The organism is Streptomyces sp. NPDC050732, from assembly GCF_040654255.1.
Lineage (GTDB): Bacteria > Actinomycetota > Actinomycetes > Streptomycetales > Streptomycetaceae > Streptomyces.
Genome location: NZ_JBFAHP010000002.1, coordinates 110,442 through 222,648, shown reverse-complemented (window position 1 = coordinate 222,648; position 112,207 = coordinate 110,442). Strand labels below are relative to the sequence as shown.

The 112,207-nt window shown below is 70.8% G+C and carries 103 protein-coding genes, 1 tRNA gene and 3 pseudogenes (2 of these 107 only partly in view); 56 read left to right on the top strand and 51 right to left on the bottom strand.

The features are described 5' to 3' along the window. Window positions 1-1,279 carry the 3' portion of a dihydrolipoamide acetyltransferase family protein gene (locus AB0H82_RS03025; RefSeq protein WP_362988128.1) on the top strand. It extends 143 nt beyond the left edge of the window, so only the last 1,279 of its 1,422 coding nucleotides appear in the window; its start codon lies beyond the left edge, outside the window; the stop codon is at window positions 1,277-1,279. 71 nt (window positions 1,280-1,350) lie between these two features. Here AB0H82_RS03025 and AB0H82_RS03020 read toward each other — a convergent pair whose 3' ends face one another. Beyond that, the gene (locus tag AB0H82_RS03020) at window positions 1,351-2,247 is read right to left on the bottom strand and encodes a D-alanyl-D-alanine carboxypeptidase (protein WP_362988126.1); all 897 of its coding nucleotides are present in this window, start codon (window positions 2,245-2,247) and stop codon (window positions 1,351-1,353) included. Between the two features lie 208 nt (window positions 2,248-2,455). Between AB0H82_RS03020 and AB0H82_RS03015 the strand changes: the two genes are divergently transcribed. Together AB0H82_RS03015 and AB0H82_RS03010 are read left to right on the top strand one after the other, a co-directional pair. Beyond that, window positions 2,456-3,136: a GntR family transcriptional regulator gene (locus AB0H82_RS03015; RefSeq protein ID WP_362988124.1), complete on the top strand. Its 681-nt coding sequence runs from the start codon at window positions 2,456-2,458 to the stop codon at window positions 3,134-3,136. Then, entirely contained in the window at window positions 3,133-4,473 is a 1,341-nt protein-coding gene (locus AB0H82_RS03010) for an MFS transporter (RefSeq protein WP_362988122.1), read from the top strand. The genes AB0H82_RS03015 and AB0H82_RS03010 overlap by 4 nt, the downstream gene beginning before the upstream one ends. A gap of 56 nt (window positions 4,474-4,529) precedes the next feature. Here AB0H82_RS03010 and AB0H82_RS03005 read toward each other — a convergent pair whose 3' ends face one another. Then, complete coding sequence (locus AB0H82_RS03005; RefSeq protein ID WP_362988120.1) at window positions 4,530-5,354, bottom strand: maleylpyruvate isomerase family mycothiol-dependent enzyme; 825 nt, start codon at window positions 5,352-5,354, stop codon at window positions 4,530-4,532. 135 nt (window positions 5,355-5,489) lie between these two features. Here AB0H82_RS03005 and AB0H82_RS03000 point away from each other — a divergent pair, with 135 nt between their 5' ends. Continuing rightward, window positions 5,490-6,296 carry a carbon-nitrogen family hydrolase gene (locus AB0H82_RS03000; RefSeq protein ID WP_362988118.1) on the top strand — a complete coding sequence of 269 codons (807 nt, stop codon included), beginning with the start codon at window positions 5,490-5,492 and terminating at the stop codon, window positions 6,294-6,296. An 84-nt stretch (window positions 6,297-6,380) separates the two neighbouring features. Here AB0H82_RS03000 and AB0H82_RS02995 read toward each other — a convergent pair whose 3' ends face one another. The 4 genes from AB0H82_RS02995 to AB0H82_RS02980 form a co-directional block, all read right to left on the bottom strand. Beyond that, window positions 6,381-6,878, bottom strand: coding sequence for an LURP-one-related family protein (locus AB0H82_RS02995; RefSeq protein ID WP_362988115.1), 498 nt, complete (start codon window positions 6,876-6,878; stop codon window positions 6,381-6,383). A 39-nt stretch (window positions 6,879-6,917) separates the two neighbouring features. Then, window positions 6,918-7,148: a DUF6458 family protein gene (locus tag AB0H82_RS02990; RefSeq protein WP_362988113.1), complete on the bottom strand. Its 231-nt coding sequence runs from the start codon at window positions 7,146-7,148 to the stop codon at window positions 6,918-6,920. A 78-nt stretch (window positions 7,149-7,226) separates the two neighbouring features. Then, window positions 7,227-8,525 (bottom strand): M18 family aminopeptidase, encoded by a 1,299-nt coding sequence (locus tag AB0H82_RS02985; RefSeq protein ID WP_362988111.1) that lies wholly within the window; start codon window positions 8,523-8,525, stop codon window positions 7,227-7,229. 160 nt (window positions 8,526-8,685) lie between these two features. Continuing rightward, entirely contained in the window at window positions 8,686-10,512 is a 1,827-nt protein-coding gene (locus AB0H82_RS02980; RefSeq protein ID WP_362988311.1) for an acyl-CoA dehydrogenase, read from the bottom strand. Window positions 10,513-10,641: 129 nt separating this feature from the next. Here AB0H82_RS02980 and AB0H82_RS02975 point away from each other — a divergent pair, with 129 nt between their 5' ends. From AB0H82_RS02975 to AB0H82_RS02965, 3 genes are all read left to right on the top strand, one after another. Continuing rightward, the gene (locus AB0H82_RS02975) at window positions 10,642-11,133 is read left to right on the top strand and encodes an SseB family protein (RefSeq protein WP_127913024.1); all 492 of its coding nucleotides are present in this window, start codon (window positions 10,642-10,644) and stop codon (window positions 11,131-11,133) included. A gap of 163 nt (window positions 11,134-11,296) precedes the next feature. Next, entirely contained in the window at window positions 11,297-12,253 is a 957-nt protein-coding gene (locus tag AB0H82_RS02970; RefSeq protein WP_362988109.1) for a pirin family protein, read from the top strand. A 70-nt stretch (window positions 12,254-12,323) separates the two neighbouring features. After that, on the top strand, window positions 12,324-13,361 hold the full coding sequence (locus AB0H82_RS02965) for an AI-2E family transporter (RefSeq protein ID WP_362988107.1): 1,038 nt from the start codon (window positions 12,324-12,326) through the stop codon (window positions 13,359-13,361). A 173-nt stretch (window positions 13,362-13,534) separates the two neighbouring features. On the opposite strand, the gene AB0H82_RS02960 is transcribed toward AB0H82_RS02965, so the two are convergent. Then, on the bottom strand, window positions 13,535-15,739 hold the full coding sequence (locus tag AB0H82_RS02960; RefSeq protein WP_362988105.1) for a SpoIIE family protein phosphatase: 2,205 nt from the start codon (window positions 15,737-15,739) through the stop codon (window positions 13,535-13,537). A 207-nt stretch (window positions 15,740-15,946) separates the two neighbouring features. On the opposite strand from AB0H82_RS02960, the gene aspS reads away from it, so the two are divergent. Further along, the gene (gene aspS / locus AB0H82_RS02955; RefSeq protein ID WP_362988104.1) at window positions 15,947-17,725 is read left to right on the top strand and encodes an aspartate--tRNA ligase; all 1,779 of its coding nucleotides are present in this window, start codon (window positions 15,947-15,949) and stop codon (window positions 17,723-17,725) included. Between the two features lie 166 nt (window positions 17,726-17,891). On the opposite strand, the gene AB0H82_RS02950 is transcribed toward aspS, so the two are convergent. Together AB0H82_RS02950 and AB0H82_RS02945 are read right to left on the bottom strand one after the other, a co-directional pair. Beyond that, window positions 17,892-18,071 carry a hypothetical protein gene (locus AB0H82_RS02950; protein WP_362988102.1) on the bottom strand — a complete coding sequence of 60 codons (180 nt, stop codon included), beginning with the start codon at window positions 18,069-18,071 and terminating at the stop codon, window positions 17,892-17,894. A 134-nt stretch (window positions 18,072-18,205) separates the two neighbouring features. Then, complete coding sequence (locus AB0H82_RS02945) at window positions 18,206-19,099, bottom strand: NAD(P)-binding domain-containing protein (RefSeq protein WP_362988100.1); 894 nt, start codon at window positions 19,097-19,099, stop codon at window positions 18,206-18,208. Window positions 19,100-19,228: 129 nt separating this feature from the next. Here AB0H82_RS02945 and AB0H82_RS02940 point away from each other — a divergent pair, with 129 nt between their 5' ends. Further along, window positions 19,229-19,861, top strand: coding sequence for a TetR/AcrR family transcriptional regulator (locus AB0H82_RS02940; protein ID WP_362988098.1), 633 nt, complete (start codon window positions 19,229-19,231; stop codon window positions 19,859-19,861). Window positions 19,862-19,900: 39 nt separating this feature from the next. Here the strand turns inward: AB0H82_RS02940 and AB0H82_RS02935 are convergent, their stop codons facing one another. The 5 genes from AB0H82_RS02935 to AB0H82_RS02915 all read right to left on the bottom strand — a co-directional run bounded on the left by AB0H82_RS02935 (window position 19,901) and on the right by AB0H82_RS02915 (window position 22,329). Beyond that, complete coding sequence (locus AB0H82_RS02935; protein ID WP_362988096.1) at window positions 19,901-20,809, bottom strand: hypothetical protein; 909 nt, start codon at window positions 20,807-20,809, stop codon at window positions 19,901-19,903. Window positions 20,810-20,902: 93 nt separating this feature from the next. Beyond that, a complete protein-coding gene (locus AB0H82_RS02930) occupies window positions 20,903-21,037 on the bottom strand; it encodes a hypothetical protein (protein WP_362988309.1) in 135 nt (44 codons plus the stop codon). Next, window positions 20,977-21,285: a DUF397 domain-containing protein gene (locus tag AB0H82_RS02925; RefSeq protein WP_362988094.1), complete on the bottom strand. Its 309-nt coding sequence runs from the start codon at window positions 21,283-21,285 to the stop codon at window positions 20,977-20,979. The genes AB0H82_RS02930 and AB0H82_RS02925 overlap by 61 nt, the downstream gene beginning before the upstream one ends. Continuing rightward, the gene (locus AB0H82_RS02920) at window positions 21,282-21,470 is read right to left on the bottom strand and encodes a DUF397 domain-containing protein (RefSeq protein ID WP_362988092.1); all 189 of its coding nucleotides are present in this window, start codon (window positions 21,468-21,470) and stop codon (window positions 21,282-21,284) included. Before AB0H82_RS02920 ends, AB0H82_RS02925 begins: the two co-directional genes overlap by 4 nt. A 7-nt stretch (window positions 21,471-21,477) precedes the next feature. Continuing rightward, window positions 21,478-22,329 (bottom strand): helix-turn-helix transcriptional regulator, encoded by an 852-nt coding sequence (locus AB0H82_RS02915; protein ID WP_362988091.1) that lies wholly within the window; start codon window positions 22,327-22,329, stop codon window positions 21,478-21,480. Between the two features lie 234 nt (window positions 22,330-22,563). On the opposite strand from AB0H82_RS02915, the gene AB0H82_RS02910 reads away from it, so the two are divergent. From AB0H82_RS02910 to AB0H82_RS02900, 3 genes are all read left to right on the top strand, one after another. Continuing rightward, window positions 22,564-22,962, top strand: a complete 399-nt coding sequence (locus AB0H82_RS02910; protein WP_362988089.1) for an ATP-binding protein — start codon at window positions 22,564-22,566, stop codon at window positions 22,960-22,962. Window positions 22,963-22,998: 36 nt separating this feature from the next. Next, entirely contained in the window at window positions 22,999-23,250 is a 252-nt protein-coding gene (locus AB0H82_RS02905) for a hypothetical protein (protein WP_362988087.1), read from the top strand. An 81-nt stretch (window positions 23,251-23,331) separates the two neighbouring features. Continuing rightward, window positions 23,332-23,919, top strand: coding sequence for a Uma2 family endonuclease (locus AB0H82_RS02900; protein WP_362988085.1), 588 nt, complete (start codon window positions 23,332-23,334; stop codon window positions 23,917-23,919). Window positions 23,920-24,000: 81 nt separating this feature from the next. Here AB0H82_RS02900 and metG read toward each other — a convergent pair whose 3' ends face one another. Next, on the bottom strand, window positions 24,001-25,620 hold the full coding sequence (gene metG, locus AB0H82_RS02895; protein ID WP_362988083.1) for a methionine--tRNA ligase: 1,620 nt from the start codon (window positions 25,618-25,620) through the stop codon (window positions 24,001-24,003). A 102-nt stretch (window positions 25,621-25,722) separates the two neighbouring features. After that, window positions 25,723-27,492 carry a VWA domain-containing protein gene (locus tag AB0H82_RS02890; protein WP_362988081.1) on the bottom strand — a complete coding sequence of 590 codons (1,770 nt, stop codon included), beginning with the start codon at window positions 27,490-27,492 and terminating at the stop codon, window positions 25,723-25,725. Between the two features lie 290 nt (window positions 27,493-27,782). Here AB0H82_RS02890 and AB0H82_RS02885 point away from each other — a divergent pair, with 290 nt between their 5' ends. Beyond that, window positions 27,783-29,900 (top strand): PhoX family protein, encoded by a 2,118-nt coding sequence (locus AB0H82_RS02885; protein ID WP_362988307.1) that lies wholly within the window; start codon window positions 27,783-27,785, stop codon window positions 29,898-29,900. 32 nt (window positions 29,901-29,932) lie between these two features. Here the strand turns inward: AB0H82_RS02885 and AB0H82_RS02880 are convergent, their stop codons facing one another. Then, window positions 29,933-30,907, bottom strand: a complete 975-nt coding sequence (locus AB0H82_RS02880) for a LysR family transcriptional regulator (RefSeq protein ID WP_362988079.1) — start codon at window positions 30,905-30,907, stop codon at window positions 29,933-29,935. Window positions 30,908-31,129: 222 nt separating this feature from the next. Here AB0H82_RS02880 and snpA point away from each other — a divergent pair, with 222 nt between their 5' ends. After that, a complete protein-coding gene (gene snpA / locus AB0H82_RS02875) occupies window positions 31,130-31,774 on the top strand; it encodes a snapalysin (protein WP_362988077.1) in 645 nt (214 codons plus the stop codon). A gap of 92 nt (window positions 31,775-31,866) precedes the next feature. Here snpA and AB0H82_RS02870 read toward each other — a convergent pair whose 3' ends face one another. The 7 genes from AB0H82_RS02870 to AB0H82_RS02840 all read right to left on the bottom strand — a co-directional run bounded on the left by AB0H82_RS02870 (window position 31,867) and on the right by AB0H82_RS02840 (window position 38,705). Continuing rightward, entirely contained in the window at window positions 31,867-33,882 is a 2,016-nt protein-coding gene (locus AB0H82_RS02870) for an FUSC family protein (RefSeq protein WP_362988075.1), read from the bottom strand. Between the two features lie 44 nt (window positions 33,883-33,926). Beyond that, window positions 33,927-35,048, bottom strand: a complete 1,122-nt coding sequence (locus AB0H82_RS02865) for an endonuclease/exonuclease/phosphatase family protein (RefSeq protein ID WP_362988073.1) — start codon at window positions 35,046-35,048, stop codon at window positions 33,927-33,929. A 199-nt stretch (window positions 35,049-35,247) separates the two neighbouring features. Further along, window positions 35,248-35,409 (bottom strand): hypothetical protein, encoded by a 162-nt coding sequence (locus AB0H82_RS02860; protein WP_362988071.1) that lies wholly within the window; start codon window positions 35,407-35,409, stop codon window positions 35,248-35,250. A gap of 1 nt (window position 35,410) precedes the next feature. Beyond that, window positions 35,411-35,800, bottom strand: a complete 390-nt coding sequence (locus tag AB0H82_RS02855) for an ADP-ribosylation/crystallin J1 (RefSeq protein WP_362988069.1) — start codon at window positions 35,798-35,800, stop codon at window positions 35,411-35,413. Between the two features lie 29 nt (window positions 35,801-35,829). Next, window positions 35,830-36,747, bottom strand: coding sequence for a hypothetical protein (locus tag AB0H82_RS02850; protein WP_362988067.1), 918 nt, complete (start codon window positions 36,745-36,747; stop codon window positions 35,830-35,832). Window positions 36,748-36,813: 66 nt separating this feature from the next. Next, window positions 36,814-37,662: an ABC transporter permease gene (locus tag AB0H82_RS02845; RefSeq protein ID WP_362988065.1), complete on the bottom strand. Its 849-nt coding sequence runs from the start codon at window positions 37,660-37,662 to the stop codon at window positions 36,814-36,816. Next, window positions 37,659-38,705, bottom strand: coding sequence for an ATP-binding cassette domain-containing protein (locus tag AB0H82_RS02840; protein ID WP_362988063.1), 1,047 nt, complete (start codon window positions 38,703-38,705; stop codon window positions 37,659-37,661). The genes AB0H82_RS02845 and AB0H82_RS02840 overlap by 4 nt, the downstream gene beginning before the upstream one ends. Before the next feature lie 199 nt (window positions 38,706-38,904). On the opposite strand from AB0H82_RS02840, the gene AB0H82_RS02835 reads away from it, so the two are divergent. Further along, window positions 38,905-39,330, top strand: coding sequence for an SH3 domain-containing protein (locus AB0H82_RS02835; protein WP_362988061.1), 426 nt, complete (start codon window positions 38,905-38,907; stop codon window positions 39,328-39,330). Window positions 39,331-39,377: 47 nt separating this feature from the next. Beyond that, window positions 39,378-39,794 (top strand): hypothetical protein, encoded by a 417-nt coding sequence (locus AB0H82_RS02830; protein WP_362988059.1) that lies wholly within the window; start codon window positions 39,378-39,380, stop codon window positions 39,792-39,794. On the opposite strand, the gene AB0H82_RS02825 is transcribed toward AB0H82_RS02830, so the two are convergent. Together AB0H82_RS02825 and AB0H82_RS02820 are read right to left on the bottom strand one after the other, a co-directional pair. Beyond that, window positions 39,779-41,200 (bottom strand): MFS transporter, encoded by a 1,422-nt coding sequence (locus tag AB0H82_RS02825; RefSeq protein WP_362988057.1) that lies wholly within the window; start codon window positions 41,198-41,200, stop codon window positions 39,779-39,781. The genes AB0H82_RS02830 and AB0H82_RS02825 overlap by 16 nt on opposite strands. Before the next feature lie 74 nt (window positions 41,201-41,274). Continuing rightward, entirely contained in the window at window positions 41,275-42,564 is a 1,290-nt protein-coding gene (locus AB0H82_RS02820; protein ID WP_362988055.1) for an SGNH/GDSL hydrolase family protein, read from the bottom strand. A gap of 154 nt (window positions 42,565-42,718) precedes the next feature. Here AB0H82_RS02820 and AB0H82_RS02815 point away from each other — a divergent pair, with 154 nt between their 5' ends. Beyond that, the gene (locus AB0H82_RS02815; protein WP_362988053.1) at window positions 42,719-43,627 is read left to right on the top strand and encodes a LysR substrate-binding domain-containing protein; all 909 of its coding nucleotides are present in this window, start codon (window positions 42,719-42,721) and stop codon (window positions 43,625-43,627) included. A 52-nt stretch (window positions 43,628-43,679) separates the two neighbouring features. Here the strand turns inward: AB0H82_RS02815 and AB0H82_RS02810 are convergent, their stop codons facing one another. The 5 genes from AB0H82_RS02810 to AB0H82_RS02790 all read right to left on the bottom strand — a co-directional run bounded on the left by AB0H82_RS02810 (window position 43,680) and on the right by AB0H82_RS02790 (window position 50,397). Then, a complete protein-coding gene (locus AB0H82_RS02810; RefSeq protein WP_362988305.1) occupies window positions 43,680-44,036 on the bottom strand; it encodes a hypothetical protein in 357 nt (118 codons plus the stop codon). A gap of 240 nt (window positions 44,037-44,276) precedes the next feature. Further along, the gene (locus AB0H82_RS02805; protein WP_362988051.1) at window positions 44,277-45,230 is read right to left on the bottom strand and encodes an SGNH/GDSL hydrolase family protein; all 954 of its coding nucleotides are present in this window, start codon (window positions 45,228-45,230) and stop codon (window positions 44,277-44,279) included. 115 nt (window positions 45,231-45,345) lie between these two features. Then, window positions 45,346-45,831, bottom strand: a complete 486-nt coding sequence (locus AB0H82_RS02800; protein WP_362988049.1) for an FxLYD domain-containing protein — start codon at window positions 45,829-45,831, stop codon at window positions 45,346-45,348. Between the two features lie 101 nt (window positions 45,832-45,932). Next, window positions 45,933-46,298 (bottom strand): PH domain-containing protein, encoded by a 366-nt coding sequence (locus AB0H82_RS02795; RefSeq protein ID WP_362988047.1) that lies wholly within the window; start codon window positions 46,296-46,298, stop codon window positions 45,933-45,935. A gap of 88 nt (window positions 46,299-46,386) precedes the next feature. Then, a complete protein-coding gene (locus tag AB0H82_RS02790; RefSeq protein ID WP_362988045.1) occupies window positions 46,387-50,397 on the bottom strand; it encodes a BTAD domain-containing putative transcriptional regulator in 4,011 nt (1,336 codons plus the stop codon). A 308-nt stretch (window positions 50,398-50,705) separates the two neighbouring features. On the opposite strand from AB0H82_RS02790, the gene AB0H82_RS02785 reads away from it, so the two are divergent. Further along, window positions 50,706-51,140, top strand: a complete 435-nt coding sequence (locus AB0H82_RS02785; protein ID WP_362988043.1) for a hypothetical protein — start codon at window positions 50,706-50,708, stop codon at window positions 51,138-51,140. A 15-nt stretch (window positions 51,141-51,155) separates the two neighbouring features. Continuing rightward, the gene (locus tag AB0H82_RS02780) at window positions 51,156-52,448 is read left to right on the top strand and encodes an MFS transporter (protein WP_362988040.1); all 1,293 of its coding nucleotides are present in this window, start codon (window positions 51,156-51,158) and stop codon (window positions 52,446-52,448) included. Between the two features lie 251 nt (window positions 52,449-52,699). Here AB0H82_RS02780 and AB0H82_RS02775 read toward each other — a convergent pair whose 3' ends face one another. Then, window positions 52,700-53,404, bottom strand: a complete 705-nt coding sequence (locus AB0H82_RS02775) for a DUF4232 domain-containing protein (RefSeq protein ID WP_362988039.1) — start codon at window positions 53,402-53,404, stop codon at window positions 52,700-52,702. A 474-nt stretch (window positions 53,405-53,878) separates the two neighbouring features. On the opposite strand from AB0H82_RS02775, the gene AB0H82_RS02770 reads away from it, so the two are divergent. Both AB0H82_RS02770 and AB0H82_RS02765 read left to right on the top strand, forming a co-directional pair. Then, window positions 53,879-56,110: a TerD family protein gene (locus tag AB0H82_RS02770; protein ID WP_362988303.1), complete on the top strand. Its 2,232-nt coding sequence runs from the start codon at window positions 53,879-53,881 to the stop codon at window positions 56,108-56,110. Window positions 56,111-56,385: 275 nt separating this feature from the next. Beyond that, a pseudogene (locus AB0H82_RS02765) lies at window positions 56,386-56,779 on the top strand (tyrosine-type recombinase/integrase); the annotation flags it as partial. A gap of 50 nt (window positions 56,780-56,829) precedes the next feature. Here AB0H82_RS02765 and AB0H82_RS02760 read toward each other — a convergent pair. Next, window positions 56,830-56,903: transfer RNA gene (locus tag AB0H82_RS02760), tRNA-Gly, on the bottom strand. Between the two features lie 339 nt (window positions 56,904-57,242). On the opposite strand from AB0H82_RS02760, the gene AB0H82_RS02755 reads away from it, so the two are divergent. From AB0H82_RS02755 to AB0H82_RS02745, 3 genes are all read left to right on the top strand, one after another. After that, on the top strand, window positions 57,243-57,365 hold the full coding sequence (locus AB0H82_RS02755; protein WP_362988324.1) for a hypothetical protein: 123 nt from the start codon (window positions 57,243-57,245) through the stop codon (window positions 57,363-57,365). A 163-nt stretch (window positions 57,366-57,528) separates the two neighbouring features. Beyond that, a complete protein-coding gene (gene dcd / locus AB0H82_RS02750) occupies window positions 57,529-58,104 on the top strand; it encodes a dCTP deaminase (protein ID WP_030788950.1) in 576 nt (191 codons plus the stop codon). 20 nt (window positions 58,105-58,124) lie between these two features. Continuing rightward, the gene (locus AB0H82_RS02745; protein WP_362988036.1) at window positions 58,125-58,622 is read left to right on the top strand and encodes a phosphoribosyltransferase; all 498 of its coding nucleotides are present in this window, start codon (window positions 58,125-58,127) and stop codon (window positions 58,620-58,622) included. Window positions 58,623-58,708: 86 nt separating this feature from the next. On the opposite strand, the gene AB0H82_RS02740 is transcribed toward AB0H82_RS02745, so the two are convergent. The 7 genes and pseudogenes from AB0H82_RS02740 to AB0H82_RS02710 form a co-directional block, all read right to left on the bottom strand. Continuing rightward, entirely contained in the window at window positions 58,709-59,716 is a 1,008-nt protein-coding gene (locus AB0H82_RS02740) for a Yip1 family protein (RefSeq protein WP_362988033.1), read from the bottom strand. 132 nt (window positions 59,717-59,848) lie between these two features. Further along, window positions 59,849-61,369, bottom strand: coding sequence for an FG-GAP-like repeat-containing protein (locus AB0H82_RS02735; RefSeq protein WP_362988031.1), 1,521 nt, complete (start codon window positions 61,367-61,369; stop codon window positions 59,849-59,851). Window positions 61,370-61,456: 87 nt separating this feature from the next. Continuing rightward, complete coding sequence (locus AB0H82_RS02730) at window positions 61,457-62,944, bottom strand: FG-GAP repeat protein (protein ID WP_362988029.1); 1,488 nt, start codon at window positions 62,942-62,944, stop codon at window positions 61,457-61,459. A gap of 291 nt (window positions 62,945-63,235) precedes the next feature. Then, window positions 63,236-64,723, bottom strand: a complete 1,488-nt coding sequence (locus AB0H82_RS02725; protein ID WP_362988027.1) for an FG-GAP repeat protein — start codon at window positions 64,721-64,723, stop codon at window positions 63,236-63,238. Window positions 64,724-64,790: 67 nt separating this feature from the next. Next, window positions 64,791-66,266 (bottom strand): FG-GAP-like repeat-containing protein, encoded by a 1,476-nt coding sequence (locus tag AB0H82_RS02720; protein ID WP_362988025.1) that lies wholly within the window; start codon window positions 66,264-66,266, stop codon window positions 64,791-64,793. Window positions 66,267-66,445: 179 nt separating this feature from the next. Next, window positions 66,446-66,859, bottom strand: a pseudogene (locus tag AB0H82_RS02715) (MarR family transcriptional regulator); the annotation flags it as partial. A gap of 141 nt (window positions 66,860-67,000) precedes the next feature. Next, window positions 67,001-67,198: pseudogene (locus AB0H82_RS02710) on the bottom strand (helix-turn-helix domain-containing protein); the annotation flags it as partial. Between the two features lie 236 nt (window positions 67,199-67,434). On the opposite strand from AB0H82_RS02710, the gene AB0H82_RS02705 reads away from it, so the two are divergent. The 3 genes from AB0H82_RS02705 to AB0H82_RS02695 are packed head-to-tail and all read left to right on the top strand — an operon-like array spanning window position 67,435 to window position 69,913. After that, complete coding sequence (locus AB0H82_RS02705) at window positions 67,435-68,109, top strand: DUF4097 family beta strand repeat-containing protein (RefSeq protein WP_362988023.1); 675 nt, start codon at window positions 67,435-67,437, stop codon at window positions 68,107-68,109. Between the two features lie 53 nt (window positions 68,110-68,162). Continuing rightward, entirely contained in the window at window positions 68,163-69,122 is a 960-nt protein-coding gene (locus AB0H82_RS02700) for an ATP-binding cassette domain-containing protein (RefSeq protein ID WP_362988021.1), read from the top strand. Beyond that, complete coding sequence (locus AB0H82_RS02695; protein WP_362988019.1) at window positions 69,119-69,913, top strand: ABC transporter permease; 795 nt, start codon at window positions 69,119-69,121, stop codon at window positions 69,911-69,913. The genes AB0H82_RS02700 and AB0H82_RS02695 overlap by 4 nt, the downstream gene beginning before the upstream one ends. A gap of 99 nt (window positions 69,914-70,012) precedes the next feature. On the opposite strand, the gene AB0H82_RS02690 is transcribed toward AB0H82_RS02695, so the two are convergent. Then, window positions 70,013-72,295 (bottom strand): (Fe-S)-binding protein, encoded by a 2,283-nt coding sequence (locus AB0H82_RS02690; protein ID WP_362988016.1) that lies wholly within the window; start codon window positions 72,293-72,295, stop codon window positions 70,013-70,015. 379 nt (window positions 72,296-72,674) lie between these two features. Between AB0H82_RS02690 and dnaK the strand changes: the two genes are divergently transcribed. From dnaK to AB0H82_RS02665, 5 genes are all read left to right on the top strand, one after another. Further along, the gene (gene dnaK, locus AB0H82_RS02685; protein WP_150170157.1) at window positions 72,675-74,540 is read left to right on the top strand and encodes a molecular chaperone DnaK; all 1,866 of its coding nucleotides are present in this window, start codon (window positions 72,675-72,677) and stop codon (window positions 74,538-74,540) included. After that, on the top strand, window positions 74,540-75,268 hold the full coding sequence (gene grpE / locus AB0H82_RS02680) for a nucleotide exchange factor GrpE (protein WP_362988014.1): 729 nt from the start codon (window positions 74,540-74,542) through the stop codon (window positions 75,266-75,268). The genes dnaK and grpE overlap by 1 nt, the downstream gene beginning before the upstream one ends. A 33-nt stretch (window positions 75,269-75,301) precedes the next feature. Beyond that, entirely contained in the window at window positions 75,302-76,492 is a 1,191-nt protein-coding gene (dnaJ, locus tag AB0H82_RS02675) for a molecular chaperone DnaJ (protein WP_362988012.1), read from the top strand. 4 nt (window positions 76,493-76,496) lie between these two features. Continuing rightward, on the top strand, window positions 76,497-76,952 hold the full coding sequence (locus AB0H82_RS02670; protein WP_362988010.1) for a helix-turn-helix domain-containing protein: 456 nt from the start codon (window positions 76,497-76,499) through the stop codon (window positions 76,950-76,952). A gap of 129 nt (window positions 76,953-77,081) precedes the next feature. Next, window positions 77,082-77,594 (top strand): hypothetical protein, encoded by a 513-nt coding sequence (locus AB0H82_RS02665; RefSeq protein WP_362988008.1) that lies wholly within the window; start codon window positions 77,082-77,084, stop codon window positions 77,592-77,594. Window positions 77,595-77,801: 207 nt separating this feature from the next. Here the strand turns inward: AB0H82_RS02665 and AB0H82_RS02660 are convergent, their stop codons facing one another. The 4 genes from AB0H82_RS02660 to AB0H82_RS02645 form a co-directional block, all read right to left on the bottom strand. Continuing rightward, complete coding sequence (locus AB0H82_RS02660; protein ID WP_362988006.1) at window positions 77,802-78,653, bottom strand: helix-turn-helix transcriptional regulator; 852 nt, start codon at window positions 78,651-78,653, stop codon at window positions 77,802-77,804. Between the two features lie 158 nt (window positions 78,654-78,811). Continuing rightward, a complete protein-coding gene (locus AB0H82_RS02655; RefSeq protein WP_362988004.1) occupies window positions 78,812-79,789 on the bottom strand; it encodes a helix-turn-helix transcriptional regulator in 978 nt (325 codons plus the stop codon). A 35-nt stretch (window positions 79,790-79,824) separates the two neighbouring features. After that, entirely contained in the window at window positions 79,825-80,823 is a 999-nt protein-coding gene (locus AB0H82_RS02650; protein WP_362988002.1) for a helix-turn-helix transcriptional regulator, read from the bottom strand. Further along, entirely contained in the window at window positions 80,820-81,809 is a 990-nt protein-coding gene (locus AB0H82_RS02645) for a helix-turn-helix transcriptional regulator (protein WP_362988000.1), read from the bottom strand. The genes AB0H82_RS02650 and AB0H82_RS02645 overlap by 4 nt, the downstream gene beginning before the upstream one ends. Before the next feature lie 142 nt (window positions 81,810-81,951). Between AB0H82_RS02645 and AB0H82_RS02640 the strand changes: the two genes are divergently transcribed. Both AB0H82_RS02640 and AB0H82_RS02635 read left to right on the top strand, forming a co-directional pair. Then, the gene (locus AB0H82_RS02640; RefSeq protein WP_362987998.1) at window positions 81,952-82,122 is read left to right on the top strand and encodes a hypothetical protein; all 171 of its coding nucleotides are present in this window, start codon (window positions 81,952-81,954) and stop codon (window positions 82,120-82,122) included. After that, the gene (locus AB0H82_RS02635) at window positions 82,119-82,475 is read left to right on the top strand and encodes a hypothetical protein (RefSeq protein WP_362987996.1); all 357 of its coding nucleotides are present in this window, start codon (window positions 82,119-82,121) and stop codon (window positions 82,473-82,475) included. The genes AB0H82_RS02640 and AB0H82_RS02635 overlap by 4 nt, the downstream gene beginning before the upstream one ends. 112 nt (window positions 82,476-82,587) lie before the next feature. Here the strand turns inward: AB0H82_RS02635 and AB0H82_RS02630 are convergent, their stop codons facing one another. Then, a complete protein-coding gene (locus AB0H82_RS02630) occupies window positions 82,588-83,013 on the bottom strand; it encodes a TIGR03618 family F420-dependent PPOX class oxidoreductase (RefSeq protein ID WP_362987994.1) in 426 nt (141 codons plus the stop codon). Between the two features lie 195 nt (window positions 83,014-83,208). Between AB0H82_RS02630 and clpB the strand changes: the two genes are divergently transcribed. Together clpB and AB0H82_RS02620 are read left to right on the top strand one after the other, a co-directional pair. Continuing rightward, the gene (gene clpB, locus AB0H82_RS02625) at window positions 83,209-85,827 is read left to right on the top strand and encodes an ATP-dependent chaperone ClpB (protein ID WP_362987992.1); all 2,619 of its coding nucleotides are present in this window, start codon (window positions 83,209-83,211) and stop codon (window positions 85,825-85,827) included. A gap of 173 nt (window positions 85,828-86,000) precedes the next feature. After that, window positions 86,001-86,549 carry a YbjN domain-containing protein gene (locus AB0H82_RS02620; protein WP_362987990.1) on the top strand — a complete coding sequence of 183 codons (549 nt, stop codon included), beginning with the start codon at window positions 86,001-86,003 and terminating at the stop codon, window positions 86,547-86,549. A 90-nt stretch (window positions 86,550-86,639) separates the two neighbouring features. Here AB0H82_RS02620 and AB0H82_RS02615 read toward each other — a convergent pair whose 3' ends face one another. Then, window positions 86,640-87,848, bottom strand: coding sequence for a pyridoxal phosphate-dependent aminotransferase (locus tag AB0H82_RS02615; protein WP_362987988.1), 1,209 nt, complete (start codon window positions 87,846-87,848; stop codon window positions 86,640-86,642). Window positions 87,849-87,975: 127 nt separating this feature from the next. Here AB0H82_RS02615 and AB0H82_RS02610 point away from each other — a divergent pair, with 127 nt between their 5' ends. From AB0H82_RS02610 to AB0H82_RS02575, 8 genes are all read left to right on the top strand, one after another. Beyond that, window positions 87,976-88,236 carry a hypothetical protein gene (locus AB0H82_RS02610; protein ID WP_362987986.1) on the top strand — a complete coding sequence of 87 codons (261 nt, stop codon included), beginning with the start codon at window positions 87,976-87,978 and terminating at the stop codon, window positions 88,234-88,236. A gap of 363 nt (window positions 88,237-88,599) precedes the next feature. Then, window positions 88,600-89,124, top strand: coding sequence for a DUF2617 family protein (locus tag AB0H82_RS02605; RefSeq protein ID WP_362987984.1), 525 nt, complete (start codon window positions 88,600-88,602; stop codon window positions 89,122-89,124). A gap of 93 nt (window positions 89,125-89,217) precedes the next feature. Next, window positions 89,218-90,786, top strand: coding sequence for a polyamine aminopropyltransferase (locus AB0H82_RS02600; RefSeq protein ID WP_362987982.1), 1,569 nt, complete (start codon window positions 89,218-89,220; stop codon window positions 90,784-90,786). Window positions 90,787-90,845: 59 nt separating this feature from the next. Then, the gene (locus tag AB0H82_RS02595) at window positions 90,846-91,673 is read left to right on the top strand and encodes an SRPBCC domain-containing protein (RefSeq protein WP_362987980.1); all 828 of its coding nucleotides are present in this window, start codon (window positions 90,846-90,848) and stop codon (window positions 91,671-91,673) included. 252 nt (window positions 91,674-91,925) lie between these two features. Beyond that, entirely contained in the window at window positions 91,926-92,720 is a 795-nt protein-coding gene (locus AB0H82_RS02590; RefSeq protein WP_362987979.1) for an aldose 1-epimerase, read from the top strand. A 10-nt stretch (window positions 92,721-92,730) separates the two neighbouring features. Next, complete coding sequence (pyrE, locus tag AB0H82_RS02585; RefSeq protein WP_362987977.1) at window positions 92,731-93,279, top strand: orotate phosphoribosyltransferase; 549 nt, start codon at window positions 92,731-92,733, stop codon at window positions 93,277-93,279. A 115-nt stretch (window positions 93,280-93,394) separates the two neighbouring features. Then, entirely contained in the window at window positions 93,395-94,417 is a 1,023-nt protein-coding gene (gene fbaA, locus AB0H82_RS02580) for a class II fructose-bisphosphate aldolase (RefSeq protein WP_362987975.1), read from the top strand. A 90-nt stretch (window positions 94,418-94,507) separates the two neighbouring features. Further along, the gene (locus tag AB0H82_RS02575; RefSeq protein WP_362987973.1) at window positions 94,508-94,921 is read left to right on the top strand and encodes a DUF3151 domain-containing protein; all 414 of its coding nucleotides are present in this window, start codon (window positions 94,508-94,510) and stop codon (window positions 94,919-94,921) included. A 192-nt stretch (window positions 94,922-95,113) separates the two neighbouring features. Here the strand turns inward: AB0H82_RS02575 and AB0H82_RS02570 are convergent, their stop codons facing one another. Further along, the gene (locus tag AB0H82_RS02570) at window positions 95,114-96,274 is read right to left on the bottom strand and encodes an NADH:flavin oxidoreductase (RefSeq protein WP_362987971.1); all 1,161 of its coding nucleotides are present in this window, start codon (window positions 96,272-96,274) and stop codon (window positions 95,114-95,116) included. A gap of 56 nt (window positions 96,275-96,330) precedes the next feature. Here AB0H82_RS02570 and AB0H82_RS02565 point away from each other — a divergent pair, with 56 nt between their 5' ends. From AB0H82_RS02565 to AB0H82_RS02515, 11 genes are all read left to right on the top strand, one after another. Continuing rightward, window positions 96,331-96,924, top strand: a complete 594-nt coding sequence (locus tag AB0H82_RS02565) for a CGNR zinc finger domain-containing protein (protein ID WP_362987969.1) — start codon at window positions 96,331-96,333, stop codon at window positions 96,922-96,924. 144 nt (window positions 96,925-97,068) lie between these two features. Continuing rightward, window positions 97,069-97,941 (top strand): tryptophan 2,3-dioxygenase family protein, encoded by an 873-nt coding sequence (locus AB0H82_RS02560; protein ID WP_362987967.1) that lies wholly within the window; start codon window positions 97,069-97,071, stop codon window positions 97,939-97,941. Next, complete coding sequence (kynU, locus tag AB0H82_RS02555; RefSeq protein ID WP_362987965.1) at window positions 97,934-99,160, top strand: kynureninase; 1,227 nt, start codon at window positions 97,934-97,936, stop codon at window positions 99,158-99,160. The genes AB0H82_RS02560 and kynU overlap by 8 nt, the downstream gene beginning before the upstream one ends. Window positions 99,161-99,250: 90 nt before the next feature. Then, window positions 99,251-100,129, top strand: a complete 879-nt coding sequence (locus tag AB0H82_RS02550; protein WP_362987963.1) for an alpha/beta hydrolase — start codon at window positions 99,251-99,253, stop codon at window positions 100,127-100,129. Between the two features lie 207 nt (window positions 100,130-100,336). Then, on the top strand, window positions 100,337-101,290 hold the full coding sequence (locus AB0H82_RS02545; protein WP_362987961.1) for an alpha/beta hydrolase: 954 nt from the start codon (window positions 100,337-100,339) through the stop codon (window positions 101,288-101,290). Then, window positions 101,283-102,473, top strand: a complete 1,191-nt coding sequence (locus AB0H82_RS02540) for an acyltransferase (RefSeq protein WP_362987959.1) — start codon at window positions 101,283-101,285, stop codon at window positions 102,471-102,473. The genes AB0H82_RS02545 and AB0H82_RS02540 overlap by 8 nt, the downstream gene beginning before the upstream one ends. Then, entirely contained in the window at window positions 102,466-103,809 is a 1,344-nt protein-coding gene (locus tag AB0H82_RS02535) for a sensor histidine kinase (RefSeq protein ID WP_362987957.1), read from the top strand. The genes AB0H82_RS02540 and AB0H82_RS02535 overlap by 8 nt, the downstream gene beginning before the upstream one ends. Next, a complete protein-coding gene (locus AB0H82_RS02530) occupies window positions 103,806-104,474 on the top strand; it encodes a response regulator transcription factor (RefSeq protein ID WP_362987955.1) in 669 nt (222 codons plus the stop codon). Before AB0H82_RS02535 ends, AB0H82_RS02530 begins: the two co-directional genes overlap by 4 nt. A gap of 150 nt (window positions 104,475-104,624) precedes the next feature. Next, complete coding sequence (locus AB0H82_RS02525) at window positions 104,625-105,899, top strand: histidine kinase (RefSeq protein ID WP_362988301.1); 1,275 nt, start codon at window positions 104,625-104,627, stop codon at window positions 105,897-105,899. Continuing rightward, entirely contained in the window at window positions 105,896-106,573 is a 678-nt protein-coding gene (locus tag AB0H82_RS02520) for a response regulator transcription factor (protein ID WP_362987953.1), read from the top strand. The genes AB0H82_RS02525 and AB0H82_RS02520 overlap by 4 nt, the downstream gene beginning before the upstream one ends. 33 nt (window positions 106,574-106,606) lie before the next feature. Next, the gene (locus tag AB0H82_RS02515) at window positions 106,607-107,833 is read left to right on the top strand and encodes a cytochrome P450 (protein WP_362987951.1); all 1,227 of its coding nucleotides are present in this window, start codon (window positions 106,607-106,609) and stop codon (window positions 107,831-107,833) included. 10 nt (window positions 107,834-107,843) lie between these two features. Here AB0H82_RS02515 and AB0H82_RS02510 read toward each other — a convergent pair whose 3' ends face one another. Beyond that, on the bottom strand, window positions 107,844-108,713 hold the full coding sequence (locus tag AB0H82_RS02510; RefSeq protein WP_362987949.1) for a diacylglycerol kinase family protein: 870 nt from the start codon (window positions 108,711-108,713) through the stop codon (window positions 107,844-107,846). 176 nt (window positions 108,714-108,889) lie between these two features. On the opposite strand from AB0H82_RS02510, the gene AB0H82_RS02505 reads away from it, so the two are divergent. Continuing rightward, a complete protein-coding gene (locus tag AB0H82_RS02505; RefSeq protein WP_362987947.1) occupies window positions 108,890-110,173 on the top strand; it encodes an adenylosuccinate synthase in 1,284 nt (427 codons plus the stop codon). Window positions 110,174-110,232: 59 nt separating this feature from the next. On the opposite strand, the gene AB0H82_RS02500 is transcribed toward AB0H82_RS02505, so the two are convergent. Continuing rightward, window positions 110,233-111,783, bottom strand: coding sequence for a substrate-binding domain-containing protein (locus AB0H82_RS02500; RefSeq protein ID WP_362987945.1), 1,551 nt, complete (start codon window positions 111,781-111,783; stop codon window positions 110,233-110,235). Between the two features lie 113 nt (window positions 111,784-111,896). Beyond that, window positions 111,897-112,207, bottom strand: the final stretch of a protein-coding gene (locus AB0H82_RS02495) for a serine/threonine-protein kinase (protein WP_362987943.1). It continues 1,906 nt past the right edge of the window; only the last 311 of its 2,217 coding nucleotides appear in the window; its start codon lies beyond the right edge, outside the window — the gene reads right to left on this strand; the stop codon is at window positions 111,897-111,899.

The following is a 112,207-nucleotide window of genomic DNA, read 5'->3' as shown; positions in this document are numbered from 1 at the left end:
GGCCAAGGCCGCGGTCGAGCTCCCCATTCCGTTCAACGGTGTCGTACGCGAACTCCGGTTCCCGGAGGGCACCACGGTCGACGTCGGCCAGGTGATCATCGCGGTGGACGTGTCGGGCGGGACGGGCGCCCCGGCGGCGCCGGTACAGGAGACGACGCCCGAGCCCGCGCCCGAGGCGGAGCCCAAGGCTCCGGAGGGCCGGCAGCCCGTGCTCGTGGGGTACGGCGTCGCGGAGTCCTCCACGAAGCGGCGTGCGCGGAAGGCCGCCCCGGGAGAGACCCCGGTCGCGGCCGCCGAGCCCGAGCCGCAGCCGGAGGCTCAGTACGACCGCCCCCTGAACGGGCACACCGGCACCCGCCCGCTCGCCAAGCCGCCGGTCCGCAAGCTCGCCAAGGACCTCGGCGTGGACCTCGCGACGGTCACGCCGTCCGGGCCCGACGGGATCATCACCCGCGAGGACGTGCACGCGGCGGTGGCCCCGGCCCCGGCCGAGGCGCCCGCCCCGCGGCAGCCCGAGGCACCCGCCCCGCAGGTGACCGAGGCCCCCGCCCCGGCCGCCCCCGCGGCGCGCACGGATGCCCGCGAGACCCGTATCCCCGTCAAGGGCGTCCGCAAGGTCACCGCGCAGGCGATGGTCGGCTCGGCGTTCACGGCGCCGCACGTCACGGAGTTCGTGACGATCGACGTGACGCGGACGATGAAGCTGGTCGAGGAGCTCAAGCAGGACAAGGCGTTCGACGGCCTGCGGGTCAATCCGCTGCTGCTCATCTCCAAGGCCCTGCTGGTAGCGATCAGGCGGAACCCGGACATCAACGCCGCCTGGGACGAGGCCAACCAGGAGATCGTCCAGAAGCACTATGTGAACCTCGGCATCGCCGCGGCCACCCCGCGCGGTCTGATCGTGCCGAACATCAAGGACGCGCACGCGAAGACCCTGCCCGAACTGGCTGAGGCGCTCGGCGAGCTGGTCACCACGGCGCGTACGGGCAAGACCTCGCCCGCGGCCATGCAGGGCGGCACGGTGACGATCACGAACGTCGGCGTCTTCGGCGTCGACACGGGCACGCCGATCCTGAATCCCGGTGAGTCCGCGATCCTCGCGGTCGGCGCGATCAAGCTCCAGCCGTGGGTCCACAAGGGCAAGGTCAAGCCCCGCCAGGTGACGACGCTGGCGCTGTCCTTCGACCACCGTCTGGTGGACGGGGAGCTGGGCTCGAAGGTGCTGGCCGACGTGGCGGCGGTCCTGGAGCAGCCGAAGCGGCTGATGACCTGGGCGTAAGAGCGTAAGGACGAAGCGAGAAGGGCCCTGCCGCGACATCGCGGCAGGGCCCTTCTCGCATCTACGGGGCGTTACGCCACCTTGAAGCCGTAGTCCAGGAGCTTCTTCGCGTCCGCGGTGCGGTTGTTCAGCGAGGAAGAGGTCAGGACCGTGCCGACGACCGTCTTGCCGTTGCGGGTCGCCGCGAAGACGAGGCAGTACTTCGCCTCCGGGCCGGAGCCCGTCTTCACGCCGATGGCGCCGCGGTAGGAGCCGAGGAGGTTGTTCGTGTTCGACCACGACATGTTGCGGTAGCCACCGGACTTCGTGGTGACCTTCTGCGTGGTCGACTTGGTCTTCACGACCGTGCGGAACGTGGAGTACTTCATCGCGTTGCTCGCGAGCTTCGTCAGGTCGCGCGGCGTCGAGTAGTTCGCGCCGTGCCCGATGCCGTCGAACGAGTCGAAGTGCGTGTTGGACAGGCCGAGGGACCTGGCCGTCGAGTTCATCTGGCCGATGAAGTTCTTCACGCGGGCGGCACGGGTGGTGCCCTTGCCGAACTTGTCCGCGAGCGCGTACGCGGCGTCGCAGCCGGACGGCAGCATCAGCCCGTACAGGAGCTGGCGGACGGTGACCTTGTCACCGACGATCAGGCGGGCCGACGAGGCGTAGTTGTTGCGGACGATGTAGTCGCTGTATTCCTTCTGGACCTTGACCTTGGAATCCAGGTTGAGGTTCCGCTGGCCGAGCACCACGCGCGCCGTCATGATCTTCGTCGTGGAGCCGGTGGACCGGCGGGTGTCGGCGGACTTGGTGTAGAGGGTCTTTCCGTTGCCGTTGTTCATCACATAGCCGCCCTTGGCGACGATGGACGGCTTCGGGGGTGCGGCCGCGTGGGCCGGTGTGGTGAGGGCGCCGCCGGCCAGTACCGCGCTCGCGGTGACGAGGACGGCTGATGCGCGACGTACGCCCGTAATGCCGGTATTCAAGTTAAGTACTCCAAATGCCCCTGGGCTGCGGCTGCATGAGGGTGCCGCTCACTCAGTAGACGAGTGAGAGGGCCGGATGGATGTGCCGAAACGCCCGTGAATTCGGGGACGGGCGCACGGCGGCGGGGCGGACGCCCGCCATCGGGACGGGTGCCCGCCATGTGGACGGGGGATTCCGGCGTATACTTGTTGTATCTATGCTGTGCGCATGCCGGCCGCCGCGATCACCCCACTGACCTCCGTCGCTCCCATCAAGCCGCCGCCCGCCGCCGAGCGGGTCTACACGCACGTCAAGCAAGCCGTCCTCGAACGCCGTTACGAGGGCGGCACGCTCCTCACCGAGGGCGAGCTCGCCGAGGCCGTGGGGGTGTCCCGCACCCCGGTGCGCGAGGCGCTCCTGAAGCTGGAGGTGGAGGGGTTGCTGCGGCTCTACCCGAAGAAGGGCGCGCTCGTGCTGCCCGTCTCCGCCCAGGAGATCACGGACGTCGTGGAGACGCGGCTGCTCGTCGAGACGCACTCGGTGCGCAAGGCGGTGCCCGCCCCCGCGGGACTGATCGGCCGGCTTGAGGAACTCCTGGCCCGGCAGCGGACGCAGGCCGCCGCCGGGGAGCTCGCGGAGGCCGCCGTCACCGACCGGTGCTTCCACGCGGAGATCGTCCGCAGCGGCGGCAACGACATCCTGTCCCGCCTCTACGACCAGCTGCGGGACCGGCAGCTGCGGATGGGCGTCGCCGTGATGCACTCGCACCCCGACCGGATCGCGAAGACCCTCGCCGAGCACGAGGAGATCCTCGACGCGCTGCGCCGCGGCGACGCGGAGGCGGCGGTCGCCGTGGTCACCCGGCACGTCGGCTGGTTCCAGAACCTGGCACGGGGCGAGGTCCGATGAGCTCCGCCACCCGCCCCGAGCCCCTTCCCGGCGACCCTTCCCCACGCTCCGAAGGAGCCGGGGGAGACCCCGTTGGCGGCCGGAAAGCCGTCCTCGTCTGGTCCATCGGCGTCGCCGTCTACTTCGTCGCCGTCATCTTCCGCACCTCGCTCGGCGTCGCCGGGCTCGACGCCGCGGACCGCTTTCACGTCAACGCGTCGGCGCTGTCGACCTTCTCCATACTCCAGCTGCTCGTCTACGCGGGCATGCAGATACCCGTCGGCCTGATGGTCGACCGGCTCGGCACCAAGAAGGTGCTGACCATCGGCGTCGTCCTCTTCACGATCGGCCAGCTCGGCTTCGCGTTCTCCCCCTCGTACGCGATGGCGCTCGCGTCCCGCGCCCTGCTCGGCTGCGGTGACGCGCTGACCTTCATCAGCGTCCTGCGGCTCGGCACGCGCTGGTTCCCGGCCCGGCGCGGCCCGATGGTCGCTCAGCTCGCGGGCCTCGTCGGCATGGCGGGCAACCTCGTGTCGACCCTCGTCCTGGCCCGGCTGCTGCACTCCGTCGGCTGGACCGCCGCCTTCGCGGGCAGCGCGCTCTGCGGTGTCGTCGTCCTCGTCCTGATGACACTGTTCCTGAAGGACCACCCCGAGGGGCACGAACCGGAACCGGCGCGGCACAGCGGCGCGGCCTTCGTGCGCAAGCAGATCGCCCTGTCCTGGCGCGAGCCCGGCACCCGGCTCGGCCTGTGGGTGCACTTCACCACGCAGTTCCCCGCGATGGTGTTCCTGCTGCTGTGGGGCCTGCCGTTCCTCGTCGAGGCGCAGGGCCTGTCCCGGGCGACGGCCGGTGAACTGCTCACGCTCGTCGTGCTGTCCAACATGGCCATCGGCCTCGTCTACGGCCAGATCGTGGCCCGGCACCACGCCGCGCGCCTCCCGCTTGCGCTCGGCACCATCGGGACGACGGCCGCGGCCTGGGCGGCCACGCTCGCGTACCCCGGGGACCACGCGCCGATGTGGCTGCTGATCGTGCTCTGCACGGTCCTCGGCGCCTGCGGCCCCGCCTCCATGATCGGCTTCGACTTCGCGCGGCCCGCCAACCCGCCGGAGCGGCAGGGCACGGCGTCCGGCATCACCAACATGGGCGGTTTCGTCGCCTCCATGACGACGCTGCTCGCGATCGGCGTGCTGCTCGACGCGACCGGCGACAACTACCGGGTCGCGTTCTCCGCGGTGTTCGTGCTTGAGGCGGTGGGGCTCTGCCAGATCCTGCGGCTCAAGTCGCGGGCGGTGCGCAGGGAACAGGAACAGCTCGTCGCCAGCCGGGTCGAGGCCGTGCACGTGCCGGTGTGAGCCCTGTGGGGCCTGTGGGGCCTGCGCCCAGGGTGACCTGTGGCGTCAGCGGGGTGTCACGGTGTCACCGCGAAGTTGCGCAGGACCGCCTCCGCCAGTTCGTGGTCGCCCTCGATCTTCACCCGGTCCGCGACCGCCCCGTACGTCACGCGGCCGCACGCCAGCCTGAAGTACGTCTCCCAGTCGAGGGCGAAGGTGGCGAGCGGGCCCAGCGAGGGGGTGCCGTCGACGGTGCCCTTGCCGTCGGCGTCGAGGCGGACCGTGCGCAGGAACTCGACGGGGCCGCTCACGTCGAAGACGACCGCCGAGTTCGCGGGCGCGCCCGCCTTCTCGCCGACGACCTTCGGGAGCCCCTGGAGGAGCAGGTCCCGGGCGACGTACGCCCCCGGGGAGTCGAGGTTGCCGGGCTTGCGCAGCGTCGTACGGAGGTCCTGCTCGTGCACCCACACGTCGAACGCGCGCAGCCGCATAGCCATTTCGAGGGTCTGCTCGGAGCCGAGCGGGCCGCGGATCTTGGTGCTCGGGTCCCGCGACTCGTTCCGCAGCTGCCGCGTACGGCGGATGATCGTGTACTCCAGCTCGGAGGTCATCTCCGGCGCGGTGTGGTGGCGCCGCACGTCGACCTGCATCTCCATGTACCGCTGGCCCTCGGTCTGGACGTGGAACAGGTCCCGGGGCAGGGTGTGGATCGGGCGGGGGTCGCCCAGCATCTCGCAGTCGAGGCCGATGACATGGGAGACGATGTCGCGCACCGACCAGCCGGGGCAGGGGGTGGCCCAGTTCCACTCCCCCTCGGCGAGAGGCGACACCAGCTCGGATATCGCCTCAACGGAATGCGTCCAGGCATCGGCGTAGTTCTGCAGGCTGGGATGGAGACTCACGGGACCCCTTGCGGTCGTACGCGGGCGGTGGGTGTCTGAGACGTTAAGTTACGCTGCCCGCAGGCACCCCGGCAGTGCTTTCGTGTGACGATCGTAGGCCCGTGTTGACGGCTCGAATGCCAGGACGGTGGTAGTGTGCGCGCCTCCCTCATCCAGATCGCCGTAGACGAGGACGAACCGGTCAACTCCCGTCGGTCCCGAGTCGCTTCGCTGGTACGCGAGGTGAGCGCCCGGGACGGCTCGGATCTGGTCGTTCTCCCGGAACTGTGGACCACGGGCGCCTTCGCCTACGACTCCTTCGCGAGCGAGGCGGAGCCGCTGGAGGGCCCGACGTACGAGGCCATGTCCAAGGCCGCGAGCGACGCGGGCGTGTGGCTGCACGCGGGCTCCATCCCGGAACGTGACCCGGAGGGCCCCCTCTACAACACCTCGCTCGTCTTCTCCCCGGCCGGTGAACTCGCCACCGCCTACCGGAAGATCCACCGCTTCGGCTTCGACAAGGGCGAGGCCGTCCTGATGGCGGCAGGCTCCGAGTTGGCGACGGTCCGCACGCCCGATGCCACGCTGGGCCTCGCGACCTGCTACGACCTGCGCTTTCCCGAGCTCTTCCGGGGGCTCGTCGACGCGGGCGCCGAGATGTTCGTGGTGCCGGCGGGGTGGCCGGAGCGGCGGCGGGAGCACTGGCTGCTGTTCGCGCGGGCGCGGGCGGTCGAGGACCAGGTGTACGTGTTGGCTTGCGGGACCGGTGGGGCGCATGCGGGGGTTCCGCAGGCGGGGCACAGTGTTGTCGTCGACCCTTGGGGTGAGGTGCTCGCGGAGGCGGGGAGTGGTGAGGAGGTCCTCACCGTCGATCTTGACCCCGGGAAGGTGGCGAAGGTCCGGGAGCAGTTCCCGGCGCTGAAGGATCGCCTCCTGGGGCAGGCCCCGCCGCCCCGCCCCTGAGTCGCGGCTGCGCCGCGAGTTTGCTGTGGTCTCTAGGGCCGCGGGTGCGTCGTGGCTGGTCGCGCAGTTCCCCGCGCCCCTGGGTCAGTCGTGGTTCTCCCGCTCCTTCTCCGCCAGGCGGATCACGCACACCGCCACTGCGATGAGCAGTGCGGGGTCGGCGTCGTCGCGGGTGATGTGGACGCCGTACGTCTCGCGCACGCTGAACCAGCGGCGCGAGATGTCGGCGAGGAGTTCACCGTCGTACTCGATGGCGAACTCGCGGTCGAGGATCTTGCCGCTGACGTCCAGTTCGGTGCCGTCGACCAGTTCGACGCGGTAGTGGTTGCGCAGCAGTGAGAGACGCTTGCGCTTCACCCTGGCGAGCGGCTCGCCCGCGCGCTCGATGACCATCGTGTCGCGCAGGGCGAGCATCTTGGCGTGGATGTCGATGAGGACTCTGCCCTGCGCGTCCTTCAGCTCGAAGGTGTCACGCAGGCGCATCGCCTTGCCGTCGACGAGGAAGACCTTGCGGCCCCGGTCGTCCTCGATCCAGTAGTCGTCACCGATGCCGAACACGCGGTCGCTCACGAGAAGTCTCATGGCGCCATGACTACCCCGAATCGCCGTACTTCGGACAGGTCAGTAGCCGCGCGGCTGGCCGTCCGGGTCGACGACGGTCGTCTGGGTGGCCGGCGGGACCACTGCCCTCCTGCGTCGGGCGATGCTGGTGAAGACGGCGACACCGATGAGTCCCACGGCCATCATGATGACTCCGGCGACGGTGAGGTTGACCCCCTCCATCTCCCAGTCGGTCGCGAACGTGAGGATGGCACCCGCGGCGATCAGAATGATGCATCCGCCCAGGCCCATGAGGACCGCCTCCCTGCTGTAGTGGCTACGAGGTCACCGGGTACCCGGGACCCTCGCAGCCACACAGGCATTCGGAGTTCAGCCCTCCAGGAACGCCACGAGCGCGTTGGCCAGCATGTGCGGGTCGTCCGCGCCGCACAGCTCGCGCACGCTGTGCATGGACAGGATCGCGACGCCGATGTCGACGGTCTTGATGCCGTGCCGGGCGGCGGTGATCGGGCCGATGGTGGTGCCGCACGGCATCGCGTTGTTGGAGACGAACGACTGGAACGGGACGCCCGCCCGCTCGCAGGCGGCGGCGAACACCGCGCGTCCCGAACCGTCGGTGGCGTAGCGGTTGTTGACGTTCACCTTGAGGATGGGGCCGCCGTTGGCGCGCGGGTGGTGCGTCGGGTCGTGCCGCTCCGCGTAGTTGGGGTGCACGGCGTGGCCGGTGTCGGAGGAGAGGCAGACGGTCCCGGCGAAGGCCCGTGCCCGGTCCTCGTACGAACCGCCGCGCGCGAACACGGACCGCTCAAGGACGCTGCCGAGGAGCGGGCCGTCGGCGCCGGTGTCGGACTGCGAGCCGTTCTCCTCGTGGTCGAAGGCGGCGAGCACGGGGATGTACGGCAGGTCCTCCTGGCCTGCGACGGCCGTGAGGGCGGCCGTCGCGGAGTGCACGGAGAGGAGGTTGTCCATGCGGGGGCCGGCGAGCAGTTCGCGGTCGCGGCCGAGGAAGGCGGGCGCCTCGACGGCGTACGTCATGAGGTCCCAGCCGGTGACGTCGCCCTCGGCGAGCCCGGTCTCGTCCTCCAGGAAGCGGATGAGGTCGCCCTCGTGGACGTCGTCGCCGAGCCCCCAGATGGGCTGCATGTGCTTCTGCTTGTCGAGCTTGAGCCCCTCGGTGTGCACGGACCGGTCCATGTGGATGGCCAGTTGGGGCACGCGAAGGAGCGGCCGGTCGATGTTCACGAGCCGCGTGGTGCCGTCGCGCAGGGAGAGGCGCCCGGCGAGGCCGAGGTCCCGGTCGAGCCAGGAGTTGAGGAGCGGCCCGCCGTAGATCTCCACGGCGACCTGGCGCCAGCCGTGGGCGCCGGCGTCGGGCTGCGGCTTCACGCGCAGGTTCGGGGAGTCGGTGTGGGCGCCGACGATGCGGAAGGGGGTGTGCGCCGCGGCGTTCTCCGGGACGTACCAGGCGATGATGGCGCCGCCCCGCAGCACGTACTTGCCGCCGGTGGTGCCGTCCCAGGGTTCGGTCTCCTCGACCTGCCGGAAACCGGCCTTCTCCAGCCGCTCGGCGGCGCTCGCCACGGCGTGGTACGGCGTGGGGCTCGCCGCGAGGAAGGTCATGAGGTCTTCGGTGTGGCCACGGTCGAAGGGCCCGGAGGGTGTGCGCATGCCAGCCAGCCTAGCTACCGCTTTCAACCGGTGGTGCGGCTCCCGACCCCGGGTGGCCGACGCACGACGGCCCGCCCCGGGGCGGGGCGGGCCGTCGTGGTGCGTCAGGGGCTGTACGGGCGCCTCAGGAGGCGCCGTGCTGCCTGGGGGGCGTCCTTGACTAGAACGCCGCCTCGTCCAGCTCCATCAGGTCCAGCTCCACGCCCTCGGCGAGCTTCCGCTCGGTCGCGACGGCCGGCAGGACGTTCGCGGCGAAGAACTTGGCGGCGGCGATCTTGCCCTCGTAGAAGGCCTTGTCCTTCGCCGAAGCCGTCTCCAGCTTCTCGGCGGCGACCGCGGCACCGCGCAGCAGCAGGTAGCCGACGACGACGTCGCCCGAGACCATCAGGAGGCGGGTCGTGTTGAGGCCCACCTTGTAGATGGACTTGACGTCCTTCTCCGTGGCCGCGAGGTCGGTCAGCATGACGCCGACGATGGCCTCCAGCTCGACGGCGGCCTTGGCCAGCTCCTCGCGCGCGGCGGCAAGGGTCTCGCCGCCCGTGCCGACCGCGAGGAACTTCTTGATCTCCTCGGCGAGGCCGTTCAGCGCGGCGCCCTGGTTGCGGACGATCTTCCGGAAGAAGTAGTCCTGGCCCTGGATCGCCGTCGTGCCCTCGTAGAGGGTGTCGATCTTGGCGTCACGGATGTACTGCTCGATCGGGTACTCCTGGAGGTACCCCGAGCCACCGAACGTCTGGAGCGACTGGGCGAGCAGTTCGTACGACTTCTCCGAGCCGTAGCCCTTGACTATCGGGAGGAGGAGGTCGTTGAGCGCGATCAGCGCCGACGCGTCCTCGCCCGCCGCCTCCTTGACCTGGATCTCGTCCTGGACGGCCGCGGTGTGCAGGACCAGGGCGCGCATGCCCTCCGCGTACGCCTTCTGCGTGATGAGGGAACGGCGCACGTCGGGGTGGTGGGTGATCGTCACCTTGGGCGCCGTCTTGTCCATGAACTGGGCCAGGTCGGGGCCCTGCACGCGCTCCTTGGCGTACTCCAGGGCGTTCAGGTAGCCCGTCGAGAGCGTCGCGATGGCCTTCGTGCCGACCATCATGCGGGCGAACTCGATGATCATGAACATCTGGCGGATGCCGTCGTGCTTGTCGCCGATCAGCCAGCCCTTGGCGGGGTGCTGGTCGCCGAACGTCATCTCGCAGGTGTTCGAGGCCTTGAGGCCCATCTTGTGCTCGACGTTCGTGGCGTAGACGCCGTTGCGCTCGCCCAGCTCGCCGGTCTCCCAGTCGAACTCGTACTTCGGGACGAGGAAGAGGGAGAGGCCCTTGGTGCCGGGTCCTGCGCCCTCGGGGCGGGCGAGGACGTAGTGGAGGATGTTCTCCGACATGTCGTGCTCGCCGGACGTGATGAAGCGCTTCACGCCCTCGATGTGCCAGGAGCCGTCCTCCTGCTGCACGGCCTTCGTGCGGCCCGCGCCCACGTCCGAACCGGCGTCCGGCTCGGTCAGGACCATCGTCGAGCCCCACTGCTTCTCGACGGCGATCTGCGCGATCTTCTTCTGCGCCTCGTTGCCCTCTTCGAAGAGGATGCCCGCGAACGCCGGACCGGACGAGTACATCCAGACGGCCGGGTTCGCGCCGAGCAGCAGCTCCGCGTACGCCCAGATCAGGGAGCGCGGGGAGGTCGTGCCGCCGATCTCCTCGGGCAGGCCGAGGCGCCAGTACTCGGAGTCCATGAAGGCCTGGTAGCTCTTCTTGAACGATGCGGGCACCGGGGCGGTGTTGGTCGCGGGGTCGAAGACCGGCGGGTTGCGGTCGGCGTCCTCGAAGGACTCCGCCAGCTCGTTCTCCGCGAGGCGGCGCAGCTCGTCGAGGATGCTCTTGGCGGTGTCGACGTCCATCTCCGCGAACGGGCCGGTGCCGTACAGCTTGTCGCGGCCGAGCACCTCGAAGAGGTTGAACTCGATGTCGCGGAGATTCGACTTGTAGTGGCCCATGGCGAAGGCTCCGTAAGCAGGAAAGTGGATGAATACCAGCAAGTAGCTACGATGATGCTACCCGTCGGTAATAAGGCGCAACCCCTAACAGCCCATCTGTGACGTCCATGACTCAGTACGCTTACGCGCATGTACGGCTACGACCAGAATCCCGGCGCCCAGCAGCAGTACGCCCCGCCGGGCGCGCAGCCGCCGCCGCAGCAGATGCAGGGCATGCCCGGCGGTGGCTACGGCCAGCAGCCTCCGCTCTACCCCGAGCCCTCGCCGCCGTCCCTCGCGGACGCCGTGCGGGCCTTCACGACGGGGTCGATGTCCGCCGAGGACTTCCAGCAGATCTTCGCCACGTCGAAGGTCTACTGCCCGCGCGGTGACAACCCCGGCTTCCTCGCCCTGCACAACACGCAGCAGCCCGTGATCCCGATGTTCACGTCCCTCAAGGAGCTGCGCAGGTACGCGGGCAAGGACTCCAAGTACTTCGTCATCACCGGTGCGGAGGTCATCGACCTGCTCCCGACCGGGTACGGCTTCGTCCTGGACATGGAGGGCGAGCACCGCATGGTCTTCGACGCGAAGGCCGTGGAGCAGATGGTCGACTTCGCGATGCGCCGTATGTACGGCTAGGTCGGGACCGCGTGTGCGGCCCGGTCGGGACCGCGCCGGCTCACTCGTAGATCGCTTCAAGCCACCCCCGGAGCCCGGAGGGAATTCCCTCCGGGCTTCACTCGTTCCCAGTGGCAGAAAGTTCTACGTTCAACTAAAGTGAGCGAACGAGGAGGTACCGACCATGCCTGCAGTGACTGTCGAGAACCCGCTGATCCTGCCCCGAGTGGTGGCACCGGCCGACGCGACGGCGCGCCCCGTGCTCGCCGTGACCACGGCGCCGAGCGGCTTCGAGGGCGAGGGGTTCCCGGTGCGCCGGGCCTTCGCGGGGATCAACTACAAGTACCTCGACCCGTTCATCATGATGGACCAGATGGGCGAGGTGGAGTACGAGGCGGGCGAGCCGAAGGGCACCCCCTGGCACCCGCACCGCGGCTTCGAGACGGTCACGTACCTGATCGACGGCACCTTCGTGCACCAGGACTCCAACGGCGGCGGCGGCACCATCCGCAACGGCGACACCCAGTGGATGACGGCCGGCAGCGGCCTCCTGCACATCGAGGCGCCGCCCGAGGAGCTCGTCATGTCCGGCGGCCTCTTCCACGGCCTCCAGCTGTGGGTGAACCTGCCCGCCAAGGACAAGATGATGGACCCCCGCTACCAGGACATCCGCGGCGGCCAGGTCCAGCTGCTCTCCACCCCCGACGGCGGCGCGCTGCTCCGCGTCATCGCCGGTGAGCTCGACGGGCACGAGGGCCCCGGCATCACGCACACGCCGATCACGATGATCCACGCGACCGTGCGGCCCGGCGCCGAGGTCACCCTGCCCTGGCGCGAGGGCTTCAACGGACTCGCGTACGTCCTCGCCGGCCGCGGCACCGTCGGCGCCGAGCGGCGCCCCGTCCACATGGGGCAGACCGCCGTCTTCGGCGCCGGGTCCTCGCTGACCGTCCGCGCCGACGAGCGGCAGGACGCGCACGCCCCCGACCTGGAGATCGTGCTGCTCGGCGGGCAGCCGATCCGGGAGCCCATGGCCCACTACGGCCCGTTCGTGATGAACAGTCAGGCCGAGCTGCAGCAGGCCTTCGAGGACTTCCAGAAGGGACGGCTCGGCTCCGTCCCCGCCGTGCACGGCATGTAGTCCCGGTGTAATCCCGTCCCTGGCCGTACATAACGTGCGCGGGGCACGGCCCCGTGTTCGGGTAGGAGGGGTGAGCACCCTCCTGCCCGAGCCCGCGCGCCGCACCGCCGCCTGGTGCGTCGTCGTCCTCCTCGTCACCGGCGTGGCCGCCGTGGGGATCTGGCTCTGCGTCACTTTCAAGACAGCGGTGACCCCGGTCCTGCTCGCGCTCCTCGGCACCGCGCTGCTCGGACCGCTCTACCGGCGGCTGCTCGGAATGAAGGTGCAGCGGTCGCTCGCCGCCGGGCTGACCTGCGCGGCCGTCGTCGCCGTCGTCGGCGGGGCCACCTACATCGTGGTCAAGGCGCTGATCGACAGCGGCGACCAGATCATCGCCTCGCTCAAGCAGGCCGCGACCGACCTGTCGAAGTACTTCGGGGCGGCGGGCACCTCGCTCGACGACATGGCGTCCAACGCCAAGGAACTCTTCGGGAAGTTCGGCGGGACCGCCGCGTCCGGAGTGATCAGCGGCATCAGCACCGTCGGCGAGATGATGGCGATGGCCGTCCTCGCCCTGCTGCTCGTCTTCTTCTTCCTACGGGACTCCGACCGAGCGATGAGCACACTGCGCTCCCTCGCCCCCGGCAACACCGCCGGCATCATCGAGGCCATGGCCCGCCGTGCCTTCGAGGCCATCGAGGGCTTCATGCGCGGGACGACGATCATCGCGTTCATCGACGCCATCTGCATCACCGTCGGCCTGCTGATCCTCGGCGTCCCCGGCGCCTGGGGCCTCGGCGCGCTCGTCTTCGTCGGGGCCTACATCCCCTACCTCGGGGCGTTCCTGTCCGGCGCCGTCGCCATCCTGGTCGCCCTGGCCGACCGCGGCTTCGTGATCGCCCTGTGGGCACTCGGCGTGGTCCTGGCCGTGCAGGTCCTCGAAGGCCACATCCTCCAGCCCATGATCCAGAGCCGCACGGTCCAGATGCACCCGGCAGTGGTCATGCTGGCGATCACCGCAGGCGCCTCGGTGGCCGGCATCCTCGGCATGCTCCTGGCGGTCCCCCTCACGGCGGCGGCCTTCGGAATCGTGTCGGAACTGCGAGGCACCTACACGGGCACGACATAGCGCCCCGTAAGGGGCGCGGGGAACTGCGCGAGCAACCCCCACGGCGCCGCGGCCGACGACGGCTCTGTTCAGGGGCGCGGGGAACTGCGCGAGCAACCACAGCGCTGCCGCAGGTGACGACGGCGCTATTCAGGGGCGCGGGGAACTGCGTGAGCCCCCGTACGACCCGCACATCACCCCTCCAGGGCGCCCTCCCCCACCCCACCGCCGGAGGCCCCCGCATCCTCGTACAGCTCGAACCAAATGCTCTTGCCGTCACCGCGAGGGTCCACCCCCCACGCCCCGGCGAGCAGTTCCATCAGGACGAGCCCGCGCCCCGAAGAGGCGAGCTCACCCGGCTGCCGCTTGTGCGGCAGGTCGTCGCTGCCGTCCGCGACCTCGGCCCGCAGCCTGCGCGCGCCCGGCGCACCGGTGACCTCGGCGACCATCAGGGCGTCGCCGTCCGTGTGCACGAGGACGTTGGTGAGCATCTCCGAGACCATCAGGACCGCCGAGTCGACCTGGTCGTCGTCCGCCCAGTCGTGCAGCAGGTCCCGCAGGTGCCTGCGGGCCCCGGCGATGCGCTCCGGTTCGGCCTGGGCGATGGTGAGGACCGTGCGGCGGGCGTCCGTGCGCTGCTCGGGCCGGCTCGTGCGGCTCAGCAGCAGTATCGCTATGTCGTCCTCGCGGCGGTCGGCGAGCGGTCCCGTCGTGTGGTGCGAGGACGGCCCGTGCACGGCCTGCACGAGCGAGTCGGCGAGCTGTTCGAGGCCCTCGGAGTCACCGTCGCCCTCGTACTCCTCCAGGGTCGTCCTGATCCGTGACCAGCCGCTGTCCAGGTCGTGGCCGCCGGTCTCGATGAGGCCGTCGGTGCAGATCAGCATGGTCTCGCCGGGTTCCAGGACGAGCCGCGTCGTCGGATAGTCGGCGTCCGGGTCGATGCCGAGCGGCAGGCCGCCCGCGGTGGGCCGCAGCAGAACCGTTCCGTCGCTCATGCGTATCGCGGGTTCGGGGTGCCCGGCGCGGGCCATCTCCAGGACGCCGGTCGCCGGGTCGGCCTCCACGTACAGGCAGGTCGCGAAGCGCGGGTCGTACTCCGTGGCCTCGTCGGCGCCCGTGCCGCTCGACCCGAAGGTGATGGACTCGGTGATCCCCGACAGGAAGCGCGTCGCGCGGGAGAGGACGGCGTCCGGGCGGTGCCCCTCCGAGGCGTACGCGCGCAGGGCGATCCGCAGCTGTCCCATCAGGCCCGCCGCGCGCACGTCGTGCCCCTGCACGTCCCCGATGACGAAGGCGATACGGCCGCTGGGCAGCGGAATCATGTCGTACCAGTCGCCGCCCACCTGAAGCCCGCCGCCGGTCGGCACATAGCGGGCTGCCACGCTCATCCCCGGGATCTGCGGCCCGAGCATCGGCAGCATCGACCGCTGCAGCCCCTCCGTCAGCTCCCGCTCCGACTCTGCGACACCGGCCCGCGACAGCGCCTGCGCCAGCATGCGCGCCACCGTCGTCAGGACGGAACGCTCGTCGGGCGTGAACGACACCGGATACGTGAACGCCGCCATCCACGCGCCCATCGTGCGGCCCGCGACGGTCAGCGGCAGGAACGCCCACGACTGCCGCTCGAAGCGGCTGGCCAGCGGCCAGGAGGCGGGATAGCGCCTGCGGTAGTCCTCCGGGGTGGAGAGGTAGACGGCACGTCCGGTGCGTACCACCTCGGCGGCCGGGTAGTCGGTGTCCAGCGGCATCGCCGAGAAGGGCCCGTCGTCGCCGGGCTGGTGCCCGTGGTGCCCGATGATCGTCAGCCGCTCGCCCTCCACTCCGAAGACCGCGAGCCCGTCCGGCGAGAACCCCGGCATGGAGAGCCCGCCGGCCACCCGCAGCACCTCCTCCGTGGAGCGTGCCTCGGCGAGCGCCCGCCCCGCGTCCAGCAGGAACGCCTCGCGGGAGCGGCGCCAGTCGCCGGTGACGGGGGTGCGGGCGGCGGTGCCGGGCGCGGGCTCCGTGACTTCCTGCAAGGTGCCGACCAGTTCGTACGCCTCGGTCGCCCCGTGCATGACGGGCTTGGAGCGGCTGCGCACGGTGCGCAAAACCCGGCGCCCCGTCTCGTCCATGATCCGCAGCCGGGCCTCGGCGAGGGTGCCCTCGGCGACGGCGAGCTGGACGGTTCCGTAGATCTCGTTCCAGTCGACGGGGTGGAAGCGGGAGCGTACGCCCGCCTCGGACACGGTCTGGGCGCGGGCGGGCAGGCCGAGGAGCCGGGCCGCCTCGGCGTCGAGCGTGACGGTCCCGGATGCGTTGTCCCAGCGCCACAGCCCGGTCGCGACGGCGGCCAGGACGTCCCGTACGGGTGGCAGGGAGTCATCCCCCACCTGCAGAAGGGGATCGTCGGTGCGCATTGACCCACTTTAGGAAGATGTACACGTGAGGCGCCACCGAACCTGATGGCATCCGGTCCCGGGCGGGTGGCCCCGGCCCCTTCGGCGGGCGGCCCCGGCCCTCCCTGCGGGTGGCCCCCGGTGATATCCGGAAACCGATCCTCGGCCGGACGGTAGCCTTGGGAGCGTCTGCTCTCTCCCCTATTCGCGAAGACTGGATGAACGACGATGCATCGGTACAGGTCCCACACCTGCGGCGAGCTCCGCGCCTCTGACGTCGGCACCGACGTCCGGCTGAGCGGCTGGCTGCACAATCGCCGAGACCTGGGCGGCATTCTCTTCATCGATCTCCGCGATCACTACGGCATCACGCAGCTGGTGGCCCGCCCGGGCACGCCCGCCGCCGAGACGCTCGACAAGCTCTCCAAGGAGACGGTCGTCCGCGTCGACGGCAAGGTCGTCTCGCGCGGCGCCGACAACGTGAACCCGGAGCTGCCCACCGGCGAGATCGAGATCGAGGCCGCCGAGGTCGAGGTGCTCGGCGCCGCGGGCCCGCTGCCCTTCACGATCAACGCCGAGGACGGCGTGAACGAGGAGCGGCGCCTGGAGTACCGCTTCCTGGACCTGCGCCGCGAGCGCATGCACCGCAACATCATGCTGCGCAGCGCCGTGATCGCCTCGATCCGCTCCAAGATGGTGGCCCTCGGCTTCAACGAGATGGCGACACCGATCCTCACCGCGACCTCCCCCGAGGGCGCGCGCGACTTCGTCGTCCCGTCCCGCCTGAACCCCGGCAAGTTCTACGCGCTGCCCCAGGCCCCCCAGCAGTTCAAGCAGCTGCTGATGATCTCGGGCTTCGACCGCTACTTCCAGATCGCGCCCTGCTTCCGCGACGAGGACGCGCGCGCGGACCGCTCGCCGGGCGAGTTCTACCAGCTCGACGTCGAGATGAGCTTCGTGGAGCAGGAAGACGTCTTCCAGCCCATCGAGAAGCTGATGACGGAGCTGTTCACGGAGTTCGGCGGCGGCCGCGAGGTCACGTCTCCCTTCCCGCGCATCCCGTTCCGCGAGTCGATGCTGAAGTACGGCAACGACAAGCCGGACCTGCGCGCGAAGCTCGAACTGGTCGACATCACCGACATCTTCGAGGGCTCGGAGTTCAAGGCGTTCGCGGGCAAGCACGTGCGCGCGCTTCCGGTCCCGGACACGGCGTCGCAGTCCCGCAAGTTCTTCGACGGCCTCGGTGACTACGCCGTGGAGCAGGGTGCCAAGGGCCTGGCCTGGGTGCGCGTCGCCGAGGACGGCTCGCTGACGGGCCCGATCGCCAAGTTCCTCACCGAGGAGAACGTGGCGGAGCTGACGAAGCGCCTCGGCCTGGAGGCCGGTCACGCCGTCTTCTTCGGCGCGGGCGAGTTCGACGAGGTCTCGAAGATCATGAGCGCGGTCCGCGTCGAGGCGGCCAAGCGCGCGGGCCACTTCGAGGAGGGCGTCTTCCGCTTCTGCTGGATCGTCGACTTCCCGATGTACGAGAAGGACGAGGAGACCGGCAAGATCGACTTCTCCCACAACCCCTTCTCGATGCCGCAGGGCGGCATGAAGGACCTGGAGGAAAAGGACCCGCTCGACATTCTCGCCTGGCAGTACGACATCGTCTGCAACGGCATCGAGCTGTCCTCCGGCGCCATCCGGAACCACGAGCCCGAGGTCATGCTGAAGGCCTTCGAGATCGCGGGTTACGACGCGGAGACCGTCGAGCACGAGTTCGCGGGCATGCTGCGTGCCTTCCGCCTCGGCGCGCCGCCGCACGGTGGCATCGCCCCCGGCGTCGACCGCATCGTGATGCTCCTCGCCGACGAGCCGAACATCCGCGAGACGATCGCGTTCCCGCTGAACGGCAACGCGCAGGATCTGATGATGGGGGCGCCGACGGAGCTGGATGAGTCCCGGCTGCGGGAGCTCAACATTTCTCTGCGGAAGCCTGTTGCGCCGAAGTCGGCGGCGCAGTAGCGGTTACGTAATTGGCCCCGGAACCGTTGGTTCCGGGGCCTTTTGCTGTTCGCTGTCGCGTGCGGGTGCTTTGTGGCTGGGCGCGCCCACGCGGCGGAGCCGCATATGTCACAGCCCCGCGCCCCTGAGGCTGCGCCCCTACGGGGCGCGCCCTAGCGGGCTCGGCTCAAGCTGCGTGGGTCGGGGAGGAGTTGGCCTCTGCTTCGGCCCACTCCGTCACGAGCTGTTCGTACAGCGCGCGTTCGTCGGGGCGGAGGCGTCCTCCCGCGCGCAGCCACAGCGCACGGATGTCCTCATTGACCTCGTCGGCGGTGCGCCGGCGGTCGGGGGAGGGAGTCGTGGCCATGTCGTGAAGCTTACGTAGGCGGGTGTGAAGGCGGCGTCAATTTAAGCCTCCTCTCCGCATGACTTAGCTCACCGTGAGACATACCCCTCGTTTGAGTGGGCAGTCGAACCGGGCCGGAACTGCGGTTTGTTGTTCTACTTCTCCTCCTTCTTCGCCATCAGCTCCACGGCCCGCGAGAAGCTGTCCGCCCCGTGCCCCGCCTCCACGACCCGGCGGAAGACGTCGAGCACGGCGTCCGGGAACGCGGTGTCCACGCCCGCGTCGGCGGCCGTGTGGACGACGTGTTCCATGCTGGCCAGGCCCATCGAGACGCGGTCCACGTCACCGGCGTGGTTGCCCGCGTCGATGCGGGGTGCGTAGAAGTCGATGAAGTGCCCCATGCCGGCGAAGTTCTCGGTGGCGTAGGGGGCGATTTCGGCGGCGGTGATGCCGTGCGCGGCGGCCATGGCGACGGCCTGCCAGTAGGCGATCATTGATGGCCAGAAAATGACCATGTTCAGCTGGTACATGAGCGCGGCGAGCCCCTGATCCTCGCCCCGGTAGTCGGACTTGCCGGTGATGACTTCGAGGGCGGGGCGGTGCTTGTCGTACGCCTCGCGGGGACCGCTGTAGAACGTCGACGCGTCGGCGGTGCCGATGAGGGGCGGCGGGACCAGGACGCCGCCGGTCAGGTGCGTGCCGCCGAGTTCGGTCACCCAGCGGGCGCCCGCGCGGGCCTTCTCCGGGGTGTCCGAGCTGAGGTTCACGACGGTGCGGCCGGCGAGGGCCGCCTTGGCGGGCTCCAGGATCGCGTACATCGCGTCGAAGTCGGTGAGGCTGAGGACCACCAACTCGTTGGCGAGCAGGGCTTTCTCGGCACTTTCGGCGAAGGTCGCGCCGCGCTCCACGAGGGCGTCGGCGCGGGACCGGGTGCGGTTCCAGAGGGTGACGTCGTAGCCGCGGTCGAGGTAGGCGGCGGCCATGGCCTGACCCATGGGGCCGAGGCCGATGACGGTGACGGACGGGGTGGGCTGGGGTGCGGAAGGCATACGTGTCTCCTGGGTAGTTGTTCGGCTGCGCTGGAGTGACTAAAACGATCGCTCTATCTAGCGGCGTGGGGAGAACGTAGCACAGCTCTAGAACGAACGCTCTACTTAGTGGGTGGGTAGAGTGGGGGCATGGCCCAGAAGAGCTCAGCCCCAGCCCCAGACCCGGCCTCCGGCGAAGCGTCCGGTGCGTCCCTCGGCACGCGCGACCGGATCGTCGTCGTCGCCGCTCGCCTCATTCAGCGGCAGGGCTATGTGGGCACGGGCATCAAGCAGATCGCCAAGGAGGCGGAGGCGACGCTCGGCTCCGTCTACCACTTCTTCCCCGGCGGGAAGGAGGCCGTCGCGGTGGCCGCGATCACCTACAGCGCCGAGGAGTTCGCGGAGGTGCTGCGGGAGGGGCTGGCGGGTGGTGACGCCGACCCGGGCGCCGCGATCGAGCGCTGCGCGGTCGAACTGGCGGTGGGCCTGAGGGAGTCGGGCTGGGTCGACGGCTGCCCGGTCACGGCGGCGGCCCTGGAGACGCTCGGCTCCGACTCGGAGATCCAGCGGGTCTGCGCGGAGGCGCTGCGCGGCTGGGAGCTGATCGTCGAGGAGCGGCTGCTCGGGGCGGGTTTCTCGGCGCAGGACGCGCGCGAGGTGGCGACGACCGTGATCGGCGCGCTGGAGGGCGCCGAGGTGACGGCGCAGGTCGCACGCAGCGAGGAGCCGTTGCGGGCGGTGGGGCGGCAGTTGGCGCGGTTGGTGGGTACGTACGGGGCGTGAGGCCCCGGCCCGGCCCCGTACGCGATCGTCCGTCCGGGCTTACTCGCCCTGCTCCTGAGGGTGCTCCGTGTCGCTGAACAGGTCGTCTGCGTCGGTTGCTGTGACGGCGCGGGTGAGCCAGCGGTCGAGGGTGGGGAAGTCGGTACAGCTCTTGACTCGTTCGCGGGCGGTGTCGGAGATGGGGACGTCGCGCAGCTCCAGGACGCGGAGGATCGCTTTGACCTCACCCTTGGCTTCGCCTTCGAGGAACAATTCCTCGGCGAGGGTGCCCTGTCCGGGGAAGTAGATATCCGCAGCCATCTTCACCAAGTCCTTCCAGGCGGCTCGGGCAGGAGTGTCGCCCAGGCCGGCGTCCAGCATTTGCCAGTAGTAATCGAACGTCTTGCCGTCGCCGGTTGATCCCAGGGCGGTGACCAGTGCCTCCAGTATGGCCTTGTGCTCCGGGCCACGCGCATGCGTAAACGCGGACAAAGCAGCGAAGGGCAGGTTCTGGGCGGCTTCTTCGGAGTCGACGATCATCGGTACGTTGTCGGGGCCGAGGACCAGTGGGTGCACGCTCAGGGCGGTCCATCCCTCCACCCCGATCCGGAAGGGGCCGAGCGCCCAGGTCGAGGTGGCTTTGTCCTGGCAGACGACCAGGAGCAGGGCGGGGATGTGGTACTTCGAGTAGAGGTACGTCAGGTAGTACCCCCAGCTCACCGCCTTCTCCCGGTCCTGGCGCCGCTGAGCCTCTACGACCAGCAGGAATGCGCGGCCGTTCGGGGCACTGACCCGGAGCAGGGTGTCGACGCGGCGCTCGATGGGCCGGGTCTCGGTGACGTCCGGCGTGATCACCTCGACGGTCGGATTCTCGGGGAGCGCCACGCCCAGGAGCCGGAAGACCGGAGCCAGGAGCTCGGGGCGCTCCTGGAAGATCCTGTGCGAGGCCTCGTGTTGCGATGTGACCATGTGAGGAAGCTAGGCGGATCAAGGGCCGAGTTTCCCCACTCGGGGAGGGTGATCACTCTTTCGAGTGCGGAGGGAACGTTCCCCTCGCTACGGCTAGGGCCGTGGGCTGAGAGGGCCCCCGGCCCGGAGGGCACGCAGGAGTCCCGCGAGGGCTTCCGGGGCGGTGCTCAGTTCCGTGGTGGGGTCTTCGCTTTCGCGGAGATGGACAGTTCCACTGACGGTGGCCAGTTCCAGGCAGTTGTTGCCGTCTCCGCTGCCGGAGAGTGACGACTTCTGCCAGGCGGTGGTGTTCGTCCTTGGCCCTCCTTGATGGCATGCAGGAGCTGGGCCAAGGCTGCGGGACGAGTTGCCAGTTCGACGATGGGACAGTCGCTTTCGCGGAGGCGGATGTGGGCATCGGCGCTTGCCAGCTCTATGCATGTATCCCCGTCGCCGCCGCCGGAGAAAGACGACTTCTGCCAAGCGGTGGCGTTCATCGTTGGCTTGCCTTGATGGTCCGCAGTAGCTGGTTCAGGGTGGCTGGGGCAGTCGTCAGTTCGACGCCGGGCTCATCGCTTTCGCGGAGGCGGATGTGGTTGTCGGTGCTCGCCACTTCGACGCAGGCGTTGCCATCGCCGCTGCCGGAGAAGGACGACTTCTGCCAGGTGTCGGGCGTGGTCATGGGCGTCTCACAGCTCCTTCGCCACTCTGTTGATGAAGTCCCGGGACCGTCCAGGTTCGAGCGATGCGGCCACCATTCTACGGAAGAGCGTTCGAAAGCGGCCGAGTTGGGCTTCGGAGTCGATAAATGCTGTGCCACTCGGCGCATCGCGCACGACGGTGTCCAGCTTGGGTACTGCTCCTCCCGCGTACACCATGGTGCTGTCGGCGCCGGCAAAACCGTCCAGGTCGAAGGGGATCACCCGGACAGTGACGTGGTCTGCTTCGGAGGCTTCCAGCACCTGCGCAAGCTGCAGTCGGGCGGCGGGGCGGTCGCCTACCCGGATGCGGAGTGCAGCCTCATGGATCACGGTCTCGTATGGCGTGGGATGGGGACCCTGGATGATGACCTTTCGGTCCATCCGATGCTGCACGCGCAGTTCCAGTTCCGAATCGGGGAGCTCGGGGACTCGGTGGCCCAGGATTCGGCGAGCGTAGTCCTCCGTCTGCAGGAGGCCGGGGATGTGCAGGAAGTTCACGTCCCAGTAGTAGGTGGCGTGGTGCTCCAGTTCCGACAGGTCAAGAAATGGTGTGGGCAGCAGCCCTCGATACCCTTCCCACCACCCATGCGTCCTGTCGGCGGCCATCGCGACAAGTGATTCGATGAGCTCGGGGTCCGAGCAGGCGTAATGGGCGGCGAGCCGCCGCACGCGCTCTTCGCTGACGCCCGCCGTACCGAACTCGATCTGACTCATCTGGGCCGAGTCCGTTCCGAGCAGCGCGGCGGCTTCACGCCCTTTGAGGCCTGCAGCCTCGCGCAGTTTTCGCAGTTCAGCACCCAGGCGTTCCTGGCGTGCGGTGGGCTGCTTCCTACGTGCCATGGCTTTCCCCTTGAGCCCAACTGCTGTGGAGCGGTGACCCGTTAGAGGGAGAGATTACGGCAACGGGTTGCATGGTCCCAAATTGTGGCCCTACCGTCAGTGACGCGTCGCACACGCTGCGAGAACCGGGACCCCGGAAGCGCACCGCCCCGTCATGCCATGACGGAGTGACACTGCCACCGCCCGCACACCGCCGCGTCCGGTAACTCCCCCACCCCCAACAGGAGTTCTCGCATGCCTGGAAGCGAACCCTGGGAGTACACCCTGTACATCCCCCACGACCTCCGCGCCGTCACGATCTGTCGCCGTGCCCTCCGCCTCATCCTCACGATGCACTGCCTGCCCCAACTCACCGACATGGCGGAGCTGTTGGCCACAGAGCTCGTGTCCAATGCCGTGCGGCACACCAAGGGCCCCGCCGCCCTCCGCGTCCGCTACTCCGACGGAGTCCTCCGCGTGGGGGCCTGGGACGCCGACCCCACGCCGCCCGCCCCGCCTCCGCGCACCGCCGACGCGGGTGACGAGCAAGGGCGCGGCCTCGACCTGGTGCGGGCCTGTGCCGATGGCTGGGGATGGTCCCCGGGGGACACGGAGCCCGGCAAGCACGTCTGGTGCGAACTCAGTGCGGCGTAGCTCGTTCCCCAGGCACAGAAAATCTGGAGGGACCTGATGACGACGACCAACTATTTCTTCCGGCACGAGGGCGCCGAGAAGGTGCGGGACGAAGGTCGCGACGAGGCGCGAGCCGAGGAGCGGGGACGGGCCATCCTGCGCACGCTCGACTGGCGCGGCGTCGGGCTGTCGGAGACGGACCGGGAGCGGGTGCGGGCCTGTGGCGACCTGGACCGCCTCGCGGTGTGGCTCGACCGTGCCTACGAGGTGACCGACGCGGCTGCCCTGTTCGACGGCGACGAAGCCTGACGTTCACCGTCACGCCGGGGCGCGCGCCGACCGTCGGCCCCCGTAATTTGGATGACGTCACCCGATCCGAAGGAGGCCGTCATGAGCGTCGTGGATGGACGGGCCAGTGTCTTGACCCAGGACGATTTCGAGGAACTCGCTCGCCACGCCATACGGACGAACGAAGCGCTGCGGCTGGAGTTCGTCAACGGGAAACTGGGGGTCAAGGCAGTGCCGGACGGTGACCACGGGCGGATCATCGCGTGGCTGACACAGATCTGCATCCAGTCGCGGCAGGGCCTCTGGCTCTTTCCCGACCAGGGCCTGCGCATCGAGACCTACCGTAAGGGGAACGCACGCCCCGATGGCGCTCTCGCTCCCATCGACACCTTTGTGGGACAGGGCGAGTGGGCATCCACGGACGGGGTGCTGATGGTCGTCGAGGTCACCTCGGGCGACGCCGACACCGATGGCCGCGACCGGGTCGAGAAGCCACGCGCCTACGCCGAGAGCGACATCCCGGTATATCTGCTCATCGACCGCGACACCTGCGAGGTGAAGGTGCACTCGCAGCCCGACGGGGAGCGGTACGAGGTGGTGGTGACGGTTCCGTTCGGCAAGTGCGTGGCGCTGCCGGATCCGGTGGGGATCGAGGTGGACACCGAGCCGTTGAAGGACTGGGTGCACTGAGCGCGGCATGACGAAGGACGAAGGGCCGGAGCCCGTGTGTGACGGGTCCGGCCCTTTTCCGCGTACGACAGATGGATGCCGCTACGCGGCCGGCTTCTCCTCCAGGCGGGGGAAGAGCACCGCGCCCTTCGTCACCGTCGCGCCCGCGGGGAGCGTGCCCCACGTGCCGGCGGTGCGGACGTCCTGGTCGGCGAGGGCGCCCAGGAGGGGCTCCGCGCCGAGGGAGTCCCAGAGCTTCTGGGAGGTCTCCGGCATGATCGGGTTGAGGAGGACCGCCACCGCGCGCAGGGACTCCGCCGCGGTGTAGAGGATCGTCGCCAGGCGGGCCTTGCCCTCCGGGGAGTCGTCCTTGGCGACCTTCCACGGCTCCTGCTCCGTGATGTAGCCGTTGACCTGCTTGATGAAGTCGAAGACGGCCAGGATGCCGGCCTGGAAGTCCAGCTCCTCGCCGATCGCGCGGTCGGCGGTCGCGACGGCCTTGGCGAGGCCGTCCTTGACCGCCTGCTCGGCGTCGCCGGACGCCGTCGCCTCGGGCAGCTCGCCGCCGAAGTACTTGCCGACCATCGCCGCGACGCGGGACGCGAGGTTGCCGTAGTCGTTCGCCAGCTCGCTCGTGTAGCGGGCCGTGAAGTCCTCCCACGAGAACGAGCCGTCGCTGCCGAACGCGATCGCGCGCAGGAAGTACCAGCGGTACGCGTCCACGCCGAAGTGGGAGGTGAGGTCCTGGGGCTTGATGCCCGTCAGGTTCGACTTCGACATTTTTTCGCCGCCGACCATCAGCCAGCCGTTCGCCGCGACCTTGCCGGGCACCGGCAGGCCCTGCGCCAGCAGCATCGCGGGCCAGATCACCGCGTGGAAGCGGAGGATGTCCTTGCCGACGAGGTGGACGTCGGCCGGGAAGGTCGACTCGAACTTCTCCTGGTTCGCGCCGTAGCCCGCGGCCGTCGCGTAGTTCAGGAGGGCGTCGACCCAGACGTAGATGACGTGCTTGTCGTCCCACGGGACCTTGACGCCCCAGTCGAAGGTCGAGCGCGAGATGGAGAGGTCCTGGAGGCCCTGCTTGACGAAGTTCACTACCTCGTTGCGCGCCGACTCCGGCTGGATGAAGCCCGGGTTCGCCTCGTACAGGGCGAGGAGCTTGTCGCCGTACTCGCTCAGCTTGAAGAAGTAGTTCTCCTCCTTGAGGAGCTCCACCGGCTTCTTGTGGATCGGGCACAGCTTCGTGCCGTCCTCGGCCTCGATGAGGTCGCCGGGGAGCTTGTACTCCTCGCAGCCCACGCAGTACGGACCCTCGTAGCCGCCCTTGTAGATCTCGCCCTTGTCGTAGAGATCCTGGACGAACTCCTGCACGCGGTCGGTGTGACGCTTCTCCGTCGTACGGATGAAATCGTCGTTCGCGATGTTCAGGTGCTCCCAGAGGGGCTTCCAGGCCTCGGTGACGAGCTTGTCGCACCACTCCTGGGGGGTGACGTCGTTCGCCTCGGCCGTGCGCATGATCTTCTGACCGTGCTCGTCCGTGCCGGTGAGGTACCACACCTTCTCGCCGCGCTGACGGTGCCAGCGCGTGAGCACGTCCCCTGCAACGGTCGTGTAGGCGTGGCCCAGGTGAGGAGCGTCGTTGACGTAGTAAATGGGGGTCGTCACGTAGAACGCCTTCGCGTCTTCGCTCGTCCCCTGCTTCTCGGATCCAGTGGCCGCCATGGTCGAAATCCTAACGGGCCTGTGAAGATCCACTCACCTCGATTCCAGGGGGTGGACCGGTGGGTTCCGGTGCGCCCCCTGGAATGGCGTACGTCGGGTCGGTCATGGGCGCCAGGACGACAGCAGGCCCTCGTACAGCTCCTTGTCCGTGAGCTCGCGCGGGGTCGGGCCCGCGTGGAAGAACGCCGCGTTGTCCGCCTTCAGCTTGCGGAGGTAGTCGAAGCCCTTCGCGTCGTGCTCGCCGAACGCCACGAACTGGAAGAACAGGGGGTGTGCGGCGGCGTCCTTCAGGGCCTGGGTCGCCGGGCCCTTCGCGTCGGGGGCGCCGTCCGTCTGGAAGATCACCAGGGCGGGGGTGCCGTTCTCCTTGTGCTCCGACTTCTCGTAGTGCGCCACGACCTCTTCGATCGCGCGGTGGTAGCTGGTGCGGCCCATGCGGCCCGCTGCCGCGTGCATGTCGTCGATACGGTTCTCGTGCTCGGGGAGCGTGAGGGTGCCGGTGCCGTCGATCTCCGTGGAGAAGAAGACGACGTGCACGGTGGCTTCGGGGTCCGTGTGGGCGGAGAGGGCGAGGATCTGTTCGCCGAGGCTTTGGGCCGAGCCGTCCTTGTAGTACGGGCGCATGGAGCCGGAGCGGTCGAGGACCAGGTAGACCTGGGCTCGGGTTCCTGTGAGGTTGTTCTTCTTCAGGGCGGCGCCGGCGGCCTTGTAGGCGGGGGCCAGCGCCGGGGCTTTGGACCTCACCTTTGCGGCGGGGACGGCGGGCTTTCCGTTGGCCGGGGTGTGGTTGCCCCCTGCGTCCGGGGCCGCCTCAGCCTCCGGCTCGGGGTCGGTGTCAGGGGTCGCCTCAGCCTCCGGCTCGGGCTTGGCCTCGTTCCTCGCCTCAGCCTTCGGCTCGGGCTCGGCCTCGGGCGCCGCCTCAGCCTTCGGCTCGGGCTCGGCCTCGGGCGCCGCCTCAGCCTCCGGCTCGGCCTCGGGCGCCGCCTCAGCCTCCGGCTCGGCCTCGTTCCTCGCCTCAGCCTTCGGCTCCGGGTCGGCCTCAGGGACGCCCTCGTTGTCGGTGCTCGGCGCCGGGGGCTGTGCCCACCCGTCCCGCCCAGCGGGACGATTGCCCACAGCGGTGGCGGGCTCGGCCTCGGCCTCGGGCTCGTCCGCCTGCGGGGCGGGAGCGGCCTTCGGCTCCGGGTCGGCCTCAGGGACGCCCTCGTTGTCGGTGCTCGGCGCCGGGGGCTGTGCCCACCCGTCCCGCCCAGCGGGACGATTGCCCACAGCGGTGGCGGGCTCGGCCTCGGCCTCGGGCTCGTCCGCCTGCGGGGCGGGAGCGACCTTCGGCTCGACCTCGGCCTCGGGAGCCGCCTCAGCCTCCGGCTCGGGCTCGGTGTCAGGGGCCGCCTTAGCCTTCGGCTCGGGGGCGACCTCCGGAGCGGTCTCAGCCTTCGGCTCGGAGACGACCTCCGGAGCGGTCTCGACCTCGGGTGCCACCTCAGCCTTCGGCTCGGGCTCGGCCTCGGGCGCCGCCTCAGCCTTCGGCTCCGGGTCGGCCTCAGGGACGCCCTCGTCATCGGTGCTCGGCGACGTGGTCTGTTGGGGGACCGTTACGTTGTCGAAGGCCGCTGCTACCAGGTCGTCCACCGTGGGGCTCGGGGACGGGATCGAGGCCTTGGGGGGCGGGGTCGGCTCGGGGGAGGGGGACGGGAGGGTCACCTGCTCCGAGGGTGCCGCATCCCGCTCCGAGGGCGTCGCCTCCTGTTCCGGCGCAGTCGCACGCTCCGCACGCTCCGCACGCTCCGCACGCTCAGGCTCCCGTGCCTCCGGAACGCTCTCCTTGCGTGACCGTCCGAACGCGTTCCGCAGGCGGTTCAGAATGCCCATGTGCGCAACCCTTCGCGTGAGTTGATTCCCGAAAATCCCTGGCCAGGGCGGACACGTAAGGTTAGCCGCCGCTGTGGGCGATCTTGGGCAGGGTCGCCGAGCGGTTGCCGAGTGGTACTTGGCACCTCACTCGCCCGCATCACCTCCGCATCGCCCCACAGGCCAGCCTGGCCTCAACTCCTTCCCGTGCGTCACGGATTCACTCTCCGTTCACCCTCCGGCCGTCGTTATGCCGAATACCGCCCATAGCGTCACGGCGAAAACAGGCCATGCCAGACGACGGAGGACACGTGCGCAAGCTGCTGCCGATCATCACCTCGCATCAGGGGAGCGGCGGCCGTTCCGCCCTGACCTGCCGCTTCCGCTGCGGCGACGCCTGCTTCGGCGAGGTTCCGAACACCAGCGAGAACGAGTACGTCGGCGATGTCATCGCCGGTGCGCTCAGCCGTCGTTCGATGATGCGCGCCGCCGCCGTGGTGACCGTCGCCGGTGCCGCGGGCGGTGCCTTGATAGCGGGTCCGGCCGCCCCGGAAGCCGTCGCCGCCGTGCCCGCGGGCCGTACCGGCGACATGAAGGATGACAGGAAGGGTGACAGGAAGAGCAAGGGGGCGCGCGGACTGCGGTTCGCGCCCGTCGCGCCGAACACCGCCGACGCCGTCACCGTCCCCGCCGGGTATGAGCAGGACGTCATCATTCGTTGGGGTGAGCCCATCCTGCGCGGCGCCCCCGCCTTCGACGCGGAGAAGCAGACCGCCAAGGCGCAGGCCGGGCAGTTCGGGTACAACAACGACTTTCTGAGTCTGCTGCCGCTCCGGCGTGAGCACGGACGGCAGGTGCTCGTCGCCAACCACGAGTACACGGACGAGATCCTGATGTTCAAGGGGTACGACCCCCAGAACCCGACCCGTGAGCAGGTCGAGATCGCCTGGGCGGCTCACGGTCTCTCCGTCGTCGTGGTCGAGGGGGAGAGGAAGAGCGGGAAGCTGCGGGCCGTCAGCCGCCATCACCTCAACCGGCGCCTCACCGCCACCAGCCCCTTCCGCCTCTCCGGGCCGGTCGCGGGGAGCCCCCTCGTCCGTACGAAGGCCGATCCGCGCGGCACCACCGTCCTCGGCACGCTCAACAACTGCTCGGGCGGCACCACCCCGTGGGGCACGACGCTGCACGGCGAGGAGAACTTCAACCAGTACTTCGGCAACGCGGAGAAGGTGACCGACCCGACGACCGCCGCCCGGCTGAAGCGGTACGGCGTGACCGGTGCCGCCTCCGAGCGGAAGTGGGAGCGGTTCGACCGCCGCTTCGACCTGGCCCAGGAGCCCAACGAGGCCAACCGGTTCGGCTGGGTCGTCGAGCTCGACCCGTACGACCCGGAGTCGACTCCGCGCAAGCGCACCGCACTCGGCCGGTTCAAGCACGAGGCCGCGCAGCCGCGCCTCACGCACGACGGCCGCCCGGTCGTCTACATGGGCGACGACGAGAAGTTCGACTACTTCTACAAGTTCGTCAGCAGCAAGCGGATGGCCAAGGGCTCGTCCCGCGCCGCCCACGAGCACAATCTGTCGCTGCTCGACGAGGGCACCCTGTACGTCGCCAAGCTCACCGGTGACTCGCCCGCGGACGAGATCGACGGCAAGGGGACGCTGCCGGAGGACGGGGAGTTCGACGGGAGCGGGAAGTGGATTCCGCTCGCCACCGCCGGGCCGGGCGGCAAGGCCGTCTCGCACGTCGACGGCATGACCGCCGAGGAGGTGTACGTCTTCACGCGCCTCGCCGGTGACAAGGTGGGTGCCACGAAGATGGACCGGCCCGAAGACATCGAGCCATCGCCGCACACCGGCAAGGTGTACGTGGCGCTGACGAACAACTCCGACCGCGGCAAGGCCGGGAAGGCCGGGGCCGACGAGGCCAACCCGCGCAACCTCAACAAGCACGGGCAGATCCTGGAACTGACCGAGCGCCGCAACCGCGCGGACGCCACCACCTTCGCCTGGTCGCTCTTCCTCGTCGCCGGTGACCCGAACGACCCCTCGACGTACTTCGCGGGCTTCCCCAAGGAGCGGGTCTCCCCGATCTCCTGCCCCGACAACGTCGCCTTCGACCCGCACGGCAACCTGTGGATCTCCACCGACGGCAACCAGCTCGGCTCGCACGACGGCCTGTTCGGCGTCGCCACGCGCGGTGACCGGCGCGGCGAGCTCAAGCAGTTCCTGACCATGCCGACCGGCGCGGAGACCTGCGGCCCGATCGTCCAGGACCGGCGGGTGCTCGTCTCCGTGCAGCACCCGGGCGAGGTCGACGGCGCGTCGGTGGAGAAGCCGGCGAGCTCCTGGCCCGACGGGCCCGGAAAGATCGTCCGGCCGTCGGTCGTCGCGGTGTGGCGCGAGGACGGCCGCGACATCGGCGTCTGACCGGTCGGAAGAACGGCGCGGGTCGGTGAGCGTCAGCGGGTGGCCGGGACCAGCGTCCCGCCGGTCGTCCCGCGGGCGTCGCCGGCCCGCAGCAGCCACTCCGTATAGGCGGGCGCCTGCCGTGCAGCCTCCCAGTAGGCGGCCTCCAGCTCGCCGTACACCGCGTCGAGCTCTTCCTCCGTGCGCGCCGTCAGGATGAGGCGTACGCCGAGGGGGTCGCCGTACAGGGGGCGTACGGCCATGTCGGTCCTGCCGCGCGAGGTCGGCTGGCAGAGGGTGACGACCTCGCCGGTGGCGACCAGGGACGACGCGGTGAGGTAATCGCCGTGCAGGACACGGGGGTTGAGGCCGGCCGCGGTCAGGACGCGGCGCAGGCCGTCCCACTCGCCGTCGACCGTCGGGTCCACCATCCAGCGGTCGTCCCCGAGGTCGGAGAGGCGTACGACGGGACGGTCCGCCGCCGGATGGTCGGCGGCGAGGGAGACGAACTGCGGCTCCCGGTCGAGGAGTATCCGTCTTCGCAGGCTGTCCGGCATCCGCAGCGGGCAGCCCTCCACCTCATGCACGAAGGCGATGTCGAGCTGCCCGGTCTCCACCATGCGCAGCAGCGCGTTCGCGGACACGTCCATCTGGAGCGACATCTCGGTCCCCGGCAGGCGCGCGCGCAGCCTGCGCAGCCAGCCCGGTATGGCGCGGCTCGCCGTGGAGCCGATGCGCAGCTGCGGGCCCTCGGCGGTGCGGGTGGCGGCCGCCCTGGTCTCGGCGACCAGCGCCCGCATCTCCGTGACGAGGGGGCGGGCGCGGCTGAGGACGACCCGGCCGAGCTGGGTGGGGCGGCAGCCGGTGCGCTCGCGGCAGAAGAGCTGGCCGCCGAGCGCGTGCTCGATGCGCCGCAGCTGCGTCGTCAGCGACGGCTGGCTCATGCCGAGCTGCCGCGCGGCCTTGTGCAGGCTGCCGGTGTCCGCGATGGCGCACAGTGCGCGGAGGTGCCTGACCTCAAGCTCCATGGCCGTTGAGCGTAGAGGCGGTACGGCCGCCGCACCAGACGCTCAAACCCCATGAGAACCGGCCGATCTGGGCAGGCCGGGTCCCGGCGATAGCCCTGGACTATCGCGAATTGCCATCATCCCCACCCGCCCCACGCTCCCCGACACTCACCGGTACCGAACCGTTCACCTTTCACCGACCGCCCCCACGCGGTCGTGGAACGAGTAGGGAGCCCCCCACACATGAACAAGCGTTACCTGTCCGTCGCCGCCGTCCTCGGCCTCACCGTGGCCGGCCTCGGCGCGACCTCGGCGTCCGCCGCGACCCCCACTCCCGCTCCTGTGGCCTCGTACGCCCAGTACGAGGGATCGGCCGCGGAGGCCAAGGCCAACAAGGCGTTCTTCGAGGCCGTCGTGAAGGCGGTCGCCGAGAAGCGTGCGGCGAACCCCGGAGCGAAGTCCGTGACCGTCACGTACGACGCGTCCGGCGCGCCCTCCTTCGCCCAGCAGATAGCCAGCTCGACGTCCATATGGAACAGCGCCGTCTCCAACGTCAAGCTCCAGGAGGGCAGTTCGGGCGCGAGCTTCGAGTACCGCGAGGGCAACGACCCGCGCGGCTCGTACGCGAGCACGGACGGCCACGGGAACGGCTACATCTTCCTGGACCACGCGCAGAACCAGGAGTACGACTCGACGCGCGTCACCGCCCACGAGACCGGGCACGTGCTCGGGCTGCCCGACACGTACGACGGGCCGTGCAGCCAGCTGATGTCGGGCGGCGGGCCCGGGCCTTCCTGCACGAACGCGCAGCCTGACGCGGCGGAGCGCTCGAAGGTCGAGCAGCTTTGGGCCAATGGGCTCGCCAAGGCGTTGCACAAGGTCCGCTAGCGCGGGGCTGTAACGGGATTTTCGGTTGTCGGGGAGCTGCGGGCCGGCTTGGGCTGGTCGCGCAGTTCCCCGCGCCCCTGAAAGGCGCCCCTTCAGGGCGCCTTCGGGGAGGCGATCGCCCTTGCCGCGCTCACCTCCTGCCGCAACGGCTCCAGGACGCTCTCCTTGGAGTCGTCCGTGAAGTCCGCGTGGCCCTTTTCCAGGATCACCGACTTGCGCAGGCGGTCCGCCAGGCCCTCCAGTTCGTGGGCGACTTCGGCCACCTCCTCGGGAGTGGGGGGTTCCGCGCCGTGGCGGATGCGGACTCTCGCCGCCGTCGTGGCGTCGAGGATGCGTTCGACGGCGACGACCAGTGGCCACCAGGCGGCCGCCCGCGTGCCGGTGGGCGGCGGCTCGGTCAGGGCGCGCTGGAACTCGGAGCGGATGACGGACAGGTCGCGGTAGAGGCCGCGGCGCATGCGGGCGCGCTCGGCGGGTTCGCCGTCGGTGCCGAACGCGCACTCCACGTACCGCGCGGTATCGGCGACCGCGTCCGCGAGGCGGTCGCCGATCCGGGTGCCCCAGCTCTCCGGCCAGAGCAGGTATCCGGCGACGAGCGTGATGCCGCAGCCGATCAGGCTGTCGACGAGGCGCGGCACGACGAGGCCGAGGCCCTGGTGGTTGAGGATGTCGGAGAGCAGCAGGATGACCGGGGTGATCGCCGCGGTCTGGTAGCCGTAGCCGCGGGTGGTGAGGGCCGGGATGAGCGGGGCGAGCAGCATCATCACGGGCACGTCCCACCAGCCGTGCGGCACCTCGGCGAGGACGGCGGCCGCGACGACCAGGCCGGCCGCCGTGCCGAGCGCGCGCAGGACGGCGCGCGAGAAGACCGAGCCGAAGTCGGGCTTGAGGACGAAGGTGACGGTGAGCGCCACCCAGTACGACCTGGGGACGTCGACGAGGGAGACCAGGGCCTGGGCGATGCCGATGCACAGGGCGAGGCGCAGGCCGTAGCGCCATGAGGTGCCGGACAGGATGACGTTGCGGGCGGCGCGGCGGGCGCGGACGCGCAGGGCGGCGGGGCGGCCGAGGCGGTCGTCGGCGGCGATGACGCCGAGCGGGTCGGGGTCGGCGAGGGTCTCCGCCGCGTGCAGCACGGCGTGGTCGAGGGCGCGGGTGGCGTGGTCCTGAGGGTCGGGGATGCGGGCCGCCGCGCGGGTGGCGGGCGCGCTGCCGGCGGCGTGCGCGGTCGCGCCCCGCTCCACCGCGTCCGCGAGTGCGCGGACGGCGGCCGGGACCTCGGGCGGCAGGCGTACGCAGGCGTGGCGGGCGGCCTGGTCGGCGGCGGGCGCGGCCTCGACGATCGGGGTGAGGGCGTTCAACTGGGCGACGAGGCGGACCAGTTCGGGGTTGCGGCCGTGGTCGCGGGTGCGCCGGGCGAGGACGAGGTCGTAGCTCTGGTTGAGCGAGGCCGTCACGGCGGTGCGCGCGTCGCCGTACGCGTCCGTGCCCGCCGCGTCGAGCAGCGCGGCCACCGAGCGGTAGGAGGCGGCGACGGCGGAGCGTTCGGGGACGCCGGAGCGCAGCGGCCAGGCGAGCAGGGCGAGCGCGAGGACGAGGAGGCCGCCGCCGGTCATCAGGGCCGGGGCGAGCCACCACTCCCCCGGCATGGGCAGCCCGGCGCCGACCACGGAGTTGAGCAGCAGGAGCAGGCCCGACACGGAGGCGACGGCGCCGATCGTCGACATCATCCCGGAGACCAGCGCCACGAACGTGACCACGCCGACCGCCACCCAGCCGTGCCCGAAGACGAGCGAACCGAGGGTGACGCCGATGGCGCCGAAGAGCTGCGGCACGGCGATGTTGAAGATCCGCATGCGGTAGGCGTCGGCGGTGTCGCCGATGACTCCGGAGAGGGCGCCCATGGAGGCGAGCGCGCCGTACGTGGGCTTGTCCGCGAGGATGCCGACGGCGAGGGGCAGCGCCATCGCCACGGAGGCGCGGGCCACGGCCGCCCAGGGGATGGGCGCGGACTGCGGTTTGAGGGACCTGACCAGCCAGTCGGGTGGGGTGAGCGGGCTCAGTGAGACCGGACGGACCGGACGGGCGGTACGGGACTCTCGGGGCATGCGCCCATTATCGGTGCTTTACGTGACTTGCCCTGGCCGGAGGATCAACGCTCCGTTTCCGGTTTGTGCAGGGTCAGTGTGACGGCGAGCGCCCGGTGGTCGGTGTTCCCGATGTCCAGGAAACGGGCGTCGCGGGCGGCGAAGTCCGGGGTGGCGAGGACGTGGTCGATCTGCGCGCCGAGGGGGGCCGGCGCGGCGGCGGGCCAGCTCGGGGCGCGCGAGGACCCGGCGAGGCGGGCGGCGTCGCGCAGCCCCTCGTCCAGGAGCGAGCGGAACGCGGCGTGGTCCTGGGTGGCGTTGAAGTCCCCGGCGATGATGGTGGACCGTCCGTTTCCTGCGGCCGCGTACTTCTGGAGCTTCCCCAGCTCGGAGCGCCACAGGCCGACCTCGCGGGGCAGCGGCGGCATGGGGTGCGCGAGCTGTACCCGTACGGGATGCCCGTCGACGTCGGCGACGGCGCCCGGCATGCCGAGGGTGGCGTCGACGCCGGCCGCGCTCTTCAGCGGGAACTTGGAGAGGATGACGGAGCCCTCGGCGCCGTACGCCTCGGCGGCCGCGCGGTGCGGGTAGTCGGCGCGGGGCAGCTCCTTGCGGAGCAGGGCGGAACAGACCGGGTCGCACTCCTCGACGAACAGCAGGTCGGGCCGCTCCTCGCGGACGGCCCGGACCAGGCCCGCCGTGCCCTGCCCGAACTCGACGTTCGACGTGAGCACGCGCAGCTCGGCGACGGCGGAGCCGCGGGGCGCGTCGGTGTTCCCGTACGGCTCCATGTACCAGGCGACGAGGCCGAGGACGACGACGCCCCACAGCATGCCGAGCCGCCACCGCGCGAGCACGGCCATCACCAGCCCCGCCGCGGCGGGCGCGAGCAGCCAGGGCAGGAACGCGAGCAGCTGCGGCACGGGCGTGAACCCGTCCGAGTCGGCGACCCGGAACCCGATGACGGCGCTCACCCCGGCGAGCAGCACCCCGGCCCCCCACGCGGCGGCCCGCCCGGCACGCCGCCACGACTCCGGTCCGGTCACGTTGTCCTGGTGGACCGGATCGACGGCCACGCTGCCCGCGCTGTTCATGCTGCGGCCCGTGCGGCCCGTGCGGCCCGTGCGGCCCGTGCGGCCCGTGCGGCCTGTGCTGTCCGTGCTGTCCGTGCTGTCCGTGCTGTCCAAGGGGTTGGACCTCTCGTCGTCGGTGGGTGGCGCTTCCCGCAGACCGAATCCTTCCTCAGAGACGGGGCGGGGCCGATGACGGTTGCCCACCCACGGACGGCCCGCACCCGGCGACGGAAGGTTCCCGGCAGGCGCGGTTCCGTGCCGACGGCGAAGGTGCGGGCGGCGTGGCCCGGTCGGCAGCGAGCGGCCCGCCGTATCAGTGCGGGGCCGGGGACGGGTACGGGGGCACGACAAGTCGGCCGGGGACGGGCAGGCCGTGCCGGGCGGCCGCCTCGGCGAGCAGCACGGCGGTGCTGCTGCGCGGGTGCGGGACCAGGAGGACGGCCGGTCCGGGGCTTCGTACGTCGGGTGCGCCCATGTCAGGTCCGCGCGTGGAACTCACGGACGACTTCGATGCGCCCCACGATGTGCCGGTTGAACTCGTCGAGCTCCTCGGCGGGGACCCACAGCTCCAGGATCGTCTCGCCGCCCACCTGCCGGACCGGGTAGCGCTCCAGGAACGCGGAGTCGACCTCGAAGCGGGTGACGTGGCCGGAGCCGGACGCCGGGACGTTCCAGTCGCGGGCGATGCGGATCGCGTAGTCCTCGTTCAGGACCGGGTAGAAGATCGGCTGCTCGGGCAGGCGCGGCGGCCAGGCGGTCCAGCCGGAGGCCGCGACGAGGGCCAGCTCCTCGGGCCCCGTGGGACGCCACAGAGTCGTTGTCGGGCGGACGGTGGTCGTCGGCGTGGCCGTCGGCTGCGTGCACATGGCCGGTGACGGTAACCGACCCGGGCCCGTCACCGCCCGCGGGTTTCCGCGTGCCGGTACCCGGGCGGGCGGGTCCGGCTCCCGCCGTGAGGGCGACCGCTCCCGCCGTGACCGCGACCGCGCAGTCGCGGTACCAGCCACACCGCCAGAGCGACGACGAGCGCCGTCGCGATGATCACCCACGCCGTCACCCGCAGCGTCTCCGTCAGCGCGTCGTACACCGCGCCCGCGGCGTCGCGCGAGATGTCCGGAGGGAGGTCGTCGAGGGTCAGAGCGCGGCCGAGCGCGACGGCGGCGGCCAGGAGTGCGGCGGCGAGGGCCATGCCGAGCGCCGTGGCGACGACCGCACGGCGGCGGCGGGCGGCGAGCAGGACGCCGGCGACGGCGAGGACGGCCGCCGCCACCGCGGGCCAGACGCCCGCCACCTGCAGCGCGTGGAAGCTCCTCCACAGCCGGCCGAGGTCATCGGACTCCAGGACCGTGACCTCCGTGTGCTTCACCGGGATCTTCGACGCGAAGGGCACGCCGTCGTCCTCCAGTTGCCGCTTGATCTGCTCGGTGATGGGCGCGAGGTCGATGGTGACCTCGCCGTTCGTGTCGTCGTTGAGGGCGGACTGCACGGCGTCGTGCGCCGCCCGGTTCGCCGCGTTCCACGCCGTCCTGTACGCCCCCGTCTCGGTGAACGACCGCACCGCGTCCCGTACGAACGCCTCGACCGCGCCCCGCAGCGGGCCCACGTCGATCTCCTCCATCACGGAGTCGGTGACCGCGTCCGCCACCGCCGCGCGCACCGCGGGGTCGGAGGCGAGCGGCGCCATCGTCGCGACGTAGCTGTCGCGGTCCCCGATCTCGTACTTCGCCCACGTGGAGAGCGCACCGAGCGGCACCAGGAGGCAGGCGAGGACGAGGAGGACGGCGGACAGCGGACCGCGGACGGATTTCGGCACGCCTCCAAGGCAAGACCCCGGTCACGCGGGGCGCGACCGGGGCGAGTGCATATGGGTCAACAGGGCCTACTTACGGTTGTACAGACGCATCGTCACTGGCCCGAACACCGCCACCAGGAGCAGCGCCCAGCCGAACGTCCACGCCAGCTCCGTCGTCGGCGACGTGCCGTCCATCAGGGCGCGGACCGCCGAGGACACGTGGGTGATGGGGTTGTTGTTGACGAAGGCCTGCAGCCAGCCCGGCATCGTCTCGGGCTTCACGAAGATGTCGCTGAGGAACGTCAGCGGGAAGATCACCATCATGCTGACCCCCATCACCGACTTCTCGGTGCGCAGCAGCAGCCCGAACATCGTCCAGATCCAGGAGAAGGCGAAGGAGAAGACGAGCAGGACCGCGATGCCCGCCACGACGCCGACGAAGCCGCCGTCCGGGCGGTAGCCCATGATGAGGCCGACGGTCAGGATCACCACGGAGGCGATGGCGTAGCGCAGGGCGTCGCCGAGGAGGTAGCCGACCATCACCGCGGGCCGCCAGATCGGCAGCGTACGGAACCGGTCGAAGACGCCCTTCTCGATGTCGGTGTTGACCGAGACGCCCGTGTACATCGTGATCATGACGACGGACATCACGAGGATGCCCGGCAGCAGGTACTGGATGTACTCGGACGGGGAACCGGCGAGCGCGCCCCCGAACAGGTACGTGTACATCAGCACCATCATGATCGGGAACGCCGTGACGTCGAAGAGCTGCTCCGGCACGTGCTTGATCTTGAGGATGGCGCGCCAGCCGAAGGTCAGACAGGCGGAGAGCGCGGTCGGCCTGGGCGGGCGCTCGGTGGCGATCAGGAGCTCGGCGAGGGACTCGGTCCTGACGGGCGCGAGCTCCTGGGTCTCGGTGGGGGCGCTGGTGCTCATGCCGTGGCCTCTTCCTTCAGCTCGGTCGAACCGGACCGGGACCCGGCGTCCGCGCCGGTCAGGGCGAGGAACACCTCGTCGAGGCTGGGCTGCCCCAGCGAGAAGTTGTCGACGGTGATGCCGGCGCCGGCCAGCTCGGCCAGCGCCCGCGAGGCCTGCTCGGCCGCGCCGCTGCCGCTCCCGGCACGAACGCCGTTCCCCGCGCCGCTGCCGTCCCGCCCGCCGTCTGTGCCGACCCGGGCCGTCAGGGCCACCGGGTCGGGCTCCAGCTGCACCTGCGCGTCGAGCACCGCGCCGAGCAGTCGCGCCGCCTCGTCGCGCCGCGCGGCCTCCCGCAGCCGCACATGCACCGAGCCCGCGCCGACCGACGCCTTGAGCTCGCCCTTGGTGCCCTCCGCGATGACCTTGCCCTTGTCGATGACGGCGATACGGGCCGCCAACTGGTCGGCCTCGTCGAGATACTGGGTGGTGAGCAGGACCGTCGTGCCGTGGCCGACGACCGCGCGCACGATGTCCCACACCTGGTTGCGGCTGCGCGGGTCGAGGCCCGTCGTCGGCTCGTCCAGGAAGAGCAGGTCAGGGGTGTTCAGGATGGACGCGGCGATGTCGATGCGGCGCCGCATGCCTCCCGAGTAGTTCTTCACCTGCCGGGCCGCCGCGTCCGTCAGGCCGAACGCTTCGAGGAGCTGCCCGGCCCGCTCGTGCGCCGCCTTCCTCGCGTGCCCGGTGAGGCGGCCGAGCAGGACCAGGTTCTCCATGCCGGTCAGATCCTCGTCGACCGACGCGTACTGCCCGGTGAGGCTGACCCGGCCGCGTACGGCGTCCGCCTCGCGCACCACGTCGTGGCCGAAGACGTGCGCCTCGCCGCCGTCGGGCCGCAGCAGGGTGGCGAGCATCTTGACCGCCGTGGTCTTGCCCGCGCCGTTGGGCCCGAGCACGCCGTAGACCGTGCCGGCCGGGACGGTGAGGTCGATTCCGTCGACCGCGCGGTTGTCGCCGAAGGTCTTCACCAGACCCGCGGTCTCGATGGCCGTGCCGCTCATGTCCGCCCGCCTTCTCACAAGGAGTGCTCATGGAGTGCTCAAGGAGTGCTTTCGACGAATGTCGTCGGAAGGGCAGACCGGGTCCGCCCCGGAAACTCATCGGCCTTCAGGCTATGACCGTCTCCGGTGGAGCGCTGCGCCGAACGGGTGTTTCCTGGATGAGGGGATGAGGTGGCCGAGGAGGCCGAGGAGGCCGATCATGCGAATCGCTCTGACCCTGGGGGCGGCCTGCGCGGCGGCCGTACTGACTGCTGGCACCGCCGCGACCGCCACCGCCGCCACAGGAGCCGCACCCGCGAGCCCCGCCCACAACGACGACGTCATCTGGGGCACCGTCGTCTCCGGCCCCGACCTGAAGGTCAGGGACGAGCCGAGCACCCATGGCACGGTCCTGGAGAAGCTGCCGTACGGCAGCGAGGACCGCGTCAAATGCTCCGTCCGGGGCACCACCGTGCACGGCGACCCGCACTGGTACTGGCTTGAGGGCGTTCGCGGCTGGGCGAGCGCGGCGTACGTCGACACCGGCGGCCGGCACGTGCCGAGCTGCCCGTCGTCCGAGGACCCGTGCCCCAAGTGGCGTGACCACCGGGACTGCGACCACCCGTGCACGTACCGCGACCACTGACGCGCGGCCACTGATGTACGGCCGGGCCGTCTGAGAAGGGGACCGTCATGGCACATGCCGCACCCGTATACCCCCCGCCATCGCCCTCGTCCGCGCCCGGCAGCGCGCGGGCGTCCGCGACCCCCGCCACCCGCTGGGCGGCACTCGCCCTGCTCGCCGGGGTCGTCTACGGCCTCTGGGCCTGCGCGATCCGGCGCGACGGCGGGCCGATCACCACCGGGAACGTCATGTTCGGGGTGGTGACCGGCCTGGTCTTCGCCGCCCTGATGTTCGCCCTGCACCGGATGGCGCCCACGCTCCCGCGCGAGCTGCGCGCGCTGTCCTGGGCGGCGTTCACGGGCATCGCGTTCGGCTTTCTCTACAGTCTGGGCGGGGCGAGCGTGCTGCGGTCCACCGTGATGGCGCTGGTGGTCGCGGCGGGAGTCTTCGCGCTGACGTTCTACCGCTACTACACCACCGAGTGAGGGCGCCCTGTCCGGTGCTTCAACCGGCATGCCGCGAGCAGTGAACCGGCGAGCACCAGCAGGGAGTTGACGAGGACGGCACCCGTCACGCCGGACAGCACGGCGTCGGGTGCCGTCCCCGCGCCTGTGCCCGTGCCCGCGCCCGTGCCCGCCCCCGCCCGGGCCGCCACGATCGCGCTCATCACCGGAATGCCGAGGGTGATGCCGACCTGCTGGGTCATGGTCGCGAGACCGGTGGCCAGGCCCTGCTCGGAGTCGGCGACACCCGACGTGGCGGTCACCATGAAGCCGACGATGAGCACCATGTTGCCGACACCGCCGACGAACGTGGCGGCCAGCAGCAGATACAGCCAGCCGCCGGACGTCCCGAGGGCGACCAGGGACAGGGTGGCGGCGGCCTGCACCGCGCCACCGCCGAGGATCGCCGCCCGGCCGCCGAACCGGCTCACCGCCCGCCCGCCGAGCAGCCCCCCGGCCACCGTGCCGAGGCCGAGGACGCCGAAGGCCAGACCGGTGGCGAGCGCCGAGTAGCCCAGGACTTCCTGGAGATAGAGCGTCAGGAGGAACACGAGCGAGGTCTCCGTGGCGAAGGCGATCAGCCCCGCCGTGTTGCCCCAGACGACCGTGCGGCGCCGCATGATGCGGACGGGCACGAGCGGCGCGGGGGAGCGCCGCTCCACGAACCGGAAGGCGACGAGGAGGGCCGCGCCCACGGCAAGCGCGGCGAGCCCGACGGGGTCGCCCCACCCACTGCCGCCCGCCCGCGTGAGCCCGTGGACGAGCGCGAGGAGCCCACCGGTGACGGTGACGGCGCCGGGCAGGTCGAGCCGGTGTCTGCAGACGATGCGCGACTCGGTGAGGAGGGCCGGGGCGAGGGCGACGACGGCGGCGGCGACCGGCACGTTGATGAAGAACGCCCAGCGCCAGGAGAGCAGTTCGGTGAGGAGCCCGCCGAGGACGGCGCCGGTGGTGAAGCCCGCCGACATCAGCGCTCCGCTGAGGCCGAGCGCCCGGTCCCGCAGCGGCCCCTCGCGAAAGGCCGTGGTGAGCAGGGCGAGCCCCGCCGGGGTGACCGCCGCGGTCGCCAGCCCCTGCAGCACCCGGGCGGTGAGCAGGACCTCCGGCGTGGTGGCGAGGCCGCCCAGGGCCGAGGAGAGCCCGAGGAGCGCCATGCCCCCGACGAACAGCCGCTTCCGCCCGAACAGGTCGGCGATACGTCCGAAGAGGAGCGTGAAGCCGGCCGCGGCGAGCGCGAAGGCGGTGGAGATCCACTGGAGGCGGGCGAGGGAGAAGCCGAGCCCCTCCCCGACGACGGGGAGGGCGACGTTCAGGATGGAGAAGTCGACGGCGACCATGAACTGGGAGCCGAGCAGGAGGGCCAGGACGAGCTTCTGGCGGCGGGTCATGCGTGCCGTAGGTGCCGTACCTGTACCTGTACCTGTACCCGTGCGCGGGGGCGGCGGCGTCCCGACGGCGCTCGTCACAGCGTCTCCAGGTCCACCGCGCGGGCCATGGTTCGGTACCCGGCGTCGTTCGGGTGCAGGTGGTCTCCGCTGTCGTACGCGGGCGCGATCCGCTCCGGGTCCTTCGGGTCGGCGAGGGCCTTGTCGAAGTCGACGTACGCGTCGTACGCGCCGGACGTCCGCACCCACTGGTTGAACTCGTCGCTCACGGCGGCCGCGCGCTTGCCGTAGTGGTCGGAGCCGCCGAGCGGGAGCAGGGTGGCGCCGACGATCCGGACTCCCTTGGCGCGGGCCTGGCGTATCAACTCGCGGTGCCCATTGATGAGTTCGCGGGCGGAGACGACCGGCGCGGGCTTGTAGGTGGGCTTGTCGGTCTCGCTGAAGCCGATGTCGTTGACGCCTTCGAGGACGACGACCGTGCCGACGCCGGGCAGGTCGAGGGCGTCCCGGGCGAAGCGGTTGGCGCTCTTCTCGCCGTACCAGGCCGAGTCGTTGAGGACCAGGTTCCCGCCGATGCCGGCGTTGAGGACGGGCCTCGGCTTCCCCGCCTCGTCGAGGCGTTCGGCGAGGGCGTCGGACCAGCGCCGGTCGCGGTCGGTGGAGGAGGCGAAGCCGTCGGTGATGGAGTCGCCGAAGAGGACGACACCGTCGCGCCGCTGCCGTTCTCCGCCGTCCACGTCCACGCCCGCGAGGTAGTACCAGGACTCGGTCGACTCGCCGAAGGCCCGGCCGCTGGCGTCGGCGGAGTGGTCGCCGTCCGCGCGGTAGCTGGTCGCGAAGGACTGGGCGTGGAAGGTGGCGGGACCGGTCGTGCCCGCCAGATGGAGGGTGACGGTGACGGACTCGAAGGGGTCGAGCTCCAACCCGGCTGCGTCACTGTGGAGTTGACCGTACGCGGGTATCGTCACCGCCCGCTTCCCTCCGAAGGTGAGCCGCCGCACCGACCCCTTCTCCACGGCCGCCCCCTTCTCCGTACGGGCGATGGTGGCGCCCTCGATTCTCAGCGGTGAGCTGCCGTACGCGTTCGAGAGCCGGATTCTGGCCCGGTCGCCGCCCTCGGTGACGCGGACGACCTGGCGCAGCGTCTGGCCGTCGAAGCCCGCCTCCGACCAGTTGGGCTTGAAGCCGGTGCTGGGACGCTGCGGGGCACTCGTCCAGGCAGCCGTCCAAGAGGTGCCCTTGTCGTGGTGGCCGGGGGACGAGGCCTGGGCGCCGGTGACGGCGAGGCCCGCGGTCAGGGCGAGCACGGCGGCGGCGGTGGCGGTGACGGTGCGGGACATACGAGACGTGCGGGCACGCGAAATCATCGGGGGCTCCGGGGGGTTGAGGTGGAAGGCGCCCGTACGGCGGGCCGCCGTCCTGACTCCTCAAAGATCCGCCGATCGAGGCGCCCCATCAACGGCGATCTGTGGAACGATCGACACGCTCAGGCTTATCGATGCAGGTCACAGGGGGTATGCGGTGGAGCGGCAAGAGCTGGAGACCTTCTTGACCCTGGCCGAGGAGCTGCATTTCGGGCGTACCGCCGAGCGGCTGCTGCTCTCCCAGGCCAGGGTCAGCCAGACGCTGAAGAAGCTGGAGCGCAAGATCGGCGCCCCGCTCTTCGAGCGCACCAGCCGCGTGGTGCGGATGTCCCCGCTGGGCCGTCAGCTGTACGAGGATCTGGCGCCCCTCCACGCGCGGATGGAGGCGGCCGTGGCACGCGCCAAGGACACGGCGCGCGGCGTCGACGGCGAGCTGAACGTCGGATTCCTCGGCTCGGGCGCGGGCACGCTGACGGGCCCGATCCTGGCGATGTTCCGGGAGCGTTGCCCGCACGTCGAGGTGCGGATGCGGGAGACCCAGTTCCAGGACCCGCTGGGCGCGCTGCGCGGCGGCGAGGTCGACCTGCTCTTCACCTGCCTGCCGGTGGAGGAGCCGGACCTGACGGTCGGCCCGGTCGTCATCAACGAACCGCGCATGCTGGCGATGCCGCTCGGCCATCCGCTCGCCGGCCGCACGTCGGTCTCCCTGGAGGAGCTGGCGGGCGAGACGTTCTTCGGCGTCGTGAACGGCGCGCCCGCGTACTGGTGGGACTTCCACGTGCCGCCGCGCACGCCGAGCGGCCGCGAGATCCACCGCGGCCGGGCCGTCGCCTCCTTCCAGGAACTGATGACCCTGGTCGCGACGGGCCAGGGCATCTCACCGGTCGTGGCGTCCGTGGAGAAGTACTACGCGCGGCCCGACGTCACCTTCGTACCCCTGCGGGACGTGCCGTCCGCGGACGTGGCGCTGATCCACCGGACGGCGGGCGTCGGCGCGCGGGCGGAGGCGTTCATCCGTGCGGTGGGGGACGCGGTCGCGGCGAACGGTGGTCCGGCGCGGTTCTGAGCGGTTCGGAGTGGTTCGAAGCGGTTCGGAACGGGCGCCGAGGGGTGGCTTCTCAGGGCCCGGCGACGTCCGAGCGGTCGTTGCACAGCGCCCAGATGACGAAGACGCCGATCGCGATCGAGATGAGCGCCCAGATCGGGGTGTACGGCAGCCACAGGAACTGCGCCACGATGGCCAGCGCGGCCAGCGCGACGCCGCTGGCCTTCGCCCAGCCCGCACCCTTGAGGATGCCCCAGCCGACGACGGCCACGAGGATGCCGAGGACCAGGTGGATCCAGCCCCACGTGGTGAGGTTGAACTTGTAGACGTAGTCGCCGATGCGCTCGTAGACGTCGTCCTTGGCGATGCCGGCGACGCCCTCGAAGATGCCGAGGATGCCGTTCACCATCATCAGGACACCGGCGAACATGGTGCCGCCGGCGGCCCAGCCGCTTTCCCGGGTCTGCTGCGGCTCGTGTGCTCCGTGGCCGGGCTGGCCGGGCCGGCCGGGCTGGTGCGGCGCGCTCGCGCTGCTCATGGCCACCACCCCCTCGTCTCTCTGCTCGGGTTTCAGGGACTCACACCCTGTGACGTCCCGGGGGGAGCGGCGAGCGGGGCGGGGCCGAACGGGTGAGGTGGCGCGTGAGGTGGCGCGTCCCCCTCCGTCGATTCAGGAGGCGTCGGCCACGACGCGCGTGATCTCCGCCGTCATCCGCCGGATGCCCGGCGACCGCACCGGGCACGGCCGTGACCTGGCCGTGGTCGGCGCCAGGCAGAAGTGCAGGAAGTCGTCGCCGCGGTGCAGGGCCGTGCGGCCGCTGCCCGGCTCCGTGCAGTACGCCGGGTTCCGCGTCTCGTACGTCGTGCACGGCAGCTTCTCGACCCACGTGTAACGGCCCGACGCCGGACTGACCGTCCGCCCCGCGTCGGCGACGAGCCCGCCCGACGCCTTCGCCCGCGCCCGGTAGATGGCGTTGACGCGCCGCACGCGGTCGGGCGTCATGGCGTCGGGCCCCTGGAGCACCCACACGACGCGGGTGCGCCCGCCCCCGGCGGCGCCGTCGATCTGCGCGGCGAGGCGGCGCGCGTCGGCGGCGTACCGGTCGAAGTACTTCGCGCGCTGTTTGTCGTACGTGATGCCGTCCATGCACGGCGTATAGCCCCACGCATTGCCCCAGAACTGGAGGACGACATAGTCGGGCCGCTCGGCCCGCACCAGCGCGGCCGCCTTGTCCTTGCCGGGTACGAGGGAGTCCTTGCCGGTCCCTTCGAGGTAGTCGCAGAGGGTGGTGCCGGAGTACGGGGCACTGCGGTAGCGGGCGCGCAGGCCGTCGCGGAGCTGCGCGCCGAGGACTTTCTGGTTCTCCATGGCGAGGGAGTCCCCGAGGTAGAGGACCTTGGGGGCGTCGGCTCTCTGCGGTTCTCCCGGCCGAGGCTTCTCCGCGGCACGCTGCCGTGTGGTGGAGGACGGCGAAGGCTCCCGGGGCGCTGCGACACCAGGAGGCGCGTCCGGCGGCACGTCGGCCGGCGCCGCGCCACCGGAACCGGAACCGGACCCGGGGTCGCCACACGCGCCCAACAGCAGCACGCCGGCCAGTACCCCCGCGCTCCACAGCTTCCGCATGCGGCAACTCCCGCCCCAGTCAGCCGAAACGGCCACCAGGCAAGCACACGCGGGACGGCGAGGGAAGGCATCGGCGCGCCAACCGCACGCGGCGGCGACGGTGTTGGCGGGCCCGTCAGTAGCGCAGGGCCGTGGTGAGGTGGGCCTTCACCTCACCGTCGAGGGTGCGGGTGCTGCGAGCGGTGGCGTCCTTGGACTCGCCCGCGGGAACGTCGGGAAGTTTGGTCACGACCGTGTCCAGGAGCTTGCCGTCGGCGTCCTTGAAGGTGACCTGGACGGCGAAGGACTTCGAGGAGTCGGCGCTGTTGTCGGCCGTGACCTTCACGGTGGCGCGGCCGTCGTCGTCGGTCGACGGATCGCCGAGCCGTACGTCGGCCTTGGCATCGACGCCGCCCTTGACCTCGTGGATCTTCTCGCCCGCCCGCGCGGTGGCGGAGGCCACCGCCGAGGCCGCCCTGCTGGCCGCGTCCGAGGCGGTACCACCGTCGTCGGAGCAGCCCGCCGTCAGGAGGGCGAGGGCCGCGACGCATACCGCCGCGGCCGCCGGACGCCGCGTCCTGTTCCCGGCCCTGAACCCGGGCCCGAATCCGTTCCTGGCCATGCCGCCTCCGTAACTCGCTGCACCTGGTCCCCCCAGTGAAGATCAGCGAGGCGGAGGCCGCATGCCGGAAAGGGCGGTTGGCGGACCCTTCGGAGTGACGCCTAGCGAGCGACGAACTGCGTGAGGATGGCCTGCACCTCGTAGATGTCGACGCCCTTCGTGAACGTCTTCTGCAGCGGCGTCGGGTTGCCGGAGATCCAGATCTTCAGCTCGGCGTCGAGGTCGAAGTGCCCCGCCGTCTCCACCGCGAAGTGCGTGATGCTGCGGTACGGCACCGAGTGGTACTCGACCTTCTTGCCGGTGATCCCCTGCTTGTCGACCATGATCAGCCGGCGGTCGGTGAACAGCATGGTGTCGCGTATCAGCGTGTACGCGGCGTGCACCTGCTCCCCGTGCCCGAGCAGCCGCGCGTAATCGCTCTGCGCCTTCGCCGGGTCGACGGTGTGCGCGTTTCCGAACAGTGCCATGTGAGGCCCCCCACTCAATTTTCGATGAACTGCCACTGTATAGGGGGTGGGGCCTGGGGAGTCGAAGGTGTGTGCGAGTGGCAGCTGATCAGCTAACCGGGTTGCCCGGGCCGTTCGGGTCACCCGGGTCACCCGGGTCACCCGAGTTGCCCGAATCGATCGAGGCGACCGGCAGCTGTGTCGGGTCGAGCTGCTCGCCCCGGGCGAAGGCCATGGCGAAGGCGGACTCACCCAGGGCCGCCTTTGTCGCGGCCGTGATCCGGTCGACGTCACCGCGTTCGGCGGGCGGGAGAGGCGCCCCCACGCTTCGGCGGGCCGCGTCCGCCGCGCCCAGCAGCAGGGCGGCACGCTCCGGCGCACCGGCGAGGGCCGCCGCGCCCGCCAGCCCCTCCAGGGAGAGGGCGACGGCGCGCGGTTCGGCGAGCAGCCGGGCGGTTCGGAGGCCGCGGAGGTGGTGGGCCTCGGCGCCGGGCCCGTCCCCGCGCAGCTCGGCGATGAAGCCCAGCTCGGCGTGGTGCAGGTGATCGCCGGCCAGTGAGGACACGTCGGCGTGACGGTCGCGGATGCGCCGCAGATACGTCTCGGCCGCGGCGAGGTCGCCGACGCGGCGCGCCCCGAGCGCGAGTCCCATCTCGGCGTGGATCTCGCCGTAACGGTAGCCGTACTCGGCGGCCAACGCCCCTGCCTCCTCATGGAGTTGGCGCGCCCGCTCCCAGTCACGGGTGAGCAGGGCCAGTCGGCCGAGACCGGAGAGCCGCGCGGCGACCTCGGCCTGGAGCCCGAGCTCACGGGCGATGACCAGGCCCTCCTCCTGGCGGCGGACGGCTTCGTCGTAGTCGCCACGGATCTCGGCGAGCGCGGCGAGAGGTGTGACGGCCTGCAACGCACCCCATCGGTCACCGAGTTCGCGGAACAGCTCGGCCGCGCGCCGCCCGTCGCCCCCGACGGTGTCGAGCTCCCCGCGAATCAGCGCGTGCATCGCACGCAGACCGAGCGCGGCAGCCACGATCCACCGCCCCCCGGCCTCCCCGGTTGCCCCGGCCTCCGCAGCCTCCCCGGTTGCCCAGGCCTCCGCGGCCTCCCCGGCCTGGTCGGCGAGGTCGAGCACCCGAGCGTTGACCTCCTCGCTCGCGAGGGGATCACCCGCGCTGAAGAGGCCGTAGGAGTAGAGCCAGAGGGTGCGGGCGGCGCGAGTGCTGAGGGGGTCGAGGTGGGGGAGGGAGTCGAGGTGGGAGAGGGAGTCGAGGTGGGGGAGGGAGGCGGCTTGAGGTGCGAGGAAATCCGCGCCCCCACCAACCACACCAACCACACCAGCCACACCGGCCCGCCCGCGGCTCGCTCTCTCCCCGGTCATCAGGGCGAACGCCTCCCGCAGCAGCCGCACTTCCCTCTTCTCGCCCGCGACATCCAACACCGAGGAGAGCGAACGCAGCCCCTCACTCAGCCGCCCACGCAACAGCCACCACCAGGAGAGGGCAACACCGAGCCGTACGGCTTCATCGGCACTGTGAACCCCGGGCCGCTGCCCGGCATCTCCGGCACCCCGGCCGGAGGCCCTCCGCACCGCCTCCTCCAACGCCCCGCGGAGGTTCGCCGCCTCGGCATCGAGAATGTCGAGCCACACCCGCTGCTCGCCCCCGCGAAGGTACGGCTCGGCCCGTTCGGCGAGGTCCAGGTAGTGGTGCAGATGGCGTTCGCGTACGCCGCTGAGATCCTCCATCTCGCGCAGCCGCTCCATGGCGTACGCGGAGACGGACTCCAGGAGCCGGTAGCGCGGGCCCGTCCCGGCGGGTCCCTGCGCCACGACGACCAGGGAACGGTCGACGAGGCGGGTCACCAGGTCCAGAACCTCGTCGCGGGTCACACCGTCACCCGCGCACACCGCCTCCGCCGCATCAAGGGTGCAGCCGTCGCGGTGCACGGCCAGGCGGCGCAGCACGATGCGTTCGGGCGCGCTGAGCAGCTCCCAGCTCCAGTCGATCATCGCCCGCAGGGTCTGCTGGCGGGCCGGAGCACCGCGCTGCCCCGAGGTCAGCAGCCGGAAGCGATCGCCGAGCCGGTCGGCCAACTCCCGTACCCCCAGGGCCCGTACGCGTGTCGCGGCAAGTTCGAGAGCGAGCGGTATCCCGTCGAGACGCCGACAGATCTCCTCGACGGCAGCCTCGTCGGCACCGCCGTGACTGAGCGAGAATCCGGGGGCCGCGGCACGGGCACGGGCCACGAAGAGACTGACCGCGTCCGCGGCCGGCAACGGCTCCACGAGGAACACGGCCTCACCGGTGAGGCCCAACGGCTCCTGACTGGTGACCAGCACGCGCAGCCCCGGCACGGCACGCAGCAACGTGTCCGTGAGCTCGGCGGCCCCTTCGACGACCTGCTCGCAGTTGTCGAGAACGAGCAGCATCCGACGCTCGCGCAGCGCGGCGACGAGCCGCTCGGCGGGGGCGGGGGCCCCGAGTGCCCCGCCCTCGACCGACCCGAATTCCGCCGTCCCCGTCTGTCCGGGGTTCGCTGCCCTCGTCCGTCCGGATTCTGCCGTCCCTGGCTGCCCGGGGCTCGCCGTCCTCGGCTGCTCGGAGCCCGGTGTCCCCGGCCGCCCGGGGCTTGCCGTCCCCGGCTGCCCGGAGCCCGGCGTCCCCGGCCACCCGGAGCCCGCCGTCCCCGGCTGCCTGAAGCCCGGCGCCCCCACCCGCCCGGAGCCCGCCGTCCCCGGCCGCCCGGAGCCGGGCGCCCCCAACCGCCCAGCGCCCGGTGGCCCCGACGGCACGTCGTCTCGGAGGCCGAGGACACCGGCCACGGCCTGAGCGAGATCGGCGACGCCACTGCCACCCCCCATCCCGGCGAGCTCGACGAGCCAAACACCGTCGGGGAAGGCGGTGAGCCCCTCGCCCCCACCCACCTGCCGGCCCGCGACCTCCACCGCGAGCCGCGTCTTACCGACGCCCCCGGACCCGGTGAGCGTCACAAGTCGCCCAGCGGCGAGAAGCTCTCCCGCCTCGACCACGGCCCGCTCGCGTCCGACGAGCGCGGTGAGGGGAGCGGGGAGGTTGGTACGGACGCGGAGGGATTCGCGCGGAGGGCCGACTACAGGCGACGGGACAGCAGCGGAACCCTGACCCGAACCCGGGCCGGCACCCAGACCCGAGCCGAGGCCGGAACCCAGCGGCCCGTCAGCCTCCTCCCCCCGCCGCCCAACAGAAACCGCCCCCAACGCCCCGCCAGAACCGGCCTCCTGGGGCCCACCGGGACTCGCCCCCAACGCCCCGCCGGGACCCACCCCCAACACCTCGCCAGGACCCACCCCCAGCCACCCACCACCAAAGCCCGCACCCGCTCCCGACCCCGTTCCCTCCCCCGCTCCCAACCCCGGCTCCTGCCGCAATATCGCCTCGTGCAGGGACACCACCTCGGGACCGGGATCGAGCCCCAGCTCCTCCGACAGCTGCTGTCGTAGCGCCGCGTACGAGGCGAGGGCCTCGCTCTGGCGCCCCGCCAGGTACAGCGCACGCATTTGCACGGCCCGCAGCCGTTCCCGGAGCGGATGCCGTGCGACCAGGTCCGCCAACTCCCCCGTGAGCAACGTGTGATCGCCCGTCGCGAGGCGTGCCTCGGCCTGTTCCTCCACCACGGCGAGGCGCTGCTCGGCGAGCCGGTCGGCTGCTACCCGTACGAACGACTCGTCGGCGAGATCGGCGTAAGCGGGCCCGCGCCACAACGCAAGGGCCCGCGTGAGCACGTCGACCCGCACACGCGCATCCGGCACACCGCGCGCCTCCTCGACGAGGGAACGGAAGCGGTCCGCGTCCACCTCGTCGCCGGCCGCCACGTCCACACGCAGCCGGTAACCGGGCGCCTGATGCACCACGCGGTCACGGCCGAGGGCGCGGCGCAGCTGGGAGACCTTGGCCTGCAAGGCGTTGGCCGGATTGCGCGGCGGCGCACCGCCCCACAGGTCGTCGATGAGCCGGTCGGCGGAGACCGGCCGCCCCTCGTGCACGAGAAGGTCGGCGAGCAGCGCCCTGACCTTCGCCTCGGGAACCTTGACCGGCTCCCCCTCGCCGTCCCACACCGCCAGTGGACCCAGCACCCCGAACCGCATGCGGCTCACCGTACACAGCGGAAACGGCCGACCGCCCGCGGCGGCCCATCAGCAAATCATCAGCACCCCCGAAGCACCCGCGAGCACAGTCACCCCCGTCAGCAGAGCAAGCAGAGCAGGCAGAGCAGCCACTGCACCAAGGCGAGGGAGAAGCAGAAGCCAATGCCCAAGTACGCAGGCACAAAAGCCGTCGTCATCGGTGGCGCCACAGGCCTCGGCCTGGCCATCGTGAAGCGGCTCGTCGAGGGCGGTGCCGAGGTCCTGGTGACCGGCGGCCCCGGGCGGACCTCGCCGCGACCGCCGCAGAGGTGGGCCCCTGCGCCCACGTCATCCACTCCGAACCGCCGCACCCGTCGCACCCGACGCACCCGTCGCACCCGACGCACCCGTCGCACCCGTCGCACCCGACGCACCCGTCGCACCCGACGCACCCGCCGTCCTCCACCGCACTCGCCTCCACCATCCAGGAACGGCTGGGCGGCATCGACCTCCTCTTCGTCCACGCCGACGACGGCTTCCCCGCACCCCCCGCGCCCGAACTGCTCCGGCTCCTACGGCAGGACGGCTCGGTCGTCCTCACCGGCACCGCAGCCGACGACCCGGCAACCACCTCCCTGGCGCCCCTGACCCGTTGTCGCGCCCCGGCCGACGAAACAGCAGGCATAGCGCTCCGCCTGGCAACGAAAACCCCCGCCCACACACCCACACATACGAACCCGCCCCCACCCCTGCACACGCACTGAAAGGCCCCACACCCCATGCGCACAACAGAACCCACCCCCACACCCACCCCAACGCACCCCCAAAGGAGGAACCAGCAGAGCCAGCAGAGCCAGCAGAGTCGGCTCCCCCTCCTGGCCCTCCTGGCCCTGGCGACCGCCGTGTTCATCACCAGCCTCACCGAGACGCTGCCCGCGGGCCTGCTGCCCGCGATGAGCGCCGACCTCGGCGTCAGCGAGTCGGCGACGGGACAGACCGTCACGATCTATGCGATCGGCACCGCACTCACCGCGATACCGCTGACCGCCGCCACCGCGGGCTGGCGGCGCAAGCGACTGCTGCTGACAGCGATGGCGGGCTTCGCCGCCGCCAACACCGTCACCGCGCTCTCGACGAACTACCCCCTCACGATGACGGCCCGTTTCGTCGCCGGTGTCGCCGCGGGGCTCGCCTGGGCGCTGCTCGCCGGTTACGCCCGCCGCATGGCGCCGCCCCACCTCCAGGGCAAGGCGATCGCCATCGCCATGGCGGGCATCCCGGTCGCGCTGTCGCTGGGCGTACCGGCGGGAACGTTCCTCGGCAAGGTGCTCAGCTGGCAGGTGGCGTTCCTCGCGATGACCGGCCTGACCGTGGGCCTGCTGGCCTGGATAGCAGCAATCGTCCCGGACTACCCAGGCCAGAGGAACCCGAGGACCCCGAGGACCCAGAACCGACAAGAAAAGCGCAGCAGCACCAAGCCCCCCACCCCACACGCCCCACGCACCCCGCACACGCTGCACGTACCCGGTGTGCCCCCGGTCCTCTTCGTCACCCTGGTCTTCGTTCTGGCGCACACCGTCCTCTACACCTACATCGCCGCGTTCCTGGACGAACTCGGCATGGGTGGTTCGACCGACGTCATCCTGCTCGTCTTCGGTGCGGCGTCGCTGCTCAGCATCTGGATCGTGGGCGCACTGATCCACCGCAGGCTGCGCGCGCTGACGCTCGCGAGCGTGCTGCTGGTCGGCGTAGCGGCGGCCGTGCTGGCCGTCTTCTCCGACACCCCGGCACTCGTCTACGTCGCCGTGACGCTGTGGGGCCTGGGCTGGGGCGGCGCCCCGACCCTTCTCCAGACCGCCGCGGGCGACGCGGCCGGCGACGCGGCGGACGCGGCCCAGGCCATGCTCGTCACCCTCTGGAACGTGGCCATGGCGGGCGGCGGCGTCTTCGGCGGCATCCTGCTCGGCCTGGTCGGCACCTCGTCCTTCCCCTGGACGATCCTGCTGCTCCTGGTCCCGGTGCTCCTGGTGGTGGCCGCGTCCCGCAGACACGGGTTCCCGGCCTGCCCCTGAGCAGTACCGGTCCCGGCAGTACCGGTCTCAGCAGTACCGGACCCATCCGGCCCATCCGGCCCATCCGGCCCATCCGGCTCAGCCGACTAAAAAACACCCGGCGAGACAGACCTGCGACCTGCTGGCCACCTCTTCGGTGCGGGGGAAGGCACCGAAGAGGCGACGATCCTCGCCCGCCTCGCCGGGAGATCGTAGACCGAACGAGGGGCCGAACTCCGGGGGCCCGCACCGGAGCCCGGCCGCCGACTCCCTCAGAAGTCGTCGGCCCCGTTGCGCAGCTCGTACGTCCAGAAGCCGGTCAGCGCCTTCGCCGGGTCGACGGCGATGCCACCGCTGCCCGGCGCCGTGACGGCGGCCATGCCGCCACCGCCCTGCAGCGTCACGGAGAAGCCGGAGACGGGCTCGTTCTTCTCGTCGACGCCACCGTCCGACACCTTGACCAGCGCGTACGCGGGGGCGCCGGCCTTCAGGACGACGGGGGAGGTGGGCTTGCTCTTGGCGACGGCGGGCACGTTCTGCTTGTGGCTCTCCAGGAACTGGATCTCCGGGAAGCCGGTCATCTCGCAGCTGTGGCCCGAGGTGTTCTTCGCGGTCAGCACGATGTGGGTGTAGGGCGGGCCACCGTGGCGGGCGGCGCTGATGCTGACGTCCTTGGTGGTGCAGGCGGGGGCGGCAGCGGCGGCCCCGGAACCACCGGCCGCGACGGTGGCCTTGGCACCGGCCCCACCCTTAGCGGCCTGCCCCGAAGAACCGTCCGCCGTGGAGCCGTCCGCCGTGGAGCCGTCCGCCGTGGAGCGGTCCGCCTTGGCCCCGCCGACGGAGACGGTCCTCTCGCTCCCCGTCGACCCGGCGGACTTCGTGTCGGAGTCGCCCCCGCCACAGCCGGTGAGGGAGAGGGCGAAGACGGCCGCGCCGGTGGCGGCGAGGAGGGTGGTGCGGCTACGGAACGTACGCATGGGATGTCCCCCGTGATGGTGCGTGAGTGCTGGCGCGACAGCTGCCCGGTCTGTGACAACCAGCGCCTGACCTGCTGACACCCCCAACCCTGCCCGCCCCCACTAACGCCCCACTGCCGCCCCGCTGACGCCCCACTGCCGCACCCGGCAGCCCCGACCACCCCAACGCTCAATCGGCCGGCGGAGGCCGAAGAACGGAAACCAAAGGAGGCGGATGCAGTCACGCCCCGAAGCCCCGAAGCCCCGAAGTTCCGAAGCCCCGAATCGGACTGATGCGGGACGCCAGTGCTCTCGAGTTGCCCGCCCGGACGCCTGGGACGGGGACACGGAAAATATGTCTCGACTGACCGCCGCCATGAAGCGCCGAGCACTAATGTGCCTGTACGGCGAGTGTGCCGTGCATCACACAAGAACGGCCGGCGCGTGGTCTGGGGGTGACGCGTGCCTGCCGCGCACTACTGGGGTGGGGGTCTCATGTACGAATTAACCAAGGGTGCCAACGTCGGCCTGGCGACCTTGAGCGAGAACGCCGATGCCGTGATCGTCAGTCTGGACTGGACGAGCCCGACGGGTGAAGGGGACGCGGACGTATCCGTCCTTCTGCTGGACGCCGGCGGAAAAGTGCGCAGCGACGCCGACTTCTACTTCTACAACAACCCGGTCGCCACTGACGGGAGTGTGCAACTCCTGGGAAAGACGCCCACCGGGAGCGGTGACAAGGACCGCATCAGTTTCGACCTGTCCGCGGTTCCGGAAGACATCGACCGGATCGTGATCGCGGCGAGCAGATACGACGGAGCCCATTTCGGCGAACTGGACGATCTGCGGCTCACGTTGGCCGACAGTTCCGGTGAGGATCTGCTCCGGTTCGCCGTCGACGACACCGGGCCGGTGAGCGCGTTCATCTTCGGCGAGCTCTACCGCCGTGGCGGAGAGTGGAAACTCCGGGCCGTCGGACAGGGATACGAGGCGGGCCTGGCGGGCCTGGCCACCGACTTCGGTGTGGACATCGAGGACGACGCGGCCACCGAGCAGGCACTCGATGACGCGGCCACCGCGCAGGTACTGGACGGCGTGGGCGGCGAGGAGCACACGGACGACACATCTCCGGTCGTGCTCTCGGTCGAAATGCCTGCTCCACGGGCACCGCAGGAACCACATGCACTCCAGACGCCACAGACACCGCACGACGCAGCCCCGGCCCACGACGCAGCCCCGGCTAACGACACAGCCCCGGCTCTCCGGCAGCCCGCACCCGATACGGATCCGAAAAAGACCCCGACACGCCTCCGCACAGCCAAGAAGAAGGTCACCTTGCCGAAGGTGGTCAAGAAATCCTTGGCGGAGAACGAGACCTGGAAGGGAGCCAGGCTCTTCCCGGTCTCCGCGCTCAAGAGCGACCGGGACCGCGAAACGCGGGCCACCTCCGTGCTCTTGTCGGTGATGGCACAGATCCCCGAGTTCGGAAGGAGACTCACTGCCGCATTCGGCGCGCCCGCGGGCCGGATGGAGACGTTCACGGAAGTTTCCCTGCCGCACGGAGACACCCCCAGACGCCCTGATGGTGTGATCCGTGTCGAACGGGCGGGCAAACTATGGACCGCTCTCGTCGAAACCAAGACGAACGGCAACTCCCTCAAGGCCGAGCAAGTCCAGGCCTACATGGACATCGCCGCGCGCCGCGGTTACGAGGCGGTGATCACCCTCTCGAACGACGTTGCCCTGGAGGGAAGCCCCCTGGTCGACGTCAGAATCGACCGCCGACGCAAACACAAGGTGGCCCTGTGGCACCTTTCCTGGGCCGAAGTGGCGTACCAAGCACAGATGTTGATCCGCCACGAGGGCGTGGGCAACATGGCGCACGCCTGGCTGCTCCAGGAACTGCTGCACTACGTCCAGCACGAGAATTCCGGCTGCCACGGGTTCCAGAACATGGGATCGGCCTGGGTCCCCGTACGCAACGGCATCGACGACGAAACCCTGTGCCAAGGGGACATGCGCGCCCTTGAGGTGGTGGAGAGCTGGGAACGGCTCATCCGGCAGGTCTGCCTCAGGCTCGGTGGCGAACTCGGCCAGAAGGTGTTGCCGGTCCAACGAGCCAAGCGCGGAGTCGAACCCGAAGCCCGCCGGGCCGCCCTGGCGGAGCAGCTCTGCCTCGACGGAAAGCTGCAGGCGGAGCTACGCGTCGAGGGAGCCCCCGGCATCCTCGTGATCGCAGCGGACCTGCGCACCGGCAAGCTCCGCACATCCGTCGAGATCCCCGCACCCGACCAGGGCTACCCCCTGACCTGGGTGAAGCGCCTGGTCCGCCGCCTCGCCGAAGCACCGGCCGACCTGCACATCGAGACGCTCGTGGAGGGTGAGTCAGGCGGGCCCCGGGGCACGTTGGAGCGGCTGCGCCCGGAGCCGGCGGACTTGCTCCCCAAGAACGGCGCCCAGATCACCGGCTTCCGCCTCTCCCTCTTCAAGGGCATGGGCAGCGGCCGCGGCAACGCCGAGTCCGGCTTCATCCGCAGCGTCGACGACGCCGTACACCGCTTCTACGCCACGGTGGCCGCCAGCCTGGACCGCCCGCCAGCCCGCCGCCCCCCGAACGGCGAACGCCCACCCAAAACGACCAACACCCTGGCTCCGAACCCCCCGTCCCTCGACCAGCCGACCCCCACCCCACCCCCTGCCGGAGCCGACCTGGCACTGACGGAATGATCAAGCTCCACACTCAAGGGCCCAGGCCGCGCGCCACGTCCTGGGCCCATGGCGTGCAGCCCTCAACGCTCGCCACGATGTGCCCGCGGTCGCCGGCGCCCCCCTCCCTCTCCCACCCGGTGCCGGCCGATCCCCCGCCGGAGGCATCGTCTGTGCCCACGGGTTGGATGCTCGGGATTTCACTCTCATGCCTCCGGGCTTGTCCGCAGTGGGCGGGCGTCGACGCAGCCGGGTGCTTGATGAGGCGGAGGAACCCGCAACGACATAAGGAGCGTGAGGTCCGCTGGCACATGGAGTCGTTCGCTGAGGAAGGACCGAACGGCCTCGTCTTCGTCGGCGAGCGAGGAGCGCCCTTCCGTCGGAGCACCTTCGGCAAGTATTGGCGCAGGGCGCGCACGGTCGCCGGTCTGCCTGACAACTTCCGGTTCTACGATCTCCGCCACACCGGGCACACCCTGTCGACCCGATCCGGCGCGACCCTGAAGGACACGATGGTCCGCGCCGGCCAGTCGTCCGAGAAGGCGGCGATGATCTACCAGCACTCCGAGGAGGAGCGTCAGCAGGAGGTCGCGGGGATGCTCGATCGGAGTGTTCGGAAGGCCCGCCGGGCTGTGGCACGGAAGACCGGATGATCAAGCATCTGGCACGGATGTGGCACGCGACGAGTGAGAGAAGGCGGACAGCAAAAAGGCCCGGGTCGTTGACCTGGGCCTTATCTATGGAGCGGGTGACGAGAATCGAACTCGCACTCTCAGCTTGGGAAGCTGATGTTCTACCACTAAACTACACCCGCGAAAGACACCGTCCCGAAGCGTTCTGCAGCTGCTTCGAAGCCGTGTCGTACCGTCGCACACTGTACCTCATCCCGGGCCCCCGGCGCTCTCGCCGTGGGGTCCGAGTGGTGTGTGGGAGGGGGATGCGCCGTGCGGCGGGAGGGAGTTGGGGCGTACCGTGGAATGTGGTCGCGCCGCCTGGAGGGCCGTCCCTTTCATACCGTAATGTGGGCGTTCGTCGTCGGCTCGGAGGCGAGCGAGAGACGAGTGAGTACGGGTACGTACGAGCTCACCTACGACTGGGGAAGGGACTCGAAGACTTGATGGAGCGCACCGTCGTCCGATGTGCCGAAGGGCACGTGTTCAGCACCGCTTCGTTCCCGATGCAGCAGGCGGACCGGCTCGGTCCCGGCCGGCTCATCCGGTGCCCGCGCTGTGCCCGGCTCCGGCACGCCGTGCCGGTGACCCTGCAGAAGCAGTAGAGCGGGGAGCGGGTAGCGGTAGCGGGGAGCGGCTGCGGTGGTGGGCTAGTCGTAGCGAGCTCGTCGTCGTGAGCCAGCGGTCGCGGTGCTGCCAGCGGAGTCACGGAGCGCGCGGGTCCTGTCCGATTGGGGTGGGCCCGCGCGCTCTGCGTATCCTCGGTGCGTGCTTCTCTCAGACAAGGACATCCGGGCCGAGATCGACTCCGGACGGGTACGGATCGACCCGTACGACGAATCCATGGTGCAGCCCTCGAGCATCGATGTGCGGCTGGACCGCTACTTCCGGGTGTTCGAGAATCACCGCTACCCCCACATCGACCCCTCCGTCGAGCAGGCCGACCTGACGCGGCTCGTGGAGCCCGAGGGTGACGAGCCGTTCATCCTGCACCCGGGTGAGTTCGTGCTCGCGTCGACGTACGAGGTCGTCAGCCTGCCCGACGATCTCGCGAGCCGGCTCGAAGGGAAGTCCAGCCTCGGGCGGCTCGGGCTCGTCACGCACTCCACCGCCGGGTTCATCGACCCGGGGTTCAGCGGGCACGTGACCCTGGAGCTGTCGAATCTGGCGACCTTGCCGATCAAGCTCTGGCCGGGGATGAAGATCGGGCAGCTGTGTCTTTTCCGGCTGACCTCGTCCGCCGAGGAGCCCTACGGCTCGGCGCGGTACGGGTCGCGTTACCAGGGGCAGCGCGGGCCCACCGCCTCCCGTTCCTTCCTCAATTTCCATCGGACCCAGGTGTGAGCAGCGGTATGAGCAGCGGTATGAGTGACGTGCGCGAGAACCTTACGTACGACAAGTTCGGCGGCGCTGTGCGGGAGCTCGCGCAGACCATCGCCGACGACGGGTACCAGCCCGACATCATCATCTCCATCGCCCGCGGTGGCGTCTTCGTCGCGGGCGGGCTCGCGTACGCCCTCGACTGCAAGAACATCCACCTCGTGAACGTGGAGTTCTACACGGGGGTCGGGACGACCCTCGAAATGCCCGTCATGCTCGCGCCCGTGCCCAACGCCATCGACTTCACCGACAAGAAGGTGCTGATCGCCGACGACGTCGCCGACACCGGGAAGACGCTGAAGCTCGTCCACGACTTCTGCCTCGACCACGTCGCCGAGGTGCGGTCCGCCGTCATCTATGAGAAGTCGCACTCCCTCGTGAAGTGCGAGTACGTGTGGAAGCGGACCGACGAGTGGATCAACTTCCCTTGGAGCGTCGAACCGCCCGTCGTGCGGCGGGCCGGGCAGGTTCTTGACGCCTGACACGCCTGACACGCCCGACGTGAGTGAGGAGGGCCCGGGGACTCGTCGTCCCCGGGCCCTTCTCGCGTACGTGCGTCACCTACGTACTAGAACGTGCCCAGCTTGATGATCGACAGGATCGCCAGCAGCTGGATCGTGGACGCGCCCAGTGCCTTCGGCCACGGCAGGTCGTGGGACTTGCCGACCATCGTCGTGAGCAGCGCGCCCGCCGCGAGCCATGTCGCCCAGCCGAGCAGCTGGACGAAGGGCTGGCCGCCGCCGAGGAACATCGCCACGATCACGCGCGGCGCGTCCGTCAGCGACATGATCAGCATGGAGAGGCCGACCGTCGGCTGCCAGGCGCCGTCGCCGCCTAGCTGGCGGGCGAGGGTGTGGGTGACCACGCCCAGGATGAAGGCGCTGATGGTGATCGCGATGCCGGTGGTGAGGACGAAGGGCACCGCGGACGACAGCGTGGCGTTGATCGCGTCGTCGCGGGCGTCGTCGAAGCCGAAGAGCGCGAGCAGGCCGTAGAGGAACGTGACGATGAGGGCGGGGCCCCACATCGCGTAGTCCCGCATGTGGAGGAAAGTGGGGCCGGGGCGCAGCACGATGCCGCGCAGCAGCTCCTTCCAGTGCAGGCGGGGGCCGATGGGCGCGGCGGGCGCCTGGCCGGCGCGGTAGGTGTCGCCCTGGGTGTAGGGGTCCTCGCCGATGGAGAAGGCCTGGGTGTGGCCGGGGTTGTTGGCCGCGTACGGGTCGTAGCCGCCGCCGGCCCCACTGCCCTGGGGGCCGTGTCCGTACCCGTGGCCGTGGCCGTGGGCGTCGGGGCCGCCGAAGTACTCCGGCTCGCCGTGGTTGCCGCTGCCGGCCCCGGCCTGGGGCCACTGCTGGCCGCCCCCGCCACCGCCACCGGCGTACGGCCTGCCGCCCCCGGCCCCGCCGTACTGCTGCTGCGGGGGCTGCGGGCGCTGCGGGGTCGACGGCGCGGGTGGGTAGCCGTACGGCTGTTGGCCGCCCTGGGGGGCCTGCTGTCCGTACGGCTGCTGCCGCGGTTGTTGTTGCGGTCGCGCGGCGCGGTTGTCCCGGCCGCGTCCGATCCTGAATCCAGCCACGAATCGAACGTACCTGGTCTTCGGGGGCCGGGTCGTCCCTCCCCGGGAGGAGACGGGCTTTGCGGCCGACCTGTGACAACCCTTAGGGGTTCCCTGAGAGGGTGGCCACCGGGCCAGTGTCGGTGTCCGGTGTCAGCGGCCGAGCACCGCTCCGTACGCGTACGGGTGCGAAGACGCGGGCAGCCCGATGGAGTTGGGCGTGATGGCCCTGCTGCCCGTGGCGCCGCCGCCGGGCAGCTCCCAGACGCCGCCCGCGGAGGCGTTCTCGCCGGGGGCCGCCACGGACACGTCGGGGCGGCCGTCGCCGTTGTGGTCGGCGGCCACCAGGTTGGTGCCGAAGGTGTCGCCCTTCTCGGCCGTGCCCGGGATGCCGGGGGTGTTCTGCTGGTACGCGACCGCGCCCACCGCCGCGCCGTCCGCGTTCAGGATGCCCTTCGCGCCGCCCTTCAGGACGGTGACGCTGCCCGCGCGGGCGGCGCTGCCGATGGCCTCGCCGGGGGCGCCCGCGATCAGGTCGTCCTTGCCGTCGCCGTCGAGGTCCGCGGCGACGAGGGCGTTGCCGAAGTCGTCACCCGTTTCGGCGACGCCCGGGACGCCCGGGGTGTCCTGGTTGAGGGTCTGGCCCTGCCAGACGAGGCCGCTGCCGTCCCCGTAGTGGATGTGGATGCCGCCGCCCTTGGCGATCTCCTCGGGGCCGCACGGGTCGTCGATGTTCTCGTCGGCGATCTCACGGCAGTTGCCGAGGGCGAGGTCGTCGTGGCCGTCGCCGTTGAAGTCACCGGTGGCGAGGGCATTGGCGGCGCTGTTGTCGCTGCTCCACGTCAGGAGGAACCGGTACTCGTCCTTGGTGTAGTCGTACAGCTGGACGTGGGACTGGGTGTTGGGCTGGTTCTGCGTGTAGTACGCGACGGCCAGTTCGGGGCGGCCGTCGGAGTTGTAGTCGCCGGTCGTCATGACGGGGGCGCGGCCGCCCATGGGCCTGGCCATGAGGGGCTGGGTGCGGTCGGTGAGGGGGTGGGCGTTGTAGACGACCTGGTCCTTGCCGCCGATCGCCAGGTCGACGTCCGTGTCGCCGGTGAAGTCCGCGGCGGTCAGGGCGTTTCCGTACGCGGCGCCCGTCTTGTCGCCGCGGGCGGCCGTGTTGGCCACGGCGAAGCCGTCGCCGGTGCCGTACAGGACGGTGACCGAGCCCGCGTCCGTCTTGGCGTCGATGTCCTCGCCCGGGGCGCCGATGACGAGGTCGGCGTACTTGTCGTCGTCTATGTACGCGGTGGTGACCGCGCCGCCGAAGCGGTCACCGGCCTCCGGGGTGCCGGGCACCTCGACGGTGGCCTGCGTGATGCGTCGTACGCCGTTCGTGCCGGGTCCTTCCTTGCCGCCGAAGACGACGCTCACGTAGCCGGCCTTCGCCTTGCCGTCGACGGTGCCGCTGGGCACGCCGACGGCGAGGTCGGCGTATCCGTCGCCGTCGAAGTCGCTGGTGAGGGGGTTGGGGTCGGCGGGTGCGGCAGGGGACGCGGCGGGGGACGCGGCGTGCGCGGCTGTCGTGAGGGGGAGGGCGAGGCCGGTGGCGGCGAGGGCGGTGGCCGCGGCGAGGGCGAGGGAACGGGGGCGGGTACGGGTGTTTGTGCTTGTGCTTGTGCTTGTGCGCACGGGGGCTCCAACTCTTGGATCGAGGGCGGGGGGTGGGGTGGGGCCGGGCCCGCATCGGGGGGTGCGGACCCGGCGAAGGATGTGGCGTCAGTCGGCGAAGTTCACGCCGAGGCGCGGCGTGCCCGACCCCGAGATGCCCACCGTCGACGTGTAGACGCCGGCCGAGCCGGTGAGGGAGCCGTCGCTCTTGCTGGTCAGCGGGTAGAACGCGCCGTTCGCCCCGTTTTCGCCGTACGCGCCGACCGTGACGTCGCCCCGTCCGTCGCCGTTCAGGTCGTCGACGTGGATGTCCGCGCCGAAGTAGTCGTTCTTCTCGTTGGAGTTGGGGACGCCCGGCGTGTTCTGGTCGAGGAAGACCGCGCCGTCCGTGGAGAGGCCCGAGCCGTCCGCCTTCCCGTAGATGACGGTGACCGAGCCCGCGTCCGTGACGCCGTCGAGGTCCTCGCCCGCCGCTCCCACGACCAGGTCGAGGTGGCCGTCGCCGTTGATGTCGCCGAGGTCGAGTTCGGCGCCGAAGACGTCGCCCTTCTCGCCCGTGCCCGGCACGCCCGCGCTGTCCTGGGTGAAGATCTGCGTGTCGCCGTACGGGCCGTTGGCCGCGCCGTGCACCACGTACACCGAGCCGCCCTTGTGCGAGCCGGCGATCTCGTCGTCCCACTCCAGGCCGATGACGATGTCGCCGTAGCCGTCGCCGTCCGTGTCGCCGACGTCGGTGATGATGCCGCCGGGCAGCCGCTGCTGGTTGGTGGTCTTGAGGCCGTCGGCGGTGCCGGGCACCCACAGGTTGGCGTTGTAGCCGTCGCCGGTGGAGTAGCCGTCGACGATGAGGTCTTCCCTGTCGTCGCCGTTCACGTCGCCGGAGTGCAGGTTGAAGGGCCCCGCGCCCTCGCCGCTCTGGATGGCGGGCTTGACCGTGTAGCGGCTGGTGCCGGTGCCGCTGCTGCGGGAGATCTTGCCGTTGAGTACGTCGATGGTGGCCGCGCCGGACCGGGCGCCGATGGCGAGGTCGTCCTTGCCGTCGCCGTCGAAGTCACCGGCCTCGATGGGCCCGCCGAAGTAGTCGTGGCCGCCCGTGCGGGGGTCCTTCACCGTCGTACCGCCGGAGAGGCCGTTCGGGGAGCCCCACAGGATCTGCGCGGTGCCGCCGTCCTTGTCGCTGCCGACGTCCTCGCCGGGCGCGCCGACCGCGAGGTCGTCGTAGCCGTCGCGGTCGAAGTCGCCGTACGCGGTGTCGTAGCCGAAGGTGTCGCCCGTCTCGGCGGAGCCGGGGACGCCCGCGCTGTTCTGGCTGAAGGTCTTGTGGCGCAGCGTGGAGCCGCCGTACGTGACGGTGACCTGGCCCGCGCCGTCCTTCCCGCCGACGTTGGCGCCGGGCGCGGAGGTGGCGAGGTCCGCGACGCCGTCACCGTTGAAGTCGGCCTCGTGCGAGGGCAGCGGGTCCGCGGGTGCGGCGGACGCGGTGGTGGCCGTGACGGCGAGCAGTCCGCCCGTCAGCGCGGCCGCGGTGGCCGTCGCCGCGGCGAGACGCGTGCGTCTGGAACGGGCGGTGGTGGAGGTGCGCTTGTGCTTGGCCATGCGGGTCTCCTGCGGCATGCGGGGATGCCTGGCGGGCATCGGCGGTCGATGGGGGCCGGGGCGGGCGTGTTCACCGGGCGTTGGCCCTGGCTTCACGCCGTGATCGGCTAAGAGAAGACCCGCGGTGGGGTGCAAGGGTTGTACGGCGGACGGGAGTTGGGGAGGTCGGAGGGGGTTCGGGTGGGTTTCGCCGGACGGGCTGGGGGCGGGCGAATCAGCCCGTCCGGCGCTTGAGGACGAACTCGGCGGAGCCGGTGATCGGACGGTGCGAGAACCGTGACGGCGCCCGAGTTACCGCCCCAGGACCATCCCGTACTCCCGCGCACCCGTGAGCCCCAGCTTGCCCGGCGTCACCGAGGTGATCGCCGGCTTCGGGCCGTCCTTGGGGGTCGCGGCGTACCAGACGCCGCCCTTCTGCCCGTCCTCGCCGGGCGCGCCGACCGCGACGTCCGGGTAGGAGTCGCCGTTGTAGTCGCCGGTCGCGACGGCCGCGCCGAAGCGGTCGTCGGCCTCCGCCGTGCCCGCCACGCCCGCGGTGTTCTGGCTGAAGGCCGGGCCCGCGAGGTCGCCGCCGGTGCCGGACGAGGCGAGGACCCAGTACGTACCCGCGTTCTTGGCGGTGCCGACGGCCTCGGCGTCGGCGCCGACGATCAGCTCGTCGATGCCGTCCCGGTCGAGGTTGCCGACGGCGAGCCGCGCGCCGAAGTTGTCGCCGGTCTCGGCGGTGCCGCCGACCTGCGGGCTGTTCTGGGAGGTGCAGGAGGAGCCGCCGTCGCCGAGCTTGCCGCCCTGCTTGCCGTAGATGACGGCGATGGACCCGCCGAGGATGTCCTCGCAGTAGGTGCCCTCGGCCTCGGGGTTCGGCCGCATGTTGCCGACGGCGAGGTCCGCGGTGCCGTCCCCGTCGAAGTCGCCGGTGGCGAGCGCGGTGTCGGAGCTGTCGGCCGTGTGCCAGGTCTCCTTCCACTCGCCCGTGGCGCGGCTCTGCACGGTCGTGCCGCTGACCTCCATGCCGTGGTACGAGATGGCGAGGTCGTCGCCGCCGTCGCCGTCGAAGTCACCGGCGGCGAGGGCGGACGGGCCCGCGAAGTGCCAGCCCGTGACCCGGGAGACCTCGGAGGGCGAGCCCGTGGTGAAGGGGCCGGGCCGCGTCACGACGGCGTCGGACTCGTCGAAGTGCGAGTTGAAGGCGATGTCCTTGTCGCCGTCCTTGTCGAAGTCGCCGGTGGTGAGCAGCGAGCCGTAGCGGGCGCTGTCGATGCCGCCGTTGGCGGCGGTGAAGCCGCCCTTGAAGCCGGTCGCGGAGCCCCAGACGACCGCGACGGTGCCGGCGGCCGAGCCGGCGGTGGTCGCCTCGCCGGGGGCGCCGACGACCAGGTCGCTGTAGCCGTCGCCGTTCATGTCGTTCGAGTCGACGGCGTAGCCGAACTTGTCGCCCGCCTCGGCGGTGCCGGGCACGCCGGTCGTGGCCTGGCTGACGGTGGCCGAGCCGTGCTTGCCGAGGCCGGACGCGCCGCCCCAGACGACGTTGACGTATCCGGCCTTGGCCTGCCCGCCGACCGTCGCGCTCGGCACGCCGACGGCGAGGTCCACATAGCCGTCGCCGTTGTAGTCGGCGCGGATCTTCGAGGGGGCGGGGGCCGCGGCGGCGCTGCCCGCGGTCAGGCCGGTGACGCCGAGGGCGGTGGCGGCGCAGAGGGCGCCTGCCGCGAGGAGCTTGTTGCGCGTGTTCTTGCGCGCGGTCTTTCGTATGTACGAGGACATGGAGAGGTCTCTCACTGGTTGAGGGTGTGCATGAGTGGAGGCCGGGCGGGAGCCCGGAGGGCGGCCCGGCAGGGGGGGCGGGTCAGCGCACGGTGCGGCCGAAGCCGGCCCCGGTGCCGCCGGTCCCGAAGTCGGTGCCGTTGAAGGAGGCCGCCTGGGACGAGGTGAGCCCCGTCGACGTGCCGCGCAGGACCCATACGGCGCCGACGTCCCGCGTCGTGCCGATGTCCTCGCCGGTCGCGCCGGTGGCCAGGTCGGCCCTGCCGTTCTTGTTGATGTCCTTGAGCCGGACGGAGGTGCCGAAGTGATCGCCGGTCTCGGCGACGCCGGGTACGCCGGGGGTCTCCTGGTGCCAGGCCTTGCCCGAGGTGAACTTTCCGGCGGTGGACTTGAGGAGGGTCACGCTGCCGGTACCGGTGACTGTGTCGGCCGCCCCGCCGACCGCCTTGCCGATTGCCTCGCCGACCGTCTTGCCGACCGCCTCGCCGGGGGCGCCCACCGCTAGGTCCGCGAGGCCGTCGCCGGTCACGTCGCCCGCGGAGACGGAACCGCCGAAGTTGTCGCCGGACTCGTCCGTACCGGGGATGCCGGCGCTGTCCTGGTTGTACGTCACCGGCGCGCCGAACTTCCCGTCGCCGCCGAGCCGCACGGTGACCGAACCACCCTTGCCGCCCGCCGAGTCGCGCCCGTTCCCGGTGATCAGGTCGTCGTAACCGTCGCCGTCGATGTCACCGGCGGTGGCCGCGTCGCGCGTCGCGGTCGAGGGGGCGTCCGCGCCGATGACCTCGGCCCGGTAGCCGTAGTCGCCGACACCGCCGTTCATGTGGGCGGTGTAGACGCCGCCGTCCGCGCGCTCGCCGTACAGGACGAAGCCGACGCCGTCCTTGTACTTGAAGTTGCCCGCGATCATGCCGTCGAGGCGGACGCCCTCGGGCAGGAAGTCGACTTCCAGGCCGTGTACGCGGCCGTCCTCGCCGGCGCCGGAGTAGTAGTACCAGTTGTCGCTGCTGACCACGGCGAGCTGGGGCGAGCCGTCATAGTCGAGATCGGTCCACACGGCGGCCTCGCCGAACCGGCCCGCCGTGTCCGCCGTGTCTGTCGTGTCCGCCGGGGAGTTCAGGGCGCGGCCGCCGGACGTGAACGGGTTCTTGCCGCCCCAGATGATGGAGACGGAGCCGGACGGCTTGTCCGTCACCTTCTCGCCGGGCGCGCCGACGATCAGATCGGCGAAGCCGTCCCCGTTCACATCCCCGCTGGTCACGTTCTCGCCGAACTCGTCGCCGGGCTCCGTGACACCGGGTACTCCGGAGGTGTTCTGGGTGACGGTGACGGCGCGGTTCTCACCGACGCCGCGCGCCGAACCGAAGGTGACGGTCACGGAGTTGGAATCGGGCGACCCGACCACGAGGTCGCGGTAACCGTCCCCGTTGAAGTCGTCCTTCGGAGTGGCCTGCAAGGCGGTGGAGGCAGCACTCGCCGCCCCGGCCCCGGGCAGCGTCAGCCCTGCGGCCGCGAGGGCGGTGACGGTAGCGGTGACGGCCAGGCTTCTTGCACGCACGTGAGTCTCCCGGACCTCTGGAACCATTGGGAACCTTTGGGTATTGCTTGCGGGTGTGTGACTCGTGAGGCGTACGAAGGGTTGTGCGAGGGGGGTGGTGGGGTGGCTGGGGAGTGAACGCGGGGGTTGGGGCGGCCCCGGTCACCGTCAAAGGCGCAGGCCCACCAACGTCTCCCCGCTCAGCCCCGGGAGCCTCCAGCATCCGGCTTCGTATAGAGAATCTCCCGCGCCTGCTCCGCCGCCCGGACGATGCTCTCGGAGACGAAGTCCACGAAACGGGCGACGTTTTCGAGGCGGGCGCCGGCCGGGGTGTCGGGGCCGAGGACGGTGACACCCTGCCGCGCCGTCTCGACGAGCTGGGTGTGGGCGCGGGCGCTGGCGATCATCGACTGGTACCAGACGTCGTTGTCGACGACGTAACGCTCGCGGCGGCGGTCATCGCGCTCCCGGCGGATCAGGCCCTGGCTGTCGAGGAACGCGACCGCCTTGGAGATCGACGCCGCGCTGACCTGAAGGTGCTGGACGAGTTCGGACGCGGTGAGGCTGCCCGTGTCGCTGACGGAGACGGCGACCAGCACCCGGGCGGTCATCTTCGGCAGGCCCGACTGCATGAAGACGGTGGCGAGCAACTCCTCGTACTCGCGCACCGCCTCGTCGTCGCGTCCGCCGGCCTGCGAAGAGCCCCGCGAAGAGGACGAAGAGGCCTGTGAACTCCGGGGCGCGGACTGCCTGCGCCGGTGAGCCCGGTGTTCGGTGGCGCGGTGCGCCAGGTCGGCGCGGTAGGCGGTGGGACCGCCATTGCGCATGACCTCACGCGTGATCGTCGAGGTGGGGCGGTCGAGGCGCCTGGCGATCTCCGCGTAGGCGAGCTCGTCGGCCAGCCCCGACGCGATCTGCCGGCGTTCCTGCTGGGTGAGTCTGCCTCCCGGCATCGCGGTCTCCTCGCGGTCGTCTCTGGTGGCACCAGCTTAGCGTTCAATCTCAACCCATTGCAACGAGGCATCGCGTTCTCGTTGCATTGAATTTACAGCCGTTGCAATGAAATAGGGGCTGTGAGCTGCGTACTTTACGGTTGCGTGCAACGAAGCTGTTGCCGAGTTCGTGAACGCAACGTAGCTTTTCCCTCGTCGGAAACACCCAGTCCCAACAGACGAACCAGGAGCACACCATGCAGAAGTTCGCCACCCCCGCCCCCATCTCCGCCGTCCTCGACATCCCCGCCGGCCGCATCCAGCTCATCGCCGCCGACCGCGTCGACACCGCCGTCGAGGTCCGGCCCGCCGACGCCTCGAACGGCAAGGACGTCAAGGCCGCGGAGCGGATCGCGGTCGGGTTCGGCGACGGCGTCCTGCGGATCGAGGCCGCCGAGCCGAAGAACCGCCTCCTCGGCAACGGCTCCGGATCGGTCGAGATCACCGTCCAGCTGCCCGCCGGGTCCGCCGTCGAGGCCAAGGCGGCCGCCGGTGAGCTGCGCGGCGTCGGACGGCTCGGCGACGTCGCCTTCGAGGCCGCACAGGGCTCGGTCAAGCTCGACGAGGCCGCGGACGCCGTCCTCTCCCTGATGGCCGGGGACGTCTCGGTCGGCCGTCTCACCGGGCCCGCGAAGGTCGACGTCCAGAAGGGCACCATCCGCGTCGCCGAAGCCGTACGCGGCACCGTCGACCTCCGTACCGAGGCCGGCGACATCTCGGTCGGCGTCGCCCGCGGCGTCTCCGCCTCCCTGGACGCCGGCACCACCTACGGCCGGATCCACAACGCGCTCATGAACGCCGAGGGCCCCGACGCCGGCCTGGCCATCCGCGCGACCACCTCCTACGGCGACATCGCCGCCCGCAGCCTCTGACCGCAGCCTCTGACCGCCACGCGCCACCCACAGACTCTTAAGGAGCAGTCACCATGACGGACGACCTGGCCATCGCGGCGTACGGGTTGCGCAAGGCGTACGGGGACAAGACCGTCCTCGACGGCATCGACCTGGCCGTCCCGGCCGGCAGCGTCTTCGCCCTGCTCGGCCCGAACGGCGCCGGCAAGACCACCGCCGTCAAGATTTTGTCCACCCTCATCACCGCCGACGGCGGACAGGCCCGGATCGCCGGACACGACATCACCGCCGACCCGCAGGCCGTACGCGCCGCCATCGGCGTCACCGGCCAGTTCTCCGCCGTCGACGGGCTCATCACCGGCGAGGAGAACATGCTCCTCATGGCCGATCTGCACCATCTGACGAAGCGGGAGGGGCGTCAGGTCGCCGCCGACCTGCTGGAGCGCTTCGACCTGGCGGAGGTCGCCCACAAGCCCGCCGCCACCTACTCCGGCGGCATGAAGCGCCGCCTCGACATCGCCATGACCCTCGTCGGCAGCCCGCGCATCATCTTCCTCGACGAACCGACCACCGGCCTCGACCCCCGCTCCCGCCACACCATGTGGCAGATCATCCGCGGCCTCGTCGCCGACGGCGTCACCGTCTTCCTCACCACCCAATACCTGGAAGAAGCCGACCAGCTCGCCGACCGCATCGCCGTCCTCAACGACGGTGCCATCGCCGCCGAAGGCAGCGCGGAGGAACTGAAGCGGCTCGTCCCCGGCGGGCATGTGCGGCTGCGCTTCAGTGACCCGGCCGCCTACCGCGCCGCCGCCACCGCCCTGACCGAGTCCGCCCGCGACGACGAGGCCCTCGCCCTGCAGATTCCCAGCGACGGCAGCCAGCGCGCCCTGCGCGCCATCCTCGACCAGCTCGACACCGCCGGCATCGAGGCCGACCACCTCACCGTCCACACCCCCGACCTCGACGACGTCTTCTTCGCCCTCACCGGCCCGGCAGCCACCCACGACCAGCCCAAGGAGAACGCCCGATGAGCAGCAGCCTCTCCCTCGCCCTGCGCGACTCGTCCACGATGCTGCGCCGCAACCTCCTGCACGCCCGCCGCTACCCCTCCCTCACCCTCAACCTGCTGCTCACCCCGGTCATGCTGTTGCTGCTCTTCGTCTACATATTCGGCGACGCGATGAGCTCGGGCCTGGGTCAGGGCGGGCCCGACCGCTCCGCGTACATCGCGTACGTCGTCCCCGGTCTGCTCCTGATGACCATCGGCAGCACCGTGATCGGAACCGCGGTCTCCGTCTGCAACGACATGACCGAAGGCATCATCGCCCGCTTCCGCACGATGGCGATCCACCGCCCGTCGGTGCTCATCGGGCACGTCGTCGGCAGCGTGCTGCAGGCCATCGCGAGCGTGGTCCTCGTCGGCGCCATCGGCGTGGCCATCGGCTTCCGGTCCACCGACGCGTCCGTACTTGAGTGGCTGGCCGCGTTCGGGCTGATCGTGCTCTTCGCGACGGCGCTCACCTGGATCGCGGTCGGCATGGGGCTGGTCAGCCCGAACGCCGAGGCCGCCGGCAACAACGCGATGCCGCTGATCCTGCTGCCGCTCCTCTCCAGCGCCTTCACCCCGGTCGACTCGATGCCCGGCTGGTTTCAGCCGATCGCCGAGTACCAGCCGTTCACCCCCGCCATCGAGACCCTGCGCGGGCTGCTGCTCGGCAGCGAGATCGGGCACAACGGATGGCTCGCCGCCGGCTGGTGCCTGGGGCTCGCGGTGCTCGGCTACTTCTGGTCGACGTCGAAGTTCAACCGTGACCCGAAGTAGTGCGGCAGTAAGTGAAGTAGTGCAGCAGGAAGTAGTGCCCACGCGAACAGGCCGGTCCCGCCCGAAGGCGGAACCGGCCTGCACCACGTCGTACTCCCGTTACTTCACCGGCTCGGGCTCCGGCTCGTCCACCGACTCGGCGTCGCCCGCCGGGTCGACCGGCGTCTTCACGGAGTCGAGGAGGAGCTGCGCGACGTCCACGACCTGGAGGGACTCCTTGGCCTGGCCGTCGTTCTTCTTGCCGTTCACGGAGTCCGTGAGCATGACGAGGCAGAACGGGCAGGCGGTGGAGACGATGTCGGGGTTGAGCGACAGCGCCTCGTCGACCCGCTCCGTGTTGATGCGCTTGCCGATGCGCTCCTCCATCCACATGCGCGCACCACCGGCGCCACAGCAGAAGCCGCGCTCCTTGTGGCGGTGCATCTCCTGCTGACGCAGCCCGGGGACGGACGACATGATCTCGCGCGGGGGCGTGTAGACCTTGTTGTGGCGGCCCAGGTAGCACGGGTCGTGGTACGTGATCAGACCCTCGACCGGCGTCACCGGGATCAGCTTGCCCTCGTCGATGAGGTGCTGGAGCAGCTGCGTGTGGTGAATGACTTCGTAGTCACCGCCGAGCTGCGGGTACTCGTTGGCGATGGTGTTGAAGCAGTGCGGGCAGGTCGAGACGATCTTCTTGGCCGTCTTCGGCTTGCGCGACTCGTCGGTCACCTTGCCGTCGTCGTCGAACTCCTCGCCGAACGCGGCGTTCAGCGTCATGACGTTCTCCTGGCCGAGCTGCTGGAACAGCGGCTCGTTGCCCAGGCGCCGCGCCGAGTCGCCGGTGCACTTCTCGTCGCCGCCCATGATGGCGAACTTGACGCCCGCGATGTGGAGGAGCTCCGCGAAGGCCTTCGTGGTCTTCTTGGCGCGGTCCTCCAGGGCGCCGGCGCAGCCGACCCAGTACAGGTACTCGACCTCGGTGAGGTCCTCGACGTCCTTGCCGACGACCGGCACCTCGAAGTCGACTTCCTTCGTCCACTCCAGGCGCTGCTTCTTGGCGAGGCCCCAGGGGTTGCCCTTCTTCTCCAGGTTCTTGAGCATCGTGCCCGCCTCGGACGGGAACGCGGACTCGATCATCACCTGGTAGCGGCGCATGTCGACGATGTGGTCGATGTGCTCGATGTCGACCGGGCACTGCTCGACGCAGGCGCCGCAGGTGGTGCAGGACCACAGGACGTCGGGGTCGATGACGCCGTTCTCTTCGTGCGTGCCGATGAGGGGGCGCTCGGCCTCCGCGAGGGCGGCCGCGGGCACGTCCTTCAGCTGCTCCTCGGTCGCCTTCTCCTCGCCCTCCATCGTCTTGCCGCCGCCCGCGAGCAGGTACGGGGCCTTGGCGTGCGCGTGGTCGCGCAGCGACATGATGAGGAGCTTGGGGGAGAGCGGCTTGCCGGTGTTCCAGGCGGGGCACTGCGACTGGCAGCGGCCGCACTCGGTGCAGGTGGAGAAGTCGAGGATGCCCTTCCAGCTGAACTGCTCGACCTGGGAGACACCGAAGACGGCGTCCTCGGCCGGGTCCTCCCAGTCGATCGGCTTGCCGCCGGACGTCATGGGCTGCAGCTCGCCGAGGGTCGTACCGCCGTTCGCCTCGCGCTTGAACCAGATGTTCGGGAAGGCGAGGAAGCGGTGCCAGGCGACACCCATGTTGGTGTTCAGGGAGACCACGATCATCCAGATGAAGGACGTCGCGATCTTCAGCCCGGCGAAGAAGTACGTGAGGTTCTGCAGGGTGGAGAGGTCCATGTCGGCGAACCACTGGACCACCGGGTACGAGATGAAGAACGACGCCTCGTAGCTGTCGACGTGGTGCTGGGCCCCCTCAAGGGCGTGCAGCGTGAAGATGCAGACGCCGACGATGAGGATGACGGACTCGACGAAGTACGCCTGGCCGGTCTTCGAGCCCGCGAAGCGGGACTTGCGGCCCGGCTTGCCGGGCTTGTTCAGCTGCCGGATGACGATCAGCGTCAGGATGCCGAGCACGGTCATGGTGCCGATGAACTCGACGAAGACGTTGTACGGCGCCCAGTCACCGATGATCGGCAGGATCCAGTCGGCCTGGAAGAGCTGGCCGAAGGCGTTGACGATCGTCAGCAGCAGCGAGAAGAAACCCACCGCCACGAACCAGTGCGCGAAACCGACGATGCCCCACCGGTTCATGCGCGTGTGGCCGAGGAACTCCTTGACCACGGTGAGGGTGCGCTGGACCGGGTTGTCGGTCCTGAGTCCGGCGGGCACGGGCTGACCGAGCCGTACGAACTTGTAGATCTGCACGATGGCACGGCCGAACAGCGCGACGCCGACCGCGATTAGGACCAGCGACACGATGATCGCGGCGAGTTGCATTGGGGGCTCCTCGGGCCTGCGAGGCGAACTATTACTAAGCGGTAACTTATGCAGTCCGTCTGAGACTACCCACTTACTCCGCCGCACTGTAGCCAGCGACCCGGTGATCTGCGTCGCTCAGGCAACCCTGAGCAAGGAGCGTCGCCGGATGCTCTGTGGCTTTTGGTCGCCGGGTGCTCTGTGGCTTTTAGGGGCGCGGGGAACTGCGCGACCAGCCCCGACGCGCCCGCAGGGAACCCACAGCCCCCGGAAGGCTCATACCTGCGCGTAAGTGCCGGATAAGAGTTGAGCCCCCTCGACTCACTTCTGTTGACGCCAGCGCAGCGCTCATGCATGCTTGAGCCAGATCCACTCAAGAAGTACATCTGGAGGAACCGAAATGGCACGTGCGGTCGGCATCGACCTGGGCACGACTAACTCCGTCGTCAGCGTTCTCGAAGGCGGCGAGCCCACCGTCATCACCAACGCCGAGGGCGCCAGGACCACGCCGTCCGTCGTCGCCTTCGCGAAGAACGGCGAGGTGCTCGTCGGCGAGGTGGCGAAGCGCCAGGCGGTCACGAACGTCGACAGGACCATCCGGTCGGTCAAGCGCCACATGGGCACCGACTGGAAGGTGGACATCGACGACAAGGGGTTCAACCCCCAGCAGATCTCGGCGTTCATCCTGCAGAAGCTGAAGCGCGACGCCGAGTCGTACCTGGGCGAGAAGGTGGCCGACGCGGTCATCACCGTCCCGGCGTACTTCAACGACTCCGAGCGCCAGGCCACCAAGGAGGCCGGCGAGATCGCGGGGCTGAACGTCCTGCGTATCGTCAACGAGCCCACCGCCGCCGCCCTTGCCTACGGCCTCGACAAGGACGACCAGACCATTCTGGTCTTCGACCTCGGTGGCGGCACCTTCGACGTCTCGCTCCTTGAGATCGGCGACGGCGTCGTCGAGGTGAAGGCCACGAACGGCGACAACCACCTCGGTGGTGACGACTGGGACCAGCGCGTCGTCGACTACCTGGTCAAGCAGTTCAACAACGGCCACGGCGTGGACCTCTCCAAGGACAAGATGGCGCTCCAGCGCCTGCGCGAGGCGGCCGAGAAGGCCAAGATCGAGCTGTCCTCCTCCACGGAGACCACGATCAACCTGCCCTACATCACGGCCTCCGCCGAGGGCCCGCTGCACCTGGACGAGAAGCTCACGCGCGCCCAGTTCCAGCAGCTCACGTCCGACCTCCTGGAGCGCTGCAAGACGCCGTTCCACAACGTCATCAAGGACGCGGGCATCCAGCTCTCCGAGATCGACCACGTCGTTCTCGTCGGTGGCTCCACCCGCATGCCCGCCGTCGCCGAGCTCGTCAAGGAGCTCACCGGCGGCAAGGACGCCAACAAGGGTGTGAACCCGGACGAGGTCGTCGCCATCGGCGCCTCGCTCCAGGCCGGTGTCCTCAAGGGTGAGGTCAAGGACGTCCTGCTCCTCGACGTGACCCCGCTGTCCCTCGGCATCGAGACCAAGGGCGGCATCATGACGAAGCTCATCGAGCGGAACACGACCATCCCGACCAAGCGGTCGGAGATCTTCACGACGGCCGAGGACAACCAGCCGTCCGTGCAGATCCAGGTCTACCAGGGCGAGCGCGAGATCGCGGCGTACAACAAGAAGCTCGGCATGTTCGAGCTGACCGGTCTGCCCCCGGCGCCCCGCGGTGTCCCGCAGATCGAGGTCTCCTTCGACATCGACGCCAACGGCATCATGCACGTGACCGCGAAGGACCTCGGCACGGGCAAGGAGCAGAAGATGACCGTCACCGGTGGCTCCTCGCTGCCGAAGGACGAGGTCAACCGGATGCGCGAAGAGGCCGAGAAGTACGCGGACGAGGACCACGCCCGCCGTGAGGCCGCCGAGTCCCGCAACCAGGGCGAGCAGCTCGTCTACCAGACCGAGAAGTTCCTCAAGGACAACGAGGAAAAGGTCCCCGGTGACGTGAAGACCGAGGTCGAGGAAGCCGTCAACGAGCTGAAGGAGAAGCTCAAGGGCGAGGACACGGCCGAGATCCGCACCGCCACCGAGAAGGTCGCCGCCGTCTCGCAGAAGCTGGGCCAGGCCATGTACGCCGACGCCCAGGGCGCGCAGGCCGCGGGCGGTCCCGAGGGCGCTGCCCCGGGTGCCGACCAGGCCAAGGAGGACGACGGAGTCGTCGACGCCGAGATCGTCGACGACGAGAAGCCCGGAGACGCGAAGGGTGGCGCCGCCTGATGACCGAGGAGACCCCGGGCTTCGGCGAGGACGCCGAGAAGCCTGACGTCCCCTCCGGCGCCACCCCTGATGACGCGGCGCCGAAGGCCGCCGAGCCCTCCACCGAGGAGGGCCCGGCGGCCCCGGCCGGGGACGCAGCAGCGAGCAAGACGTCCGCGCAGGACGCGCAGGACGTGAGCAATGTGGGCCTGACCGCCCAGCTGGACCAGGTGCGCACCGCGCTCAACGAGCGCACCGGTGACCTCCAGCGGCTGCAGGCCGAGTACCAGAACTACCGCCGTCGGGTGGAGCGGGACAAGGTCGCGGTGAAGGAGATCGCCTCGGCGAACCTCCTCTCCGAGCTCCTCCCCACGCTCGACGACATCGGCCGCGCCCGTGAGCACGGCGAGCTGGTGGGCGGCTTCAAGTCGGTGGCCGAGTCTCTTGAGACCGTCGTCGCCAAGCTGGGCCTTCAGCAGTTCGGCAAGGAGGGCGAGCCCTTCGACCCGACGATCCACGAAGCCCTGATGCACAGCTACGCACCGGACGTCACCGAGACGACGTGCGTCGCGATCCTGCAGCCGGGGTACCGGATCGGCGAGCGCACCATCCGCCCCGCGCGGGTGGCCGTCGCCGAGCCGCAGCCCGGCGCGCAGACCGTCAAGGGCGACGAGGCCGAGGGCTCCGCGGGCTCCGCGGCCGCGGAGAAGGCGGACGAGAAGGAGACCGGTGGCCCGGACGAGGGCTGACGGCAACGACATGAGTGAGGAGGGACGTCGGGGATGAGCACCAAGGACTTCATCGAGAAGGACTACTACAAGGTCCTCGGCGTCCCCAAGGACGCCACCGAAGCCGAGATCAAGAAGGCGTACCGGAAGCTCGCCCGCGAGAACCACCCGGACGCCAACAAGGGCAACACCAAGGCGGAGGAGCGCTTCAAGGAGATCTCCGAGGCGAACGACGTCCTCGGGGACCCCAAGAAGCGCAAGGAGTACGACGAAGCGCGTGCTCTCTTCGGCAACGGTGGATTCCGGCAGGGCCCCGGAGCCGGCGGCGGCTCGTTCAACTTCGACCTGGGCGACCTCTTCGGAGGCGGCGCCCCGGGTGGCGGTGGAGCGGCCGGCGGCTTCGGGGGCGGCCTCGGTGACGTCTTCGGGGGCCTGTTCAACCGCGGCGGCGCGGGTGCCGGAGCCGGCACGCGTACGCAGCCGAGGCGCGGCCAGGACATCGAGTCCGAGGTCACGCTCAGCTTCACGGAGGCGGTGGACGGCGCGACCGTGCCGCTCCGCATGTCCTCCCAGGCGGCCTGCAAGGCGTGCTCCGGCACCGGCGACAAGAACGGCACACCGCGCGTCTGCCCGACCTGCGTCGGCACCGGCCAGGTCTCGCGGGGCGGCGGCGGAGGGTTCTCCCTCACCGACCCGTGCATGGACTGCAAGGGCCGCGGGCTGATCGCCCAGGACCCCTGCGAGGTCTGCGGCGGCAGCGGCCGCGCCAAGTCGTCGCGCACCATGCAGGTGCGGATCCCGGCCGGTGTCTCGGACGGGCAGCGCATCCGCCTGCGCGGCAAGGGCGCGCCCGGCGAGCGGGGCGGTCCGGCGGGCGATCTGTACGTGGTCGTGCACGTCGACAGCCACCCGGTCTTCGGCCGCAAGGGCGACAACCTCACGGTCACGGTTCCGGTGACGTACCCGGAGGCGACGCTGGGCGGCGAGGTGAAGGTGCCCACCCTGGGCGGGCCGCCCGTCACCCTGAAGCTCCCCGCAGGCACGCCGAACGGTCGTACGATGCGGGCCCGCGGCAAGGGCGCGGTCCGCAAGGACGGCACCCGGGGCGACCTGCTCGTGACGGTGGAGGTGTCGGTCCCGACATCCCTGTCGGACTCGGCGAAGGAAGCTCTGGAGTCCTACCGCAAGGCGACTGCGGGCGACGACCCGCGGGCAGAACTGTTCCAGGCCGCGAAGGGAGCGTGACCCCATGGATAGGGTCGGCCGTCGTCATAATCCGTACCAACTCACCGACGAGACACCCGTGTACGTCATCTCGGTGGCCGCCCAGCTGAGCGGTCTGCACCCGCAGACCCTGCGGCAGTACGACCGCCTGGGTCTGGTCTCCCCGGACCGCACGGCGGGCCGCGGCCGACGCTATTCCGCCCGCGACATCGAGCTGCTCCGCACGGTGCAGCAGCTGTCGCAGGAAGAGGGCATCAACCTCGCCGGCATCAAGCGCATCATCGAGCTGGAGAATCAGGTCGCGGCGCTCCAGTCGCGGGTCGCGGAGCTCTCCGCGGCCGTGGACGGCGCCGCCGCGGCCATGCAGCAGCGCGAAGCGGCGGTGCACGCCTCGTACCGCCGTGACCTGGTCCCGTACCAGGACGTGCAGCAGGCGAGCGCGCTGGTGGTGTGGCGCCCGAAGCGGACGACCGAGCAGTAGTGCCCGCGGCCGGGTCGTCCCGGTCATGGGCTGAGTACGCTGAAGCGGGGCCGGGAGGTGATGACCTCCCGGCCCCGCTTCGATGTGTACGGGTGTACGGCTGTACGGGTACGGGGAGTTGAACTGACCATGGCCATGGTGGGCCTGTTCTGGATCGCCGAGGGCGATGTGTACGTGGGGGCGAAGCCGGCCGGGCTCGCTCCCGGGGTGCGGCTGACGCCGGAGGGCGTACTGGCCCTCGGCGACAAGCAGTCCGGCATGTGGCCGTGGGAGGACGTGCGCGCGCTGACCGTCGACGACGTCCCCGTGAAGTCCCTGAAGCGGCACGTGGGCGTGGTCGTCGACCTGGCCCTGACCGTGGGACTCGGCGGCGGCGACGAGGCCCCCACGATGACGGTACGTCTCACGGACACCGAGGGCGAAGAGACGGAGCTGACGGCGTACACGGCGGCGGCGGTCGGCTACTCCCGGACGGAGTACGACCTCTCCCGCCACGTCCTCACCCGCCTCACCGAGGGCGCGGGCACCCTCCTCACCACCCTGGCCGCGATGTCCGACTGGGGCCGCCGCCACGAGGGCGGGTCGCCGCGGGCGGCGGAACGGGCGGAGCTGCTGCGCGAGTGGGGCACCCCCTCTTCGTGACACGAGAGCGCCCCGGCCGGCTACGGGGGAGCAGCTGGCCGGGGCGCTCGGGGGAAGCGGGAGGGGGCCGGCTAGATGCCCCCACCGCTGCCCCCAGCTTGCCGGGCGGGGTGGGGCGGCGGTAGCGCCATCTTGTTGCGGTGCAGTGAGCTGAGGAGTGAACAAGAAGACACAACGCACGCAATGCATCCTCAACCGGACGGGTGGCTAGGCGGCGCCCCGATCGAGAATCCCTGAACGTGCGATCAGGAAGCCGAGTTGGGCGCGGCTGCTGCTGCCGAGGGTGGCGGCGAGTTTGGCGATGTGGACGCGGGCGGTACGGACGTTCATGCCGAGGCGGTCGGCGATCTCGGCGTCGGTGAGGCCTTCGACGAGGAGGCCGGCGATGGCGTGCTGGCGGGTGGTGATGCCGTTCTCGACGGGTTGGGGGGCCGCTTGCGGCCACATGGGGGTGGCCATGCGCCACAGTCGCCAGAAGGTGGTGGCGAAGTACTCGACGAGGGCGGGGTGGCGGAGTTCGAGGGCGACGCTGCGGTCCTTGCTCGCCGGGATGAACGCCACGGTCCGGTCGAAGACGAAGAGCCGGTCGGTGACCTCGTGGAGGGTGCGTGCCTCGGTGTCGCCGTCGAGCTGTTCGAAGTAGGCGAGCACGGGCAGAGAATGGCGCGTTGTGTGCTGGTAGAGGGTCCGCATCCGGCAGCCCCGGGTGAGGATCGCCTGGTCCCGGGGGAAGACTTCGGCCAAGGTCTCGGGCGGCCGGGTACCGCCGGGCTGGACGGCCAGGAACTCCTCGGTGACCTCGTTCATGGCACGGTCGATGGCCGAGTTGATGCGGTCGAGCCCGTCGAGCACGGTGACGGTGGTGCTGGTGGGGTGCAGCCACTGCATGTCGTCGAGGCCGTGCTGGAGGAGCCCGAGGTGGACGAGGCACGGGGCCGGTTCGGCGGCGCTGCGGTGGATCCGGCCTTCACGCAGGGCACGGGCGTAGACGGACAGCCCCGCTTCGCAGATTTCCTCGGGCGTGTGCGGTAAGTGCTTCGTGAAGTGCTCCGTGGCCATGCGAGCCCCCTCCTGCCTGGTTGAAGCGTCGCGATTCTATGCAGGCGGGCAGAGCCGGGGCCGGATGCCGCAGCTGAAGTGTCTGCTTCTGGACGGCGGTTTCCGGGTGTCCGGTTCAGGGCTTCCGGCTCGGGCGGAGGCCGCCGACGAGGCCGCCCTCACCGCCCCTGGTCGAGGATCCCTGACTGGCCGATGAGATATCCCAGTTGGGCGCGGCTGTTGCTGCCGAGGGTGGCGGCGAGTTTGGCGATGTGGACGCGGGCGGTGCGGATGTTCATGCCGAGGCGGGTGGCGATCTCGGCGTCGGTGAGGCCTTCGACGAGGAGGCCGGCGATGGCGTGCTGGCGGGTGGTGATGCCGTTCTCGGCGGGCTGGGGGGCCGCTTGCGGCCACATGGGAGTGGCCAGGCGCCACAGTCTCCAGAAGGTGGTGGCGAAGTAGTCGACGAGGGCGGGATGGCGGAGTTCGAGGGCGACGCTGCGGTCCTTGCTCGCCGGGATGAACGCCACGGTCCGGTCGAAGACGAAGAGGCGCTCGGTGACTTCGTCGAGGGTGCGTGCTTCGACGTCGCCTACCAGTTGGCCCAAGTGAGCGCGTCTCGCGGAGGAGTGGAAGGTCGTGTGTTGGTAGAGCGTTCGCAGGCGACATCCGCGGGAAAGGAGCGCTTGGTCCCAGGGGCGGGTGTCGCTGGGGGGCTCGGTAGGACACGTGCCACCGGGCTGGACAGCGAGTGCCTCCTCCGTGGTTTCTCTGGTGGCTCGCTCTATGGCCGAATTGATGCGTTCGCAACCGTCGAGCACAGTGATCTCCGGGTTGTCCCCCGACTCGGACGCGAGCTGCGCATCGAGGGCCATGAGCGGTTGGAACACCGCAGTGAGGCGCTCCTCGCGTCGGCGCTGTTCAGCGATGCGATCCTCGATGGTGCCCAGGAGACGGGGGAGGGCGACGTTCGGGGCGGTGGGCCTCAGCCACCGCATGTTGTCGACTTCGGGGTGCAGCAGACCGAAATCGACGAGACATGGAGCTTGCTCCACGTCTTCATTGGGGATGCGCCCCTCGCGCAGGGCGCGGGTGTAGACGACAGAGCCCGCGTCACATAGCTCCTCGGGCCTGTGGGGAACGTGCTGTTGGGTCATGTGTGGCCCCTCCCCTCGGTCGAAGCGCCGAGATTCTATGCAAGGGAACGCAGGTCCTGTTGTGGGCGGTCCAGGATGCCGGACTGGCCGATGAGATACCCGAGTTGGGCGCGGCTGTTGCTGCCGAGGGTGGCGGCGAGTTTGGCGATGTGGACGCGGGCGGTGCGGATGTTCATGCCGAGGCGGGTGGCGATCTCGGCGTCGGTGAGGCCTTCGACGAGGAGGCCGGCGATGGCGTGCTGGCGGGTGGTGATGCCGTTCTCGGCGGGCTGAGGCGCGGTTTGGGGGTACATGGGGGTGGCCATGCGCCACAGTCGCCAGAAGGTGGCGGTGAAGTAGTCGACGAGGGCGGGATGGCGGACTTCCAGGGCCTGGGTGCGGTCTTTGCTGGCGGGTATGAAGGCCACGGTCCGGTCGAAGACGAAGAGGCGCTCGGTGACTTCGTCGAGGGTGCGAACCTCTGTGTCACCTTTGAGTTGCTCGTAGTAGGCGAGAACCGGGAGGGAATGGCGAGTCGTGTGCTGGTAGAGGGTCCGCATGCGACCACCACGGGAGAGAAGGCCCTGCGCGTTCGCGAGCGACTGGGCAAGTGCCTCGGGAAGCCGGGCTCCTCCTGGCTGGACGGCGAGTGCCTCCCGACTGGATGCGGCCAGTGCTTTGGTGATGGCTTCGTTGATTTCGGGAAGCCCGTTCAGCGTCGTGACGGAGGACGGAGCCGGAGCGGGAAGCCGGCCGGGAGTGATCTCCGCCAGTAGTTGGAATCGTGCGGCCAGTCGGCCCTCGCGGCGGAGTTCGGCCGCGATCCTGCCATGGATGGTCTCGCGTATCCGGGGCAGGGCCACAGCCGGAGAAGTGGGGCGAAGCCAGTGTGGGGCCTCAACCTCTGGATACAGCAGCTCTGAGTCGAGCAGGCAGGGTGCCTGTCCGGCGTCCTCGCGCGGGACGCGGCCCTCCCGGAGAGCGCGCGCGTACAGTGCCGAACCCGCCTCGCACAGCTCGTCTAGCCCGTGGGAGGCGTGAGGTTCGGCGGTCACTTCGGGCGGGCCTGGTCGAGGATGCCGGACTGGGCTATCAGGTAGCCGAGTTGGGCGCGGCTGCCGCTGCCGAGGGCGGCGGCGATCTTGGCTATGTGGGCGCGGCAGGTGCGGACGTTCATGCCGAGGCGGCGGGCGATGGCCTCGTCGACGTGGCCTTCTACGAGGAGTTTGGCTATGGAGCGCTGGACGCCTGTGATGCCACCGACGGACGGCGGGTAGGGCACTTCTTCGAGTAGTGGAATCGCACGACTCCACTGCTGCTCAAAGACCTTCGCCAGGTAGGCGACCAGGCCGGGGTGCCGGAGTTCGAGGGCGACTTGCTGGTCATCCCGCGCCGGGATGAGTGCGATGGTGCGATCGAAGATCATCAGGCGGTCGATCACCTCCTCCAGCGTCCGTATCTCTACGTTCCCCTGAGTCATGTGGGCCGCGTAGGCAAGCGTCCCCTGGCTGTGCCTGACGGTGTGTTGATAGAGAGTGCGCATCGTGATGCCGCGGTCCAGGATGGTCTGCCCGCGTTGCAACGCCACGGTGAGGGTGTTCTCACTGCGCCCGCCCCCCGGCTGGACGGTCAGAACTTCGGAATGGCACTCCGCAGTGGCACGCTCGATGGCCGAGTGGATGCGGGCGTCCCCTTCCAGCACGGTGATTGCGTGTGTCGTCGGTTCCGTCCGCGCCGTGATGGCCATGAATGGCTCGAAGACGTCAGTCAGCTCGACAGCCATGCGGCGTCGCTCTTGTATCTCACGTTCCAGCGGGTGGAGGCGTTGCGCGAGGACGGCGGACGGGGGAACGGGGCGCAACCAGGACACGTCATCCGGGTCGGGGTGCAGGAGGCCGAACTCCACCAGGCAAGGTGCGTTCTCGGCCTCTGTGCGCAGGAGACGGCCATTGCTCAACGCGTGGGCATAGAGCTTGGCTCCCTCACCGCAAAGTGGAGCCGAAGGGTGAGGATGTGTCGGTTTCGCGCCTGTTGTAATCAAATCTCCACCCCCCAGGGTCCTGAACGTGCAGGAACATGATGCATCGACCCTGTGGCTTTGACGTGCTCAATTGAGACATCGTCTCTAGAGCCGGGGGAGAGGAATCTACCAAGTGAGGACGAAGCCGATCATGTTTAAGCGCATGCTTCGCTCGGCGCTTGTCGCCACCTTCTCCGCAGGGCTGGTCTTGGGCTCGGTGACCGCCCTTGATCTCGGCTGGCAGTCCACGCCCACGAGTACGACTACGAACGCCGTTTCCGCGCCGCTGCCGGACCTCGGCTGGACGATCGGCCCGAAGGGGGCCGAGGCATGAGCACCCCTCCCGACGACCGCACCTTCCGCCGAGAAATGGCCACCGCCTACCGGTCCGGGTGGCACTTCATCGATCTGGTGACCGCGATCCCCCACCGCGGTGACTCGTTGATGGTGACCCTGCTCGGTGAGCCGATCGTCGTCACTCGTGACGACGAGGAGGAGATCCGGGCCTACCGGTGCCTGCGGCGGCCCCGTGGGGCGCCGCAGCCCGTGCGGTGTGCCATCCGGTACGGGATGGTGTTCGTCAATCTCGACCGGCGCGACCACCAGATGGTCGGGCAGCAGGAACAGCAGGGCCCGGACGCCATGGGCGTCTCGGACAACATCACAGCCACCCCCCGCAGTGCCTGACGCGATTCCCCCGTCGTTGTAAATCGCGCAGGCGCTTCCCCCAGCAGCGGCGCCACCGTGGACCTGAACACGGTGGCGCCGCTGTGGTGTGTGCGGGGGCAAGGGGGGAGTGTCAGGCCTTGCCGAGTGCTCGGGTCACCGTGATCTCGATCAGGACGCGGTCCGGGTTCGGGGACGGGCGGCGTTCGTAGCGTTCCTCGTAGCGGTCTTCCGCTTCGGCTATCGCCGCCGGTTCCGTCCGGATCGCCGCGTGGCCCTCCAGTGTCGCCCAGCGCCGGCCCGCGAACTGGCAGACCGCCACCCGTGCCCCGGGTCCGTCCACGCCCGTCGCCGCCAGGATGTGCGCGACCTTCCGGCTCGTCTTGCGGGCGAGGACCCGGGCGATCCCCGCCTCCGGGTCGTACGTCACGCCGACCGGCACGACGTGCGGGGTGCCGTCGGGGCGCAGCGTCGTCAAGGTGCAGAGGTGCCGTTCGCGCCAGAAGCTGAGGTAGGGCTCGGGCGGGTCGGTCGGGTCGATGCGTGGGTTCGGGGCCATGACCAGCGAACATAGCCGCCCGTGACGAGGGAACCCAGCCGCCCGGGCTTCTCGGCCCTCCTTGAGTGCCCTCCTTGAGCGCCTCCCTTGAGTGGAATAGACTCAACTTTGTGTAGGTTGAGTAAGTCAGTATGGGAGGGGGACCCGTCTCGTACAGGCCCCCGTCGTAGGACCCCGTAAGGAGGAGAGGCGCACGTGGACGCCGAGCTGACCAACAGGAGCCGGGACGCGATCAACGCGGCCAGCAGCCGCGCGGTCAAGGACGGTCACCCCGACCTGACGCCCGCGCACCTGCTGCTGGCGCTGCTGGAGGGCGAGGACAACGAGAACATCGTCGACCTGCTCGCCGCGGTCGACGCCGACCAGGCCGCCGTGCGGGCGGACACCGAGCGCGTCCTCGCAGGGCTGCCCAGTGTGACCGGGTCCACCGTCGCGCCGCCCCAGCCCGACCGTGAGCTGCTGGCCGTCGTCTCGGACGCCGGGCAGCGCGCGAAGGAGCTCGGGGACGACTACCTGTCCACCGAGCACCTGCTCATCGGCATCGCGGCCAAGGGCGGCAAGGCCGGGGACGTACTCACTCAGCACGGGGCCGGCAGCAAGAAGCTGCTGGACGCTTTCGAGAAGACAAGGGGAGGGCGCCGGGTGACCACACCCGACCCCGAGGGTCAGTACAAGGCACTGGAGAAGTTCGGCACCGACTTCACCGCGGCGGCCCGCGAAGGGCGGCTCGACCCCGTCATCGGGCGGGATCAGGAGATCCGGCGGGTGGTCCAGGTGCTGTCGCGGCGGACCAAGAACAATCCCGTTCTCATTGGTGAGCCGGGTGTGGGCAAGACCGCCGTCGTGGAAGGGCTCGCACAGCGCATCGTGAAGGGGGACGTCCCCGAGTCGCTGAAGAACAAGCGGCTCGTCTCCCTCGACCTGGGCGCGATGGTCGCCGGCGCGAAGTACCGCGGCGAGTTCGAGGAGCGGCTCAAGACCGTCCTCTCCGAGATCAAGGAGAGCGACGGGCAGATCATCACCTTCATCGATGAGTTGCACACGGTCGTGGGCGCGGGTGCCGGTGGGGATTCCGCCATGGACGCCGGGAACATGCTCAAGCCCATGCTCGCCCGGGGTGAGCTGCGCATGGTGGGTGCGACCACCCTGGACGAGTACCGCGAGCGGATCGAGAAGGATCCCGCCCTGGAGCGCCGCTTCCAGCAGGTCCTCGTCGCCGAGCCCAGCGTCGAGGACTCGATTGCGATCCTGCGCGGGCTCAAGGGGCGGTACGAAGCACATCACAAGGTTCAGATCGCCGACAGCGCGCTCGTCGCCGCCGCCACGCTCTCCGACCGGTACATCACCTCCCGCTTCCTGCCCGACAAGGCCATCGACCTCGTCGACGAGGCCGCGTCCCGGCTCCGGATGGAGATCGACTCCTCACCCGTCGAGATCGACGAGCTCCAGCGCGCCGTCGACCGGCTGAAGATGGAGGAGCTGGCGCTCAGCAAGGAGACCGACCCCGCGAGCAAGCAGCGCCTGGAGAAGCTGCGGCGCGACCTCGCCGACAAGGAGGAGGAGCTGCGCGGCCTCACCGCCCGCTGGGAGAAGGAGAAGCAGTCCCTCAACCGCGTCGGTGAGCTGAAGGAGAAGCTCGACGAACTGCGCGGACAGGCCGAGCGCGCCCAGCGCGACGGCGACTTCGACACCGCGAGCAAGCTGCTCTACGGAGAGATCCCCGCCCTGGAGCGCGACCTCGAAGCGGCCTCCGAGGCCGAGGAGGAGGCCGCCGCCCGGTCCAAGGACACCATGGTGAAGGAGGAGGTCGGTCCCGACGACATCGCCGATGTGGTCGGCGCCTGGACCGGTATCCCCGCCGGGCGGCTCCTGGAGGGCGAGACGCAGAAGCTGCTGCGCATGGAGGACGAGCTCGGAAAGCGGCTCATCGGCCAGACCGAGGCCGTGCGGGCCGTGTCGGACGCGGTGCGGCGCACGCGCGCCGGGATCGCCGACCCCGACCGGCCCACCGGGTCTTTCCTCTTCCTCGGCCCGACCGGTGTCGGCAAGACCGAGCTCGCCAAGGCCCTCGCGGACTTCCTCTTCGACGACGAGCGGGCCATGGTCCGCATCGACATGAGCGAGTACGGCGAGAAGCACAGCGTCGCCCGGCTGGTGGGCGCTCCTCCCGGGTACGTCGGGTACGAGGAGGGCGGCCAGCTCACCGAGGCGGTGCGCCGCCGTCCGTACAGCGTCGTCCTCCTCGACGAGGTCGAGAAGGCGCACCCCGAGGTCTTCGACGTCCTGCTCCAAGTGCTCGACGACGGGCGGCTCACCGACGGTCAGGGGCGGACGGTCGACTTCCGCAACACGATCCTGGTCCTCACGTCCAACCTGGGCAGCCAGTACCTGGTCGAGCCGCTCACCTCCGAGGAGGAGAAGAAGCAGCAGGTCCTGGAGGTCGTGCGGGCCTCGTTCAAGCCCGAGTTCCTCAACCGGCTCGACGACATCGTCGTCTTCTCGGCGCTCGGCAAGGACGAGCTGGCGCACATCGCCGGGCTGCAGATCGACCGCCTCGCCAAGCGGCTCGCGGACCGTCAGCTCACGCTGGACGTCACGCCCGAGGCGCTGGCCTGGCTGGCGCAGGAGGGCAACGATCCGGCGTACGGGGCGCGGCCCCTGCGGCGCCTCATCCAGACCTCCATCGGCGACCGCCTCGCCAAGGAGATCCTGGCCGGGGAGGTCAAGGACGGTGACATCGTCCGCGTCGACCGCTTCGAGAACGGCCTCATCGTGGGCCCGGTGCAGGGATCCCCTACGGGCAAGTCTCTGTAGCGGCATCCCGTCTGCCCGGTTCGCCCGGTCCCCGTCCGCGGGCAGTGGCGCGACCGGCCACGGCTTGTCCGCAGTCGGCGAACGGTGGAAACCCGGCAGGCGAGGAGCCGGGCTTGCCCCAGGGGGCCCATCCTGAGAGAGGATGGGCCCATCCATACGAAGGGACAAAGCACGTGAGCATCGACCCGTCCTCGATTCCGAATTTCGGGGGACAGCCCGAACCGCAGCAGGGCTCAGGACCGGCGGGCCCCGTCGTCCCCGACCAGGACCTGGTCAAGCAGCTCCTGGACCAGATGGAGCTCAAGCACGTCGTCGACGACGAGGGTGACCTCGCGGCGCCGTGGGAGGAGTTCCGTACGTACTTCATGTTCCGTGGCGAGGACGACCAGCAGGTCTTCTCGGTGCGGACGTTCTACGACCGGCCGCACCAGATCGAGCAGAAGCAGCAGCTTCTGGAGTCGATCGACGACTGGAACCGCCGCACGCTGTGGCCGAAGGTCTACAGCCACACGCACGACGACGGCACGGTCCGCCTCATCGGCGAGGCCCAGATGCTGATCGGCACGGGTGTCTCGCTGGAGCACTTCGTGTCGTCGACGGTCAGCTGGGTGCGGGCCGCGATCGAGTTCGACCGCTGGCTCGTGGAGCAGCTGGGCCTGGAGGCCGAGGTCGACGCGGCCGAGGGCGAGAGCGGCGAGAAGCCGGGTGACGACGAGGCCTGAGGGCCCGAGAGCACGTGACAGAGCCCGGCGGGGTGGATCTCACCCCGCCGGGCTCTCTCATGCCGTGAAGGACGGAAGGACGGCAGGACGTCAGGACGCCAGTGACTTGAGGCGCGTCACCGCCTCCTCCAGGACGGCCGTCCGCTTGCAGAAGGCGAAGCGGACGAAGGGCGCGCCCGCGTCGCGGTGGTCGTAGAAGACCGCGTTCGGGATGGCGACGACGCCCGCCCGCTCCGGGAGCGAGCGGCAGAAGGCGAAGCCGTCGGTGGTGCCGAGCGGGGTGATGTCGGTCGTGATGAAGTACGTGCCGGCCGGGCGGTAGACGTCGAAGCCCGCCGCCGTGAGGCCTTCGCCGAGGAGGTCCCGCTTGGCCAGCATGTCGGCGCGGAAGTCGTCGAAGTAGGACGGCGGGAGGGCGAGCGCCTCGGCGATGGCGTACTGGAAGGGGCCGGAGGAGACGTACGTGAGGAACTGCTTCGCCGAGCGGACCGCCGCGACCAGCTCCGGCGACGCGGTGATCCAGCCGACCTTCCAGCCCGTGAAGGAGAACGTCTTGCCCGCAGAGCCGATGCTGACCGTGCGCTCGCGCATGCCGGGGAACGTGGCGAGCGGGATGTGTTCGGCGTCGTCGAAGACCAGGTGTTCGTAGACCTCGTCGGTGACGACCAGGAGGTCGCGCTCGACCGCGAGCTCGGCGATCGCGGTGAGCTCGGCGCGGGTGAGGACGGTGCCGGTCGGGTTGTGCGGGGTGTTGAGGAGGATCAGCCGGGTGCGGTCGGTGACCGCGTCGCGCAGCTCGTCCAGGTCGAGGACGAAGCGGCCCTCGCGGGGGCGCAGGGTGACGGGGACGCGGACACCGCCCGCGAGGGCGATCGAGGCGGCGTACGAGTCGTAGTAGGGCTCAAGCGCGATGACCTCGTCGCCCGGCTCGACGAGGGCGAGCAGTGACGCGGCGATCGCCTCGGTCGCGCCCGCCGTCACCAGGACCTCGCGGTCGGGGTCGTACGAGAGGGCGTACCGGGCGAGCTGGTGCCCGGCGATCGCCGTGCGGAGCTCGGGGACGCCGGGGCCCGGCGGGTACTGGTTGCCGCGGCCGTCGCGCAGCGCCCGCACCGCGGCCTCCCGCACGGCCTCGGGGCCGTCCGTGTCGGGGAAGCCCTGGCCCAGGTTGATCGCGCCCGTCCGCGCCGCGAGGGCGGACATCTCTGCGAAGATCGTCGTGCCGAACTCGGCGAGGCGGCGGTTGAGCAGCGGGCGCTCGCGCCCGGAGGGGCCGGAGGAGGACGTCATGGCCGCCATCCTGCGCCGAACCTCTGGAGTTCCTCAACTCTGCTTTGCGTCGGCTTGGACAAGGGCATCCCCCTGTCACACGGGAAGCCGGCCCACGGGGGACCTGCTTCGGGGGAGCGGAAGGAGTGTGAGGGCCATGTTCGTGGCTTTCGTCTTCGTTGCGGTGCTGATCTTCGCTTTGGTCGCGACGATCAACTACGGGGGGAACGGCCGGCGCCGCACCCGGTCGCGGTGGTCCTCGGGCACGGCGTCGAGCTCGGCGGGCGGCAGCTGGTGGGCCGGCGGCGGCGGTGACGGCGGGCACGACGGCGGTGGGCACTCGTGCGGCGGCGGATCGTCGTGCGGCGGCGGCAGCTCCTCCTGCGGCGGCGGGGGCGGATGCGGCGGAGGCAGCTGACACGGGGCAGCTGGTCCACCGCATCCCACGAAGCGCCCGGCGGGGCCGGCAATTCCCGCCGGGCGCTTCGGTGTTGCCACGTCAGGGCCGTGTTGTGTGATGGCTGTACTGAACAGTTGAACTGCGTAGCCCTCATGGGGATGGAAACGACACGTACTTGGGTAAAAACGCAGTGGCAGCGTCGCCGACCATGATTCCCTCTGAAACGTCAGCACCGCCCTCGGACGTCTGGACCAGGTTTCGCAGACCGCGAACTGGATACCCGAAAGACGTTCTTGTGGGCACGAGCCGGCATTCCGACCTCCCGGAGTCCGATCCGGGTGCGCCGGCCCCACCTCCATTGAGTGTTAGCGGAGCCGACCCATGCTCACGACCCTGAAGACCGTCTATACCGACACGCGCGCCGAGGACCTGGCCTGGGCCCTGGGGCGCGAGCCGTTGCCCGCGCTTGCCACCCTCGAATTGCAACTGGGCGACGCGAAAATGCAGTTGAGACTGCTCGGGGCCTCGCACCAGGTACTCCTGGAGGACGAACAGGGCGGATGTTCGGAGACCGTGGCCTGCATCCCCGGCAGCAGTACGCCCCTTCCGCTCGGCGTATCGAAACGCGTGGGTGAATGGGAGTACGAATTCGCGGCCCGCGTGGAAACGCTGTCGCGCGGTCAGTTCGCGGGCCGCGCACAGGAGTTGCTCGCACTTGTGGCCGAACACCCGCACGGATTGGCAGGGGTGTTCCCCGGCAGTCCGCACGCATTCACCGCGCTGCTCGCACAGCGGCACGAAGGCGCACTGATGTGGCGTACGTGGCACGCGTATCCCCAGGAGGGCCAGCTCGTGGCGACCCGGACGAGGGTGGGCGCGCGCATGCCGCTGCCCGCGTCGCTCTGACCGGGCGGACAACGGATCCGGCCGGGCCGGCAGGGGGATTTGCACCCATGTGGGGGACTCGGCGTGGGCCGGTGGTGACGTAGCGTTCCAGGCGTGCTCCAGTCGTCGGTGCGGTTGCCGGTCTCGCCCCGTACAGGACGGTTCCTCGTCCTCGTGGGCGTCTTCGTCTGCGCCGCCTGCGGCCTCGTGTACGAACTGGAACTCGTCGCGCTCGCCGCGTACTTGATCGGTGACTCCGTCACCCAGGCCTCCGTCGTGCTCTCCGTGATGGTCTTCGCCATGGGCATCGGGTCGCTGCTCGCCAAGCGGCTGCGGCGCCGCGCCGCCGCCTGGTTCGGCCTTGTCGAGGCGGCACTCGCACTGGTCGGCGGGTGCAGCGCCATGGCGTTGTACGCGGCGTTCGCGTGGTCCGGCGACAAGGGCGAGGTGTGGGCGAGCGGCTCGCGCGCTTTGCTGGTCGCGTTCTCCCTCGCCATCGGCATCCTCATCGGCGCCGAGGTGCCGCTCCTGATGGTGCTCATCCAGCGCATCCGGCGCCAGGACGCGGGCGGCGCCGTCGCCGACCTGTTCGCCGCCGACTACGTGGGCGCACTGGTCGGCGGGCTCGCCTTCCCCTTTCTGCTCCTGCCGATGTTCGGGCAGCTGACGGGCGCCCTGTTCACCGGCGCGGTCAACGCCGTCGCGGGCGGCGCGCTCGTCCTCGGCCTGTTCCGGCAGGACCTCAGCGCGCGCGGCCGCTGGGTGCTCCTCACCGCCAACGTGGTGGTGCTCTCCCTGCTCGCCACCGCCGCCGTGCTCGTCGACGACTTCGAACGGGCCGCCCGGCGCGCGGTGTACGGCGGGGACATCCGCGTCGCCGTGCAGACCGACGTGCAGGAGGTCGTCCTCACCGGCGGCCGGCGGAGCTCCCTCGACCTCTTCCTCGACGGCCGCCTCCGCATCAGCGGACGCGACGAGAAGCGCTACCACCGGGGCCTCGTCGCACCCGCGATGCGCGGGCCGCACGCGCGCGTCCTCGTCCTCGGCGGCGGCGACGGCCTCGCCGCGCGCGAGATCCTGCGCCACCCGGACGTGCGCCGCGTCGACATCGTCGAGCTGGACGCGGGCGTCGTCGACCTCGCGCGGCACGACCCCGCCCTGAGCGAGCTCAACGGCCGGGCGTACCGCGACCCCCGGGTGCGGGTGGTGCACACCGACGCGTTCCGCTGGCTGCGCCAGACCCGCGCGAGGTACGACGTGGCCATCTCCGACCTGCCGGACCCGGGCATCACGGCCAGCACGAAGCTGTACAGCCAGGAGTTCTACGGCCTCGCCACCCGGGCCCTCGCCGACGGCGGCAGGATCGCCGTGCACGCGGGCCCGCTGACGGCCAGGCCGCGCGTCTTCTGGACGGTGGAGGCCTCACTACGCGCGGCCGGCCTGCGGACCGTGGCGTACCGGGTCGGCGGGCGGCTCTCGGGGTTCGCCGCCGGGCCCGACCGCACGGCGCAGGGGGCCGGGGCGCCCCGCGACTGGGGCTTCGTGCTCGCCTCGCGGACCCGGCCCGTGCTGCTCCGCGCGGCACGGTCGGAGGTGGTGCGGGCCGGGGCGCGGGCGGCCGAGCCGACCCGGCACCGCGGACTGCCGCCCTCCACGCTGGTGCATCCGCGTTACGCGAACTGACGTACACGGTGCGACGAACTGTCGTACAAGTGGTGGCCGCGTGGGTAGGCTCCCCTGCCATGGAGCATGAGGTGTTCGTTCCGGTATCGGCAGAGCGGCTCCGGCAGGTCCTGGCCGACCCCGAGCGGGTCGCCGGGGCGGTTCCCGGGCTTCAGCGCGACGCGGAGGAGACGGCGGGGCCGCTCTCCGGCCGCCTCAAGGTGCGCGTCGGGGGACACACCATCACCTACCGCGGCTCGGCGCGGACGGCTGCCCGCGCCGACGGGACGTACACCGTCGAGGGGGAGGGCGCGGAGGTCCGCGGCTCCGGTTCCGTGAAGCTTACGCTGACCGTGCGGGTCGTGTCGGCCGTCGAGGGGGCGACCCTCGTGTTCGGCGGCAGCGCGGCCGCCGACGGCCGGATCGCGGAGGGTTCTCCACAGGCTGTGGAATCCGCTGTGCGACGGCTCCTGGACCGGTTCGCGGAGGGTCTCGGCGCGGCGGCGCCCCCCGACACGGTGCCGAGCGACGACCTCGACGACATCGACGACGTCGACGATGTGGTGGACGACGATGACGATGACGACGACGGCATCAACCTCGACGACACCAACGTCCTCGACGAGGTGGACGGCATCGAGGACCTCGAAGACCTCGAAGACCTCGACAACATGGACGACATCGGGGACATCGACGTGCCGCCCGCCGAGGCCGCGCACGCGCGCCGCACCATGATCGGCCGCAGCGCCGAGGAGGTCGACCACGCCCCGCCCCGCGGCCGGTACGCGCCCGCGCCCGCCGCCGAGTCCCTCACCGCCAACGCCACGCTCCGCTGGGCCGCGCCCGCCGCCGCGCTCGCCCTGGCGTCGGCCATCGTCGTCGGCCGGGCCCTGCGCCGCCGCCGCTGAGAGCCTGTGTCATATCCCCGGCCGGGTGGGCGCCGCCTGGCACGCACTCCCCCAAGGCCTGAAGGGCCAGGGGGGACCCCCATGCCGCGTTGCCGAAGCGCCTAGTAGCTCCTCCCCCAGGCCTGAACGGCCCGGGGGGACCCCCATCGAGGACGCTTCGGCGCCTTGCGATCGCACGCACCAGACGACGCCCACTGATCCGGCCAGGGATATGACACAGGCTCTGACCGCGCACGCCGTAGGGTCGGCCCTGTGAGTACCGAAGACGTGACCCTCACCGCGGGCGACGCGGAAGTGACGGTGCAGCCGGGCAACGGCTGCCGCATCGGAAGTCTGCGCGTCGGCGGCGTCGAGCTGCTGCGCCAGGGGAAGAAGTACGGGTGCTTCCCGATGGTGCCGTGGTGCGGCCGGATCAGGGACGGACGGTTCCGCGACGGCGCGGTGGTCCACCAGATGCCGCTGAACTCCCCGCCGCACGCCATCCACGGCTTCGCCCGGGACGCCGAATGGCGTACGGCGCGGTCGTCGAAGACCGAGGCCGTCTTCACGTACGACCTGACCGAACCCTGGCCCCACCCGGGCCGCGTCACCCAGATCGTGGAACTCGGCGAGGACGCGTTGACGCTGCGCCTGGGCATCGAGACGTACGGCGACTCGTTCCCCGCGCAGGCCGGCTGGCACCCGTGGTTCAACCGGGTCCTCGACGGCGGCGGCGAGCCCGTCCGCATCGACTTCGACCCCGCCTGGCAGGAGGAGCGCGGCGACGACCACCTGCCCACCGGCCACCGCGTCGACCCGAAGCCCGGCCCCTGGGACGACTGCTTCGGCATGCCGGACGGCGTCGACGTGACGCTGACCTGGCCGGAGCGGCTCGAAGTGAACATCAAGAGCCGCGAGCAGTGGGTCGTCGTCTACGACGAGCAGGAGGCCGCCGTCTGCGTCGAACCGCAGACCGGGCCGCCGAACGGGCTCAACACCGACCCGCGCCTGGTCACCCCCATCGAACCCCTGGAGACGGCGACGACCTGGACCTGGCGTCGGCTTTAAGCTCTTACGCATGAGTGACGTACGCGGCGAGCTGCTGCAGCAGATCAAGGACAAGGCCGTCGTGCACGGCAAGGTGACGCTCTCCTCCGGCATGGAGGCCGACTACTACATCGACCTCCGCCGGATCACGCTCGACGGCGAGGCCGCCCCGCTGGTCGGCCAGGTCCTGCTCGACCTCACCGCCGACCTGGACTTCGACGCCGTGGGCGGTCTGACCATGGGCGCCGACCCGGTGGCCGGCGCGATGCTGCACGCGTCCGCCGCCCGCGGCAAGCGCCTCGACGCCTTCGTGGTCCGCAAGGCCGCCAAGGCGCACGGCATGCAGCGCCGCGTCGAGGGCCCCGACATCAAGGGCCGCCGCGTCCTGGTCGTCGAGGACACCTCCACGACCGGCGGCTCGCCGCTGACCGCCGTCGAGGCCGTCCGCGAGGCGGGCGCCGAGGTCGTCGGCGTCGCCACGATCGTGGACCGCGCCACCGGCGCCGGCGAGAAGATCACCGAGGGTGCGGGTGTGCCGTACCTCTTCGCGTACTCGAAGGACGACCTCGGCCTGGACTGACGGCCGGGTCCTTAGGGACCGTCGCGTCTGGAAAGATGGGGGCGACAATGTCGTCGCCCCCAGGTCAGGGTCCAAGCAGCACAGCACCCACCCGCACATCACAAGGAGCGGACACATGCCCATCGCAACTCCCGAGGTCTACGCCGAGATGCTCGACCGGGCGAAGGCAGGCAAGTTCGCCTACCCGGCGATCAACGTGACGTCCTCGCAGACGCTGCACGCGGCGCTGCGCGGCTTCGCCGAGGCCGAGAGCGACGGCATCATCCAGATCTCCACCGGTGGTGCGGAGTTCCTGGGCGGTCAGCACAGCAAGGACATGGTGACCGGCGCGGTCGCGCTCGCCGAGTTCGCGCACATCGTCGCCAAGAAGTACGACATCACGGTCGCGCTGCACACCGACCACTGCCCCAAGGACAAGCTGGACGGGTACGTCCGCCCGCTCCTCGACGTCTCCGCCGAGCGCGTCAAGGCCGGTCAGAACCCGCTGTTCCAGTCCCACATGTGGGACGGCTCCGCCGAGACCCTCGCCGACAACCTGGCCATCGGCCAGGAGCTGCTCGCGAAGGCCGCCGCCGCGAAGATCATCCTTGAGGTGGAGATCACCCCCACCGGTGGTGAGGAGGACGGCGTCAGCCACGAGATCAACGACGAGCTGTACACGACCGTCGACGACGCGCTCCGCACCGCCGAGGCCCTGGGCCTGGGCGAGAAGGGCCGCTACCTCCTCGCCGCCTCGTTCGGCAACGTGCACGGCGTCTACAAGCCGGGCAACGTCGTCCTGCGCCCCGAGCTCCTGAAGGACCTCCAGGAGGGCGTCGGCGCCAAGTACGGCAAGCAGTCCCCGTTCGACTTCGTCTTCCACGGCGGCTCCGGCTCGACCGCCGAGGAGATCGCGACCGCCCTGGAGAACGGCGTCGTGAAGATGAACCTCGACACCGACACGCAGTACGCCTTCACGCGCCCCGTCGCGGACCACATGTTCCGCAACTACGACGGCGTCCTGAAGGTCGACGGCGAGGTCGGCTCGAAGAAGACGTACGACCCGCGCACCTGGGGCAAGCTCGCCGAGGCCGGCATGGCGCAGCGCGTCACCGAGGCGTGTGCGAACCTGCGCTCCACGGGCACGAAGCTGAAGTAGTACCTCGTAGTACCTCTCGTTCCGCGTGTGAAGGCCCCGGGTCGGTGACCCGGGGCCTTCGCCGTACCGGCATGCCGCAGACTTGGTCCCATGGCCATTCACAAGGATCTGCTCGGGGGACCGCCCCCGACCCACCTGCCCGACGACCCGGAGCCGCGCGAGCTCCTCGCGAACGGCGCGGCACCCGCCGACGTCGCCGCGAAGTACCCCACGTCCTCGCTGGCGTGGGCCCAGCTCGCCGACGAGGCGTACGAGCGCGGCAGCGTCGTCGAGTCGTACGCGTACGCCCGTACGGGCTACCACCGCGGCCTGGACTCCCTGCGCCGCAGCGGCTGGAAGGGCCACGGCCCGGTCCCGTGGGAGCACGAGCCCAACCGCGGCTTCCTCCGCGCCCTGCACGCCCTCGCACGGGCCGCCCAGGCGATCGGCGAGCAGGAGGAGTACGAGCGCTGCGCGGGCTTCTTGCGGGACTCTTCGGAGACCGCGGCGAAGACGCTCGGCTGACGTGGGCGGGGTCCGGGGTGCTGTCACGGGGGCGCTGCCCCCGGACCCCCAGCTTCGAGGGCGTTGCCCCCGGACCCCCTTTTTCGGCCTGAACGGCCTCGTCCTCAAACGCCGGACGGGCTGATACTGCCGGGGGTGTTCTCAGGGGCGCGGGGAACTGCGCGACCAGCCACAGCGGACCCGCGGACGAACTCAGGCCAGCTTGCGCAGCAGCCCCGCGTCGAAGGGCGCTGCCTCGCCGAGGCGGCCAGTCATCGCCTTGTCCGCCCACTGAGCGTCAGCGATCAGCGCGCGGCCCACCGCGATCACGTCGAACTCGTCCCGCTCCATGCGGTCGAGGAGCAGGTCGATGCCGGTGGTCGCGGTCTCCTTCGTCCAGCCGGCGCCGAGGAACTCCTTGTCGAGGCCGACCGAGCCGACCGACAGCGCGGCCTTGCCGGTGAGCTTCTTGACCCAGCCCGCGAGGTTCAGGTCGTCGCCGTCGAACTCGGGGAGCCAGTAGCGGCGCGTGGAGGCGTGGAAGGCGTCGACGCCCGCGGCGGCCAAGGGGGCGAGCAGGGCGTCCAGTTCGGCCGGGTCCGCGGCGAGCTTCGCGTCGTAGGCGTCCGCCTTCCACTGCGAGAAGCGGAAGATCACGGGGAACGTCGGCGAGACCGCCGCGCGCACCGCCTCGACGATCTCGCGCGCGAAGCGGGTGCGGGACGCGAGGTCGCCGCCGTAGCCGTCGGTGCGGCGGTTGGTGGTGCCCCAGAGGAACTGGTCGATCAAGTAGCCGTGGGCGCCGTGCAGTTCGACGCCGTCGAAGCCGATCCGCTCGGCGGCGGCCGCGCTGTCGGCGAAGGCTCCGATGACCGCGTCGATGTCGGCGCCGGTCATCGCGTGGCCCTTGGCGGTGCCGTCGAGGGCGAGGCCGGAGGGGCCCGCCGGAGGTGCGGAGGGGATCGGGCCCTGGCCCTCGTCGCGGGTGGCGCCGACGTGCCACAGCTGCGGGACGATCTTGCCGCCCGCCGCGTGCACGGCCTCGGCGACGCGCTGCCAGCCCGCCAGGGCGGCCTCTCCGTGGAAGCGCGGGACGCGGTGGCTGCTGCCGGCCGACGGGTGGTCGACGTACGTGCCCTCGGTGACGATCAGGCCGACGCCGCCCGCGGCGCGGCGCGCGTAGTACTCCGCCACGTCCGCGCCCGGCACGCCGTCCGGCGAGAACTCGCGGGTCATGGGAGCCATGGCGATGCGGTTGCGCAGGCTGAGGCCGTTGATGTCGAAGGGGCGGCCGAGGAGCCGGGCGGCTCGTGCGGCGGTCGTGTCCGTGGGGGCCGTGGGGGCCGTGGGCTCCGTGCTCTTCGTGCTTTCCATGACAGCACTGTACGCACTTTGCACATGTCCGAAGCAAGGCGAGTACCGTGAACGTCATGAACTGGCCCGCGACCGAGCGCCTCAGCCTGACCCCCGCGCCCGGCGGCCTCGCCCTCGTTCAGGAGCTTCTGAACACCGCGTCCGCCGGCCACGCCGACTCCGTCGACCTGCTGGCCGACGGTGAGCTCGACCGTGCCCAGGAGTGGGCCGACCGGGCCGTGCGCGCCTGGGCGGGGGAGACAGGCCGGGGTGACGTGCGCCTGGTCCTGACGGCCGAGGACCTGGTGAAGCTGCGCTGTCTGCGGGACCAGCTGCGGCGCGCACTGGCCTGTGCCGACCGGGACGGGGGTGCGGTGCGCTTCACCTCCGCGCCGGTGGTGGTCGCGCTCTCGGGTGACGGCGCGCTGACGGTGGAGCCGGAGGGCGCGGGTGCCCGCTGGCTGGCCTCCGCCGTGCTCGCCGAGGCGCTGCTCGCCCAGGCGTCGGGGCTCTGGCGGCGGCTGAAGATCTGCCGCAACGAACTCTGTGCCGCCGCGTTCTACGACCGCTCCCGCAACAACAGCGGCGTCTGGCACTCGGTGCGCGGCTGCGGGAACGCCGCCCATCTGCGGGCCTGCCGGGAGCGCCGCCGGGCCACAGCCGGAAAGTAGCGTAGGGCTGTAGGGGCTGTCCTCCCTGGAGTGTGCCTTGCCGATTGCGGGAAAGTTGCGGAAGATGCCGGTGGGGACCGGGGCCCCCGTGCCGGTAACGGCAGGGGCGGACCGCTACCCGGAGTACGTATCGAGGAGACAGCGATGTCCCCAGAGACGCATGAGGCATCCCCCGAGGAGCGCACGGCGTCCACCGAGGTCCACGAGGCGGAGAGCCCGAACCTCGACTTCGCAGGCACCACCCCCTACGAGGACTACGTCCAGGCGGACGTCCTCACCCATCTGCAGCACCTGCGCTCGGACGACCCCGGCGAGATGGTCTTCCTGGTCACCACCCAGGTCATGGAGCTGTGGTTCACGGTGATCGTCCACGAGTGGGAGACCGCGGCGCACGCCCTGCGGCGCGACGACATCCCCACCGCGCAGAACGCGCTCAAGCGCAGCCTGCGCGAGCTGGAGGCCCTGAACGCCTCCTGGCGGCCCCTCGCCCAGCTCACGCCCGCCCAGTTCAACTCCTACCGCGGCGCGCTCGGCGAGGGCTCGGGCTTCCAGTCCGCGATGTACCGCCGTATGGAGTTCCTGCTCGGCGACAAGTCCGCGTCCATGCTCGTCCCGCACCGGGGCGCGCCCCGCGTCCACGCCGAGCTGGAGAAGGCGCTGCACGAGCCGAGCCTCTACGACGAGGTGCTCGGCCTCCTCGCCCGCCGCGGGTACGCGGTCCCGGCGGCCGTCCTGGAGCGCGACCTCTCCAAGAGGTACGAGCCGTCGCCCGAGGTCGAGGCCGTCTGGACCGAGCTCTACTCCGGCGACGAGCACGCCGACCTGGCCCGCCTCGGCGAGACGCTCACCGACGTCGCCGAGCTGGTCTGGCGCTGGCGCAACGACCACCTGGTCGCCACCCGCCGCGCCATGGGCGCCAAGACGGGCACGGGCGGCTCGGCGGGCGTGGCCTGGCTGGAGAAGCGCGCGACGAAGAACGTGTTCCCCGAGCTGTGGACTGCGAGGAGCCATGTCTGACCTGCGGAGCGATGACCTGCGGGCCGAGGCGGAAGCGCTGGACTCCCGCGACGAACTCGCCGCCAAGCGCAAGGAGTTCGCCCTCGACGACACGGTGTACCTGGACGGCAACTCGCTGGGCGCCCTGCCCGCGCACGTGCCGGCCCGGCTCGCCGAGGTCATGACCCACGAGTGGGGCAAGCTCCGCATCCGCTCCTGGGAGGAGAGCGGCTGGTGGACGGCCCCCGAGCGCATCGGCGACCGCATCGCCCCACTGGTCGGCGCCGCTCCGGGCCAGATCGTCGTCGGCGACTCGACCAGCGTCAACGTCTTCAAGGCGCTGGTCGCGGCCGTCCGTATGGCGAGAGAAGGTCGTGAGGGGCGTGAGGGGCGTGAGGGGCGGGACGAGATCGTCGTCGACGCCACCACCTTCCCCACCGACGGGTACATCGCCGAGTCGGCGGCCCGCCTCACCGGCTGCCGGCTCATACCCGTGGCGCCCGGCGACGTCCCCGGCGTGCTCGGCGAGCGCACCGCCGCCGTCCTGCTCAACCACGCCGACTACCGCACCGGACGCCTGCACGACCTGCCGGGGCTGACGGCGGCGGTCCACGCGGCGGGCGCCCTCGTCGTCTGGGACCTGTGCCACACGGCGGGCGCGCTGCCCGTCGGCCTGGACGCGCACGGCGTGGACCTCGCGGTGGGCTGCACCTACAAGTACCTGAACGGCGGCCCGGGTTCGCCCGCCTACCTCTACGTACGCGAAGCCCTGCAGCCCCGCTTCGACTCCCCGCTGCCCGGCTGGAACTCGCACGCCGAGCCCTTCGGGATGCGGCCCGCGTTCGAGGCGGCGGACGGGGCGCTGCGCGGCCGCGTCGGCACGCCCGACATCCTGTCGATGCTCGCCCTGGAGGCGGCGCTCGACGTCTGGGACGGCGTGTCCGTCGACGACGTGCGCGCCAAGTCCCTCGCCCTGACGGACTTCTTCCTGCGGTGCGTCGGGGCGTACGTGCCGCAGGGCGAGGTCGAGTCCCTCACCCCGGCCGCGCACGGCGAGCGCGGCAGCCAGGTCGCGCTGCGCTGCGAGGGCGCGGGTGACGTGATGCGGCGGCTCGTCGAGCGGGGCGTAGTCGGGGACTTCCGCGCCCCTGACGTGCTGCGGTTCGGATTCACACCGTTGTACGTGTCCTTCGCGGACGCCGAGCGGGCGGCTCGTGTCCTCGCGGAGACACTGGGCTGATAACGTCCGGCGGATCTTGCTCCCGCCGCTCCGTGTCCCGGAGGGGCGGGGGCGAGCCCGCCAGCCGTACCGCTGTTGAGAGGTTGCCGCATGCCGGACGACGCCGCCGTGGCCCGCGATGCCGCCGAGGCCGAAGCCGCCTTCTCGCATCCCGCCGTGGAGCCGGACGCCACCGTCGCGTACGGCGCCCACCCCGACCAGGTCGTCGACTTCTACGCGCCCAGGGGCGATGTGGGCCGTCCCGCGCCCCTCGTCGTCCTGCTGCACGGCGGCGCGTGGCGCGCGCCCTACGACCGGCTGCACGTCACGCCGTTCGCCGACTTCCTGGCCCGCCGGGGCTTCGCGGTGGCCAACGTCGAGTACCGCAGGGGCAGTCCGATCCCCGCCCAGGGCGGCACGCGCCCGGTGGCCGGACGCTGGCCGGAGACCTTCGACGACGTGGCCGCCGTCCTCGACGCGCTGCCCTCGCTCGTACGGGAGGCGCTGCCGTCGGCCGACCCGCGCCGCACCGTCGTGACCGGGCACTCGGCGGGCGGCCACCTCGCGCTGTGGGCCGCCGCCCGGCACGTCCTGCCCGCCGACGCGCCCTGGCGCACCGACCGCCCGGCGCCGCTGCGCGGCGTCGTCGCGCTCGCGCCGATCGCGGACTTCCGCGCCGCCGAGGAGCTCGCGGTCTGCGACGGCGCGTCGGCTCAACTCCTGGGCGGCGGCGGGAAGTTCGAGGAGCGGCTGCCGTACGCCGACCCGGCCGCGCTGCTCCCGACGGGCATCGCCACGACCGTGGTGCAGGGCCGCACCGACATCGTCGTGCCGCAGGCGGTGGCCGAGGCGTACGCCGACGCGGCCGCGAAGGCGGGCGAGGTCGTGGGGCTCACCCTGCTGGAGGACGTGGGCCACTTCCCGCTGATCGACCCGGCGGCGGACGCGTGCGCGGTGGTCGCGGAGGAGATCGCCCAGCTGGCGTTCTGACCCGCCTTCGGGCGTTCTGACGTGCTTTCGCCCGGCGCTGGGACCCACCCCTCAGACCCTCCCCAGGGATACCCGTAATACCTGAGAGCTACCCCGCGGCTGTATACCCCAGCGTGATGTGGGCGACAGCGCCCGATCCATAACTTCCTTTCCGTGAGAGCGAGTCGGAGCACCGGCCCGCACGGAAGCGGAAGGCATGGACGCGCGATGAGGATCCGGTCCTGGCGGCTGCGCCGCACCCTGTTGGCCGTCGGTGTCGCCGCCGCCGTGGTGGTCCCCCTGTCGGGCGCCGCGCGCCCGGAGATCCCGGCCCCGGCGCCCGCCGCGCTGGGCCGCGTCACGGCGGCGACCCTCCCCGACGCGTACGCGGCGAACCGGGCGAATGCCACCGAGGCGGCCTCCCGTGCCGAGGGGTACGGCGCGACGGAACGGGCCGCGGCACTGCGCTCCATGGCCTCGCCCGGCCGGCGGTTCCTCGCCTTCGACGCGCGCGGCACCGGCCGCACCGCCGAAGTCTTCGGCGACCTGGCGGGCGCGGACCGCGTCGCCGTCCTGGTGCCGGGCTCCGACACCTCCCTCGACTCGTACGGCAGGCTGCGGTCCGGCGCCCTCGCCCTGCACGCGGAGCTCGGCCCGCGCACGGCCGTCGTGGCGTGGCTCGGCTACGAGACGCCGGGCACGGTCAGCCCCGCCGTCCTGACCACAGGCCGCGCGGACGACGCGGCGCCCGCGCTGCGCTCCTTCGTCGGCGACCTGCACGGCATCAACGCCCACGCGCGCGTGTCCCTGCTCTGCCACTCGTACGGCTCGGTGGTGTGCGGCAGCGCCGCCTCGGGCCCGCGCGGCCTGGACGTCGCCGACATCGCGTTCTACGGCAGTCCGGGCACCGGCGTCGACGACGCGGCGGAGCTGACCACGCGGGCCCGGATCTGGGCGGGCCGGGGCGCCGGTGACTGGATCGCCGACGTGCCGCACACCAGCGCCGACGTCTTCGGCACGACCGTCGGCTTCGGCACCGACCCGGTCTCCGCCGGCTTCGGCGCCCGCGTCTTCGCGGCGGGCGACGGCGGCCACAGCGACTACCTGAAGCCGGGCTCGGTCCCGCTCGGCAACCTCGCACGGATCGTGCGCGGGGACGACACGGAGGTCACTCATGCGTGAGCGTCAGCGTCAGCCATCGGTTCTCGCCAGGCGCCTCGACGCCGCCACACCGCCCGGCCGCGACCGTGCCGTCGACGCCCTGCGGGCCTTCGCCATCCTCGGGGTGGTGGGCGGCCACTGGCTGGTCACCGCCCTGGTGTCGGACGGCGGCACACTCCGTGCCGCCAGCCCGCTGCAGCACCTGCCGTGGCTCGCACCGGTCTCCTGGGTCTTCCAGACGCTCGCCGTGTTCTTCCTGGTGGGCGGGCACGTGGCGACGAAGAGCTACGCGTCGGCGCGGGAGCGCGGCACCGGGTACCTTCCGTGGCTCGCGGCCCGCGTCGGCCGCCTCTTCCGGCCCGTCGCCGCGGTGCTCGCGCTGTGGACCGCCGTCGGCGCGGGCCTCGTCCTGTCGGGCGCGGCCCCTGACACGGTGCACACGCTGGTGAAACTGGCGCTGTCCCCCCTGTGGTTCCTCCTTGCCTTCGCCGGTCTCACCGCGGCGACCCCGCTGGTGCGGCGGCTCAACCCGCTGTGGCCGCTGGCCGTCGTTCTCCACGTGGACCTCGTGCGGTTCGGTCTCGGCGGCCCCGCCTGGCTCGGCTGGGTCAACCTGGCGGCGGGCTGGCTCGTGCCCTACACGCTGGGCGCGGCCTGGGCGCGCGGCGAGCTGACGCGGCACTCGGGCCGGGTGCTGCTGGTGGGCGGCGCGGCGGCCACCGCGGGACTGATCCTGTGGGGCGGCTACCCCGCCTCGATGGTCGGCGTCCCTGGCGAGCCGGTGTCGAACCTGAACCCGCCCACGCTGGCGGCCGTCACCTTCGGCCTCGCCCAGTGCGGCCTGGCCCTGCTGCTGCGGGAGCCCCTGACGCGGTGGCTGCGCAGGCCCGCGGCCTGGGCGGCGGTGGCCCTCGTGAACCTCTCCGCGATGACGGTGTTCCTCTGGCACCAGACGGCCCTGATGGCGGTCACCGCGCTCGGTCTGCTCCCCGGGAGCCTCTTCGCCCGGGGCCCGCTGCCCGGCCTGCACACGGTGCCGGACGGGATGGGCTGGGTGGTCGCCCGGCTCGCCTGGCTGCCGGTGTTCGCGGTGGGCCTCGTGGTGTGCTGGGCTGCGTTCCGGACGTACGAGCAGGGGGGCCGGAAGAGCCCGGCGAGCCGCGAAAGGGAGAACGGGGGAGCGAAGGTGGTGCGGCGTGCCTAAAGTTGATCTTGTGGAGGGTGACGGCCGCGCGCGCGGCGACAGCGAGCGGTTCGACGGGGCCGTCGCGTCCGGTCTGCGGGCCCTGCGCAAGGAGCTGTGGACGGCCGCGCCGATGCCCCTGCCGCCGCTCTGGAAACCGCGCCTGATCCGCTGGCTGCCGCACGTCGTGATCGTGTGGATCGCCATCGGCACGACGCTCGGCAACCTCGACCAGCTGTCGGCGCGCTACGGGCTCGGTTACCCGGTCGGCTCGTTCCTGTCCCTCGGCCAGGCCGCGGCGCTCCTGCTCGCACTCGTGCGGCCGGTCCCCGCGTGGTGGCTGTCGCTCGGGGTGAACCTGTGGGCCGCAGCCCCGGCGGCGATGCCGACCGGCCAGGAGCGCGAGCCCTGGCCCTGGGGCCCGCCCTCGCTCATCGCGCACGCCACGGTGCTGCTGCTCCTCGCCCTGCGGCTGCCGTCCCGGGCCGCCTGGGCGGCGTGCGCCCTCAGCGTCGGCGTGCCCGGAGTGCTGCAACAGATCAGCGACCCCGACGGGTACGACACCACGGTGCCGCTGTCGGCGGTCGTGTTCGGCGCCGTCACCCTCATCGGCACGCTGCTGCGCGGCCGCCGCGAGGCCCGCACCCGGCTCGTCGAGCAGGAGACGCTCACCGCGGAGGAGCGGGCCCGCCGCACCCTCCTGGAGGAGCGCAGCCGCATCGCCCGCGAGCTGCACGACGTGGTCGCCCACCACATGTCCGTGATCTCCATCCAGGCGCAGGTCGCCCCGCACCTGGTGAAGGACCCGCCCGACGAGCTCAGGGAAAACCTCGCGGGCATCCGGGCGAACGCGCTGGAGGCCCTCACCGAACTGCGCCGCGTCCTCGGCGTCCTGCGCTCGGAGAACCCCGAGGACCCCGAGGCCGCGCCGCAGTCCCCGCTGCCCGGCCTGGACCGCCTCGACGGCCTCGTCGACAACGCGCGCGCCGCCGGGCTGACCGTCCACCGCGAGGGCGCGGGCGAGCCGCGGCCGCTGCCGCCCGGCGTGGACCTGTCGGCGTACCGCATCGTGCAGGAGGCGCTGAGCAACGCGATCCGGCACGCGCCGGGCTCGACGGTGCGGATCGGTCTCACGTACACGCGGGCCGGGCTGAGCGTCCGCGTCACCGACTCCGGGGCGCGCGGCGCGGCACCGCCCTCGCCCGGCGCGGGGCACGGGCTGCTCGGCATGCGGGAGCGGGCGGCCATGCTGGGGGGCGACCTCGTCACGGGCCCCACTCCGGACGGCGGCTACGAGGTCTCCGCTTTCCTGCCCACCCCCTCTGTTCGGCCGACCCACGGAGAGACCACGCCATGACGATCAAGGTCCTGATCGCCGACGACCAGATCATGGTCAGACAGGGCTTCTCCGTCCTGCTGAACGCGGAGCCGGACATCGAGGTGACCGGCCAGGCCGTCGACGGCGCGGACGCGGTCGCCCAGGCCGCCGAGCTCGTGCCGGACGTGGTCCTCATGGACATCCGCATGCCCGAGCTGAGCGGCATCGAGGCGACCCGCCGCATCACGGCCGCCCGGCCCGAGGTACGGGTCCTCGTCCTGACCACCTTCGACCTCGACGAGTACGTGTACGAGGCGCTGCGCGCGGGCGCCTCGGGCTTCCTGCTCAAGGACGCGTCGGCGGACCAGCTCGCCGAGGCGGTCCGCGTGGTGGCCGCGGGCGACGCCCTGCTCGCGCCGGGGATCACGCGGCGCCTCATCGCCGAGTTCTCCCGCATGGACGGCGGCCCGCGCGGCCCGCTCAGGTCCCGCGTCGGTGACCTCACCGAGCGCGAGACGGAGGTCCTCGCCCTCATCGCGCGGGGCCTGTCGAACGCGGAGATAGCGGCGCGGCTCGTGGTCGCCGAGCAGACCGTGAAGACGCACGTCGGCCGCATCCTGGTGAAGCTGGGCCTGCGCGACCGCACGCAGGCGGCGGTGTTCGCGTACGAGTCGGGGATGGTCCGCCCGTCGAACGGCCTCTGAGGCCGCCGAGTAGTACTTGCGACGGACCTCCCCGAACCCGTCCTGGTGCGGACGACCGCCCGGCCGCGCCCCCGTACCTTCGTAGCCGTGACCGAGACGACTGAGCAGCTCAAGGCCCGGGGCCGCACCAGCCCCGAGTACCACCTCCTGATGGACCTCTTCGGGGGCATGCGCCAGGCGCTGTTCCACGACGCCCTCGCCTACCGGCCCCTGCCGCCCCGGGACACGTACGGGCCGCTGAGCGGCCGGCTGCCCGAGCGGATACGCGGCTACGCGGTCTGGAGCCGGCACGCCCTGGTGGTGTCCGCCGCCCTGATCGCCCTGCTCCTCGCCGCCGGGTCGGGCGGCGTAGGGAACGACCTCGCGTACGTCCTGACCGGCTTCATCCCCGCGGTCGCGATCCTGATGACGCTGGCCAGGCCGGTCGGCGCCTACTGGTTCTCGCTGCTCTCCACCCCGGTCACCGGTGCGCTCGGCAACAGCTGGGACGGCTGGCCGTGGGGGCCCGCCGCGTTCTTCGGGCACATCGTGGTGATGGTCGTCGTGGCGGCCAGGACGGGGCCGCGCACCGCCCTGTGGATGTGGCTCGGCACGGGGGCGTACTCGGTGGCAGCCGAGGTGTTCCTCGGTGGCCTGGGCACCAACGCCCCGCAGATGCTGTTCTTCTCCGCGCTGGCACTCCTGATCACCACCGTGGTGCACGTGCGCCGCGAGGCGCAGCGCGAGGTCACCGTGCAGCGCACCGTCACCGCCATGGAGCGCGACAAGCGGACCCTCCTGGAGGAGCGCACCACCATCGCCCGCGAGCTGCACGACGTGGTCGCGCACCACATGTCGGTGGTCGCCATCCAGGCGGAGGCCGCGCCCTACCGCGTGGAGAACCCGCCGCCCGAGCTGGAGCAGGCCTTCGTGACGATCCGCGAGAACGCGGTGTCGGCGCTGACCGAGCTGCGCCGCGTCCTCGGTGTCGTACGGGCGGAGGACTACGAGGCGCCGGACGCCCCGCAGCCCACGCTCGCCGACCTCGACCGGCTCCTCGACAACGTCCGCGACGCCGGCCTGACCGTCGACAAGGTGGTCACCGGAGCGGTCCGCGAACTGCCGCAGGGCGTGGAGCTTTCGGCGTACCGCATCGTGCAGGAGGCGCTCAGCAACAGCCTGCGCCACGCGCCGGGCGCCCCGGCCCGCGTCGAGGTCGGCTACGTCCTCGGCGGCCTGGGCCTGCGCGTCGTGAACGGCCCGGCGACCGGCCTGGTCAAGCCGTCGCCGGGGGCGGGCCACGGCATCACCGGGATGCGCGAGCGGGTCACGATGCTGAACGGCGAGATGACGGCGGAGCCGACGGCCGAGGGCGGCTACGAGGTGACGGTGTTCCTGCCCGTGCCGCTCGCGGACCGGCTCGAACCGGCGGGAGAGGACGCATGACGATCAGAGTCCTGATCGCCGACGACCAGATGATGGTCCGCGAGGGCTTCTCCGTCCTCCTGAACGCCATGCCCGACATCGAGGTGGTCGGCGAGGCCGTGAACGGCCGGGAGGCGGTCGCCAAGGTCGCCGAGCTCGCGCCCGACGTGGTCCTGATGGACATCCGCATGCCGGAGCTGAACGGCATCGAGGCGACCCGCGAGATCGTCGCGGCCGAGGGCGGTACGGACGGGTGCAAGGTGCTCGTCCTGACCACCTTCGACCTCGACGAGTACGTCTACCAGGCCCTGCGCGCCGGGGCCTCCGGATTCCTCCTCAAGGACGCGTCAGCCCGCCAACTCGCGGACGGCGTACGCGTGGTGGCGTCCGGTGAAGCGCTGCTCGCGCCGACCGTGACCCGCCGCCTGATCACGGAGTTCTCGAAGCTGGCCGAGGCGCCGCGGCTGTCGCCGGCCGTCCAGGCGCAGCAGTACGGCGAGCTCACCGAGCGCGAGACGGAGGTGCTCGTCCTCATCGCGCAGGGCCTGTCGAACGCGGAGATCGCCTCCCGCCTCGTGGTCGCCGAGTCCACCATCAAGACGCACGTCAGCCGGGTGCTCGTGAAGCTGGGCCTGCGGGACCGCACGCAGGCCGCGGTGTTCGCGTACGAGGCGAGGCTGGTCACGCCGGGGTAGTGCCCCGGAGGGGCGCGGGGCTAGCGTCCCTCCATGGACGCAGCCTTCGAGGCCTCCGAGGTCTTCGCCCCCTCGTCACCTCACTTCCTGGCCGACCCCTACCCGGCGTACGCGACCCTGCGCGAGAGAGGCCGGGTCCACCACTACGCGCCCACCGGCCAGTGGCTCGTCCCGCACCACGCGGACGTCGCGGCCCTCCTGCGCGACCGCCGCCTGGGCCGCACGCACCTGCACCGGTTCACGTACGAGGAGTTCGGCCGCGAGGCGCCGCCCCCGGAGCACGAGCCGTTCCACGTCCTCAACGACAACGGCATGCTCGACCTGGAGGCGCCCGCCCACACCCGCATCCGCCGCCTGGTCTCCAAGGCGTTCACACCCCGCACCGTCGAGCAACTCCGGCCGTACGTCCACGAGTTGGCGGACCAGCTGGCGTGCGACCTGGCGGCGGACGGCGGCGGGGACCTGGCGGCCCGCGTGGCCGAGCCGCTGCCCGTGGCGGTCATCGCCCAGATGCTGGGCATCCCGGAGAGCGACCGTCCGCTCCTCCGGCCCTGGTCGGCGGCGATCTGCGGCATGTACGAGCTGAACCCGTCCGAGGAGACGGCGGCGCGGGCCGTGCGCGCGTCCCTCGAATTCACCGCGTACCTCACGGAGCTGATCGCCGACCGCCGCCGCAAGCCCGGCGACGACCTGCTCTCCGCGCTGATCGCGGCCCACGACGAAGGTGACTCGCTCACCGAACAGGAGATGATCTCGACCTGCGTACTGCTCCTGAACGCGGGCCACGAGGCGACGGTGAACGCCACGGTCAACGGCTGGCACGCGCTGTTCCGCCACCCCGCCCAGCTGGCGGCCCTGCGCGCGAACCCGGCCGGACTGATCCCCACGGCCGTCGAGGAACTCCTGCGCCACGACACCCCGCTCCAGCTCTTCGAACGCTGGGTCCTCGACGACATCGAGATCGACGGGGTGACGATCCCGCGCGGCTCGGAACTGGCTCTCCTCTTCGGCTCCGCCAACCACGACCCGGCGGTCTTCGACGCCCCCGCCGCCCTCGACCTCACGCGCCGCGACAACCCCCACATCTCCTTCAGCGCGGGCATCCACTACTGCATCGGCGCGCCCCTGGCCCGCATGGAGCTGACGGCCTCCCTCGGCGCGCTGCTGCGGCGGGCCCCGGGGCTGCGCCTCGCCGCGGAGCCCGAACGCAGGCCGAACTTCGTGATCCGGGGGTTCAAGGAGCTCCTGGTCGAGGTGTGAGCCCGATGGCTCACCGCGGCAGCGTCAGCCGCCACGCCTTCGGATGGACCGTCCAGGTCCGCGTCCGCACTGGGCCCGCCACCACCGCGTCCGCCCGGTAGCGGAAGTCCGCGCCCGACACCGTGACCGTGCGCGCCCGCACCCGCAGCGGCGCCGCCGCCGCGCCCACCGAGGTCGGCCGGACCTCCACCTGGGCGAACCCACCGTGCCCCGCCGAGACGTGCACGCCCGCCACCGGCTGGTCCAGGTCGACCAGCATCACCCCGTCCGCCTCGATCCGCAGCCGCGCCGGGGAGCGCCCGTCGGCCGCAGCGGGCCGCGAGGGGCGCGCGGCGAGGGTCCGTACGAAGGACTGGCAGGTCCGCAGCCAGGCATGCCCGTCGGCGAAGCCTCCGGCCGGCACGCGGACGGAGGCGCCGACGGCGGAATCCCGGGGGCCGACGGCCGACGCCCCCACGGGCGGAATGCGCAGATCGCCCAGAACGACCCCGTCGCTGTCGTCCACGAGCAGGTCGAGCCGCCGCTCGGCCCCCTCCAGCACGGCCCGCGCCGCGGCGACCGCCCCGACCGGCACTCCGAGGCCGCGCGCGAGCGTCTGCGAGGCCCCCACCGGCACGACGGAAAGCACGCACCCGGCGAGGTCCCGCTCCCGGTGGAGCACCCCCACCGCCCGCAGCAGCGCACGGTCGTCCCCGATCACCACGAGGCGCCGGGCACCCCGTCTGGCCAGGGCTTTCGCGAAGTCCTCGGGGCCGTCGGGCAGACAGAGACGGACCGCCGCACCCGCACTGAGCACGTCCTTCGCGATCCGTACCGACTCACCGTCCGTGCGCCGGGCGACCGGGTCGATGACGACTAGGAGCTGGTCGCGAGCCGACAACGTGCGCCCTTTCTTTTAGCCGTTCTTTGAGACCTCGGGTAGCATCTTTGTGCAAGAGCCCCTTGCGCTATTGCGCCAGGGGCTTCGTCTATTCCGGGGCAGCATCCAAGGCACACCCATACGGCGGCTACGGCCCCTGACCTTGGACATGCCCCGCCCGGAAGGGGTGTACGCCTGTGCCCGCACTTGTGCTGCTCGGTGCTCAGTGGGGTGACGAAGGCAAGGGAAAGGCCACTGACCTGCTCGGTGGCTCGGTGGACTATGTAGTGCGCTACCAGGGCGGCAACAACGCCGGCCACACGGTTGTCGTAGGCGACCAGAAGTACGCGCTGCACCTCCTCCCTTCCGGGATTCTCTCCCCGGACTGTGTGCCTGTCATCGGCAATGGAGTCGTCGTCGACCCGTCGGTCCTGCTCTCCGAGCTGAGCGGTCTGAACGAGCGCGGCGTCGACACGTCGAAGCTCCTGATCAGCGGAAACGCCCACATCATCACGCCGTACAACGTGACGGTCGACAAGGTGGGCGAGCGCTTCCTCGGCAAGCGCAAGATCGGCACGACGGGCCGCGGCATCGGCCCGACCTACGCCGACAAGATCAACCGCACCGGCATCCGCGTGCAGGACCTCTATGACGAGTCGATTCTGCAGCAGAAGGTCGAGGCGGCCCTGGAGCAGAAGAACCAGCTCCTGACCAAGGTGTTCAACCGCCGCGCGATCGAGGCGGAGCAGATCGTCGAGCAGCTCCTGGAGCACGGCGAGAACATCAAGCAGTACGTCGCCGATACCACGCTGATCCTGAACAACGCGCTCGACGACGACAAGGTCGTCCTGTTCGAGGGCGGCCAGGGCACGCTCCTGGACGTGGATCACGGCACGTACCCCTTCGTCACCTCGTCCAACCCGACCGCCGGCGGCGCCTGCACCGGCACCGGCGTCGGCCCGACGAAGATCAGCCGCGTCATCGGCATCCTGAAGGCGTACACGACCCGCGTCGGAGCGGGCCCGTTCCCGACGGAGCTGTTCGACGCGGACGGCGAGGCGCTGCGCACCATCGGCGGCGAGCGCGGTGTGACCACCGGCCGTGACCGCCGCTGCGGCTGGTTCGACGCCCCGATCGCCCGCTACGCGACCCGCGTGAACGGCCTGACGGACTTCTTCCTCACCAAGCTCGACGTCCTCACCGGCTGGGAGCAGATCCCGGTCTGCGTGGCGTACGAGATCGACGGCAAGCGCGTCGAGGAACTCCCCTACTCGCAGACCGACTTCCACCACGCGAAGCCGATCTACGAAATGCTGCCGGGCTGGTCCGAGGACATCACCAAGGCCCAGACCTTCTCCGACCTGCCGAAGAACGCGCAGGGTTACGTGAAGGCCCTGGAGGAGATGTCCGGCGCGCCGATCTCCGCGATCGGCGTGGGCCCGGGCCGCACGGAGACGATCGAGATCAACTCGTTCGTCTGAGCCGCCCACTAGCCACGCGAAGGGGTGGGTCGCACTTCGGTGCGGCCCACCCCTTCGTGTCAGCCGGGCCCTGAGTCGTCGCCGCAGACGCGCAGGCCCTCCGGGGTCGCGCACGGCAGGTGGCCGTGGGTGCGGATGACGTCGAGGCCCGTGCCTCGCGCGTAGGCGAGGAAACCGGCGGCGAGGGAGTCGGCGGGTGGGAGGCCGTAGGTGTAGGCGTACTCGATCTCGCGGTAGGGGTAGCCGGTCTTCAGGAGCTGGTCGGTCGAGGGGGCGTGGCCCTCCAGGTCGAGGCGGTGCAGGCCTTTCAGGCCGGAGGCGGCGCGGAGTTCGCTGTAGCCGATGGCGCCGGGGATGCGGCCGACGGCGTCGAGGACCTGGTCGGTCGAGTCGAGTTCGCAGCGGGTGACGGGGACGGATCGGTCGTCCTTGCTCATGCAGTCGTTGGACGACGCCTTGATCTCGAAGCTGCCGCCGAGGACGCGGCGTTGGAGCGTGTCGCGGGTGCCGGAGCTCGATCCCCGGCTGACCAGGACCACCGGCAGGTCGGGGCCGCCGAGCTCCCGCCAGTTGCGTACGTCGCCGCGGTAGAGGCGGCGCACCTGCGGCAGGGTCAGGTTCTGGAGCGGCACGCGGTCGTTGAGGACGAGGGCGAAGACGGAGACCGCCACGCGCGTCCCGGCGAGTCGCGGGAAGCCGTCGGACTTGGGCCCGTCGGAGAAGGCGAGCAGCGGCGGCGCCCCGTCTCCCTTCGCCCGCCCGAACTTCCTTCCCTGGTCCTCCAGTTCCCGCACGCCCGCCGCGCTGCCGTGCGCGCTGACCGTGATGTCGGAGCCCGGACAGTCCTCCTCGTACTTGTCGGCGAGCTCCTCGGCGACCGGCGCGAACGCCGTCGAGCCGAGCACCGTCAGCTCTCCCGTCGCGCACTCGATCGGCGGCGGGTCGGTGTCCCGCAGCACGATGATCGAGGCCAGCGTGATCACGGACAGGGTGAGCAGCACGGTCAGGAGCTGGGCGGGCCGGGACAGCAGCGGCGGTTTGCCGTCGAGGGTGGTGGAGCGGTTGGGCCGCACCTCGCCGGCCTGGATGCCGCCGGAGAGGGTGACCTCGCCGCCGACCGGGCCGCCGGTGAGCAGCACCAGGAGCTTGTAGTGCTGGCCCCTGTTGAGCGGGACGCGCGGGATGTGCAGCGTGCTGCCCTCGTACCGCAGGCCCGCGCCCGGCGTGAAGTGCTCCATCAGGTGGTCGTCGCCGGACGGCGCGGTGACGGCGAGGCCGCGGACGGTGCGGCCGGTGAAGACGGCGGTGAGTCCGTGCAGCGCGCGGCCGCTGTAGTCGGCGTCGGTCACGGCCTGTGAACCGTCGTTCTCGACGCGCAGCAGGACGAGCGTGGCGTCGGACATCTCGGGCGTCTCGTCGAACAGCCCGAGCCGCGTGTTGGCGCCGCCCGTACGGATGTTGTCGCCTATGGCCGTGTCCAGCTGCACGCGGTAGCCGATGCGTTTGCGGCGCGGCACCCGGCGCTCGTACCAGAGCGCGCCGACGGTGGCGACCAGGCCGAGGGCGGCCGTGACCACGGCGATGGTGTTCTCGGCGCTCAACCAGTCCATGGGCGGTGACAGTAGGCGGCGCGGAGCCGCCCGGCGGCGGCTTCCCCGTCCTGTCGCCCGCTGTTCGCCACGGATTCAGCGAACCGGACCCGCCGTACGCCGCCGGACAGGCCCTAGTTGCCCCTGTCGTACGTCAACTCACCGCTGCCGTCCGTGTTCGCGCGCCGCAGCTTGCCGTTGCCGAGGATCGTGATGACGCTCGGCTCGCCCGGCGTGCAGGACGACATGGGTTCGCCGACGGTGACCACGGTCGGACCGATGCGCAGGCGGTCGCCGGACGCGGACTCCAGCTTCCCCTGGAAGACACAGTGGTACGTGCCGCCGTCCTGGGTCGGCCCGTCCGCCGTCACCGAGAGCACCGTGTCGCCCACTTCGCCCTGCTGGAGGGTGAGTTCGCGGGTGCTGCGCCCGGTGCCGGTGGTGA

Bases quoted from the DNA above. Each gene is read 5' to 3' on its own strand.
- AB0H82_RS03015 (WP_362988124.1), top strand. From the start codon at position 2,456: ATGCCGGCCGCCGCGATCACCCCACTGACCTCCGTCGCTCCCATCAAG.
- AB0H82_RS03010 (WP_362988122.1), top strand. From the start codon at position 3,133: ATGAGCTCCGCCACCCGCCCCGAGCCCCTTCCCGGCGACCCTTCCCCA.
- AB0H82_RS02995 (WP_362988115.1), bottom strand. From the start codon at position 6,878: ATGAGACTTCTCGTGAGCGACCGCGTGTTCGGCATCGGTGACGACTAC.
- AB0H82_RS02990 (WP_362988113.1), bottom strand. From the start codon at position 7,148: ATGGGCCTGGGCGGATGCATCATTCTGATCGCCGCGGGTGCCATCCTC.
- AB0H82_RS02985 (WP_362988111.1), bottom strand. From the start codon at position 8,525: ATGCGCACACCCTCCGGGCCCTTCGACCGTGGCCACACCGAAGACCTC.
- AB0H82_RS02980 (WP_362988311.1), bottom strand. From the start codon at position 10,512: ATGGGCCACTACAAGTCGAATCTCCGCGACATCGAGTTCAACCTCTTC.
- AB0H82_RS02975 (WP_127913024.1), top strand. From the start codon at position 10,642: ATGTACGGCTACGACCAGAATCCCGGCGCCCAGCAGCAGTACGCCCCG.
- AB0H82_RS02970 (WP_362988109.1), top strand. From the start codon at position 11,297: ATGCCTGCAGTGACTGTCGAGAACCCGCTGATCCTGCCCCGAGTGGTG.
- AB0H82_RS02960 (WP_362988105.1), bottom strand. From the start codon at position 15,739: ATGCGCACCGACGATCCCCTTCTGCAGGTGGGGGATGACTCCCTGCCA.
- aspS (WP_362988104.1), top strand. From the start codon at position 15,947: ATGCATCGGTACAGGTCCCACACCTGCGGCGAGCTCCGCGCCTCTGAC.
- AB0H82_RS02950 (WP_362988102.1), bottom strand. From the start codon at position 18,071: ATGGCCACGACTCCCTCCCCCGACCGCCGGCGCACCGCCGACGAGGTC.
- AB0H82_RS02945 (WP_362988100.1), bottom strand. From the start codon at position 19,099: ATGCCTTCCGCACCCCAGCCCACCCCGTCCGTCACCGTCATCGGCCTC.
- AB0H82_RS02940 (WP_362988098.1), top strand. From the start codon at position 19,229: ATGGCCCAGAAGAGCTCAGCCCCAGCCCCAGACCCGGCCTCCGGCGAA.
- AB0H82_RS02935 (WP_362988096.1), bottom strand. From the start codon at position 20,809: ATGGTCACATCGCAACACGAGGCCTCGCACAGGATCTTCCAGGAGCGC.
- AB0H82_RS02925 (WP_362988094.1), bottom strand. From the start codon at position 21,285: ATGAACGCCACCGCTTGGCAGAAGTCGTCTTTCTCCGGCGGCGGCGAC.
- AB0H82_RS02920 (WP_362988092.1), bottom strand. From the start codon at position 21,470: ATGACCACGCCCGACACCTGGCAGAAGTCGTCCTTCTCCGGCAGCGGC.
- AB0H82_RS02915 (WP_362988091.1), bottom strand. From the start codon at position 22,329: ATGGCACGTAGGAAGCAGCCCACCGCACGCCAGGAACGCCTGGGTGCT.
- AB0H82_RS02910 (WP_362988089.1), top strand. From the start codon at position 22,564: ATGCCTGGAAGCGAACCCTGGGAGTACACCCTGTACATCCCCCACGAC.
- AB0H82_RS02905 (WP_362988087.1), top strand. From the start codon at position 22,999: ATGACGACGACCAACTATTTCTTCCGGCACGAGGGCGCCGAGAAGGTG.
- AB0H82_RS02900 (WP_362988085.1), top strand. From the start codon at position 23,332: ATGAGCGTCGTGGATGGACGGGCCAGTGTCTTGACCCAGGACGATTTC.
- metG (WP_362988083.1), bottom strand. From the start codon at position 25,620: ATGGCGGCCACTGGATCCGAGAAGCAGGGGACGAGCGAAGACGCGAAG.
- AB0H82_RS02890 (WP_362988081.1), bottom strand. From the start codon at position 27,492: ATGGGCATTCTGAACCGCCTGCGGAACGCGTTCGGACGGTCACGCAAG.
- AB0H82_RS02880 (WP_362988079.1), bottom strand. From the start codon at position 30,907: ATGGAGCTTGAGGTCAGGCACCTCCGCGCACTGTGCGCCATCGCGGAC.
- snpA (WP_362988077.1), top strand. From the start codon at position 31,130: ATGAACAAGCGTTACCTGTCCGTCGCCGCCGTCCTCGGCCTCACCGTG.
- AB0H82_RS02870 (WP_362988075.1), bottom strand. From the start codon at position 33,882: ATGCCCCGAGAGTCCCGTACCGCCCGTCCGGTCCGTCCGGTCTCACTG.
- AB0H82_RS02860 (WP_362988071.1), bottom strand. From the start codon at position 35,409: ATGGGCGCACCCGACGTACGAAGCCCCGGACCGGCCGTCCTCCTGGTC.
- AB0H82_RS02855 (WP_362988069.1), bottom strand. From the start codon at position 35,800: ATGTGCACGCAGCCGACGGCCACGCCGACGACCACCGTCCGCCCGACA.
- AB0H82_RS02845 (WP_362988065.1), bottom strand. From the start codon at position 37,662: ATGAGCACCAGCGCCCCCACCGAGACCCAGGAGCTCGCGCCCGTCAGG.
- AB0H82_RS02840 (WP_362988063.1), bottom strand. From the start codon at position 38,705: ATGAGCGGCACGGCCATCGAGACCGCGGGTCTGGTGAAGACCTTCGGC.
- AB0H82_RS02835 (WP_362988061.1), top strand. From the start codon at position 38,905: ATGCGAATCGCTCTGACCCTGGGGGCGGCCTGCGCGGCGGCCGTACTG.
- AB0H82_RS02830 (WP_362988059.1), top strand. From the start codon at position 39,378: ATGGCACATGCCGCACCCGTATACCCCCCGCCATCGCCCTCGTCCGCG.
- AB0H82_RS02825 (WP_362988057.1), bottom strand. From the start codon at position 41,200: ATGACCCGCCGCCAGAAGCTCGTCCTGGCCCTCCTGCTCGGCTCCCAG.
- AB0H82_RS02820 (WP_362988055.1), bottom strand. From the start codon at position 42,564: ATGATTTCGCGTGCCCGCACGTCTCGTATGTCCCGCACCGTCACCGCC.
- AB0H82_RS02810 (WP_362988305.1), bottom strand. From the start codon at position 44,036: ATGTTCGCCGGTGTCCTGATGATGGTGAACGGCATCCTCGGCATCTTC.
- AB0H82_RS02805 (WP_362988051.1), bottom strand. From the start codon at position 45,230: ATGCGGAAGCTGTGGAGCGCGGGGGTACTGGCCGGCGTGCTGCTGTTG.
- AB0H82_RS02800 (WP_362988049.1), bottom strand. From the start codon at position 45,831: ATGGCCAGGAACGGATTCGGGCCCGGGTTCAGGGCCGGGAACAGGACG.
- AB0H82_RS02795 (WP_362988047.1), bottom strand. From the start codon at position 46,298: ATGGCACTGTTCGGAAACGCGCACACCGTCGACCCGGCGAAGGCGCAG.
- AB0H82_RS02790 (WP_362988045.1), bottom strand. From the start codon at position 50,397: ATGCGGTTCGGGGTGCTGGGTCCACTGGCGGTGTGGGACGGCGAGGGG.
- AB0H82_RS02780 (WP_362988040.1), top strand. From the start codon at position 51,156: ATGCGCACAACAGAACCCACCCCCACACCCACCCCAACGCACCCCCAA.
- AB0H82_RS02775 (WP_362988039.1), bottom strand. From the start codon at position 53,404: ATGCGTACGTTCCGTAGCCGCACCACCCTCCTCGCCGCCACCGGCGCG.
- AB0H82_RS02770 (WP_362988303.1), top strand. From the start codon at position 53,879: ATGTACGAATTAACCAAGGGTGCCAACGTCGGCCTGGCGACCTTGAGC.
- AB0H82_RS02745 (WP_362988036.1), top strand. From the start codon at position 58,125: ATGAGTGACGTGCGCGAGAACCTTACGTACGACAAGTTCGGCGGCGCT.
- AB0H82_RS02730 (WP_362988029.1), bottom strand. From the start codon at position 62,944: ATGGCCAAGCACAAGCGCACCTCCACCACCGCCCGTTCCAGACGCACG.
- AB0H82_RS02705 (WP_362988023.1), top strand. From the start codon at position 67,435: ATGCAGAAGTTCGCCACCCCCGCCCCCATCTCCGCCGTCCTCGACATC.
- AB0H82_RS02700 (WP_362988021.1), top strand. From the start codon at position 68,163: ATGACGGACGACCTGGCCATCGCGGCGTACGGGTTGCGCAAGGCGTAC.
- AB0H82_RS02695 (WP_362988019.1), top strand. From the start codon at position 69,119: ATGAGCAGCAGCCTCTCCCTCGCCCTGCGCGACTCGTCCACGATGCTG.
- AB0H82_RS02690 (WP_362988016.1), bottom strand. From the start codon at position 72,295: ATGCAACTCGCCGCGATCATCGTGTCGCTGGTCCTAATCGCGGTCGGC.
- dnaK (WP_150170157.1), top strand. From the start codon at position 72,675: ATGGCACGTGCGGTCGGCATCGACCTGGGCACGACTAACTCCGTCGTC.
- grpE (WP_362988014.1), top strand. From the start codon at position 74,540: ATGACCGAGGAGACCCCGGGCTTCGGCGAGGACGCCGAGAAGCCTGAC.
- dnaJ (WP_362988012.1), top strand. From the start codon at position 75,302: ATGAGCACCAAGGACTTCATCGAGAAGGACTACTACAAGGTCCTCGGC.
- AB0H82_RS02670 (WP_362988010.1), top strand. From the start codon at position 76,497: ATGGATAGGGTCGGCCGTCGTCATAATCCGTACCAACTCACCGACGAG.
- AB0H82_RS02665 (WP_362988008.1), top strand. From the start codon at position 77,082: ATGGCCATGGTGGGCCTGTTCTGGATCGCCGAGGGCGATGTGTACGTG.
- AB0H82_RS02660 (WP_362988006.1), bottom strand. From the start codon at position 78,653: ATGGCCACGGAGCACTTCACGAAGCACTTACCGCACACGCCCGAGGAA.
- AB0H82_RS02655 (WP_362988004.1), bottom strand. From the start codon at position 79,789: ATGACCCAACAGCACGTTCCCCACAGGCCCGAGGAGCTATGTGACGCG.
- AB0H82_RS02640 (WP_362987998.1), top strand. From the start codon at position 81,952: ATGCTTCGCTCGGCGCTTGTCGCCACCTTCTCCGCAGGGCTGGTCTTG.
- AB0H82_RS02635 (WP_362987996.1), top strand. From the start codon at position 82,119: ATGAGCACCCCTCCCGACGACCGCACCTTCCGCCGAGAAATGGCCACC.
- AB0H82_RS02630 (WP_362987994.1), bottom strand. From the start codon at position 83,013: ATGGCCCCGAACCCACGCATCGACCCGACCGACCCGCCCGAGCCCTAC.
- AB0H82_RS02615 (WP_362987988.1), bottom strand. From the start codon at position 87,848: ATGGCGGCCATGACGTCCTCCTCCGGCCCCTCCGGGCGCGAGCGCCCG.
- AB0H82_RS02610 (WP_362987986.1), top strand. From the start codon at position 87,976: ATGTTCGTGGCTTTCGTCTTCGTTGCGGTGCTGATCTTCGCTTTGGTC.
- AB0H82_RS02605 (WP_362987984.1), top strand. From the start codon at position 88,600: ATGCTCACGACCCTGAAGACCGTCTATACCGACACGCGCGCCGAGGAC.
- AB0H82_RS02595 (WP_362987980.1), top strand. From the start codon at position 90,846: ATGGAGCATGAGGTGTTCGTTCCGGTATCGGCAGAGCGGCTCCGGCAG.
- pyrE (WP_362987977.1), top strand. From the start codon at position 92,731: ATGAGTGACGTACGCGGCGAGCTGCTGCAGCAGATCAAGGACAAGGCC.
- fbaA (WP_362987975.1), top strand. From the start codon at position 93,395: ATGCCCATCGCAACTCCCGAGGTCTACGCCGAGATGCTCGACCGGGCG.
- AB0H82_RS02575 (WP_362987973.1), top strand. From the start codon at position 94,508: ATGGCCATTCACAAGGATCTGCTCGGGGGACCGCCCCCGACCCACCTG.
- AB0H82_RS02570 (WP_362987971.1), bottom strand. From the start codon at position 96,274: ATGGAAAGCACGAAGAGCACGGAGCCCACGGCCCCCACGGCCCCCACG.
- AB0H82_RS02565 (WP_362987969.1), top strand. From the start codon at position 96,331: ATGAACTGGCCCGCGACCGAGCGCCTCAGCCTGACCCCCGCGCCCGGC.
- AB0H82_RS02560 (WP_362987967.1), top strand. From the start codon at position 97,069: ATGTCCCCAGAGACGCATGAGGCATCCCCCGAGGAGCGCACGGCGTCC.
- kynU (WP_362987965.1), top strand. From the start codon at position 97,934: ATGTCTGACCTGCGGAGCGATGACCTGCGGGCCGAGGCGGAAGCGCTG.
- AB0H82_RS02550 (WP_362987963.1), top strand. From the start codon at position 99,251: ATGCCGGACGACGCCGCCGTGGCCCGCGATGCCGCCGAGGCCGAAGCC.
- AB0H82_RS02545 (WP_362987961.1), top strand. From the start codon at position 100,337: ATGAGGATCCGGTCCTGGCGGCTGCGCCGCACCCTGTTGGCCGTCGGT.
- AB0H82_RS02540 (WP_362987959.1), top strand. From the start codon at position 101,283: ATGCGTGAGCGTCAGCGTCAGCCATCGGTTCTCGCCAGGCGCCTCGAC.
- AB0H82_RS02530 (WP_362987955.1), top strand. From the start codon at position 103,806: ATGACGATCAAGGTCCTGATCGCCGACGACCAGATCATGGTCAGACAG.
- AB0H82_RS02525 (WP_362988301.1), top strand. From the start codon at position 104,625: ATGGACCTCTTCGGGGGCATGCGCCAGGCGCTGTTCCACGACGCCCTC.
- AB0H82_RS02520 (WP_362987953.1), top strand. From the start codon at position 105,896: ATGACGATCAGAGTCCTGATCGCCGACGACCAGATGATGGTCCGCGAG.
- AB0H82_RS02515 (WP_362987951.1), top strand. From the start codon at position 106,607: ATGGACGCAGCCTTCGAGGCCTCCGAGGTCTTCGCCCCCTCGTCACCT.
- AB0H82_RS02500 (WP_362987945.1), bottom strand. From the start codon at position 111,783: ATGGACTGGTTGAGCGCCGAGAACACCATCGCCGTGGTCACGGCCGCC.